Consider the following 94,549-nt stretch of genomic DNA (forward strand, 5'->3'; position numbering starts at 1 on the left):
GCCATTGCTGCCGGCAATTGTGTGGTCCTCAAACCCAGTGAACTAACACCGGCTACCGAAAAAATAATGGGGCAGATCATTGCGGAAACTTTTGCCCCCAATTATATATTATATGCACCAGGAGAAGGCGCTGTATTGATCCCGGAGCTGATGGACGCTTTCCGGTACGATCATGTCTTTTACACGGGCAGTACCGCTGTAGGAAGGATCATTTATCAAAAAGCAGCAGCACAATTAACCCCGGCTACGCTTGAGCTGGGAGGCAAAAGCCCCTGCATCATAACCCGGAACGCATCGCTGAAGGTTGCCGCCAAACGGATCGTCAATATTAAGTTTTCCAATGCAGGGCAAATGTGCATTACCCCGGATTACCTGCTGGTGCACCACTCCGTTAAGGAGGCGCTGATCCGGCAGCTGAAAGCCACTATACTGAAATTTTACGGGGAGCACCCGATTACCAGTTATGATTACGGGCGCATTGTCAACAAGAAGCACTTTAACCGCCTGCGCAATTTAATGGAAGGGCAAACGATCCTTCACGGGGGCGAGCACAACGAAGAACAGCTGTTTATTGCACCTACATTGCTGGATGCACCTTCCATGGAAGCTCCTGTAATGAAGGAGGAGATATTTGGGCCGCTGCTCCCGGTGATCGGTTATGGAAGTGATGAAGAAGCCCTGGCCCGGATCCGGCAAAACGAGAACCCGCTGGCCCTGTATGTTTTTACCAGCGATAAAAAAGAGGCCGATCACTGGCTGCAGCAGGTACCTTTCGGCGGAGGTTGCGTAAATACCGCAGCCATGCATTACCTGAATAAAAATCTGCCCTTCGGCGGAAGGGGGAACAGTGGTATCGGCCGGTATCATGGCCGGTTTTCCTTTGAAACCTTCAGCCATATCAAAGGCATTTTAAAAGCCCAAACCTGGCCCGATATTCCCCTGGCCTACCCTACGCTAAAGGGTAAATTAAAGACGTTAAAAAAGGTCATATAAACCTGTCAGGTTTTAAAGATCTAACTTTCCGGCTCAACAACTTCCGCGTCCGGGGCATTCTTCTTCACAGACTCGATGCCGTTTTCGCGGGCCGCCTCCGATTCGTAAAGCTCACTTTTGCCGATGATCTGACCATTGCCGGCCTTCAGGCTAAAAAAGGGCTTACCATTAGAAGATGTTTTCCGGTCGTAATGCGCGTCATCAGCAGCATTTTTCTTTACAGACTCAATGCCGTTGTCACAGGCGGCTCTTGTGGTGTACCCTTCACTGGTAAGGATCACCTGTCCGTTGCCAGCCTTCAGGTTAAATTGGAATTCGCCGTTGGTCCTTTTGGAAACTACAAATTTTCCCATAGTTGATTTTCTTTTAAAGATAGGGAATTTAAGGCTACAACCCCAACACCGCTTTTAGTTTGCCGTAACCGTTCCGGCTTACATTGATCTTGGTTCCGTTTTTCAGGATTGCCACATGCCCATCCTTTTCATAAGGATCAATACGGGTGATCTCCTGTATATTCACGATATAGGACCGGTGGCTCCGCACAAACAGGTCCTGCGGTAAAAAGTTCTCAAAAAAGCTCATGGTCTTGTTTTTCAGGAAATAGCCGTCTTTGGTAAAGATCTTTACAAAGTCGTCGGCCGCTTCCAGGTACAGCACTTCCTGCACCGGGATGATCTTGATCTTACTCCCGTTCTTTACCACGATCCGGTTATTGGAATTGGGCAGCTGCACATCATTCAGCAACTCCTGTGTATTGGCTACATTCGCTTTATGCTGGGATAAGAATTTATTCACGGCCTTATCAAAACGCTCCTGGTCAAACGGTTTTAGCAAATAGTCTACGGCATGCGCTTCAAATGCCTTTATGGCGTATTCGTCAAATGCCGTGGCAAAAACAACTGCCGGAGGTTCTTCAATCAGCTCCAGCATTTCAAAACCGCTGATCTTGGGCATCTGGATATCCAGGAAGATCAGGTCCGGCTTATGCTCCTGGATGGCCTTCATTCCCTCAAACCCGTCGCCGCACTCCGCCACTAATTCCAGTTGCGGGAACTTTTGAAGATATTCCTTTACCATACTTCTTGCCAGAAACTCGTCGTCAATGATAATTACTTTGCTCATGCCTGTTGCGGTATTTTAACGATTGTGTAATAAATATTATCCTGTGTTTTTGTTGATAACAGGTCATTCCTTCCATACAAAAGATATAACCTTCTTTTAATGGAACTCAGTCCGAAACCTGTACCCGTTTTTGGCAGGGAGGTTTCCGGATCAAAAGGGTTGGTGACCACAATGCACAATTCATTCTGCTCCCGGGTACTCTCAATGGTGATCAGCGTTTCCCCAATGGTATCATACAGTCCGAACTTGATCGCATTCTCCACCACCGGCTGAAGCAATAACGTAGGCAGCAGCAGGTCTTTCGTTTCTTCGGGAATCACAATGGAAGTCATCAGCCGGTTCCCAAAACGTACTTTTTCAATTTCCAAATATAAGTTCAAATAATTGATCTCCTCCGTAAGGGAGATCATTTGCGATTCTTCTTTTTTTAATGTCCCCCGGAGAAAATCGGATAACTGCTGCACCATTTTACGTGCCTGCTGGGGATTTAACCCGATGAGGGCGTTAATGGAATTGAGGCTGTTAAACAAAAAATGAGGTTGCAGCTGCTGGCGCAGTTTAAACAGCTCCGCTTCGCGGGACAGGCGGTCTGCATCTGTACGCCGCTGCTCTACCTTCTGCCGCTCTACCCAGTTGTACCACAAAATAGCGGCGATCGTTAAAATGGTGAGTACGAGGAAGGCGACCACGGCCCGGATCACCAATGACCGGTTCAGGAACGAAAGATAGGCTTCGGAATCATCCAGGAATATTTTAAGAAAGGTATTTGAAATAAACAGCCACAAACCGGTCATGATCAAACAGGAAGCAATAACGCTGCTGTACTGGTAGCTGGAAGGAAGGTAGTATTTTGTAACATTAAGCATTAACAGCCCCGCCAGCAGCAACAGGAAGTTGCTCACCAGGCTGTCGGTGATCACAATATAAAGCGGCAGTTCAAAATAATTCCGCAAAAAAAAGGCCTGCACATTCACCAGCACTACCCAGCCAATGATGAGGGAGATCAGGAATCTTTTTGCTGTTAACGGAGATGCAGACACTTGGGTTATTCGGGATTTCAGGTTTGAGATTGGGAAGTTAAGATTTCAGTTCCGATAGCTACCGGGGTCAGGTTCGAGATTGAAAACTTCAGATGAGACCGGAACATTTGGCAACAACAGCCACCAGCACCATTTTTCACTATTATTCTTCTCACAATTATCATTTCACTATTGCCTTCTCGCTACGATCACTTCACTTTTCACCATTGCCTATTCACCACGATCACTTCACTTTTCACTATTGCCTATTCACTATTGCCGCCTAAAAACTCTTGATATCAATTCCGCCTAAAATTACGGTACCTTTTAATACCAGCGTTTTTGAAGTATCCACATTTCCCATAGACACCCGCTTATCCTTTACCTCTCCCAGGATCGCCACGGCTTCGGAGATCACGTTCCAGTGTGAAGGAATCAACAGGGTAGCCCCTCCAAAAATGGCCGTCACCTCTAAAACAGCGGTTCCGCTGATATCCGCCTGCAGCAGGTCGATCTCACTGCCCCCGAACACGTTCACCATATCTCCCCCCCTGAAATTCTTTGACAGTACTTTTTTCTTGGTGCCCCCGAAAATGGAAGTGGCATCGATCACATCCTCGCTGCTGATGCTGCCGCGGTAGGTTTTCTTTCCTGTAGGCTCCCCGGTGTTGGGGTCCTGGGTAATGAATTCATAGGACTTTTTCGGGCGCAGGATAAAAAACAGGCCTGCCCCGATCAGGGCTATAGGAAAAATGAATTTGCGCAACGAATTGAACAGGAAGAACTCATTTACCAGGAACAGCCCGCCAACAAGGATCAGGATCAGCCAGCCTGGCCCCTGGAAGTTTTTACGAAAACCGATAAATACACCCAGCACAATCAGCAACATTTGCCAGGAAAGCATGAAATCAGGAAAAACAAAACCCATGCGCTTCAGCAGGTACACCACCCCTATAAGCACTAAGAACAGTCCCACCCATATATGCCCCTGCGCATTCCGTTCCTTAAAGTAGGGCTGCTGGGGCCCGGATGCCTTTTGCTCAGCAGGTCCGGTTTTTTCTGATTTATTATAGTATTCGGTATTGTACGGATTATTTTCACTCATCGTTCACTATTTTTTGTAAAAATACCCCCCTAAGATAGGCCTTACAACAGATTTTTCGCATGTAAACGCCAGGAATCGGTAAATGGACGGATTGGTACGGCGAATGACAAACCCATTTTCTTCCGGATACCCGGTTTACCGGTCAAAATCACTTGCCAGGAACAACAAACTCAAATTTTTGTCCGTCAAACAGCCCTTTATCGCTCAGTTTCAGGGCAGGGATCACCAGCAGCGCCATAAAAGAAAGAGTCATAAAAGGAGCATTCAGCGTGGCCCCCATCCCCTTTACCATCTGGTCAACAGCCGTGTAGGCCGCTGCCACCTCGTATCCGTCGGCATTGCTCATTAAGCCGGCCACGGGAAGCGGCACAATAGCTTCCTGCGCGCGATCAACAGCCACCACCCCGCCTTTCTCCGCAATCACAAGGTTAACGGCCCGGCACAGGCTTTCATCATCTACCCCCACTGCAATAATATTATGACTGTCGTGCGCAACCGATGAGGCCATAGCACCCCGTTTTAATCCAAAATTTTTGACAAACGACACCGCCGGCGCCGCTTTCCGGTACCGGTTCACCACTGTTATTTTGAGGAGGTCCTGGGCCGGGTCGCTCACGTAACAGCCTTCCTCCAAAAGCGGAGCCATCAGCAAACGGCTGGTGATCAGCTGGCCATCCAGGGCCTCAATAACGGGCACCTCTCTGCTTCCGGCTGCCTGCACCCTAAAATCCGATGACAGGACCGGCGGGCATTCAAAATGATTGATAACCGGTGCCGGGGAAGTATCAATAAAAGTTTCGCCGTTAAGTGCCACCAGCATTCCGTTAATATAGGTCTTCACCGGTCTGAAATGCTGCAGGTCTTCCACCAGTACCAGGTCCGCAGGATCCCCCTCTTTCAGCAATCCCACATCCAGTTTATAATGCAATACCGGGTTGATGCAGGCGGCCTGCAGCACGTGAAACAGGTCGATCCCCCTTGCCACCGCCCGGGCGCAGAGCTCATTGATATGCCCTGCCTCCAGGCTATCCGGATGTTTATCATCACTGCAGAACATGATCGCATCCGGATAATTTTTTAAAAGACCGATCAATGCTTCAAAATTCCGGGCGGCACTTCCTTCACGGATGAGGATCTTCATTCCTGCATTTAGCTTGTCTAGTGCCTCTTCTTCTGTAAAACATTCATGATCGGTACCGGGAAGGCCGGCCGCCGCGTCCGCTATGGCATCTGCATACTGCCGTGCCGCCGCACCCCTTAAACCAGGCGCATGCCCGTCAACAGGCTTGCCCGCCCGGTGGGCCGCTTTTATCTTCTCCATCACCTCCGGATCTCCCGCCAGCACACCCGGAAAATTCATCATCTCACTCAGGTACCGGATCTCGGGGTTTTGCAGCAATGCTTCCACTTCCTCAACCCCCAGCCGCGCGCCTGCCGTTTCAAAACTGGTGGCCGGCACACAGCTGGGCGCGCCGAAATTAAATTTGAACGGAACGGTCTTCCCGTTGTCGATCATATACTGCACCCCCTCCATGCCGCAGACATTAGCAATCTCATGCGGATCGCTTACCGTAGCCACCGTGCCATGCACTACCGCCAGCCTTGCAAACTCGGCGGGCACCAGCATACTGCTTTCGATATGTACATGACTATCTACAAAACCCGGTATGATATAGGGCTCACCAGCTACTTCCTGATCCTCCAGGATCACTATCTTTTTGATCCGTCCTTCATCCAGCTCCAGCATCGCAAAACAGATCCTTCGCTGCGCGATCATTACCAGATTTCCTTTTATCGGTTCCATCCTGTTCTAAATGTTTAAGTAAATGTAAAAAATTGTTCCAGAATAAAATAATGCTTCCGGACATCTTATGAGACCAGCTTCACAACTAATTTTGTATTAAATTATTTTCATATGGCAGCGGACGGGCAGATCTTCCAGACAGAAAGTAAGGCAAGATGGACAACGTTCAAATGGCTGAGCCGGTTGCTGATCTTCCTGGCCATTGCCATTATCCCCTTGGGCATTTTTTCCATCAGCCGGGTAGATAATCTTTTATTGCCGGGACTGGCCCCTGCCGATACCAACCGGACGATCCATCCTGTCATTCCTAAAAGCCTGAGTAAAAGAGAGCAAAAAAAGTACAAGGGGATGCAGGCCTTCATCAATGCCCGCGCGCAGAACAACGCATTTATTGCACTAGAAAAAAAACGGCCTGCCAATGCCAATATAAGGGCCGCTTTCTTTGTAGACTGGGATCCCCAATCGCTTTCCTCGCTCAAATCCAATATCGATAAACTGAACATGGTACTGCCTGAATGGTTCCTCATCGACCCGCAGGCAGACACCCTGCAGCTCAATATTGACAACGAGGCGTTACAGGTGATGCGGAAGGCAAAGGTTTCCATTATACCAATGCTGAGCAACGTGCAGGGTGGAGAATTTGACGGCAACCTGCTGCACCGGGTGCTCAGCAATCCCCAAAAAAGGAACCGGCTGTTGCAAGATGTGCTCCGGGCTATCGAAAAATATAACTTAAACGGCGTTAACCTTGATTTTGAAGAACTGAAAGAAGCCACCCTTCCTTATATGCGGCAGTTCCAGGAAGCCCTGTATCAGAACCTCCACAGCAGGGGATTGCTGGTTACACAGGATATCCTTCCCAATGACGACAACTACAACATTGCCGAGGTTGCCCGGCTCAACGACTATATCTTCCTCATGGCCTATGATCAGTATTACAATACCAGTATACCCGGGCCCATCAGCGAGCAGCGGTGGATCGAAAAAGTGCTGGACGATGCCGCTAAAGGTATTCCATCTGAAAAGATCATCCTGTGTATGGCAACTTACGGGTACGACTGGCCGGAGAACCGGGCCGCCCAAACGGTTACCTATGCCCAGGCCATCTCCCTGGCCAAGGAGTACAACGCGGAGATCCTTTTTGACAACAACACCTACAATTGCCATTTTACCTATACGGACTACAATAAGGTAAAACACCAGGTATGGTTCAATGATGCAGCCAGCAATTTTAACACCATGCGGTTTGCAGATGATTACGGGGTATCCGGTGTAGCTATCTGGCGGCTGGGCGCAGAAGACCAGCGGCTGTGGACCTTTTATAAACGGAACCTGACCACCGATGCCATGAGAGCCCAGGCACGACTGTTTCAGCGGCTTGAGAACATCCCGGTATCTTTTGAAAAGCCGGACTATGTAGGTGAAGGCGAGGTGCTGGATGTGATCTCTGAGCCCCAGAATGGCCGTATGAAAATTACGGCGGATACCATCAGCGATTTTCTCATACAGGAGGAGAAATATATAGAACTGCCCACCAAGTACGTGATCCGCAGGTTCGGGCAGGTGGTTCCGGGCAAACAGGTGCTGCTTACCTTTGATGATGGTCCGGACCCAGAATACACACCCCAGATCTTAAAAATACTGAAACGGGAACAGGTACCCGCTGCCTTTTTTGTAGTAGGTATCAACATTCAAAACCACCTGCCCGCATTTGAGCAGGTGTATAAAGAAGGATTTGAGATCGGCAATCATACGTTTACCCATCCCAATATTGCCAGCGTCAGCAACCGGCGGGCACAAACGGAAATTGATGCAACCCGTTTGCTGATCGAAGCCGTTACCGGCCGCAGCACCATTATGTTCCGCCCTCCCTTTAATGCCGATGCCGAGCCCACCCTGCAGGTAGAACTACAGCCCGTGGCCCTGAGCAAACAACTAAAATACTATGCCGTGGGCGAAAGCATTGACCCGGAGGATTGGGATGTTGACAGTTCGCACGTAAATGCCGACAGTATCTATAACCGCATTGTACGCCAGTACGAGGCCATGCCGTATAAGGACCGGGGTATTATTTTACTGCACGATGCGGGTGGAAACCGCCAGGGCACCGTAGACGCCCTGCCTCGTATTATTAAATACTTTAAGGACCGCAACATCCAGTTTATTACGGTAGCTCAATTGCTGCATCTTACCAGGGACCAGGTAATGCCGCCGGTAAAAAACCAGATCCTCCGGGCCGACAGCTTTGCCACCAAACTGATCTTCTGGGTGTCACAATTCCTCGCTACCGCATTCTGGCTGGCCATTTTCCTGGGGCTGGGCCGCGTGACCCTCATGGGCATACTGGCCATTCTCAATTATAAGCGCCGGAAAAAAGAACAGCTTCCTTCCGCTGCATCGTTTAAAGAAAAGGTAAGCATCATTGTACCTGCATACAATGAAGAGATCAATTGTGTCCGCACTGTGGAGAGCCTTCTCAAGCAGGACTATCCGCACCTCGAGATCATTTTTGTAGACGATGGATCAAAAGACAATACCTTTAAAAACATCAGTGAAGCCTTTGCCGGCCATCCAAAAGTAAGGGTACTTACCAAGCCCAACGGGGGCAAGGCCTCTGCGTTGAACTTTGGCATTGCCCAATCCGATGCGGACTATCTTGTATGTATTGATGCAGACACACAACTAAAAAAAGATGCTGTAAGCCAGCTTATGCGTTACTTCATCGATGAATCAGTAGGTGCAGTAGCAGGTAATGTACAGGTAGGCAATATCAACAATGTGCTTACCCGCTGGCAATCGATCGAATACATCACCGCGCAGAACTTTGACCGTCGGGCCTTTGATTATATCAACGGTATTACGGTAGTTCCCGGGGCTATCGGGGCCTTCCGCAAAAAAACCATCGTGGATGCCGGGGGCTTTACAACCGATTCGCTGGCAGAAGACTGCGATCTTACAATTCGCATCCTTCGCAAAGGCTATATCATCCGTAACTGTAACGATGCCGTTGCTATTACAGAAGCCCCTGAAACCATCCGGCAATTCTTAAAACAACGGTTCCGCTGGAGCTACGGGGTTATGCAAAGCTTCTGGAAAAACAGGGACGCCTGCTTTAAAGCCCGCTATAAAGGGTTGGGTATGGTTTCCCTCCCCAACATACTTTTGTTCCAGATCATACTCCCCATAATTGCACCGATCGCCGACCTGCTTTTTTTCTTCTCCATCTATTACAACCGGCCAACGGAGCAGCATACCAGCTGGGCCGACCTTAACCGTATCCTGCTTTACTATGGTATATTCCTTATCGTGGATGTGTTGGTGGCCGTTTTTGCTTTCAGTATTGAAAAGAAAAAAAATTACTGGCAGCTTTTGTGGCTCATTCCACAGCGCTTTGCTTACCGGCAGATCATGTATATAGTGCTGTTCCGGTCGCTTCGCCGGGCCATAAAAGGAGAAGGCCAGGGTTGGGGAAACCTGAAACGTACGGGCAACGTAGTTTTAAAAGAGCAATAGCCCTTAATGGCTACCTCCGGGTGACGGTTAATTGGCATCGGTGGTTTCTATTCCAAACAGGGCGGGATACAATCTTATCATAGCGTAAGGCGCCCGCAGCATGCACAGCAGCGATTCATAGTCAAAAAGGATATTTTTGCGGGGGATATTAAAAGAATCCCCATGACCAAGCACACAGTCCAGAACAGACCACAGGTAAATACGGGCCTTCTGCTCCGGGTATTTTGAGGTAAACTCAATAAGGTACGGGATGGCTTCTTTTTTTTCTGCCAGGTACCTATAAATAACGTTCCTGGCAAATGCAGCCGTCCTTTTCTTTTTCATTTTGCTCCACTGGTCCAGCACACAATGAAGGGCATCCATCAGTAAGTGAAGGTGCGCCGCAAACCGCAGCAGGTACCGCCGGTCCGCTTCCTCGCTAAAGGCGCTGTACTCCGAACAAACGGTACAGTGTACCCATTCGCCCCAGCCGGTTTGCAGATCTTCCAGTGCAGAACTATCCAGTACAAGCATCAGGCAATAGAAGGGGTCTGATTTGACCAGGTGCATAAAATGATAACTGGGTTTAAAATCATTTTCGTCAAAATCAGCTGTTCCTCTCAGGTAGCTTTCAGAGCCGGGGTCATAGGTTGGGTCGGGCTCGCAGACCATAAATGAAATCTCGTTATTTTTGTTGTTCATAAGTTGGTTGTTTTATTGTTAGCACCCTAAAGATACAAACATCTTTATGAAAAACAAATATAAATGAGTAAAATTTCAACTTTTTTTGATCGACTGGAAATATTCAGCAGGAATGAAGGATTTAATTCGATCAATGATTTTGCCATTAATGGATTGAAATACAAGTCATCGCAAAAGCTAAACCGGTTGAGAGACGGTACGCGAAGGCCTTCCCTTGAGATCATTGAAGACATTAAAAACAAGTTTGAAAATGTTGACCTGAACTGGCTTATCGCCAACAAAAGGGAAAAACCTGTGCAGGGCATTGACAATGTGATGGAGGACCCCGCCCCCTGTAAAGATTGTCAATGGCGGGACAGGCTCATTACTTCCCAGGAGCAAACGATCAAGGCTTTGCATGACAAAGCAAATGCTTTGCAGCTGGCTATGGAAATATTAGGCAGGAAAGCTATGGAAAAAAAATCCTGAACCCGGCGGCCTCAGTCTGTCAGCAGATCGGGGCGGCGATCCTTTGTGCGTTGCAGCGCCTGTTCATAACGCCATTCTTCAATTTTAGCATGATTGCCGCTCATAAGCACTTCTGGGACCTTCATCCCCTCAAAATCCACGGGGCGGGTGTATACCGGCGGCGCCAGCAGGTTGTCCTGGAAGGAATCAGTTAAAGCCGATGTTTCATCATTGAGCACTCCCGGCAGCAGGCGGCCGATGGAGTCTACCAGAACAGCGGCGGCCAGCTCTCCGCCACTCAATACGTAATCACCAATAGAAATTTCAAGGGTCACATATTTCTGCCGGATACGTTCGTCAATACCTTTATAATGACCGCAGATGATCAGCAGGTTTTCTTTTAGGGAAAGGGTATTGGCCATGCGCTGGTTCAGCGTTTTTCCATCCGGCGTCACATAGATGATCGCATCAAATTGCCGGTTGGCAGAAAGCTCGGTGATAGCGCTTACCAGCGGCTCGCACATCATTACCATACCTGCTCCTCCCCCATATTGATAATCATCCACCTGTCCATATTCATTTACCGCCCATTTGCGTAAATGATGCACCGCAACAGTAAGTAATCCCTTATCCTGTGCACGTTTCATAATACTGTGTTCAAAAGGGCTGGCCAATAATTCCGGTAAAACAGAAATGATATCAATATGCATGGAAGATATTTGAAATTTGAGCTGCTGGCTTTTAATTGGTAGTTTGAAATTTGAGGAATGGGGGTCCCGGAAGTGAAAACGGCCAAACCTTGAACGTTGAACTTTAAACCTCTAACCTCAAACAAAAGACCTATCAGCAGGCACAAATTACCGATTAAAAATCCAAAAAACCTTATTCTTCTTTCAACGCATCCAGCACCAGCTTCAGCTGCTTTACGTAGCGGCCATAAAACCGGTCGATCCAGATAACGGTAAACGTAACGATCAGAACAGTCACTACCACCACCAGTAACAGCGCGAGGTAAGGGTTTTCAAATACAACCAGATGAGCATTGTGGGTCTTCAGTTCCGAATAGAGCAGCAATCCGCCGGTAAAATAGGCAAAGGGCATGATCAGGAATGAAAAGGATTTGTACCGCTCCATATTCAGCCTCAGGTTATAATACAATTCCAAAAGACTATCCTTGGTGCTGGCGCCATATTGCTGTACTTGGCTGTAGAATTGATAAAAATGATACAGGTAGTAGGCACTGGCCATTACCAGCAGGGCATAGGCCATATAGTAGATGGGGAACAGCGAAGGCAGCAGCTTCATTTGAAATGGAAAAATCCCGATCAGCGCAATCGCAATAAGCTGCACCACTAATTCCTTCTTCATATTCTTTTTCAACTGGTCCAGCGGGTGCTGTGCAGCCTTCAATTGTTCAACCGATGCAGGAACCTGTACGTCATCTGCGCCTTCCTCGTTCCACTGCGTTTTTAGTTCGTCAAAATTCATACCCCTGTTTTTTTATAATGGTTTGTAATTTTTCTTTTGTCCGGTTTAACCGTACCCTGGCATTTCCTTCGCTGATCCCCAGCTGCTGTCCGATCTCTTTGTGGGATAAGCCTTCCATAAAGTAGAAGATGACCGCTTTTTCTACCGGGTTCAGCTCCTGCGCCGCCTTGTAGAAGGCATTCAGCTGTGTTTCCTTGTGCGAGGGAGGCCCCTCATCGGCAGCATCGGGAATTCCGGTATAGGTCACCTGTTTTTTATAGGTCTGCTCTTTCCTCAAAAAAGTGATCGCTGTATTGATCGCCACCCGGTACATCCAGGTAGAGAACCGGCTGTCCCCTTTAAAACCCGGATACGATTTCCAAAGCTGTATAATCATCTCCTGGTGCAGGTCTTCACGGTCCTCCGGCTGGTCCATATACATACGGGCCACCTTGTGCAGTATGCCTGCGTGTTGCTGAATGCTGGCCAGGAAAAAAGCTTCTGATTGCGGCACGTTTTTGTTCTGGTTTATAAATGGTAAAATACTGAAATGATTTACAATGTTAGTCATCCCCGAAGGTCATTCGTTACACCGTTTTGAAAAATTATTTTTAAAGCGGTCATAAACGGTTCACCGGCCCTGATCCAATACCGGTTTTACCTGGTACCCCTGCCTGCGAAGCAATGCCAGCAAGCCCGCCGTTCCCCAAAGATGGCCCGCACCAACCGCAAATACAGTACACTCCTTTTGCATGATCCCCGGCATCTGCCCGGCCCAGTTATTGTTGCGCCGGGTCAGCAGTAATGCCTCGGCTTTCTCCGACATAAAATCAGGATTTTTTAACGCGTGGTCCAGGGCCGGCAGGTCTTCATTTTTGTAGGCGGCTACCATAGCTCCGCTTGCGGCTTTATACCGGCTGCCTTTCTTTAGCAGGTCGATGCAGTCGTCCCAGCTATAGATCTGTTCCAGGTAGTTGCTTTGCTCACGGATCTTTTCCAGGCCCCCAACCGTTTTCTTGTCTTTTACAGCCCGGTCGATCAGCTCAAGTTCCATCATCTTTATTTCTTCCTGCGGACAGTCGATCGCCTTTAATGCAAACAGGGAATACAGGCCGGCGATGGTGTAATGGTCCGCCTGCTCCAGCGTAAGATTATACAACTTCAATGCGGACCGCATGGCTTCGGTTTGTTGCGGGTTCAGCTGTTCGCTGATGGTTTTCGCACTCTGCATCATTTTACCCATGGCATCCATTTCCTCAGGATCCGTAAAATCCACTTCCAGGTACAGGCGGGTGGCGGCATCCAGGGCCTTTGCCACTTTGGGTTTCAGTTCAAAATCCTTTTTGCACAGGGCATGCATGGTACCCAGTACGTAGGAGGACTTTGTTAACCCGTTGCCGGAGATCTCCCATAACAGGCTCGTGGCCTTCGGAGTTTTATTTGCTGTTTTTTTTGATTGGGCCATTCCACTCACACATAAAATAACGGCTACTGCTAAAAGGCTTGTTCTTTTCATTACTAACCAATTTTATACAGTAGGTAAGCAAAGCGAGCAATTCGTTACAGCTTTTTCCGATTTTCTTTAATAGCCCCTTTAACAAAAATGCAGGCGCCCAGATGCGGACAGCCGGCGGCACCGTGCGGGTACACTATCCCTCTTCGCCTTCCATAAAATCATCCAGGTCTCTCCGCTCCTTTTTGGTAGGACGTCCGATCTTGCTCAGGCGCTTGCCGCTGAAAAACGAAGCCGCCTGCACCTTCGCTTTTTCAAGCTCCTCAGGGGGGGTAAGATCGGTATAATGCCTGATGGCCTCTTCATACTTAACCCGGGTGTGCAGCAGGCCGGTAACTTTTATTACCCATTTACGGCCTTCGGTCCGTACATCATATACGTCCCCTACATGCACGTTCTTACCGGGCTTGGCCGGCTCTTCCTGGTATTTTACCTTATTATCGTTACAGGCATCGGTGGCCAGTCTTCTTGTTTTAAAAAGCCGGATCGACCAGAGGTATTTATCTAAACGTAATTTTTCCTTTTCCATTCTTTAATGCCACGAATGCACGAATAATTTTTTATTATCAACCCTCTTAGAGAGTGCACAATGATCTCTTATCTGAATTTTTGAAATTGATCTTTTTATAACACGATTCTCTTATAATTCAACCGGGGTTCTCCAAAATGCACCAGCAATGCAAGACGATTCCTCGAAACTTTAAGGTAGTTAATACATTGCGCGGTGTGTTCATCAATGAGTCCGGTAGCTTTCTTCTTTATAAACAATCTCCATAGTGGTTAGCATTAATCTATTTAAAGCCACGAATGCGCGCATAAATTACATCCGTGCATTCGTGGCTTTTGTTTATTCCCCAAAATACTTATGAAAATAAGGGATGGTTTCAATACCCTTATAGTAGTTTTCGATATTATATTTTTCGTTGGGACTGTGTAAGCCATCATTGTCCAGCCCAAAGCCCATGAAGATGATCTTGATGCCCAGCTCGTTTTCCAGTACGGAGCAAATGGGAATGCTGCCCCCTCCTTTTACGGGGATGGGCGTTTTACCAAAGGTGGTTTCCAGCGCTTTGGAAGCTGCCTGGTAGCCCTTACTGTCGATAGGGGTGCCATAGGGCTCCCCGCCATGATGTTCAAAGGCGGTTATATCCACACAGGGGGGCGCGATCTTACGGAAATGTTCCAGCAACAGTTTCGTGATCTTTTCACTGGACTGGTTCGGCACCAGTCTTGCAGAGATCTTTGCCGTGGCTTTTGCCGGCAATACCGTTTTGGCCCCTTCCCCGGTGTAGCCGCCCCAGATCCCGTTTAGCTCCAGGGTTGGGCGGATACCGGTACGCTCATAGGTAGAGAATCCCTTTTCTCCATACAGCTCTTTAATACCGATCTCATCTTTATATTCCTGCTCATTAAAAGGGGCTTTATTGATCAGCTCCCGCTCATCGGCCGATATTTCCAGCACATCCTCATAAAAACCGGGGATGGTAATATGATTGTCCGCATCATGACAACTGGCGATCATTTTCGACAGGATCACGATCGGGTTGGCCACCGCACCACCGTAAGTACCACTGTGCAGATCCCTGGCAGCGGCCGTTACTTCCACCTCAATATAACTCAGCCCGCGCACACCCGTATCCAGTGAAGGATTTTCCATGCTCAGCAGCGAGCTGTCGCTGATCAGGATCACATCAGCTTTCAGCAGTTCTTTATGCGCTGCTACAAAGGCACCCAGGTTGGGAGATCCAACTTCTTCCTCACCCTCAATAATAAACTTGATATTGGTGGCCATCGTATTGGTATGCACCATTGTTTCCAGCGCCTTTACGTGCATGTAAAACTGCCCTTTGTCGTCGGCACTGCCACGCGCAAAAACTTTACCATCCCTGATCGTAGGCTCAAACGGAGGTGTATTCCACAGCTCCAGTGGTTCCACTGGCTGTACATCATAGTGTCCATATACCAGCACCGTGGGTTTTGATGGATCAATGATCTTTTCGCCATATACTGCCGGGTGCCCGCCTGTTTCCATCACCGCTGCCTTGTCACAGCCGGATGCCAGCAGGGCCGCTTTTACCGCTTCCGCGCATTGCTTCATATCCGCTTTGTTCTCGCTTTTGGCGCTGATGGAGGGGATCCGTAAAAGGTCCATCATCTCATTGAGAAAGCGCTCCTTATTTTCCTCCTGGTATTTTTTCCATACTTCAGACATAGTATAATATTTTGTCCTGCGAAGGTAAGGAATTGAGCGGTTAGGTTGATTTTCCGTTGCGCCTCCGGGAACCGTATAAATATGCGTAACTTTAAGGAAACAGGTGAAAAATGAAAAAAGAGATCCTTGACGTCATTCTTAAGACACTTGAAAAAGACGCTACCGGGGTAGAGCAGGAGATCAGCACACAGGATACCAATGCCGGTATTGATACAGAAGCCACCACGGACCTCGATGCCATTTCGCAGCGGGACCAGGCAACAGATATCTACAACCTCCTGCAACAACCAAAAGAAACGGCAGCCAATACAGTAGCCATCGTAAAAAAATACCGGGACCTGTTACGCAATGATGTAGGCCCGGGGGCGCTGGTAGAAACCACCGAACATTTTTTCCTGGTTGGAGTAGTGCTTCCGCCCCTGGAGATCAATGGCAAAAAGGTAGCGGGCATTACCACAGACGCCCCGGCCTATGCCAACCTGGAAGGCAAGAAAAAGGGCGATGAAGTTCATTTGGGTGAAGCCGATTACCTGATCCTGTCGGTACAGTAGCGCACTTATTGCAGGTTAATTTTGCCACCCGCCGGCGCGCCGTTCCGCACTTCCTCGGTAACAGTTGTGATCAGTGTATCACCGGCCTTCAGATCCCCGTATACGGCAACCTTACCGGCCGTTTGCACACCGGTCTGCACCGGAACCCAAACGGTTTTCCCGTTGACTAGTTTGATCACATAGATCCCCTGGCTCGAATTCAGTAAGGCGCTGCCCGGTATTACAAAAGAAGCCTCCTTACCAGCCTGCAGCGGTATCTGTACCTCCGGTATCATTCCCGGCAATAATTGCTTATCAGCATTCAATACATCCATTTCCACATGTTGTGCCCGCAACCGGTTATCCAGCGCTCCCGACACCCGGGAGGTTTTGGCCGTAAATTGCTGCCCCGGCAATGATTTCACCGTAAACCGTACCATACCATTCTGATCCAGCACGCCGGCATTACTTTCCGGGAGCTTCACCACCAGGCGCAGTTTCTTTTGCTCCTGCAGGGTAAACATCGGCACAGCTCCCGCACCCGGCCCTACATAGGCGCCGGCACTTACATTACGCGCTGTAATGACCCCGGGAAAAGGTGCCCGTATCTCCAGGTAACTGCGGTTATCGTGTACCTCTTTCAATGCTGCTTTTGCCGCCTGGTACTGGGCATAGTCGGATTGCTGGCGCGCCCGGGCCACATCCAGGTCGTTCTGGGAAATGGTACCCGGCGTTTTGCTGGTTTCCAGCAACCGGTCGTAGGTGGCTTTACTGGCCAGGTAAACCGCTTCCTGCGATTGCACCCGCGACTGTGCCCCCTCGCTCTGTGCATTTAACTCCGGCGCCTCCATTACCGCCAGCAGCTGGCCTGTACGCACTTCGCTTCCCACATCTGCATACAACCGTTTTACAAAACTGCTCACCTTGGCATAAAGGTCTACATACTGAAAAGCCACCAGCTCCCCGGGAATGGATAAAGTATCGGGAAGCGTTCCTTCTGTAAGCAGGAAAGCACTGACCACGGGCGGTTGCTCGGGCGTTTTTTCACCTTCCGCACTGGTGGGGTTACAACCCTGCCAGCCTGCAACCATTGCAGCTACGGCTAAACCTGCCCCTATTCTTTTAGTAGTCTTTATCATAATTCAGTATCATTAATATAAAATAAAATGCGTTTTAATGGTGATGCAAATTCGGAATGTAATGAACGCTTTCTGCGTCTTCCGGATCCAGGGATACGCTCTCTGTTGTTGCCTTGCCCCTTCCCCAGGCAAACGCCAGCGGAAGGATAAAGAGGGCGGCAAAAGTAGAAGCGATCAGTCCGCCGATAACAGCCCGGCCCAGTGGGGACGACTGATCACCGGCCTCTCCCAATCCCGATGCCATGGGGATCATGCCCACTACCATTGCCAAAGCGGTCATCAGGATAGGACGTAACCGGAGCGCCGCCGCTTCTCTCGCCGACTTCACCGCATCCCCGTTATGCTTCCGGATCTGTTCCGCATTGGTGATTAAAAGTACCGCATTGGAAATAGATACGCCTACCGACATGATCATTCCCATATACGACTGCAGGTTGAGCGTGGAACCGCAAAGCATCAGCAAAGCCATGGAGCCGAACAACACTGCCGGTACAGTGGCCAGTACAATCAGCGAAACTTTGAACGACTGGAAATTAGCCGCCAGCATCAGGAAGATCACTACAATGGCAACGATCAGTCCCCCCTGTAAACTATCCAGTGTATCGGTAAGGGTTTCGCTCAGCCCGATCAGGTTTACATTCAGACCCCGCGGAAGCTTACCCAGCCCGTCTATGGCTTGTTGTACGTCTTTGGCTGCGGCACCCAGGTCCTTGTTGCTCAGGTTGGCCGTTACCGTCAGCATGGGTACCGAGCCCAGGTTATCCGCCTCGCCATAAGTAATACCCGGCTCTATGGTTGCTACATCGCTCAATAGGGGCCGGGCATTGTTGGCCGTCAGCGGTATTTCACCAATAGCATTCAGACTGGTCATTTCATTTTCCGGGATCTGTACCTGCACACTGTAGGGCAGGTTTGATTTGGGATCTACCCACATATTCTTTTCCGTTAAACGGGAAGAGGAAGTGGAAGCAATCAGTGAGCGGGAGATGGAGCTCATATCCGTACCCAGCTGCGCAGCCCGCAGCCGGTCGATATTAATGTTCAGCGACGGATAGCGGATCGATTGCCCCAGCTGCACATCTCTTAAATAGGATAGCTTCTTCAGCCGCTCCACCATCATCAATGCATACTTTTCATTCAGTTTTTTATCCCTCCCGGAAAAACGCACTTCCACGGGCGTAGGCGATCCCTGGCTCAGGATCTTATCGGTTAGCTCAATGGGTTCAAACGACAACTTCATTTCGGGAGCGATCTCAAGGGCACGCCTGCGGATCTTATCTTTCAACTCATCCAGGTTTACCTTGTAATCTTCTTTCAATGCCACCTGCAATACGGCTTCATGCGGACCGGCCATCCAAAGAAAGATGGGCGCCGTTGAAAACAACTGCGGATGCACGCCCACGAACGAAGAAGTAATGGAGATATTCTTTTTCCCAACGATCTCGTTCACAGCATTGATCAGGTCCAGGGTTTTAAGCTCCGTGCGCTCGATCCGGGTACCGTCCGGTTCCCGCAGGCGTACCTGGAACTGTTTGCCATTGACCTTGGGTAAAACATCCCTTCCGATCTGCTTCAGGAATAATAAAGCCATCAGCCCGATAACAAGTACATAAAGTGATACGATCCATTTCCGGTAGGGCATCATCCGGTCAATGAACCGCATATAGCGCATCCGGAACTTTTCGAACCGGGTTATTTTTCCATCCCGGTTGCTGTCTGCATTTTTCAGCAGGATCTCTTTTTGCGACCAGGTGTCCTCTTCCGCGTCTGCAATAGCGGCACTTTCGTAGACCTCCTGCTCACTCAGTTCTTTCCCGTCCCTGTCTTTTTTGTGCTTGATCTTCATGATCCAGTTGGCCATTACCGGAACAAAGGTCTGCGCCAGGAAATAGGACGCGATCATGCTAAAGCCGATGGCCAGGGCCAGGGGCAGGAAGAGGGAACCGGGGATCCCTCCCATCGTAAAAGCAGGGGCAAACACCGCAAGGATACAGAACAGGATCAGCAGTTTGGGGAAAGCTATTTCCTTACACGCATCCCAGATGGCGAGGGCCTTGGGCTTGCCCATATCCAGGTGCTGGTGAATGTTCTCGATCGTCACCGTGCTTTCATCTACCAGGATGCCGATGGCCAGGGCCAGCCCGCTCAGCGTCATAATATTGATGGTCTGCCCGAACAGGCTTAAAAAAAGCACTCCTGTTATAATAGAAACAGGTATGGTCAGGATCACAATAAGCGCCCCCCTCAGATCACCGAGGAACAGCATCACCATCAGGCCGGTCAATACCGCTCCGATCACTCCTTCACTCAGCAAACTCTTAACCGAGTTCATGACATAGGTAGACTGGTCAAACTCGTAGCTCAGTTTTACATCCTCCGGCAATTGCGACTGGATCCGCGGCAGTGCTTTTTTCAGATTCTGAACCACCTCCCAGGTAGAAGCATCCGCAGCTTTGGCAATATCGACATATACGGAGCGCTTTCCATTGATCAGCGCATAACTGGTACTAACGTCTGCACCATCTTCCACGGTGGCCACATCCCTCAAATACAGGTTAGCCGCACCCGTACCGTTGGTGAACAGCGGGATATTCTCAAAATCACTAACCTGCTTTAATGTAGTATTGGCAGGCGTTACATAGTTTTTATCATGAATGCGTACATTCCCCGCCGGCGCAGAAAGGTTATTGACCCGGAGGGCCGCCACCAGCTGATCAGCCGTCATATTATGCACCCGCAGCAGTTCCGGGTTAGCCTTGATCACCACCGTACGTACGTTGCCTCCAAAAGGAGTGGACCCTACCAACCCGGGGATGGATGTAAAGGAAGAACGTACATACACATTGGCAAGATCCAGCAATTCATTATTGCTGCGCTTATCACTGCTCAGTACCAGCTGCCCTACAGGTAATGTGGATACATCAAAACGGATGATAAACGGAGGGTTGGACCCCTGCGGAAAAATGGCCTGGATCCGGTTGGAGAAAGCACTCACCTCTGCCGCAGCCTGCGCCATATTGGTACCGGGGTAAAAATTGATCTTGATGAGGGTAAGGCTCTGGATATTTTTCGTTTCAATACTCTTTACCCCATTCACATAAAGCAGGATGTTGATGTACTGTTTTCCGAAATAGGCCTCCATCTGCTGTGCCGTATAGCCCCCAAAGGGATGCGACAGGTAGATCACGGGCAGGTCCAGTTTGGGGAAAATATCCACCTTTATAGTATTCACCGCCTTAATGCCAAAAAAGAAAAGTGCCGCTACCATTACCAGGATGGTAATGGGCTTTCTTAACGCAAAACGTATCAAATTCATTTGTTCGCTCTTATTTTTAAACAATGGTTCCTGATCCGGATGTTGTCAAACCTGAAATGGCAGATGCGCTGATCCTCCTGTTATTCTTTTCACATCCCCTTTTTCCACTTCTCATATACTACTGTAACTGCTCTTCAAATAATTCAAAATCGCCCATGGCCGCGGCTTTCAGTAAAAGCGCCTGCCACAGGTTATTACCGGCAATATCCCGGTCAGTCTCCGCCCGAGTAAGCGTATAGCCCGCCTGTATCACATCCACCATATTGGTGAGTCCGTTTTTGTACAGCACCGATTTCTGGAGATAGGCATCGCCGGCCGCCTTCACCTGCACCGGCGCTTCTTTATAATTAGACAGCGCATTGCTCATTTTATTGTCTGCAGTACGCAGTTGCGTTCTTAGCTGCAACGCTGCGGCATTATATTCTTCCTGTAAGGCCTGGCTGATCATCCGCTGGGCGCTTACCTGCCTGGACAAACGCACCGGTTGTATAATGTTCCAGGTAACGCCCACTCCTACCAGGTAGTTCGAACGGTTCGGGTTAATCCCTTTCCAGAAGTCCGATGAATAGTGGGTTTGATCGGCGACATAGTCATTCTCAAACCCCGAGGCCCTGGATTGCCACACACCCACCAGTGAAAATGCCGGGTAGTATTGCGTTTTGAGATAATGTGCCTGCTGATCGCTGACGGCAATACGGCTTTTATAATATTCCAGTACCGGGTGCGCCCCGCCCCGGACAGCGGTATCCAGGTAACTGCCGGGCACCTGTGCAACAAATACCGTATCTACTGTAAAAGCAGCGTCTTCCGATCCGATCAGTTGTGCCAGGATATTTTTCTGTTCCTGCTCTTTATCCAACGCATTGGTAAGCAGGATCTGCGCGCTGGAGTACTCTGCATTGGCCAGCGAAGAATCCACACCCGCTACCAGGCCGTTCTTTACGCGGGCTATTACAAAACGACGGATAGAGTCTGCCCGGCCCCGGTTCTTCTCGTAGGACCGGGTAATCTGGTGGCTGGCTACCAGGGTAAGATAAGCGGCAGCCACTTTTATTTTCTGCTCAAAAAGTTCCTGGGCCAGGTCCTTTAGATCGCGCTGCCACACCTGCGTTGCAGCCTTTACCTTCTCCCTGTATTTTCCAAACGCAAAGAACTCCCAGTTTACATTGGTCAGATACAAGGCGCCAAAAGCAGCGTTCCAGTTCTGCCCGGCAAGCGCCGGCCCGGAAGAAGCCGCAGCCAGGCCACCAAAGCCGTAAAGGGGGCCATTGGTGCCATTGATGGTGCCATAGTCCTGCTGCACCCCCAGGTTGATATTGGGCAGCTGCTCTTTTTGCGCAGCAGCTACCCGCTGCTCCGATGCCTTTGCATATGCGGCCTTGGCCTTTAGCACCGGATAGTTCGCTGTTGCCATACGGATCGCCTCTTTCAATGAAAGCTGCGACTGGGCAGCTGCTGTTACTGAGAAAATGACAACAACCTGCACCAGAAGGAATTTTCTATACATTGTTCTATTACGATTTGGAAAGTACAATACGCAAATCAACCGAATCTTTCTGAAGCAATTTTGAAGCAAAAAACAAAAAGGCAACAGCGTATCAAACACCCGTCAGGCCTCTGCAAAAACAACCCGCTGAAAGCTGGAATTGGAGGGGATCATATCCAACTCCGATAAATAACTTTCATTAAAATACACGCAGAAAATATGCCGGTGCTCCACATACGCATACGAAACCCTGAAGTTGCATACTTCACAGATCTGTTTTACAATAGCCAGCCCCAGCCCTACGCCTTCATTTTTCTGACTGCCTTTTTTAAACCGCCGGAACAGGTCTTTATGTGGAATGGTTACAGGCGCGCCGGTGTTACTGATCCGGAAATAATCGGCAGTCAGCTCTACATGGATCAGCCCGTTCTCTTCGTTGTAGCGGATCGCATTGCGCATCAGGTTGGCCACCAGGATATCAGCCAGTACAGGGTGTATGGATATGAAGATCTGGCTGCCGGTATTATGGGTAACGGTTATATTTTTAAGATCAGCCCAGTAGGCATAGGTCTCTATCACATTTTTGGCAATGCGGCAGAATTTTATTTTTTCCCGGGTATTGAACTCCTGGTTCTCCAGCCGCGCCAGCAATACCAGCGACTTTGTAATATTGGACAGCTTGCTGATCTCCGTCTGCATATGCTCTATCAGGCCCGCCTGCTGGCTGTCCAGGGAAGTTTGGGTCAGCAATTCCGTTTTGGTCCGGAGCACCGCCAGCGGGGTCTGCAGTTCATGCGATGCATTTTCGCTAAACTCCCGGGCTGTTGCATATTCTTCCATCGCCTTATTGGTCATCGTCTCAATAAAACAGTTCAGCTCATTGAACTCCCTGGTAGAAGACCGCTTCAGCTGTAGCGTTTGTTTCTGCCGGATATTAAAATGCCGGATCGCTTCCATCGTGTTTTTAAAGGGCCTGAAGAGGATCCGGGAGAGGATCCTTGCAGATATGAGAACGGCAATGCTCACCAGCAGCATCTTCCAGAGCAGGGTAATGAACATGCTGCTGAAAAACTCGTTGGGGTTGATAAAATAATTATGGGAAGTAACTTTATAAACGATCCCGTTTAACGGGTAATAGCTGGCTACAAAGAGCGCCAGCTCCTGCTCACGCATTCCCTCTACTTTGCCCGGGCGTTTGATCACCTGCGGGTTGGTGGCCGGAACCGGTCCCCGAACGGTAGCGATCTCTATTTCCCGGTCCCTGATAAAATCATCTACCGGGCGACCTTCCTGTAACAGGCTCGCAACGCGGTCGTTTACCGATAGCAGGCGCCTTACTTCAAACTCGATCATCTTACGTTTGATGCCGGCATGTGAGATGGCCATGGTAACAGGGGTAATGACCAGGATGATGCAGAGGAACCAAAGCGATATCTTATTGATCAGTTTCATCTGTCAGAGTTTAAACCGGTAGCCCAAACCGTACACTGTTTCGATATAATCATTGCCGCCGGCTGCCGCGATCTTTTTGCGGAGATTTTTTATATGCTGGTAAATAAAATCAAAATTGGCAAGGTTATCCGTATAATCGCCCCATAAATGAGTGGCAATAGCCTGGCGGGACAGCACCCGGTCCTTGTTAACGATAAAATATAAAAGGAGGTCAAACTCCTTGGGAGTAATGTCCAGTAATACGGCATGCACCCTGGCCTCAATGGTATTGGTATTTAGCTCAATTTCATTGGCCGTAATAATATGGCTGCCCTGCAAACTGTTCCTGCGGTACATAGCACGCAGCCGGGCATGCAATTCCGGCAGGTGAAAGGGTTTGGTAATATAATCATCCGCACCACCTTCAAGCCCTTTTATTTTATCATCCAGCGCATCACGGGCAGAGATGATCAATATATTGGCGATGATCTTTTCTGTTTTGATAAACCGGAGGAGCTCCAGGCCATCCCCATCCGGAAGCATCATATCCAGTAAAACAAAGTCGTAAGTAAACAGGGATAATTTTTCCCTTGCGTCATCTACGCCAAAGGCGCATGTACAAATAAAATGCTCTGCCTCCAGGTAATCCCTTACGCTGGCCGACAAAGCACTATTATCTTCGACAATTAAAATTTTCATCCCCTGCAAAATTAGGCAGGAGTTTTGAAGAAATTCTGAAGCCGCCGGGAGGGGGTCAGGCTTCAGCAATCAGCGCCGGCGGTCAGTGATAGTGATGCTGATAACCGGTAGTTAACGGCTGATAGCTACTTCTTCCTCGTGGCAACGATCATTGCCCGGAAATATCCAACAGATTCCGCAATCCCCATAAACGGATTATCCATATTGCGTTCATGTTCCAGGCTTACCACTCCGCTATAACCCACTTTACGCAGCATTTTTACAAAAGCAGGAAAGTCGATGATCCCCCGGCCCACTTCTACGGAATAACCCAGTTTGGTGGGTCCTGTAACATCCTTCAGGTGGATATCGAACACTCTTGTATGATATTTTTTCAGATCGGCCACCGCATCTTTTCCGTTACGGGTATCGTGCCCGATATCCAGGCACATCCCGATGCGGGGATCCAGGTTCTTAACATGGTTCCAAACATCCTCGGCATCCGGGTAAAGGGGCATGTCGGGTCCGTGCAGGTGAATAGCATATTTCATATCATACTCCTTTACCTTTTTATCAACGTAGGGCAGCAGGTCATAATTGGGAACGCCCACAATCAGTTTTACACCTACCCTTTTGGCATATTCAAAAGCACGGTCAATTTCAGCCTCACTTTTCATATAAATAGGCCCCACGCCATAACCGGTTACGCCCTTAGCTTTCAGTTTTTGATGAAAAGCTGTAATCTGCTCGTCGGTACTGTTCAACGGGAGGTGAAAATCCTTGATACAGAGATAATGTACATCAGCCCGCTGCAGGGTTTGCAGGGCCGTATCCAGGCCAAACCGGGCAAAGGTATAACCGGCCATGCCCAGCTTAAATTTTTCATGCGTATCGGCAGGCGGCTGCGGATCGGGACGTTTCGGGCCTCCCTGGGCCATTGTTACTACACTTAACTCAACTACCAGCAGTAAGAGCAAACAGATTCGTTTCATATTCAAGTTCAACTTATGTTTAATACATTGGAAAAGACACCCTAAAAGTATTAAATGTTTAACTGCCCGGGTAAAAGTCGGCCGATATTTTTAATACAACGTTTTCGCTCCTGACGCTCCATTCCCCGGGGAACGGCCGTTTTTAACAGCAGATCTCAACAAAACGGGATTTCCGGCCGCCTTTTTATTGCCGGGTTCTTTCCTCCTGCAGCCCATTCCGGCTATCATTTCCCTTTGTTCACAGCTTCCGGGGGGCCGTTGGGCGAAGCTTGACCAGGATCAATACTCCTGTTTTGCTTTGGCCCGGTTCTTGAAAATGTTATCCTACAAACTATAAATTATGATCAATCTGTTAACCATATTCGGGGCATTCCTGTTCCTGTACAGCATCGGGATATTTGCCGCCATTAAGGTAAAAAAATAATGCCAGGCCCGGCAAAACAGCTACATAAACGCTGACACCCGGAACGCTCCGGCGCCGTTATGGAACGCTGGTATTCAGCGTTTCTTCAACCTGCAGGCCAGGAAATACACAAACGCGCAAGCCCGGTGCCTCAGCGCCTCAGCAGCAGGCCGTCACCAACAGATCACTCACCACTATTACCAGATTCTTTGTACCTTCGAATTATGGCTATTTTAAAATTCAGGGTATACTTTGAAGAAGATGACAGTATCTACCGGGATATTGCGGTGCTGCATACCCAAACTTTTTTTGACCTGCACGGAACGATCCTCAAAGCATTCGATTTTGATAATAAACATCAGGCAACTTTTTTCCGGAGCAACGACCAGTGGCAAAGGGGACGGGAAATAACGCTGGACCAGTACCCGGACAGGAGCTATAAAGTAGCACCCTTACTGATGCGGACAACAACGATCGGTTCGGAAATAAAGAACACCAACCAGCGCTTCACTTATAGTTATGATTTTCAAAAACACTGGGACTTCCTGATCGAACTGATCAACGTGTCAAAAGAGGGAAATGCCCTTACAGAATATCCCAGGGTTACCCGTACGGAGGGGATCAGTCCCAAGCAATACGGCACCAAAGGGCTGTTGGGCGAAAAATTTGCCGATATTGAAGAAAAATATGACCTTACCCGCTCGGCAGAAGGATTTGGCGAAAAAGGTGCAGACGGCGAAGATGTGGGTATCGACGAAGGTGAAGGTGGGGAAGACTATAACGACGGACTGGAAGATTAGCAGCTCCGCGAAAAAACCCGCCTTGATAACCGATGCCTGGTAATCCCCGGAAGGAACCTTATTCACTATTCCCTATTCACGGTCCATTCGCAAATGCCGCTTTATAAAAACCTACTCATTGTTATTGCGGGCCCTACGGCCGTTGGCAAAACTGCGGTGGCTGTTGAGGTAGCGCAGCAGCTGCATACAGTGATCCTCTCCGCCGACAGCCGTCAGTGCTTCAAAGAGTTATCCATCGGCGTAGCCCGTCCCTCGCCGGCAGAACTGGCCGCTGTTCCCCATTACTTTATTGCCTCCCATAGCGTTCGGGAAGAAATGAGCGCTGCCATTTATGAAGCCTATGCACTGCAATTATTAGAGGACCTGTTCCGGCAGTACCCGGTGGTGGTGCTTACCGGTGGAACAGGTCTTTATATAAAGGCGCTCCTGAACGGGCTGGACCCCGTTCCCCCGGTTCCGGATACCGTCCGCCGGGAGATCATCGAAACCTATAACAGCCGGGGCATCGGCTGGCTGCAGGAAGAACTGAACCGGAGGGACCCTCTTTTTGCTGCCCGGGGCGAAATGCGCAATCCGCAGCGGATGATGCGGGCCCTGGAAGTGATCACCGCCACCGGGAAGTCTATTTTGGAATTTCAGTCAAACAACAAGACCCGGCGATCCTTCGATACCCTCTGCATCGGGCTGGAGTTACCCCGCCCCCTGCTTTATGAACGTATTGATCAGCGGGTAGAAGCGATGATGGACGCCGGGCTGGAAACTGAGGTAAGAAACCTGCTGCCCCTGCGCCATCTGAACGCCTTGCAAACGGTCGGGTACCAGGAATTATTCCGGTATTTCGATGGCGACCTTACCCGGGAAGCAGCCATAGCCCTCATTCAGCAAAACACCCGGCACTATGCAAAAAGACAACTCACCTGGTTTAAAAAACAACCGGGGTTCCATTGGTTTGAAGCCACCGCTTACCCAACTATTTTACCGTTTATAAAATCCCGGCTGGAAGGAATAGAAAAATAGCATCTCATTTTCAAACTTTTATGTGGGCTTATTGTTAAAACCCCTTTCACGGAAAAATGAGATTTAAAAAATTTTTAATACCTGTTTGTTCGTATTTTACCGAACTAACCGTAAGTTTGCAGTCCGATTTTTAAAATCATGGTAGCAACAAAAAAAGAATTATATCAGGACATGGTAGCATTTTACGGGAACCTTTACGGGCTGCCCCCGCTGAATGCCAAAATCTACGTATATATGATGATCGATCTGAAAACAGACGGGTATACGTTTGACGAGCTGCTGGAAAAATTCAATGTCAGCAAGAGCTCATTGTCCAACAGCCTGCAAATGCTGGTGCAGAACAAGTACGTGGAATATATTACACCAATAGATTCACGCAAACGGTATTATCGTATCAACCCGAAGTTTATGGGCATCCGGTTTGGGAATATCCTCGACAAACTGGTACGGGAAAAAGAGCTTATGCAGCGGATGGTCCAGTGCAACAAACAGGTAAAAGCGCCAAACGAACAGGTGATCAAAGGAATCCATCAATACATCGGCATTTTAGACAAGCATATAAAAACAGTAGAAAATACCGTAAAAAGTTTACACCAATAACCCGAAATCAGGACATATATGAATACAAAGATCAGTATGGTAACAGGCAGCATCCTCTTAGTGCTTTTGGCTGCCTGCGGAGGAAAACAACAAGCCCCCAACCCCAATGCCGCAAGGCCTTACCCGGTAATCACCGTGCCGGTAAAGACGGTAACCGGCTACAGCGCCCACCCTGCAAGCATCCAGGGGCGCAATAACAACGATGTGCGGGCAAAAATATCAGGATATATCAAAGAAGTACTGGTAGATGAAGGACAGGTGGTCCGCAGAGGGCAGGTGCTGTTTCGTTTGGAGACCAATACACTTTCGCAAACTGCAGACGCAGCCCGGAGTGGTGTAGGTGCCGCGGAAGCCGGTATCAGTGCTGCAGAGGCCAATGTAAATGCAGCCCAGGTAGAAGTGAATAAACTGACCCCGCTGGTGGAGAAGAATATCATCAGCAATGTGCAGCTGGAAACGGCAAAGGCCAGTCTCCGTTCTGCGGAGAGCCAGCTGCAGCAGGCCAGGGCCAACCGGGGCCAGGCCCAGGCCAATTACCGGAGCGCTGTAGCCAATGTGGATTACTCCATTATCCGCAGCCCCATCGATGGTATTGTGGGAAAACTGCCCCTCCGGGTGGGTAGCCTGGTTGGTCCTACAGACCCGACCCCGCTTACCACCGTTTCGGATGTAAGTGAGATCTATGCTTATTTTTCCATGAATGAAAAGGAATACCTCAACTTCCTGGAACAGACACCGGGTCTTACCGTTGCTGAAAAACTAAACAATATTCCGCCTGTTTCACTGGAACTGGCCAACGGCTCCGAATACGGACAAAAAGGAAAGGTAAAAGCCGTTACCGGCCAGATCGATCCCGGCACCGGAACCATCCTGTTCCGCGTATCCTTCCCCAACCAGGGAAGATTGCTGGCAAACGGGAACAGCGGTACTATTAAAATTCCTAAAACATATACGGATGTACTGGCCGTTCCGGAAGCTGCAACTTTTGAACAGCAGGGGATCATTTATGTATATAAAGTGGCAAAGGACACCGTAAGCTCTGTAACAGTGGGCGTTCTGGACCGCATCGGCAATATGGCCCTGCTGGGTGGAGGCGTTACCAAGGGAGATACCATTATTGCCGCCGGTGTGGGCGGATTGCGGAACGGCGCTGCCGTAATTCCGCGCACCGCAGATTTTGACAGTATTACTAAAGCCATTAAACCTGTTTTTTAACACATGATTAAAACATTTATCAACCGACCGATCCTGTCCACGGTTATTTCCGTAATACTCGTATTACTCGGAATCCTGGGAGTAATTTCCCTGCCCGTAACACAGTATCCAGATATTGCCCCACCTACGGTGAACGTAAGGGCTACCTATACCGGTGCCAACGCGGAAACCGTACAAAAAAGTGTGATCATCCCCATTGAAGAGCAGGTAAATGGTGTGGAAGGGATGGATTACATCACTTCTACCGCGGGCAATGACGGAAGTGCCACTATTAACGTATTCTTTAAACAGGGTATTGATCCGGATATTGCGGCGGTAAACGTGCAGAACCGGGTGGCCCGCGCTACACCGTTGCTGCCGTCCGAAGTAACCCGCGCCGGGGTGGTAACACAAAAGCAGCAGACCAGCGCCCTGATGTTCCTGACTTTTTATACAACCAATAAGGAGCTCAACGACGTATTCCTGCAGAACTATCTCGATATTAATGTGATCCCAGGCATCAAACGGATCTACGGGGTGGGTGATGCCACCGTATTTGGTGGAAAGTCCTATTCCATGCGCATCTGGCTGGATCCGCAAAAGCTGGCAGCCTATGGGGTACAACCCAGTGATGTAACCGCTGCCATCAACAGCCAGAGCCTGGAGGCTGCCGCCGGATCTGTTGGACAGAACAGTGGTAGTGCTTTTGAGTATGTGATCAAATACAAAGGGAAGTTCAATGAAAAAGAACAATACGATGACATCATTATCAAATCGCTGGGGCAAGGTGCATTTTTACGCCTGAAAGATGTGGCAACCGTAAAACTGGATGCCTTGTCCTATGCCGGTGTGGGCGAAAGCTCCGGCAATCCGGGTATCAGCATGGGGATCTTCCAGACCCCCGGATCCAATGCCCAGCAGATCATTGTCGACATCAAAAAATACCTGGCGGAAACCGCAAAGACATTGCCGCAGGGAATCAGCTATGTGATCAACTATGACACCAACGAATTCCTGGAAGCGTCCATCGACAAGGTGATCCACACCCTGGTAGAAGCCTTTATCCTGGTATTTATCGTGGTGTATATCTTCCTCCAGGATTTCCGCTCTACCCTTATTCCGGCCATTGCCGTACCGGTATCGATTGTGGGTACTTTTTTCTTCCTCAACCTTATGGGTTTTTCCTTAAACCTCCTTACCCTGTTTGCCCTCGTGCTGGCGATCGGGATCGTGGTGGATGATGCCATCGTGGTGGTGGAAGCCGTTCACGCCAAAATGGACCATGGGGAGCGGGATCCCAAAAAAGCCACCCTCGACGCGATGCATGAGATCACTGGCGCCATCATTTCCATTACGCTGGTAATGGCGGCAGTGTTCATCCCGGTTACCTTTATCAGTGGGCCCACCGGTGTGTTCTACAAACAGTTTGGTATTACGCTGATCGTAGCCATCCTCATCTCCGCAGTAAACGCGCTTTCGCTCAGCCCAGCGCTCTGCGCCCTCATCCTGCGCGCCCATCCGGAAGGCCATGAGCATAAGAAGCAAAATTTCCTTCAACGCTTCTTTTCCGGCTTCAATGCCGCCTTTACAGCCATGACCACCCGTTACGGCAAAGCATTTATCTTCCTGATCCGGCATAAATGGGTTACGCTCATTATCCTGGTGGCATCCATGGGACTGATTTTTTTCATCAGCAAAAAAACGCCCACCGGGTTTGTACCTTCCGAAGACCGGGGTATCATATTTGCCAATGTGGAGCTGCCACCCAGCGCCACTATGGACCGTACCTACCAGGCCATGAAAGAGTTAACGGCCAAAGCTTCCAAAATACCCGGCATTATGGGCGTTACATTCAGTACCGGGCGCAGCCTGATCTCCGGATCGGGAAGCAACTATGGCCTGGCTTTTATCAAACTGGCGCCGTTCAAAGACCGGAACTCCACCAATGGACAGAGTGTGGATGACATCACCAAAAAATTATTTGGTGTAGGCGCTACCATACCGGACTCAAGGATGATCTTCTTTAGCCCGCCCAGTGTACCGGGCTTTGGTAACAGCGCCGGCTTCCAGCTTTCGCTGCTCAATAAAGGCGGCCAGTCCATCGCCGAACTTGATGGTACCGCTCAGCGTTTTATCGGGGAGCTGATGAAACGGCCGGAGATCCAGTTTGCGCAAACTTCGTTTAACACCAAATACCCGCAGTATGAAATGGTAATCAATGTGCCCAAGGCCAGCGAAGCCGGCGTGTCCGTAAGCAGTCTGCTTTCTACTATGCAGGGATATATTGGCGGTGTCTATGCAGCCGACTTTACCAAGTATGGCAAGCAATACCGTGTAATGGTACAGGCCCTGCCCGAAGCAAGAACAGATGCCAACAGCCTGAACGCTTTCTTTATAAAGACCGGAAGCGGCCAGATGGCTCCTGTTTCGCAGTTTGTGACCCTGGAGCGGGTTTATGGGCCCCAGTCCGTTACCCGTTTCAACCTGTTTTCCTCCGCCGATCTTACCGGCGCCACCAATCCAGGCTACAGTACAGGTGATGCCATTAAAGCAGTACAGGAAGTAGCGCAAACAACACTATCCACCAGCTATGGTATCGATTACTCCGGTTTAACAAGGGAGGAGATCAATGCCGGTTCGCAAACGCTGGTCATCTTTGCATTGAGCCTGATATTCGTTTACTTTATTCTTAGCGCACAGTACGAAAGTTATATCATTCCCCTTTCCGTGGTTATTTCCTTGCCCATGGGGGTAATGGGCGCTTACCTGGGGCAATGGCTGTTTGGACTGGAAAACAATATTTACTTCCAGATCGCGCTGATCATGCTGGTAGGGCTCCTCGCCAAAAATGCGATCCTTATTGTGGAATTTGCAGTACAACGCCGCCATAAAGGCGAAAGCATACCCATGGCCGCCATCAATGCTGCCAAAGCCCGTTTGCGACCGATCCTGATGACCTCCTTTGCCTTTATAGCAGGCATGATGCCCCTGGTGTATGCAACGGGTATCGGGGCTATCGGGAACCGCTCCATTGCCACGGGCGCCGCGTCGGGGCTGCTGATCGGTACCATCCTGGGATTGCTGGTGATCCCTGTATTGTTCGTGGTCTTCCAGTGGCTGCAGGAAAAAATACGCCCGGTAAAGATCAATAAGGCAGAAAAACTATCAGAATAACCGTCTAAAAACAGATATGAAATCAACAATCAATAAAACAATATACAGCGTCTTACCCGGTTCCCTGCTGGCAATGATCCTGCTGACAGGATGCTTTGTGGCAAAGCCCTATCAGCGGCCAAAAGACCTGGTGGATGACCGTTACTACCGTACGGACCAGCTTCCGGCCGATAGTACTACCCTGGCTGATGTCTCCTGGAAAGAACTGTTCACGGACGACAAGCTTACCGGGTACATCAATAAAGCACTGGAGCAAAACCTCGACATCCGAACGGCCATCCAGCAAATTGCTGCTGCGGAAGCGTATATGAAACAGGGCAAGGCCAATTTTTTCCCGGCACTTTCAGCGGGTCCGTCGGTTATGTACCAGACCAATTCACTGAACACACAACTGGGACAGCTTTCCGGCGGAAGCCGTCTCCATCTTGTTCAGTATGGCATCAGTGGCAACCTGTCCTGGGAAGCCGATGTGTGGGGAAAAATAAAGAGTAATAAAGAAGCCGCCGTTGCTAATTTTTTAAAATCGCAGGCCGCACACCAGGCGGTAAAATCGGATCTCATCGCCGCCATTGCAGACACCTACTATCAGCTGATGTCGCTTGATGAGCAGAAGAAGATCACCGGGGAAACCATCCTTTACCGCGAACAGAACCTGGAAACGACAAAGGCACTTAAAAATTCCGGAAAGCTGACACAGGTAGCGGTAAAACAAAGCGAGGCCCTGCTGTTAAATTCAAGAAGCATCCTGGTAAGCCTGGATAACAGCATCAAACTGATGGAAAATTATTTTTGTATGCTGCTCAGCATTCCGCCACAGCCTATAGAGCGCAATACCCTGGATCAGCAGCAGATCAATACCGCCCTTGCAGTTGGAGTTCCGGTTCAGCTCCTGGCCAACCGGCCCGATGTAAAAGCAGCAGAGTTCGGATACATGAACGCCTTTCACCTTACCAATGCAGCAAAGGCCGGCTTTTATCCTTCGCTGACCCTTAGTGCCAGCGGCGGATTACAGAGCGTGGACTTTGAACGGTTGTTCAGTGTCAGCTCTCTTTTTGCCACTGCAACAGGGTCATTGCTGCAGCCGGTGTTGAACAAACGCCAGATCCGCACGCAATATGAAGTATCCCAGGCCAACCAACAGATCGCCTACAACAGCTATAAGAAAACCATTTTAAACGCCGCAAAAGAGGTTTCCGACGCGCTGTTCAGCTATGACGCCCAGCTAAAATTGATCAGCTTCAAAAAGCAGGAGTTCCAGGAATATGATTCCGCTACACAATACTCCCAGGAGCTGGTGAACAATGGTATGGGCAACTACCTGGATGTGATCACAGCAATGACCAACAAATTGCAGGCGGAATTAAATTATGTAGATGCCAAATACGGCAAGCTCAGCGCCATTATCCAGTTGTATAAAGCACTGGGAGGCGGTTGGAAATAAGCCGGCAAATAAACGGATGACAGAAGAAACGGGCGGCCTGATGCTGCCCGTTTTTATTGTAACGCCTGGCGATGGGCACCTTTTTACAACAACAGGTTTGCACTGATCATAAAACCCCGCAGCACCCTGGTAACTGCCTGCGTGTTGCACATTTAAAGTTCAATGTCAGATCCGGCTTCCTCCTATATGGATCGTTGACGACCGGCAGGAAGATCGCGGAATTGTAAGCGGCTCCCCGCTTTTACATTTGTTATTGCTCATTCAATATTTCAACTTCCCTCTGAGGTTTTATGGGTCAGTGTATGCTGACTGGTAGAAAGATAGTTATAATCTTCCAGAAGTTTATCCAGGAACTGGTACGGCTCCATATCGGTTTCTATTTTCAGGTAGGTCTTTACCCGCTCGGCGGCCGTTCTTAACCCTTCATAGCGGTGGGTTTTGCCCGCATTATCCAGCAGGTTCTTAATAATGTTCAGATCCCTGTCGGAGATCTGCATCACCTGTGGAAAAACCGGCATATAATCTTCCCTCACTTCCCGGAAGATCGTATCCGACAGATCCTCATGCCGGTTGGTCCGGATCAGGATCGTATGCGCCAGCAGATCACCGATACGCTGCCCCCTTTTGGAAGACGCTACCAGCACAATATCAGTAACCAGGAACCCAAAGCCCAGGATAAACATAAAAAGGGTTTGCGCAGTCGTACCACCACCCATGCTCAGCAACAGGAGCAGAAGGATCACGATCCAGAGATCAGAAACGCGCAGCAGCCACCGGATCAGGAACTGGCTGATGCTGGCCTTGCCTCCATTGCGATTCACCACCCGCAGGCTCATAATCTTTTTTCCAACGCTCTGCCCGTTGGTAGTAACTTCCATAATGATATGGTACAGAAAAACAGGAGCAATCATCAGTAGCTGGACCGCCCACAAATTATGACGCCCATCCTCATCCCAGGTAAACGCATCCCCAAACAACCGGCTGGCCAGCCAGCTGACACTGATCAGGTAGCAGATCTCCACTGCCACATCGATCAGCAGCGAAGCCATGCGCCTTCCGAAGCTGGGCACTTCAAAAGCCACATCAATATTAAAAGAAGTAGGTATACTGATTACCGGCATCAGGCATGTGTTTTACAGGGCAAAATACGTTTAAAATCGCAATTATTTAACCGGCAGAATTGACGTTCTTAAATAAAAATTGTACTTTGGCAAAAAATCAATTTGCTTGAGAGAAGCACTGTTCATCAAGAAAAACAAAGACCGCTGGCTGAAAAACCAACAGGAGCCCCCGGGATCCCCGGATGACCTGGCCCGTTCCTTTACACAGTTGGTGGATGACCTGGCTTATGCCAAAACCTTTTACCCTACCAGTAAAACAACCGGCTACCTCAATAAGCAGGCTTCGGACATGTATCTTAGTATTTACCAGAACCGGAAGGAAGAATCGGGCCGGCTCAGCTATTTCTGGAAATATGAACTGCCGCTCGTCATCAGGAAGCATCATAAAACCATCCTGTTTGCCCTTATCGTATTTGTCACATTCTTTTTACTCGCTTTTTTTATTGCAGCACGGGATCATGAGATCGCCAATAGTTTCTTTGGCGACAACTATGTACAGAAGACGATGGAAAATATTGCAGACGGAAATCCTTTTGGCATTTATGAAACCGGCAACCCGGTGCTAAGCTGGCTGGGGATCATGATCAATAATATAAGAGTGGCCTTCCTGTTCTTTATTTCGGGCATCTTTTGCGGAATACCTACGATGTATAAACTGGCAGAAACCGGTGCCATGGTAGGTGTTTTTGATCAGCTGTTTGCTTCAAAAGGCTTTGGTCTTCAGTTCTGGATGGTCGTTTTTGTACACGGCACACTCGAAATAACCGCCATCATCCTGGCAGGAGCAGCCGGTTTTATTTTAGGAAAAAGTTTCCTGTTCCCCGGCACGAGGAAACGGATGGAAGCATTCCGGGATGGAGCCCGGGATGGTGTAAAGATCATGATCGGTATTTTACCGGCCTTTATTATTGCTGCTTTTTTTGAAGGGCTTTTTACGAGGCTGTACAACAATGTATCCTGGTTTACCACGTTCCTGACCACGGCCTCTGTGCTCTTTGTGATCTGGTACTTTATCATTTATCCCATTCAACTGGCCCGGAAGGACCGTCTCATTATAAAGGAGGGCGTAAAGGGTCATGCATAGCCGTTCAGGTTCCATACTACGCCTGCACTGCAGCATTTGCCTGCTGCTGATTGCCATTGCCGGTTTTGCACAGGTTGAAGATTCAGTTGCAGCACCCGTATCAGATACAGCAATCGTTTATGACAGCGTCGTGGAAACGCGGGAAGCAGGGGCTCATTCATTCAACTCCGTTGAGAGCTTTGAGCAGGAGCGTACCGCAGTTCGTGCGCTACCGGATAGTTTCACCAACGGTCTCCGGAAAGACGGCGATTTCGACTATGTAAAAAACGGCCTCAGGCCGCCATCAGGAGCCGCGGCGACATCTGCCGGCAGCAAAAGCGGGTTCTTCCGCATATTGGCCGGCTTCCTGACCGTACTTCCCTATATCGCCATTGGACTATTCGTTGTGCTGCTGGTATGGTACCTGGCAGCCAACAACTTTATCCTGTTCAGAACCAAAAGCAAGTCAATAGCGGCGCCCACTGTTTTGGAAGAACGCCAGGACATTTTCTCTATAGACTATACCGTATCCATCCGGCAGGCTTTGCAGCAAAAAAATTACCGGCTGGCCATCCGCCTGCAATACCTCGAGCTGCTAAAGATATTGTCCGATAAAGACCTGATCCATTTTGTACCGGACAAAACAAATATTGAATATCTTTTGCAGATGCGTGCCACCCGTTACTATGACGATTTTTTTGCCGCAACACGAAATTATGAATACAGCTGGTACGGGCTATTTGAGATTTCCGAAAACATGTACCAGAAAATCAACAGTACCTTCCAGCAACTCAAACAAAAACTATAGCAATTACCGGTCGCTTTGAAAAAATACCTTCCATATATCCTGGGGCTGTTCCTGATCATCCTGCTTATTTTCATTGTTCTGAAAAATAATGAAACCGCCGGCAAAAAGGAGATAAGCACTTTTGTATCCCTGAGAAAAGAAGATAAGAATCCCTATGGCACTTATGTAGCTTACAACGGGCTAAAGCGGTTTTTCCCCAATGCCCGCTTTCTGACAGGTACCCGGGGCATAACGGACGATACTACCTTATCACAGGAAGCCGGCAATCAGCTCTTTATCAGCTTTGTGCCACAATCAACATTCTACGAGTACGAACTGGATGAGCTGATGGAGTTCATCGACAAGGGTAACAATGTCTTCATCAGTTGTTTTCAGCTGGGCAAGGAGTTTGAGCGCTTTATTGACGCGCGGACCAGTACGCGCTCCCTGCGGTCTTACCCCTTTGCAGACTACGGACCAGACACGATGCACCTGGAGCTGGATTCCATTCCCCTGCCCAAAGCCTATGCTGCCAGCTATCCAGGTGTGGCACTCGAAGGCTATTTTGTAAGAACCGGCCGGAGCACCACCCGCATCCTGGGCCGGGGTTACGAGGGCCGGGCAAACTTTATCCAGCTGAAGAAAGGGAAAGGCTCGCTGTTGATCCACCTTTCTCCATTAAGCTTCAGTAATTACTTTTTGCTTTACGGGAACAATATGGAGTATTTCAACCAGGTATTCTCACTAATACCAGCCGGCACCCGTACCGTTATCTGGGACGAATACTACCGCAAAAGAAGATCCGGCAATGACGATAATAAAGGCTGGTTCGGAGCTATTATGAAACAAAAAGCCTTCCGCAGCGGCATCCTGCTGGCACTGCTGCTATTGCTCATTTTTACCCTTCTCGAAATGAGACGGCGCCAGCGTTTTATTCCCCATATAGAGCCCCCAAAAAACGACACCCTTGACTTTGTAAAAACAATGGGGCTCCTCTACTATGAAAAGAAAGACAATACAAACCTGGCGCACAAAATGAGTGCTTATTTTCTGGAACATCTGCGAAGTAAATATCATATCTTTTCAAAAGAACTGGATGCTGCTTTTATCAAAGAGGTCAGTGATAAAAGCGGGGCAGACGCGACCCTCGTATCCACGATCGTTTACCAGATAAAACAGGTTTATAACGAGGGCGTCATTGCAGATACGGACCTTATCCACCTGCAGACAAATATTGAAAAATTTTATAACAGCATCTAAAAACAGGATATATGGAAGAACCTATTTTTGAGAACCGCGTCAACCTCGGCGAGCTGAACGAAGCGGTAATAAAGATCACCGGCGAAATAAAAAAGATCATTATCGGCCAGGAGGAAATGGTGCGCCTTATCATTACGGCGCTGCTTGCAGATGGCCATGTACTCATACAGGGCGTACCGGGCGTAGCCAAAACACTTACGGCAAAACTGGTAGCGCGCTCTGTAAATGCAGTTTTTTCACGCATCCAGTTCACGCCCGACCTCATGCCCTCCGATGTGATCGGTACGCCGGTATTCAATCCCGCCGATGCCCGCTTTGAGTTTAAAAAGGGGCCGGTCTTCGGCAATCTTATCCTGGTGGATGAGATCAACCGTGCCCCGGCCAAGACACAGGCGGCACTGTTGGAGGTAATGGAAGAACGGCAGGTTTCCGTAGACGGCAAAACCTATTCGCTGGAGGCTCCTTTTATGGTAATTGCCACGCAGAACCCTATTGAACAGGAAGGAACCTACCGGTTGCCGGAAGCCCAACTGGACCGCTTTCTTTTTAAAATCGAAGTTCCCTACCCAACGGAAGAAGAAGAATTGCAGATCCTTAGCCGGTTCCATCAACTCGGGAACCAGCCGGTGCTCGATCAGATCCGGCAGGCACTGACGGCGGCACAGATCAACCAGCTCCGGAAGCAGGTAAAAGAGATCCTCATCGAAGAAAAGCTTTTAGGCTTTATTGCAAAGCTCATTCACCAGACCCGGAACAATAAAGCTATATACCTGGGCGCATCTCCCCGGGCCTCCCTTTCCATCATGAATGCCGCAAAAGCCATGGCCGCAATATCGGGAAGAGACTTTGTAACCCCGGATGATGTGCTGGCGGTAGCAGCGCCGGTATTGAGGCACCGGATCATCCTGTCCCCCGAAAAAGAAATGGAAGGTGTTACAGAAAACGAAGTGATCAAACAGATCATCAACGGGCTGGAAATACCCAGGTAACGCTCAAAATCCCGAACCTTAAGTCTCAAATTTCAACTCTGATCTTTGCAATCCTTCTACTTAAATAAGATCGTTTATTATATCGGCGGCGCAATTGCCCTGTTGTTTATTAGCAGCTACTTCTATCCGGCGCTTTATATGATGGCAGCTTTGTTCCTTGCGCTTTTATCAATAACGATACTTGCCGACACCCTGCTGGTTTTCCTGAAAAAAACAGGGATCATTGCCACACGAACACTGCCCGACCGCCTGAGCATCGGCGATGACAACAGGATCTCACTGCACCTGTTTAACAACTACGCCTACCCGGTAAATTTTTCCGTGATTGATGAGCTGCCGGCACAATTCCAGGAACGGAACTGGATCCGGAAGGCTTCACTGGCAGGCAACCAGGGAACGGATATCCATTATACAGTAAAACCCCTTACCCGGGGCGAATACATTTTTTATGATATTCATATATTTGTTACAGCTCCGCTAAGACTGGTAACAAGAAAATTCACCATTACTGCACAAAAAACCACCCGGGTATATCCTTCCTATATACAAATGCGTCGCTTTCAGTTGCTGGCCATCAGCAACCGGCTGCAGGATGCAGGTGTGAAACGCTCGCCAAGGCTGGGCCATAGCATGGAATTTGAGCACATCAAAGAATATGTAAGAGGCGATGACTATCGTACCATCAACTGGAAAGCTACCGGGCGCAAGGGTGGCCTTATGGTCAATAACTACACCGACGAAAGAAGCCAGCAGGTATATTGCATCATCAACAAAGGACGTGTAATGAAAATGCCCTTTGAGGGGATGACCCTGCTGGACTACGCCATCAACGCATCCCTGGTGTTGTCAAACATCTCCCTCGTAAAACAGGATAAAGCCGGCCTGATCACCTTTGCGGAGAACCAGGACAGCTTTATTACCGCAGATAAACGCCCGGGCCAGATGAGCCGCATCCTGGAGACACTTTATAAACAGGAAACCCGCTTTTTGGAAGCCGATTACGAAAAGCTGTATACCATGGTCCGGAACAAGATCAACAGCCGCAGCCTGCTGGTGCTCTTTACCAATTTTGAATCGATGGAAAGCCTGCAGCGGGAATTGCCCGCATTAAAAAAAATGGCGCACTATCACTTGCTGCTGGTAGTACTGTTTGAAAATACAGCGATCACAGAACTGACCGGGTCCTCCGCTACAAATCTCGAAGAAGTATATGTCAAGACCATTGCTGAAAAATTTGCCTTTGAAAAAAGACAGATGATCAGGGAACTACAGCAGAACGGGATCCTGGGCATTCTCAGTACGCCCCAGCAATTGACTGTTAATACCATCAACAAGTACCTGGAACTGAAGAACCGGGCAAGGATCTGAAACAGCTTTACGGATACAATTAGCAGGTAACACCGGGCATTTTCCTGGTTATTTATGGAATCAGGTAAAAACACGCATCCTATAAATGGACCAATGATAACGTTCAATGATGTACAGGTTATTCATCCATTCCATAATATACCGTTGCTGGATCCTGGCTGTTTTTATTACCTCCTGTAAAAGCCTTACAGAACGGGATGTACCTCCCGCCGACCTGTCGCCGAACCCTACATTCGTCTTTTCGCCCTTTGAAATGGATTGCGAAAGTAGTTGGCAGAAAAAACATAACGACAGCCTGTTTAAGATAAACCCAGTAAAATTCACACCGGCTACGATCGGTGTTGTTAAAAACATCCCATTTGAGTACATCAGCATACTGAATCCTTCCATACCGGATCAACCCGATACTGCAAGAAATTCTTATCAAACAACAGCACCCCTGCCCCCGGTTGAGCCTTCCGCCATTATCAGAACAGAAAGATCCGGAACACAGATAGCAGCCATTTATTGTTCAGACCTGTACGACGATTTTGTACATGGAGGAACCGGATACTGGATCGCACTTTCAAATGATAATGGCAACCATTGGAATTATTATTACACGGGCTTAACCAGCGGCTTCTTTTATGCATTCAAAGAGCGCTCTTCTGTTCCCATTTTGAAAAATAAAGACACCCTGCAGATAGAAGCCCGCCTTGTGCGCCAATCATCCCGGCTTATTCTTCCCATGCCACCTGTATTTGAGGAACTGGATACTGCAGTTATTGTACAGATGGATATTAAAGGATTGACCAAAGACTCTGATAACGACGGGCTCACCGATATTGAAGAATCCAAAATGCTCCTGAACCCGTTAAATCCAGATACGGATGGCGACGGCATCAATGACAAGATAGATACCAACCCGAGATATAAAAGCACTGCCTCAGCAAAAGCGATCCTATATCAGTCGTTGATCGAGAAACCGGAATTTATCACTGGGCATTTTATGAGCATCGACTTGTCAAAGCCTCTTGCATTTCCGCCGGAGCCCTTCACAGATTCAATTGATGCTATGTATAAGGGGAAGGAATTTCTGTTGATCGTTTCTGACGATCAGGAGTTGCAACATATCAATCTCCAAAACAGAACAGTCATCATTATGTCAACAAAAGAGTACGAAGCCTATAAAACAAGGTTCCCGGCTCACTTTATCAGATACGAACTTTCACCACTGTTCCCCTGTGACGATCATGAAAACAGATTCCTGTTATGTATCAGCTACCTGACAAGCAGCCTTGAATATATTATCGAAAGAACAAAAACGGGATGGAACGTCTGGTCCACATCAATGACCATCGTTTCAATAAACCCGGCAATCATGTGGCGGACTTATTCTTTACCGGAATCCAGTAGCGGCCGCGGATCAAATACAACTTTCAGTGAACGGATCTTTCCGGCATCGGTATGATACCAGCCGGATGCCGGTATCCTTTTGCCACCCATATTGATCATATACCAGAGACTTATATCCGTACCGGCTTCAAAAGATTGCAGAACCTGGTATTTCAACTTCATTTGTTCCATTTCCCTTATATAAACCGCAGCCCCTTCTCTTCTTCCGAGTACACCCTCAAATACAAATCCATCGTGCAGGCAATCCTGTGCACCCGAAAAATGTTCGTTATTAAGCTGATCAATAAACCGTAATACCAGCGCTTTTGCTTTGTGATCCATAATCGATAAATTTTAATACCACGAAACTAGAATACTACAGCAAAAGCAGATGTGACAATTATCACAAAATACCGGCATCACCCGCCCGCCGCCGGCTTCGTATGCGGCTCAGGGTTTCGCGGGCCACACCCAGGAAAGAAGACAGTTGGCTGAGCGGGATACGTTGCAGCATAAAAGGGTAATGACGCTCCAGGTATTCCAGCCGGTTTTTTGCGGTATACAGCTGGAAGATACTGGCAAAGTCCTCCTGCCGTGCCGCAAACAGGCGGATGCAGGACCGGCCCAGCGCTTCGATCTCCGGCGATGTTTTACTGGCCACCTGCAGGAGCGATCGGTCAAAAACAATAACATCCAGCGGTTCCCCGGCTGCAATAAAATAGGCAGAAGGCTGCCCGCTTCCGAAACTGCTGATATTGGTTACCATGTCGTTTTCGAAGAAAAACCCGGTATTTTTCTCCAGGCCATCTGCCTGATAATAAGTTCTGCAATAGCCTTTTTCAATAAAGTAGAGTGCGCGGCAGGCCTGGCCTTCTTTTAGCAATGGTGCCCCTTTTTCAAAATGCGCTTTTGAAAGCGCCGGCTGCAAACGGTGCCAGCTCTCATCCGAAAACGGAACCAACGACCGGAAATAATGTAGCAAACGATCCATAACAATAATTGCTGGCCATCCAAAACAGTTATCTGAAAAACTGAAGGAACAGCCACACGAACGGAATAGCCACTAACAGGGAATCAAACCGGTCCATAAAACCGCCATGCCCGGGCATGATACTGCCGCTGTCCTTTACCCCTGCCATGCGTTTGAGCTTGGACTCCAGCAGATCGCCGGCCGTACCGGCAATAGCCGCTATTAATGAAATACCCAGCAGCACCTGCCAATGAAACCAGTATTGCAATATGAAAGTAATGGCCGCCACACAAAGCAGCATCCCTCCAATGGTGCCCTCCATTGTTTTCTTGGGTGATATTTTGGAAAAAGGGGTTTTCCCGATCATGGATCCCACAAGATAAGCGCAGGTATCATTGATCCAGATGGCCACGATCAGCAAAACGGGGATAAAAAAGCCGGAGGCAGCCTCCCGGGCCCCGTCCTCCATAATATTGATATCAGCCGTATAGCGCAGCCGGAGCAGCAACGCCCAGCTCAGGGAGATATAGATCAGGCCCAATGCTGCGGCCCCAAGGGCCTTTAAATGGATACGTTGCTGAAAAATACCGGTTATCAGCAACACAACCCCGGCCAGCAGAAAAGGCAGGGAAAAGCTGGACGCCAGGCTATACCCGAACAATTGCAGTGCCCCGCAGCAAAGCAGCAGCAAATGAAACCCGGCTAAACAGAAACCCAGTTTCAAATAGGGATGAAAAACAGTGCCAAAGATCTTTTCATTCAGTTTCAGGTACTCCCACCAGCAACCAAAATGAATACAGCTGATCAGCAGCAAAAAGCTCCACTCATTATAAAGCAGCCCGGCCATCATTACCGCCACAAAGATGAGGGCCGTAAAAGCTCTTGTCCAGAATGTTTTCCAGTTAAATGCCATCAGCCGCTTTTGTTTGTTGTATTTTCTTATTCATCCGCACAAAAAGAAGAACCACCAGGGGAACCGCAACAAGTCCCAGGTAACTGCCGCTCTTATCAGCCATCGCCTCCGCGATCGGCTTCCCGGACTGCACCTGTGTGTACATCACAATAACCGCCAGGGCATTGTTGATAAAATGAGCCAGGATGCTCAGCCAGATATTGCCGGATAACTGGTAGATCAATCCCAGGATAATGCCGAGGGCCAGCCGGGAAAGAAATCCATATCCGGACATATGGATCACGCTAAAGATCAGGCTTACCACAATAACCGACAGCCACAGGTTCCGGTTACCCCGGTACATAAAATTCTGCAGGCCACCCCGGAAAAAAGCTTCTTCGCAAACAGCCGGTATCAGGGCCAGCACCACTATCGACATCAACAGGTCCGGTATACTTTTAAAGCTGACCAGTCCGGCAGCCTGTGAAGCATAAACGTTCTCCCATTGATCGAACCGCAGCCGCAAAGATGCCGGCAGTGGCAACTGGTAACTCAGGTATCCCAGGCCGGCACTTACACCCAGGCCGCAAAGGATGATCACAATGGCATAGAACAACTGCCAGTTTGTTGTTTTTTGACTAAAACCGACCAGTTTTAATGGTTTATGGCTTAAGAACGAGGCGGTTACAATAGTAGGCAGTAAAAAACCAAGCAAGGCCTGGATGGTCTGCAGCAATTGCATTTCCTTCAGATAGGCCGGGTTTCCGACAGCCTGGGCCAGTTCTTCAAGCCCCTTTCCGGTCATCAGGTTCCAGGCGACACCGCCAATAGCGCCTGCCAGGAACATACCGCCTACCCCAAAAGCGATCAACATAAAAAAACCGGCCGTATAGGATATATCTTTCTTATAAAGATCAGTCGTCATAACATCAAAAAAATAAATCGTACCTTTGCGGGCTCAAAAATAGTTGATTTCTGCAAGCGGAACGCCTAAAGCTGGCAGCTAATAGCTGATGGCTTAAGGCTGATAACTTAAAAAATGGTAAACATAGGAAACATAGCACTGCCGGATTTCCCGCTTTTACTCGCTCCCATGGAGGATGTAAGCGATCCACCTTTTCGTGCCGTATGTAAAGACAACGGTGCCGATCTCATGTATACCGAGTTCATCAGCAGTGAAGGCCTGATCCGTGATGCCATCAAAAGCCGCAGGAAACTGGATATTTTTGACTATGAACGCCCCATCGGCATCCAGATCTTCGGAGGCGATGAGGAAAGCCTGGCAATGGCTGCTAAAATTGTGGATGTCACCCAACCGGATCTCCTGGATATTAATTTTGGTTGCCCTGTAAAAAAAGTGGCATTAAAAGGTGCCGGAGCCGGTGTCTTGAAAGATATCGACCTGATGGTGCGGCTTACCGATGCCGTAGTAAGGTCTACCTCCCTGCCGGTAACTGTAAAAACCCGCCTGGGCTGGGACGATAGTATGCTGAACATCGAAGAAGTGGCCGAACGGCTGCAGGATGTTGGCATCAAAGCACTGGCCATCCACGGCCGTACCCGCTGCCAGATGTATAAAGGTGAGGCCGACTGGACCCTGATCGGGAAAGTAAAGAACAATCCCCGTATTCATATTCCTGTTTTCGGCAACGGCGACATCGACAGCCCTCAAAAAGCGTTGGAATACCAGAACCGCTATGGTGTGGACGGCATCATGATCGGACGGGCTGCCATTGGCTACCCCTGGATCTTCCGGGAAATAAAGCATTTTGTTCAGACCGGTGCTTTGCTGCCCCCCCCCACGGTGGAAGAGCGGGTAAATGTAGTGCGCAAGCACCTGCAAAAAAGCGTGGAATGGAAGGGCCCCATTGTTGGTATCAATGAAATGCGCCGGCATTATGCCAACTACCTGAAAGGATTACCCAATATCAAAGAATACCGCAGCAAACTGGTGCGGCTTACAGAAGAATCCGCCATCCGGGAAGTGCTGGATGAGATCATTGAAAAATATTCGGGTATTGAAATGGAAGCCGCGCCCATCGAACTGATCAACTACCACGAAAAATGCCCCATAAATTAAAAGAGATATCTTTACAGGAGAAAGCCATGTAATGGACCCTGAAAACAAAGTAGAAGAACCCTTTGTTCCTTATGGAATCATCACCTCCTTAGATCAGCTTGACTTATCCCGGCGTTATTCCTATGCCGATTATTTCCGGTGGAAATTCCAGGAAAGAGTAGAACTTCTGAGAGGATGGATTCATAAAATGAGCCCGGTGCCCGGAGTGAAGCATCAATCCACCTCCTTAAAGCTTACACTTAAAATCGGGAACTACTTTGAAGGAAAGCCCTGCAAAGTTTTCACAGCACCTCTTGATGTGCGTTTGCCCGACTCAAAAAAGCGGCAAAAGAATACTGGCTCGTGGAGCCACAGGATAAAGTGGTTCTTGTGTATCTGCTAAAAGATGGAAAGTTCCTGGGTATAAAACCCTTTATCGAAAGCGATGAGATCAGTTCTGCGTTGTTCCCGGATCTGAAATTCAACGTGAGCGATATTTTTGAATAAAATAAACCCGGGTGCTGTTACGGCACGTGACAAACGCGTCCGGATTAAGGAAAATAAAAAGCACAGATCAAGATCCTCAGGCACTATAAGCAGTTACGAGACTGCTAAAACGCGTTCGTCAGGGAATTCCGGTTCCTGTAGAAGCGGTTTAAAATTGCCAGCACCAAACAAACACGAAGGTGTATCAAAAGGTTTTTGAAGACGCTGAAAATCGCGTATTTGACTTCACGCTCCATCACCTTACCGAATAAAAAGAGGCTGTCTCGGACTTTTGAGACAGCCTCGTTCATCAATATAGCATATTTGCTAGACACGCAATGTTCCTCCGGAACCGGTCATTGCTGAAATCAGATATGTTTGCATAATGTTACTGCGCATCATTGGCGCATCTTCTTTACTTTTACCGTTCTATGGATACTACAATTTATAAAGAACGGGCAAAGCAGTTTTCCAAAAACGCGGGCCTTTTACAGCAAAAGCTGGGATGGCTCAGTTTCTCCCGGCTCGTGCTTTTTGCCGTTTTTATTTACCTGCTTTACCGCGCTACCCAAACGGGGGCTGCTGGCACCATTGCAGCTGCTGTGTTCTTTTTTGCAGCCTTTATCATCGTAGTAAAATGGTACGATCGCCTGCTGCAAAAGACAGTCTACTATAAAGCGCTGGCACAATATAATACCGATGAAATAGCGTTCCTGGAGACCAATCAATCTCCTTATCCCAACGGCAAGGCATACGAAGCGCCGCATCACCCTTATTCCTACGACCTGGACCTGTTCGGCGAAGGCGGACTTTACGCGCACCTGAACCGTTGCAGCACTTCCTTTGGACAGGAAGAACTGGCCCGCCTGCTGCTGAACCCGGATACCGCAACCATTGTTCAGCGCCAGGAAGCAGTGAAAGAGCTGGCTGCCATGAACGATTTCCGACAGCAGTTGTATGCAAAGGGAAGCTTGCAGAAAAACAGGGACAAAGAGCTGAAGCAGTTGATGGAATGGGTACGCTCTGCGAAAACCGGCATCAGCAAACCTTTGTATGGCCTCCTGATGCTGCTTCCGCTGATCACCATTAGCAGCCTGTTATACTATTTCTTTGTATCCGACAGCAACGAGGTATTCCGGATCGTATACAGCTCATTCGTCCTAAACCTGGTCATCGCCTTTTCTTTTGGAAAAAAGATCGCAGCCCAGTTAACCGTTTCCTCTTCGGTAAACAAGATCCTTGTTGCCTATAAGGATCAGTTGCAGCTGATCGAAGCACAATCTTTTCAATCATCCTTACTGCAAAGCGACCAGCAACAATTAACCAAAGATGCACCGGGGGCCTCCAGGCAGCTACAAAAGCTGGCTACGCTTTTTGAATACCTGGAGTCCATCGTCAACCTGCTGGTAAGTATCTTACTGAACGGCCTTTTTCTTTTTCATATCCATATCCTGTACCGGCTGGGAACCTGGAAAAAGCGACACGGCTCCCATATCCACGACTGGCTTGAAGTGTTGGCGCGTTTTGAAGCCCTGAGCAGCCTGGGCAATTTTTCGTTCAACAATCCCGGCAACTGTTTTCCGGAAATAAACGCACAGCCCACCCTGTCGGCTACGGATCTCGGGCACCCTCTCATCCGCTCCGAAAAAAGGATCAGCAATGATGTAAGCTTCCAACAGCAGAAATTTATTATCCTGACTGGTTCCAACATGAGCGGCAAGAGCACCTTTTTACGTACAGTAGGTATGAACCTTGTACTGGCTCGCTGCGGTGCACCCGTAACCGCATCCCGCTTTGTATTTTATCCTTTTGACGTATACGTAAGCATGCGCATTACCGATTCGCTGCAGGAAAGCGAGTCCTTCTTTTATGCGGAATTAAAGCGGCTGCAAACCATTGTACAACATCTCGGAAAAGGGAACAACACGTTTGTGATCCTCGATGAGATCCTGCGCGGCACTAACAGCAACGACAAACGGAACGGCACCATCGGCCTGATACGGAAACTGGCCGGCTTTAACACCTTCGGCATCATTGCCACGCACGATGTAGTGGTGGCCGACCTGATACAGGATTACCCGGAGTATATTTCCAATAAGGCCTTTGAATCGGAGATCATCAACGATGAACTGATCTTTGATTACAAGCTAAAAGACGGCGTTTGTACCAAACTCAGCGCATCCTACCTTATGAAAAAACTGGGGGTGATCGATCAGTAATATAAGGCTCGCTCCCTTCCCAACATTTTCGTTACAATCCTCTTTGTTCATCGCAGCCCCTGTGATGCGCATTGCCACCCGATCTCCGGAAGATGACATTCCACCGTTATATGATTACGGGACGGGGTCAAAATATACCGTGGCCCCGGACCAGACTGCCGTTCCCACTCCCGAACCGTTATTGATGGCTGCATCCAAAAGCGCAGCCGGTCTTATACTGCCGTTGAAACAAATCGATTTTCAAAATAAATTTATTGATTTACAATAAATTTATTTTGAAATATGATAAATGCGACTTACTATTGCAGAAACTTTTGCAGATGAAGAGACTAACAAGCGATAAAATAATCAATATCCTGCTATTGGCTGTTATTAGTTCCGCAGGATTATATTTATTAATCCCTAAAGGTCTTTTCAGGAGTGGGAAGGGCCCAACTATTCAGATTTCGGATTCAGCATATATGAGCGCAATCATAGCCCCTGTTGCACCGGCAAAAACAAACTGCCAGGTCTGCCGGGAGCAGGAAGACAGTCTTAAAAGAGTGGAAGAGTTGAAAAACGGAAAGTTCCAGAGGGATATTGGCGCTCCTTTTGGCCAATTGGTGCGGGGTTCTTTTTACACCGATACGGAGATCCGCAGGTATAAGGGATATGAATATCCGGATAAAGAGCCTGATTACTTTTTTGCACTTCCGTATTGGGACCTGGCCAGTGCAGATAGGAAACGAGGCACAGTGATCTATTCTGTCGAAAACAAACAGGCCCATATCAATGTCTTTGATTATACGCAAAGCAAATGGGGAACCCGGAAAAACAAGCCGGTCTCCTTCAAATATGACCCGGGCAAAAAGGAGATCCTGATCCCTGTCAGCAGGTCACAATATAAAATGATCAGGGTCCTGATCATTATCGTTGACATTTTTATAATCCTCCTGCCCTACTTATTTGTAATGGTGGGTGGCATTGCCGGGTTTCTCTTATCAGTAGCGAAAGGAGCAGTCTTTACACGAAAAAACATCCGCAGATTAAAGGGAATCGCGCTCGTGTCGCTCATCGTGCCCCTGCTTATCCTCGTCATTAATTATTCTTACAGATTCATTTTTCATGCCTATTTTAATGAATATATAGAATTTAAGACTGAGTTATTCTACGACCAGGCCAGGAACTTTGGAATCGCTATCATTTGCTTTTCGTTGTACAAAGCATTTGAAAAAGGCTTTAGACTACAGCAGGAAAATGATCTCACTGTATAATATCTACAAACTAAAATTGCTAAAAAATGAAGTTACAAACAGCTATTAAGATTTTAAAGATCATTGTTCGCATTGGCTTTTACCTGCTATTACTGTTCATTATCCTTTTTATTGCAGTATCTGTTCTGAGACTATCCGGGGGCAATATTAATGAAGGGCTCAATATTTCAAACGCTGTAAAGGTGCGTTCGCTCGATTCAGAGGTAACGGGTAGGGGAACCTTCAATCAACAGCATACAGGCAGCTATCAGCAGATCAGCACCTATTTTTTCCGGCCCAATTTCAATACTCCTGCCGGCTACTATCTGGTTTTCATCAGGGCCTTGTATTATTTAATCAGTCTTTCCATACTCTGGCTGTTGCTGCGCACCCTGGATACGATCAGCAATACCGCGTTTTTCCATACAAAAATAACCCGATACATCCGGCTTCTTGCATTCATGTATATGGCCAGTGATCTGCTTGGCCTTATTGATTACTTTGTAATGCGTGCATTCCTCCATCAGGAATTTCCGGCCATGCATTTCCGTCCCGAAATAAATTTTGGCGAAGATCTCATCACCGGCCTGATCATTTTTGTCATTACCTTTATATATGCCCGTGGCGTACAACTCCAGGAAGAACAGCAATTGACTATTTAACATTGATACTCCCATTTTTATCATCAACAATATAATCACATAAGAATGCCCATCATTATCAATTTAGACGTCATGATGGCCCGCCGGAAAATGTCGCTCAACGAGCTGAGCGAAAAAGTGGGTATTACCTTATCCAACCTCTCCATATTAAAAAACGGGAAGGCAAAAGCGATCCGCATAGAAACGCTGGAGGCCATCTGCAGGGCATTGGATTGCCAGCCGGGAGACCTCCTTGAATATGCAAAAGAAGAAATCTGAAAAAAAACTGAAAATCACTGTAACTTTTTTAAAACTTATACGACCTATAAGATAGCTTAAATTAAATTGACTGTCAAATGCTTAAAAAATACCTGGGATCTGTACTGCTGACCCTTTTCCTTATGAACTGCGCCTATGGCCAAAAGACCACCATAACGGGCATTGTAATGGACAGTAGTGCCAATGTACGGCTTAGTAACGCTTCTGTTGTGTTGCTACAGGCCAAAGACTCTTTTATTGTGGCCGATACCAGGGCCGATAAGGAGGGCCGCTTCAGCTTTCAGAACATGAACGATACGGCCCGTTACGTATTATTCTTCAGTTACCCGAAATATACGGATTATGCACACCGGGTTTCCATGCAGGAGGCAAAGAACAATCTGTTCAATTTGAACAGGGTAAACATGATCCTCAAGGAAAAACTGCTCCGGGAAGTACTGGTTAAATCCAGGGCCAGCGCTATCAAAATAAAGGGGGATACCACCGAATATACGGCAGACAGCTTTAAAGTGCAGCCCAATGCCACGGTGGAAGACCTTTTAAAACAATTGCCGGGGCTTCAGGTAGACCAATACGGCAATATCACCGCACAGGGCCAGAAAGTAAAGAAAGTACTGGTGGATGGTGAAGAGTTTTTTGGAGACGACCCTACCCTGGTTACCCGGAACCTGAGGGCCGATATGATCGACAAGGTGCAGGTATACGATAAAAAATCAGACGCCGCCGCATTTACGGGTATTGACGACGGTATAAAGGACAAAACCATTAACCTGAAAATAAAAGAAGATAAGAACCATGGCGTTTTCGGCAAGATAGAGGCCGGAGGAGGCACTGACCAGCACTATAACGTGCAGGGAATGGTCAACGCCTTCAAAGGCAAAAGAAAGATGTCCGTTTACGGAACCACCAGTGATATTGGCCGCGTTGGCCTGGGCTCTGCCGACAAGCAAAAACTCGGCGACGATGACAGAAGCAGCAGCAATTATGATGGCAAGGGTCTTCCCAGGGCCTTATCAGGGGGAGCACACTATGATAAAAAATGGAACCAGGATAAAGAGTCTGTCAACGGGAATTATAAATACAATTTTATGAATGTGGAAGGCGATGAGTCCACCATCTCACAAAACAACCTTCCCTCCGGCTTTATCCGGAGTGAATCCAGCAGCCATTTCCAGAGCCGCAATGAAAACCACCGGGCTAATGCCAAATATATTCACAAATTTGATACCACCTCCACCGTTACCGTTTATGCAGACGGTTATACAGGCGACTCAAAAAATGCGTCATCCGCGTTATCAGAAAGCAGAAGGGCCGACGATAGCAGGATCAATACCACGGAAAGCTCATCAAATAGCGATTATAAAATAAAAACATCCAATATTAACCTATCCTGGGAAAAGAAGTTAAAAAAATACGGAAGAACCCTCTCCTTTTACTTCAACAATAGCTTTACCGATGATCAGGCAGATGGCTTAAGCCGCTCTGAAACCCGGTTTTACAATACCAGCGACGTTCAGGATAGCAGCGGGGGGCTGAACCTGCACCGCCAGATGAACAACACCTGGCGCGGCAACAATTTAACCGTCAATTACACAGAACCTTTGTCTCAAAAACTGTCGCTTCTGCTAAATTATAAACTGGGAAACAATGAGAGCGACGAAGACCGAAGGTCTTACAACCTGGCAACCGGTACCGGGCAAACAAAGGTAGACTCATTATTCAGTACAAAACTTAATTCCACTGAATGGAGCAACCAGGGAGGTGCGGGTATTAACTATACATATCGTAAACTCATCATCAGGGCCAATAACAACGTCCGGTTCATCCATTTGGATATCGACAATTTCTATCAGCCGGTGGCACTAAAGCGGAATTTTGTAAACTGGACCCCCACCGCCAGCCTGCGCTACAGTCCCACTCAGTTAAAAAACTACTATTTTGAATATTCCGGAAGCAATACCAACCCGGATAAAACACAACTGCTGCCTTACCGCTACAACAACAGCCAGCTGGTGACGTATTTATCCAATACGGATCTTAACAGCAGTTTTACCCATTCTGTTAAATCCAATTATAACCAGGTAAAAAACATGGGACAAACTTATATGGGTGCCAATGTAAGTGCCAGCATTACCAGCCATCCCATCATTATTGCATCCGTACTCGATCCTTCATCGGGTGCTTACACCTACCGATATGAAAATTTAACCGGCAATAACAACAGCGATTATTCTGTAAATGTCTATTATGGCCGGCAGATCAAGGGATGGTACCTTAACTGGGGGCTCGCTACCAACGGAGGCGCCATGTACAGCAAAATGAACAGTGCCTTAAACAGGCTCAACTATTCCACCTATTCGCTTTCCCTGTACACAGGGAAAGAAAAGACAAAAAAATACGGAGTAGGTCTATACGTAACCGGCGGTTACACCCTCAACAAGTCATCTCTTCAGCCTGAGATCAGGAACAACTACTTCTCTTACAACCTGTATCCTTCAGCTGCCGTTTATTTTCTCAAAAAACTGGAGCTGCATACAGACGGGAACTATTTCTGGCAACAAAAGACCCAGACCTTTGGCCAAAACTTTGACCGGTTTATCTGGAACGCCTGGCTTGGGTACAACCTGCTGAAAAATGATCAGCTCACCATTAAAGTTTCCTGTAACGACATTTTAAATCAAAACAACGGATACTCCAGAACAGCAAACAACACCCTGTTTACAGAAAACAGGTATACTACCATACGCCGTTTCTTTATGATCGGTGCTACCTGGAGCTTCACCAAATTCAATAACCTTAAGCAATAAAAGATGAAAAAAATATTCCTGCTGGTTACAATAGTATGTTACACTGTAACCATTCATGCACAGCATGCTGCGTTTATGGAAAGTGGTAAAATCACGTTTGAGCGTAAGGTAAACACGTTTGCTGCAATGAAAATTTTTCTGGAGGAAACCAAACAGGTACCGGAAGACCAGATACCCGGCTTTATGCAAAAATACCGGCAGAGCGCTCCGCAATTCTGGACGGATAGTTTTCAATTGTTCTTTGACAGAGGGCATAGCCTGTATGAACCGGTGAATAAGGACATCGGCTTTTCCCAGACGTTTCAGATCCCTGCAGCCTATAAAAATAAGGTATACAGCAATTTTCAATCGGGCCAGTCTGTTTCGGAAAAGATCATTTTTGATAAAAATTTCTTCATCAAAGACTCTGTAAAAAAAATCAGATGGAAGCTGACCGACGAAACCCGGGAAATAGCCGGGTACCAGTGTCACCGGGCCAATGCGTTGTTTTTTGATTCCATTTACGTAGTCGCTTTTTATACCGATGAAATCCTTACCAAAGGCGGCCCGGAAGCATATAACGGGTTACCGGGCATGATCCTGGGCATCGCTGTTCCCCATCAGCATATTTCCATTTTTGCCACCAGCGTTACGGGTTTTGATACGGCTTTTGATAAATGGAAACTTCCTGAACCCGGAAAAAGTACGGTCGTTAATAACAAAGAATTTAATACCACCTCTTCCAAACTGCTCAAAGGCTTTGGCCTCACGTCTCCCTGGGTTCAGTTCTTTATGGATATGTAGCACTAAAACGTAAAATTATTTAAGCAGGTCCGGCATCCATACAGGAAGGCCGGCAACCTGTTTTTTCGCATCATCAGAAACCGGTATCTTCAATTTATTAAAATAGCTCCCCTGGTTTTTACCGGCAGTCCTGGATAATAAAACAAAGTACTGATTTCTTCGCTCGTCATCATTCCTTCTGTAAACCCAGTTCTGCTACGCTTCTCTATAATGCTGTTGTATATCTTCCGTAAAGCGGCATTGAGTTTCTTTATTACCTTTCCTCCAAACGCGTCAATCATCGGGTAGTAAAATGTATAAAGCGGCAAACGTGGATCACGTGCCCATGTAGCGTAATCGGGTTCGTTTATATACATCTTTATCAGTTTCGTTATGTCTTCCCGGGTATATCCCATACGGGCCTGGTAAATGTCTTTTTTCAACACTTTCTGAAAAGCGTAGCGCGGATAGAGATTAACGCTGACTTCTGTAAGCGCCGCAAAATCCAGCCCATGAAGCCGGATGATTCCTGATCGCCTGTACCCACTCCTTATTGGAGGTCTTTCCCAGCGAGTCATAATCGCGATAACCCCCGCCAATGCATGGCAACTGCCTATTACAACATGATCATGGCAGATTTATTTTTCCAGGGAAGCAAAACTATGAACAGAAATCCTTGCCAGGTTGGATCCCCTTCATCCGGCTTCAAAAAAATCCGGATGGGATACATTCAAGCAAGTGTTCAAAAAATATATAGCCCCCCAATGACAGCCTGGACTATACGTATGGGAATGACAGCAACCGTAAGGGAAAGGGCCTGAAAAAACAGAAGTGATGGTTAGCCGGTTTTCGGGGCAAACAAAGACCAACCTTGCTTCTTTTGTAAAACAGGGAAGTTCCCTGTCAATCCAGCTACAGACGGAGCATTAAAAAAGTGTACTTCCCGGATACCAGAAGACCTGCCCCCTGCCTGGATTTAAAAAAAGGGGAATTGAAATTTCCATACGCTTCAAAACCATCGCATCCAATACCGCCGCACCAAGCGCCTGTCAGCCACCAGCTGCAACTTGCCCCATTAGCCTCCTTTGTACCCACCCGAAACAGGATTTCAGAATACCGGTGTTTAACCGCAAACCGGCACACCGGCAGCAATATCATTTTTTTGTTAAACCATCATTAGCGTCAAAATATACACAAAAACATAACCATGAAATCTTAAAATAAAATTTACAAATTTCATGGTTATATTTGTAGTATGATACAAAGAAACCTGGAGGCAGAAATCCTAAAGCTGCTCAAACAGTTCCCGGCTGTAGCCATCTTAGGGCCCCGGCAGGTAGGAAAAACCACTCTTGCAAAACGCCTTGCCAGGCATACCGGTAAAGCATGTATCTACCTGGATATTGAAAAGCCCTCCGACCAGTTGAAACTGAGCGATGCCGAAACTTATCTCCGGTTCCATAGCAATAAACTGGTGGTGCTGGATGAAGTGCAATACCTGCCCGCTCTCTTTAGCACCCTGCGCCCTCTTATTGATGAAAAACGAAAAGCCGGTCGTTACCTGCTTACCGGGTCCGCTTCACCAGCCTTAATTAAGGGAGTATCAGAATCACTGGCCGGCCGCATTGCCTATACCGAACTGCCCCCTATCGGTTTTTCTGAACTGCCCGCCAGCATCTCATTGCAACGGCATTGGTTCCGGGGTGGCTTTCCCGGTGCTTTAACGGCTAAAACAGAGGTACAATCCCGCAATTGGCTGGATCATTTTATCAAAAGCTATATAGAGCGGGACCTGAATCAATTTTTTCATGTAAACCTGAGTACAACCCTGGTGCGTAATTTCTGGCAGATGCTGGCATACAATAACAGCGGCGTGCTCAACGCGGAAAACTTTGCCCGGGCATTGGGCGTAACCAACCCTACGGTAAATCGCTACCTGGATTACCTGGAGGGCGCCTATCTTGTAAGAAAATTACAACCCTGGTTTGCAAACGTGAACAAACGGCTGGTAAAATCTCCGAAAGTATATATTCGTGACAGTGGGCTCCTGCACCGGCTGGCACAGATCCATACTATGGATGAGCTAAGAGGAAATGTGTTGATTGGTGCTTCCTGGGAAGGATATGCTATTGAACAGATCATACAGGTGCTTCCTCCTGCCCTCTCGCCGTTCTTCTACCGTACACATAACGGGGCGGAACTGGATCTGCTGCTCGTAAAAAAGAATAAACCCTATGTAGCCATTGAAATTAAAGTAAGCGCCAGCGCGCAACCTTCGCGCGGTTTTTATGAAAGTATTGATACATTAAACCCTGCAAAACGTTTTGTTATTGCTCCTTATGGAGAAGCATACCCTGGCAGGCAGGCCAGTATTCATTGTGGTTTAAAGCATTTTCTGGAACAGGAATTACCTAAAATATAACCATGAAAATTTAAAATCGGATTTTAAATTTTCATGGTTACTATATTTTTAAAATTAAAGCTGAATCCTCTGAATACCGCTTCATTACTGCGTTATACAAACTCATACCCGATATCCCGGCGATAATACATACCGTCAAAACGGATCTGTTCCAGGATGGCCTTCGAGTGGTCCACCGCTTCCGCAACCGTAGCACCAAATGCCGTGGCACAAAGTACCCGCCCGCCACTGGTTACCACCTGCCCATCTACCGCCTTTGTACCCGCCTGAAACAGGATCGCATCATTTAGGGATTGATCCAGCCCGGTTATTTTAAATCCCTTGTCGTAATCGCCCGGGTAGCCCCCGCTCACCGCCATTACAGTTACCGCAGTGCGCGGATCTTCCTCGATCGTAATTTCAGCAAGCCGGTGTTCTGCAGCCGCTTTACATACGGCAGCAATATCATTTTTCAACCGGGGCATCACCACTTCTGTTTCGGGATCCCCCATGCGGCAGTTGTATTCGATCACAAACGGATCATCTCCCACTTTAATAAGGCCAATAAACACAAAACCGGTATAATCGATCTTTTCCTTTGCTAACCCATCAACCGTAGGTTTAATAATGCGATCGGTCACTTTTTGCATAAACGCAGCATCCGCAAACGGTACCGGGCTCACCGCGCCCATCCCCCCGGTATTGAGACCGGAATCCTTCTCCCCGATACGTTTATAATCTTTTGCCTGCGGCAGCACCACATATTCCTTTCCATCAGTAACCAGGAACACACTCATTTCAATCCCCGATAAAAATTCCTCTACCACTACTTTACGGCTGGCCTCGCCAAATTTTGCCTCCTGGATCATGGCTTCAAACTCCGCCACTGCCTGTTCGTTGGTCTGGCAGATCACCACGCCTTTACCCGCCGCCAACCCATCGGCCTTTAAAACCACCGGTAACGCATGTGCCTCCAGGTACCGGACCCCTTCTTCAAAATTTGCTTCGGTAAACTCTCTGTAAGCAGCCGTAGGAATCTGGTGCCGTTCCATAAACGCCTTTGCAAAAGCCTTACTGCCTTCCAGCTGTGCCCCATACTGCGAGGGCCCGATCAACGATATGGTTTTCAACATCTCATCCTCCAGGAAAAAATCCCGGATCCCTTTCACCAGGGGTTCTTCCGGCCCTACCACCACCATTTCGATACCGTTTTCCCGGCAAAACGAGCCAATCCCTGCAAAATCATTCACTCCCAGATTCACATTGGTTCCCAGCGCCGCCGTTCCAGGGTTTCCGGGGGCAATAAACAATTCATGATTGCCCCGCTGCTGCATATTCCAGGCTAAAGCATGTTCCCTTCCCCCGCTTCCTAAGACCAGTATTTTCATTTTTTCGCTTTTGATCAATATTAAGAGCGGAAAGATAGCTATAAAATGAAAAAAAAAGGTGATTCCGGATTTTTCTGTACTTTGGCCGGTAATTTTTAAATAGAATATATGACTCAAGTACCCGCCAAAGCGAAACATCACCGCTCGCTGTTTGTGTTATTTATTACCGAAATGTGGGAGCGTTTCGGATACTATTTGATGGTTGGAATTTTGTTCCTCTATCTTACCGATAATAAAACGGGTGGAAAAGGATTTGATAATAAAACGGGTGCCGACATTGTGGGCACCTTTATTGCATTAGTGTATTTAACGCCCTTTATCGGGGGACTGCTGGCCGACCGGTATCTCGGTTATATCCGGTCTATTTTTTTAGGCGGTATCCTGCTGGCAGCCGGCTATATCGGGCTGGCGATACCCGGCGATACAGCCATGTTCGTTTCACTGGGGCTGATCTGTATCGGCAATGGCTTCTTCAAACCCAATATTTCCACCATTCTTGGCAATATTTATAACAGGGAAGAGCTGAAGCCATTAAAAGATAATGCTTACAATATTTTCTATATGGGTGTAAACATCGGCGCCCTTTTCTGCAATTTTGCGGCAGCTTACCTGCGCAATACCTATGGCTGGGGCTATGCCTTTGCAGCCGCAGGCGTAGGGTTGATCCTTGGCCTGATCTGGCTGGCCACACAATTGAAGCATGTAAAAGAAGGCGATATTAAAAAGCCCCTGGAAAAAGAAGACATGCCGATGTCCAAGATCATGCTGTACGTATTTTTACCCGCAATCGTAGCAGCGGTCATTGGCTGGATCATTCCCGGGAACCTGTTTGGTTCTGATACCAACGACGCCTTTATGTTTGCCTGTGTGCCCGTGATCATCTTTTATGTCAACATTTGGCGCAAAGCAGCTGGATCCGATAAACGGTCGATCGGGGCCTTACTGTTCATCTTTGCCATCTCCATTATTTTCTGGACGATCTATAACCAGAACTCTACCGGTCTCACCATCTGGGCGCAGACCTATACGGACCGTAAGGTAAGTGGCACTACCGAACAGGTTGCGGGAAAACTGGGTTTTCTTGAAAAAGTAACAGATAGCCTGCGCCAGACAGATAAGGTGGATGCCCGGTTGGTTCCTGTAACCGATACCAGCTCGGCTATACAGGCCGTAAAAGGCAAGGACCTGCTGCTGGCCAACGGCAACCTGGCAGACTCCGCCACAAGGATCGTTCAGGTACAGGGACCGGATCCTTATTATAATAATGTACCCCCATCCGAATGGCCGCAGGGAAAAACTGAACGGCTGGCCAATACCGAACTGTTCCAGTCGATCAATCCGTTCTTTATAGTCGTACTGACCCCCATACTGGTGGGACTGCTGGTATGGCTCCGGAAAAGGCGCAGTGAGCCCACCACTTCGGCAAAATTTGGCCTGGCCCTGTTCATTTCCGGGCTTTCGGCCCTCGCGATGGTATTTGCTGTAATGTCTGTGCCTTCGGTTTACACCAATAAAACGGCGGCCTACTGGCTGTTTATCACCTATTTTGTATTTACGATCAGTGAGATCTTACTGAGCCCGATCGGCCTGTCGTTCGTATCCAAGCTCTCCCCTCCCCGGCTTACCGCGCTGATGATGGGCGGCTGGTTCCTCTCCACCTCGCTGGGCGGAAAAGTGGCCGGTGTAATGGCCAGCCAGTGGGATCATTTTGCCGATAAGAAGATCTTCTTCCTGATCATCGCGATTGCTGCCTTTATCGGGGGCATCTGGATCTTCGCCCGGATCAAATCATTAAATGCGATCGTAAAAGAACGGACGGGCTCGGCCTGATCCGCCGCTTGGCAAATAACTGTCTTAAAAACACGCCGTCCCTTACTGCGTGTTTTTTTTATTTTATAAACGATCATTTGTTATCTTTCGACCCTGAAACAAATTGGTCATGTGGAAAAGACATCCCCGGGCGCTGCCTTTTTTATTTTTTAGTGAGATGTGGGAGCGCTTTGGCTTCTATCTGTTACTGGGCATTTTTACGTTTTACCTGAAAGATGCCACCGGCGGCTTTGGCATGGACGAAAAAGAGTCCGCCTCCCTTTATGGCACCTTTATCGCGCTGATCTATTTTACCCCCTTCCTCGGCGGATTACTGGCCGACCGTAAAATGGGCTATTGCAATGCCATTATCATCGGCGGGCTGCTGATGGGGGTGGGTTACTGCCTGATGAGTGTACGCTCCGTACCCATGCTGTACCTGGCCATGACCCTGATCATTATCGGCAACGGGTTCTTCAAACCCAATATCTCCACCCTGCTGGGCAATGTATATTCCACTCCCGAATACCAGGATAAAAAAGATGAAGGGTATAATATCTTTTATATGGGGATCAATCTCGGTGCCTTCATTTGTAATTTCTTCGGGGCGGCCCTTTATACCACCATTGGCTGGGGCGCCGCCTTTATTGCCGCCGGTGTAGGCATGTTCCTGGGTGTGATCATCTTCGTTATCGGTATGCGGCACTACAAATCATTCGATACCCGGAAACCACTGAAACAGGGTGATATGTCCATGAGCAAAATATTCGGGCTGGTCGTATTGCCTGCCCTGGTCTTTGGAGCGGTCGGCTACCTGATAAAGGGTGCAGACGGGGCTATTTTCGACAGCAGCAGCACAGATGCATTCATCTTTGCCTGCGTCCCGGTTGCCGTATTCTTTATTGCCCTCCTGCTCCGGAGCCCGAAAGAAGAGCGGCGCCCCATGGCGGCACTGCTTTCGATCTTCGCGGTAGTGATCTTATTCTGGGCCATCTTCAAACAGAACGGCTCCGCCCTTAACACCTGGGCCAGCCGGTACACAGAGCGGCATGTAGACGGTACCACGGGAACGGTCCTGAATGCGCTGAAACTCACAGAAACCATCCCGTATAAAAAAGATTCAGTTACCCTGCTTGATAACCAGTTCCGGAAAATAAAAGAGAACGGAACAGAGGTAAAAGGACTGGACTACCCCTCTTATTTCAAAAACATGAACCTCGCGGAAACCCCGCTGAAAGAGGGAGACCAGGTGAAGGCCTGGGCTCCATCCCTGTCGCAGTCCATCAACCCATTCTGGGTGATCGTACTCACCCCCCTGCTGGTGGCCTTTTTTACCTGGCTTCGCCGGAAAGGAAAAGAGCCCTCCACGCCGTCCAAAATAGCCCTGGGCCTGTTGGTCTCAGCAATGTCGGTACTCGTGATGATCTTTGCGGTGAAAGCCGGAAACAACGGCGCCGAAAAAGTAAGCATCTGGTGGCTGGTGGGCAGTTATGGTATTATTACCATCGGGGAACTTTTTTTGAGCCCCATGGGATTGTCGCTGGTATCCAAATTAAGCCCGGTGCGTATTACCTCCCTTATGATGGGCGGCTGGTTCCTCGCCATCTCCATCGGCAACAAGCTCAGCGGTATCCTTTCCAGCAAATGGGATGAGTATACCAATAAAGAAAGCTATTTTTGGTTGAATTTCGTATTGCTTTTTGGTGCGGCATTGTTCCTTTTTGCCATTTTAAAATGGCTGAACAGGGTAATGAAGGAGAAGGGGGTGGTATAAAACGAACGCAGGAGCAGCAGCAGCAACTGATAACAAATCCGCAATCATTTTTTAAGTATATCTATGCAGGAAACAAAATCTTCATTTAAGCCCTTTGTGCCGGACGACGCGCGCATGGCGGAGTTTACATTAAAGTCAGTACTTACCGGTGCTGCCTTTGGGATCATTTTTGGTGCAGCTACCGTTTACCTGGCATTAAAGGCCGGGCTTACCGTATCGGCCTCCATTCCCATTGCGGTGATTGCCATCACCCTCGGCCGAAAGTTTTTAAAGACCACCATTCTTGAAAACAACATCATACAAACCACCGGTTCCGCAGGGGAGAGTATTGCAGCAGGCGTGGTATTTACCCTGCCGGGTTTTTTATTCTTAAGCGATGGCAGCGGCGAACATTTTTTTAATTATATGACCATCCTTACCCTGGCCATTATCGGGGGTATATTGGGAACCCTGATGATGATCCCGCTCCGGAAGTCGCTGATCGTAAACGAACACAAAACCCTGCCCTACCCGGAAGGAACGGCCTGTGCCGATGTACTGAAAGCGGGGGAAAAGGGTGGAAATTTTGCCAAAACCGCTTTCTGGGGGCTCGGCTTTGCTTTCGTATATGCGGTATTGCAAAAAATCATACATGTAATTGCAGAAACCCCTGCGTTTATAACCAAACAAACCAATAAGTTCTTTCCTTCTGCCAAAGTAAGCGGGGAGATCACCCCGGAGTACCTGGGGGTGGGCTATATCATCGGGCCAAAGATCGCGGGTGTACTGGTAGCCGGCGGTGTACTGGCCTGGCTGGTGCTGATCCCACTTTTGTCATCCGTAGTAGCGCCGGACCTGATCGCCAGCCAGCTGGTAAAGCTGGGCTACCTGGCCGATATCGGTACTGCAGGCGGCAAGGGTGGCTGGGATCCCGTAGCCAAAACATTTGATGACTTTTCCGCTGCCGTTTATTATGCTTATATCCGCCAGATCGGGGCGGGTGCTGTAGCAGCTGGTGGTTTTATCACGCTGATCAAAACGATCCCCACCATTGTTTCCTCCTTTAAAGGCAGCCTGGGTTCCATCAAAGGCGGCGCCGCAGCAGCAACTTCGGTTAAACGGACCGAGCGGGACCTGAGCATGAAAGTAGTGGTACTGGGGAGCCTGGGTCTGGTGATCCTGATCGCCCTGTTGCCACAGATACCGGGACATACCATTCTGCAAAAATTACTGATCGGCATCCTGGTGGTGATCTTTGGCGCCTTCTTCGTAACCGTTTCTTCCCGCATTGTTGGCCTGATCGGGTCTTCGAATAACCCGATCAGCGGTATGACCATTGCTACACTGATGGGTACCTGCCTGATCTTTATTGCCGTAGGCTGGAGCGGAAAAGCCTATGAGCCCATGGCCCTGGTAGTGGGCGGGCTGATCTGTATTGCCGCCGCTAATGCCGGTGCTACTTCACAGGATCTTAAAACCGGCTACATCGTGGGTGCTACGCCCAAGTACCAGCAGCTGGCCTTGTTTGTAGGGGTGATCGTTTCCTCTATTGTGATCGGTCTTACAGTAAATTTCCTGGATAAACCCACGGCAGATATGGTAGCGAAAGGCGTAACACAACACGCGATTGGTTCAGAATATTATCCTGCACCACAGGGCACTTTGATGGCTACCCTGGCAAGAGGGATCCTTTCCTTCAACCTCGACTGGCAGTTTGTACTGGTCGGCGTATTTATTGCTATTGTACTGGAGCTTTGCGGCGTAAAATCCCTGAGCTTTGCGGTGGGTGCCTACCTGCCGCTGTCTACCACATTGCCCATCTTCATCGGCGGGTTGATCCGCGGTGCCGTGGATAAAAAAGCCGGGAAGGCTGCAAACCCTGAAGAAGAAGAATTGGGCAGGGGCAATCTTTTTGCTACCGGTCTGGTGGCCGGTGGTGCAGTAGCTGGTGTGGTGATTGCCATTCTTTCCGGTTTTGATGGCCCTGCCGCCGCCTTAAAAGCAGTAAATGCTGAACATGGCCTCAGTGCCGCACTGGGAGAAGGTGGCTATTATGTATTGGGCACACTGGCCTTTGCCACTATGGCCTTTGTATTATACCGTGTAGGTCTTTCCAGGAACAAGGAATAATACGAGGTTCATTTTACGCAACGATGCAAGGTTGCAATGAAGCAACGATTTATTGAACGCGTAATCTTCATTTTATTTTACAACACCAGAAGTCACTCCTGTTTTAAATGGGAGTGATTTTTTTTTAGGTTTGATTTCTGCTGACATATAGCTGTCAGCGCTGTGTATTTTCTTTGTATGATCAAAATATGAATCATGGAAAAACTGGATCTTGCAAGACAGTACCGGCACTATTTTACGGCGAAGCCGGAACCGGCACTGGTAACGATCGAAGCCGCCCAATTCCTTTCCATTACCGGCAAGGGCGATCCCTCCGGCGCATCCTTTAAAAAACATATTGAAGCCTTGTACAGCACTGCATATAGGCTTAAGTTCGCCTGTAAGGCCCGCAACAAGGACTTCGTGGTTTCCAAACTGGAAGGGCTCTGGTGGTTTGACGAAAGCCGGTTCAACGTGCAAACAGCTGCTGAGGCTTCGCAGAAAGTACCCCGGAGCGAATGGGAATACCGCCTGCTGATACGGCTACCCGGTTTCATCACTAAAAAAGACGTGCAGGAAAGCCAGGCTGCGGTACTTTTAAAGAAGCAACTCATCGATGTTCAGTTCCTCGAATTATTCCATATGGAAGAAGGTCTTTGTGTGCAATTGCTGCACCGGGGGCCTTTTGCCACAGAACCGGAATCGCTGGAAAAGATCACTGCATTTATGAATGTGCAGAATCTCACCCGGAATGGGGTGCACCATGAGATCTATCTATCTGATTTTAATAAAACAGCACCGGAAAATCTGAAAACGATCCTCAGAGAACCGGTGCAATAACCGTTCTCAATTGCCGGGTATATTCTTTTTATTGAAAAAATCGCTGAAGAACAGCAGCTGGTATTGGATGGCATTCTGCCAATAGGCCCAGTCATGCCCGCCGGGAGAGGTCATATAGCTGTGCGGAATTTTCAACCGCACCATTTTTTCGTGAAGTGCGTTGTTCGTTTCGTAAAAGAAATCATCCACCCCGCAATCAAAGATAATGGCTACTGAATCGCGCGGATATTTTTCAATCGCGTCCGCCACGGTGATCTCCTTCCAGTCGAAACCGGCGGCATCCGGATCGCCGATCCATGTTTTAATGCCCCATTTTTCTGCAAACGGCTTTATGTCCACACCGCCGCTCATGCTGCCGCAGGCCCCGAAGGTAGCGGCATGCCGAAGCCCCAGAAACAAGCCGCCATGGCCGCCCATACTTAAACCCGTAATGGCCCTGCCAAAGCGGCTTTTTTGTGTTTTATAATGCGCATCTATATAACCGGGTACTTCCGTGCCGATATAGGTTTCATACTGCATGGCCGGGTTCATGCGGCTGTTAAAGTACCAGCTGTTCTTACTGCCGTCCGGACAAACAATCAGCAACTGGTAACGATCGGCATGCGCCTTCAGTTCCGGCACACGAATGATCCAGTTCGCATACCAGCCATCATAACCATGCAGCAGATAAACCACTGGAAAGTGCTTCCCCTCCTGGTAATACTGTGGCAGTATGACCACGCAATTCGAACTCCTTTTCATCGCTTTGCTATAGATACTTACCGTGTCAACAGTAGCCGCATTTAAAAAACCGGCGCTCCAAAGCAATAGCAGCAGGGAAATAGCCTTTCTCATTTTTATTGATTTTTTGAGAAGGTGTATATAAAAAAAAGGAAGTGGTCCGTCCTTTGCTACATAAACGCATCCGATTCCCTGTACGCTGCAATCAGCCGGTCCTCGCCTGCTTTGCCCGGTTGCGAGATGCCATGCTCCATTCCCAAAACACCTTTATAGCCCTTTTTATTCAGCCATTTAAACACATTCTTGTAGTTGATCTCTCCTGTTGTTGGCTCCTGCCTGCCGGGGTTGTCGCCGATCTGGATATAAGCGATCTCACTCCAGGTCAGTTCCATATTTTTAATAAGATTGCCTTCATTCTTCTGCATATGATAAATATCATACAGGATCTTACAGGAAGGGCTGTTTACGCCTCTGCAGATCTCATAAGTCTGGGCCGAAGTGCGCAGGAACAGATCCGGCGAATCACTGAGCGGCTCCAGCACCATCACGATCCCGTGCGGCTCAAAGATCTCTGCTCCTCTCCGCAAGGCGTCAATCACATTCCCTGTTTGCACCTCAACCGGAAGGTGACGTGCAAAATCGCCCGGAACAACGGTCACCCATTTGGCATTACACCGCTTGGCAATCTCTACCGACTTCCTGCAGCCATCCAGAAAAATATCAAGATGTTCCTGTTTATTTAACGCCAGGGTATTGGCACCGTTACCACCTTTGGGCACTACAAAAACGCCCATCCGCATATTCAGCTTAGCCAGCGTTTCCCCGATCTTTGATTGCATTTCCGGGGTTCTCCCAGGCATGCCATTGTCTTCAATGGAACGGAAACCCTTATCATACATATATTTTATCTGATCGATAAAATCCTTTCCCGCGCTGTTGGCAAACATGCCATCATGCGGAGCATAGTCCATATTAAAGGTCTTGTCGGCCTTCAGCTCTTTTACGGGTTGTCCCCATAAGCCCGTACCCAGGCCAAGCGCGCTCATCGTTAGTACATTGTTCTTTACGAAATTTCTTCGATTCATTGTGGCAATTTTTTTTCGAACTAAAAATAGGAAACTTTAGTATTTATAAAAAAGATTTGGCAATTATTTTCATTTTATGATATTTTGTTCCGGAATAATTGTCAAATTGAAATTTTACTTAACTTCGGAACGATGAAAAAATTGATTGTAGCAGTTTTGCTTTGCTCAGGGGCTGGAATTGTGGTAGCCCAGGAAAAAAAAGATGCAGGTTTTCAAAAATATGAACAGGACATACCGGGCTCCTCTGTAAAATTTACAATGGTGCCCATTCCTGCCGGGTCCTTCAAAATGGGAAACAGCTCGGGAGATGCCGATGAAAAACCGCCGGTTACCGTAAAGCTCGATGCATTTTATATGGGCGCCCACGAGGTAAGTTTTGACGAGTACGCCCTTTTTCAAAACGACGAAAGCCTGGGACAGAATGTAGATGCAGATGCCGTTACAAGACCCACTCCTCCTTATATTGATCTTACACTGGGCATGGGGAAAGAAGGCGGGTTCCCGGCCAACAGTATGCAGCAACGGGCCGCTGTTATGTACTGCAAGTGGCTCTATACAAAAACGGGGGTATTTTACCGACTGCCTACCGAAGCCGAATGGGAATATGCTGCCCGCGCAGGCTCTGCAACACCTTATTTCTTTGGTACGGACCCCAAACAGCTGGATGATTATGCCTGGTACGCAAAGAACAGTGAGGATAAATATCATAAGATCGGTCTGAAAAAGCCTAACCCCTGGGGGCTCTATGACATTTATGGAAATGTGGCCGAATGGGTGCTGGATCAATACCAGGCAGATTATTATAAAACACTGGGCAAAGGAGCGGCCAACCCAGCCCGGTTACCCCAATCCCGGAATCCACGTATTGTAAGAGGTGGCAACTATAAAGATGACGCTGCGTCCCTGCGCAGTTCCAACCGGACCGAATCCGATCCCATATGGAACCGCCGCGACCCGCAGATACCCAAAAGCAAATGGTGGAATGCGGATGCCCCTTTTGTTGGTTTCAGGCTGGTACGGCCAGCTAAACAGCCCAGTGCGGAAGAAATTGAAAAGTTTTTCTCAACATATATTTTATAATTTCTAGCGATTAAATACCATATCATGAATCACAAAACAACAAGAAGAGATTTTGTAAAAAACGGTTCTCTCATAGCCGGGGGACTGCTCGCAGCTCCGGTAATGGGTAATGTGAATTTTTTCTCCGGTGCTAAAGGAGAGATCAAAATAGCCCTGATCGGCTGCGGAGGCCGGGGTACCGGTGCCGTAACACAGGCCCTGTCTACCAAACAGAATGTAAAACTGGTGGCCATGGCAGATGCCTTTAAGGATCGCCTGGATGGATGCTATAAAACAATTACTTCCGAAGACATGGCCTCGCTGAAAGGTAAGATTGATGTGCCTGAAAGCAATAAGTTCACCGGTTTTGATGCCTATAAAAAAGCTATTGCTCTGGCCGATGTGGTGATCCTTACCACCCCTCCCGGCTTTCGCCCTATTCATTTTGAAGAAGCAGTAAAACAAAACAAACACATCTTTACAGAAAAACCAATGGCGACCGACCCTGCCGGTATCAAAAAAGTACTGGACGCAGCAGAGATCGCCAAACAAAAAAAACTGAACGTAGTGGTAGGGCTTCAGCGCCGCTACCAGGATTCTTACCGGGCCCTGTTTGAGCGGAAAGACATGATCGGAGATATCCTTTCCGGACAGGTTTGGTGGAACAACTCCGGTGTGTGGGTTAAGCAGCGGGAGCCGCAACAAACAGAAATGGAATATCAGATGCGGAACTGGTATTACTTCAACTGGCTCTGCGGAGATCATATTACAGAACAGCATATTCATAATATAGATGTGATGAACTGGTTTAAGAACGCCTACCCCGTTAAAGCGCAGGGTATGGGCGGCCGCCAGGTACGTACCGGCAAACAATACGGGGAGATCTATGATCACCACTATGTAGAATTTCATTATGCAGATGGGTCGATCCTGAACAGCCAGTGCCGTCATATTCCCGGAACCATGAGCAAAGTGGATGAATTGCTGGTAGGCACAAAGGGGTCTATTTATTGCGACCAGGCGGTGATCAAAGATCGCTCCGGCAAAGTACTGTATGCTTTTGACAAAAAGAATGAGCGGAATCCTTATCAGACCGAGCACGACGAACTTTTTGCCGCTATTGCCAAAGGTGAACATAAGTTCAACAATGCTGAATACGGTGCTAAGAGTACCCTTACTTCAATCATTGGCCGTATGGCTACCTATAGTGGCCAGGTGATCGAATGGGATAAAGCATTAAATTCCGGTATCGATATCATGCCCAAGGAGTACAGCTTTAATGCCACACCACCTGTGGTTCCGGATGCTGATGGTTTCTACCCGATAGCGACCCCGGGAAAGACGAAATATTTTTAAATCACTTTCATAACAATTTAAAGCCGGGCGTTTTTTACATCGCCCGGCTTTTTTATTTGCACGAAATAGAGTTCCCGCGACCACTGCAAGAAACGCTCCAATGGGGGTTATCGCTTTCCGAAAAGATCAATACCATATCGTCACGGGCGGAGCACTCCTAATAAATCCAGCCCCTTAAACTCAAATCCCACATCCAACGTGCCGGGCACTTCCCAGCCCAGGTTCATGGAAGACACACCGAGATCTTCAATCGCCGATCCTTTCAGGTATCCCCGTTGTTTTGCCAGCTTCACCGCATCTTTCATCATGGGCAGTATATCTTTGTAAATAGTGATCCATGCCCCTGAATGAAACGATCCTTTCATAAAATCAGCACTTCCCATACTATAAATAAACTTACCCGTTGCATCGCTCTTACCCAGGTCCTGCGCCGCATACATCCGGATATCTTTATAACGGTAGTCATAAAACGGAATACCAAACCACAAGAAATCACCATGATTCGGCGACGCCGGGTTCAGATCCTGCACAGTGATGAATAACTGGAACTGGGCCGTATGTAGTCCCGGATCAAAGTCCTTTTTTTTCATTCGAAGCACCGCCTTTGTCAATCTCCCGGAAAATTTAAAGATCAATGCCTCCAGGTCTTTCAGGTAAGGCTTTTTCGTAAATGTTTGCTCCACCAATAAATGCGCCCAATCTTCCCCCGCCTTCCGCGGTACAGGGTATTCATCCGAAGCCGTTACATTCATCGCTACCCGGCAATTGCCAGCTGGTTTTTCAAACGCGATCTTTTTCCCCCTGGTTGCATAAATAATTCTTTTCCTATGAATCCGTCTTTTTATCCCTGCTAATTGAAACCGGCTGCCCCATTCCGCAAGTTCCCATTGCGCCCGGCCATTGTTTTCGCCAAAAGGAAAAATAAACCGATCCCTGCAAACAGCGTTCGTATTCGTTCCCTTCAGCACCAGCCCTTTTTCGAATGCGCTGTCACCTAACAGCAACAGCGTATCCGAAACGGGCAGCCGTACGATTGCATCCCGGATACTTCCCTTTACCGCCATAGAAAAGAGCAGCATTCCCGGCAACAGCACACAAAAGATCACCTTATACATCATTCAATTATTTTGGTTTAAAATACCGGCACCCTGCCGGCATAAGCCGCTATACAAACTAAGTTAAGCATTCTGCAGCTCAGGTTAAGCAGCCCGTTACGGTTCGGCTGTTTTATTCTGACAGTAGAAGTAGAACAGCTGTAATTCCTCTTCTTTCATAAAAGCTATTTTCAAAAAATTACATCCGCCATTCCCCGGGCAATAAATATTATTAATACATTTATGCACTTTCTGTTTTTTATCAGCCCCAAAATGAGAAAAAGTTTGCCGCCGCCATTTCCCCCAAAAGAGTTGCACCGCAGCAGCCGTTCCCTGCTCATGCTGCTATTCTTTTTATACTGTATCAGCCACGCCAACGCTCAAAAAAACAGTGCCAACAGCATGCGTTATATCGACAATGGGGCTATAAAACTGGGCATCGACCTGAACCTGGGCGGCGCCATTACTTACCTGAGCGAAAAAGGGAAACCGAACATGATCAATAACTGGGACTGGGGACGGCAGATCCAGATGTCTTTTTACAGCGGGCCTGTGCCTTATGAACCCGATGGCAAAAAGCCACACAAGGGCTGGACCTTTATTGGCTGGAACCCCATCCAGTCGGGTGATGTAGTGGGGAACCGTTCCAGGGTAACAGGTTTTAAACAAACGGGGAACAGCCTCTATGTCCGGTGTATTCCTATGCATTGGCCCCTGGATAATGTACCGGGTACCTGCACCTATGAATGTTGGATACAGCTGGAAGGGAATGCCGTAAAGGTCCGGAGCCGTATGATCAATTACCGGCCGGATACTACACAATATCCTGCCCGCGGACAAGAGCTCCCTGCCGTATACACCAATGCCCCTTATCACCGGCTGGTTACCTATGCAGGCACTCAACCCTATACCTATGACTCCGTCAGTTTTATTAAAAACCATAACCTGCCGCAAACCCCTTCCATCCAATGGGCAGCCTGGCAGGCCACCGAAAACTGGGCAGCTTGTGTAAATGAAGACGGATACGGTCTCGGCATCTGGAAGGAGGGCGTGCAACGTTTCTCCGGCGGATATTACGGCGACTCTTCGTTTAAAGGTGGTAGCCACGATGTTTCCACCGGCTATATTTCACCCGGTAGTATCGACATACTGGACCATAATATCAGTTACGGTTATAACTATGTGCTGATTGTAGGTGCACTTGATGCCATCCGGAACTACGCTTATCAACAAATGCCACAGGCCCTTCCCTCTTTTCATTTCCGCAACAGCCGGCTGCAATGGTATTACGAAAATACCAAAGACCGGGGCTGGCCTATCCGCGGCTGTCTTGAAATAACATTAAACCCCAACGCGGCACTGCTCAGTCCTGTAATTTTCTGGAAGGCAACTGATGCTTCGCGGTTACTCATTGATGCACAGTGGCCGGCTTCTGTTAAAAAAGCCCGCATTTACCTCAGCCGGTTTGGTGTCTCCACATTTGAAGATCACCTGGATGTGGACGTCCAGCCTGGCAGAAGACAATACGTTATTCCCCTTGCCCATATCGGGCATTATAAAGGGGCCTTCAACGGACTTAAGATCCAACCGGATCCCGACGGGAAAAGCATGGAGCAAAACCTGCTGAAAGTATACACCATCGCGCTTTTAAAATAACGAAGTGAGCGGGCATAATAAAGGCGGTCTGCTTCATTTCAAACCGCCTTTACATACATTGCAAAAATCTAAACCCGGAAAACATCCGGTTTCATTATTGCTTTTTAGAGTGCATTATTATAATGCTCTTCTACTTTTGTCCAGTTCACTACGTTCCAGAAAGCCTTTAAATAATCCGGACGTTTGTTCTGATATTTCAGGTAGTAAGCGTGTTCCCAAACATCCACACCGAGAATAGGCGTACCTTTTACTTCGGCGACATCCATCAGGGGGTTGTCCTGGTTAGGAGTGGAAGTTACTTCCAGTTTTCCGTCTTTAACAATCAGCCAGGCCCAGCCACTTCCGAAGCGTGTAGCACCTGCGGTATTCATTTTTTCTTTCAATCCATCCAGCGAACCAAATGTTTCGTTGATCGCATCGGCCAGCTTCCCGGAGGGCGTACCGCCATCGGCACTCAGGATCTCCCAGAAGAAAGAGTGGTTCCAGTGACCACCGCCGTTATTACGAACAGCAGCAGAAATAGCGCCTGCGTTTTTCACCAGTTCTTCCAGCGATTTATCTGCGTTTTCAGTACCATCAATTGCTTTATTCAGGTTATCCACATATGCCTGATGGTGCTTGCCATGGTGAATTTCCATTGTTTGCTTGTCAATGTGCGGTTCCAGCGCGTCGGGCGCATAAGGAAGGGCTGGTAGTGTAAATGCCATGATTCTTTATTTTTTTATTGAGTAAATAATAATTAATCATCCAAAGTTAAACCATTATCGCCGGGCTGCAAAGTTCCATCAGAAAAGCAGCGTCCGGGAGGCTGCAAAGACTGAAAGGCATCAACAAATACAAGGTCCTGTAGGCTTCATTGAGCAGAACAGGGCTATTTATACTCACAGATTACACGGATGATCACAGACACTATGTACAGCATTCCGGGCGAGTCTGAGAAAACCAGTGAGCAAACTAAAGCATTGGTAGCAAGAGGCCACAAAGACTGAAAGACACCAACAAATACAAGGTCCTGTAGGCTTCATTGAGCAGACCAGGGCTGTTTACATTCACAGATTACACGGATGATCACAGGCACTATGTGCAGCATTCCGGGCGAATCTGAGAAAACCAGTGAGCAACTTATTTAGCGCCTAAAAATTGGTAAAATAGTTGGTAAACACAAGGTCAAACATATTCACATTTGCCTTTTTGGTTTGCAGATAAGCACCCGGCACCTGTACTTTATTCAGTTCACGGAAAAGGACCGTTTCGGTTTGAAATGCAGCCCGGAGCAACCGGTCAATGGTACGGATATCTTCCTCGTATTGCTGATGCCGCCGCTCATCGTTCAGGCAAAACTGGTCATGATCCATCATCGCTGTGCCGTTAAGTCCCAGGAAGTCCGTTACCACTATGCTGTGCCAGGGCATCAGCACACTTAACAGCACATGTATTTTAAACAGCCCCCGGCCTTCTTTTGAAGGACAATCCAGGTAATAACAAAACTTATTATGAAACAGATCCGTTCTATCCTTTAGTTCATAACGGGTCAACGTTTCGCCAAGTGTGCGTACAAATCCGTTCCATTGTTCCTCCAATACTTGTTTCAGCATCCGTACTGATCGTTTACGCCGGGCGTAAACCCGTTCATACTCCTGCTGATCCACCAGCGGTGACAGTCCCTTAGGATAATGATCGTAGATCTTTTTCAGCAAGGAAGGAGGATTCATAATGGATGTTTATTAATCAGTATAAATAAATTATAATATATAATAATCGATAAAAATCATACCAAATTTACAAAAAATAAGCATAAAAAATCAAATTAGTAAATTTACTATATAAAATCCGAACCTTGAAATCCGGCTAATTCCGAAAAGGAATTTGCTGTTTCATTTTTGCAGCTTTCTGCGAGTTATATCCGTTTTTTGCATTACCCGATATAAAATAACGTATATTTAACAAACTTTTAGTTTTTAAATTAAAACCAATTTGCATGAAGAGAATGATCGCATTGCGTATGGCGGCCTTATTGTTATTGCTGTGCCCGCTCCTGTTATGGGCGCAGCAGCGGCAGATCCGGGGCTCGGTTAAAAATGAATCCGGCGAGCCGGTTGCCGGGGCCACCATTCTTCAAACAGGCACCCGGAACGCCACCGCATCAAATGATGATGGGAGCTTTTCCCTGCAGGTAACCGGTAGCAACGCTGAACTGGAGATTTCCGCGGTCACTTATGCCCCGCAAACAATAGCCATTGGCAATAATACGGTCATAACCATCACACTCCTCCCGGATGGCAAGGCCACCATGGACGAAGTGGTGGTTACGGCATTAGGGGTTACCCGTGCACAGCGGTCGCTGGGGTATTCTACACAACAGCTGGAAGGCAAAAATCTTACAATGGCGAAAGAATCGAACCTGATCGCTTCGCTGGCAGGAAAAATTGCCGGCGCGCAGATCGTTGGTTCTTCCGCAGCTAACCTGGGTGGTACCCAAAAAATCAAGCTACGTGGCGTTAATTCATTAAATGGTACCGGATCCCCTTTACTGGTGGTGGACGGAACGCCTATTTCAAATATAAACTTCAGCTCGGATAACTCAAACGGCATTGATCTCGGTAACATTGGCCAGGACATTAATTCTGAAGACGTAGAGAACGTAAGTGTATTAAAAGGTCCCGCAGCTTCTGCGCTTTATGGTCTTCGCGGCCAATACGGGGTTATTATGATCACTACAAAAAAAGGAGGCCGCTCTAAAAAGGCAACGGTTAGTCTAAACTCCGCTTATACCGTTGATAAAGTAGGCAACTTTTTGCCACTGCAAAACATTTACGGTGTTGGCAACAATCAAACATTTCTAAAACTGCCCGGCGGAGAGCTTTATGTAAATGGCAATGATGAAAGCTGGGGGCCAAAAATGGATGGCACCCCTGTAAGAATGTACTATAGTTTTTATAAGCAGGACCCGGAATATGGAAAAGCGACACCTTTTCTGCCACAGCCCGATAATATTAAAGATTTTTTTGTAACGGGACATAATATCAATAATACCATATCGGTTTCAGGTGGTGGCGACCGGAGTACTTATAAGCTGAGTTATAACAACAATTATGTAAAAGGCACCTACCCAAATACGTTCTTAAAACGCAACAACCTTAGTTTGAACGCCGCATTGAATGTTACCGACAAACTAACTGTTGGTACAAACGTCAACTATGCCAACAACCTGGCGCGGCGGCCGGTTCAGGGTTACCAGGGATCATTTACCGGGGCAACGCAATGGTTTCAGCGAAACATCGATATCCATCGTCTTCAAAACTATAAGTATGCCGACGGAACTATTTTGAACTGGAACGTGAATCCCAATACAACTTCGGAAGTCATCACCAACAATCGTCCAAGCGACTGGAATAATCCTTATTTTGATGCCTACGAAAATCTGAATTCAGACTCAAGAGACCGCTTGTTTGGAGATGTGAATGTAAAATACCAGATCACGCCGGAACTGCGGTTAAGCGGCTTTGTAAGGGGTGATATTTTTGCGCAAAAGCTCTCACAGCGTACTGCGGTGGGCGGCCGGCTGGATCCCGGCTATAGTGAGGGCAAATACCAGAACAAAGAGATCAACTATGAATTACTGGCGGAGTACAGCAAGAAATGGGAAGACTTTTCGTTAAACGTAAACCTGGGAGGCAACCTGTTCAATGCTCAATATTCCTACCTGTCCGGCTATACGGTGGGGGGTCTATCAAGTCCCGGCTGGTACAGCCTGGAAGCATCGGTAAACAGACCATCGATAACCCAGCGTTTAAGAGAAAAGAGTGTACGCAGCGTGTATGGAATGGTTTCTGCCGGCTATAAAGACCTTTTATTTATAGATGGAACACTGAGGAACGACATTTCATCCGCACTTCCCAAAAACAATAATTCCTACATCTATCCATCATTATCCGGCAGCTTTGTATTCAGCGAGTTATTAAAGTCCAACATCCTGTCTTTTGGAAAACTGAGGGCGAGCTACGCCAGTGCCGGCTCTGACTTAGATCCTTACCAGATCCTCGACATCTATACCGCAGGCTCTATCTATGCCACCCCTTCAACAACGATCAATACGATGCGGCTCCCGTTCACACTTAGAAATGCGGATATCAAGCCGGCCTATGCCAATTCTTTCGAACTCGGTACAGAACTCCGGTTTTTAAGGAACCGGATCGGGCTGGATGTAACCTATTATGAACAGGTGAACAAGAACCAGATCCTCCCCTTGCAAATTTCCGCTGCTACCGGCTTTACAAACGCGATCATCAATGCCGGACGTATTTCCAATAAAGGCGTTGAAGTTACTGTAAGAGGCACGCCGGTCCAATCTAAAAACTTCCAGTGGAACGCCACCCTCAATTTTGCCAAAAACAAAGGGAGCGTTGATGAACTCTACCCGGGCGTAAACGCCTATCAACTGGATGCCAACACCTATTCCAGTCAAACTATTTTTCTGTATTCCAATGTTAAACAGCCTTTCGGAACTTTAACCGGGCCCGGCTATAAAAAAGACGCAGCCACCGGCAAAATATTACTGGATGACAACAATATGCCGGTACAGGAGTTAAACAAAAACTTTGGTTCCGTGGTGCCTGATTTTACCGGTGGCTTTTTGAACAGCTTCCAGTTCAAACAATTTGATCTGAACGGAATGATCGACTTCCAGTCTGGCGGAAAATTCTTCAGCTGGTCGCAAATGCTTGCAGTAAAATCGGGACAGGCTGCTATTACCGCCGCAATGAATGATAAAGGGAAAAACGTAAGGGACCCATTGGCCGATGGAGGTGGATACAAAATAGAAGGAATATCGCAAAAAACAGGGGAGGCTGTAACTGCATATGTAGACGCAAGAACTTATTTCAGAAATAACATCGGCACACGGATATACGATGAATGGCTCTATGATGCATCCTATATAAAGTTAAGAGAAGTAAGTTTAGGCTACAACTTCAGCCAAAAAATACTGGAAAAAACACCGGTAAAAGCATTGCGCCTGGCTTTAATTGCACGTAATCCATTAACGATCTGGCAAAAAGCACCCAAAGGCCTGGACCCTTCCGAACTTTCATCAGGCAGTGCATCTATTAGCTGGATCGAAAAAGGAGAACTGCAGACCGTACGCTCTTATGGCATTAATTTAAATATTACTTTCTAAGGATATAATCTGATCATTATGATAAAGTTTATACAACTTTCAACAATATTGGTACTCCTGACTGCTGCCGGGTGTACAAAATTTGACGACAAGTATTATGTGGATCCTAATAATCCCTCAAAAGCATCCGGAACCCAGCTCATCGCCAATGCCCAGTTGTTTTTACCAAGTATGAGCTCCAATGCCTACGGGCCATTGTATCCGCAATATCTTTCCCTGACCACCTTTACGGACAACAGCCGGTATATGACCACCAATTTCAATTTTGCGGACTGGTATACCGGCCCCATGATGGACCTTCAAACAGCACTGACCAATCCATTGGACGCAAATGAAGGGCCGGTTGAAAACCAGGTAGCAGTTGCCAGGGTACTGAAGGCGTATTTTATGTGGTTCCTTACCGATCGCTGGGGCGATCTGCCTTATAGTGATGCCTTTCAGCGACTCAACAAAATAGCGCCGAAATATGATAGGCAACAGGCCATTTATGACTCGATGTTTAACCTGCTGACAACCGCCAACGATGCCTTTACTCTGACCAACGGAGCTATAAAGAATGATATTGTCTATAACGGGGATATGGGCAAATGGAAACGGTTTGGAAATACCATCCACATGCTGATGGCGCTCCGCCTCTCGAAGGTTGATCCTGAAAAGGGCAAAATTGAATTTGTGAAAGCCCTTTCCGGTGGAATTATGACCGCAAACACTGATAATTTATTCTTTCCACATCTGGCAGATCAATCAATGGAAAACTATTGGTATAATTCCTTTACCAGGTTAGGCCGGGAATGGTATGCACTAAGCAAGCCGTTGGTGGATTATATGCAGCCCTTGAATGATCCCCGGCTCCCGGTGTTTGGCAATAAAAATAAAGACGGCAATTATGTGGGTCTCGAATACGGAAAGGCGGTTCCCAACGCCAATGATATTCCCGGCATTTCCTTGCTGAGCTCCGGTTTACGCCAGCAAAATTCCCCGGTATACCTGACCACTTATGCACAGGCCCTGTTTGCGAAAGCAGAGGCCACCAAGCTTGGCTGGATCCCCGGAGGGGAAGCAGAGGCAAAAACAAATTATGATGAGGCGATCCGGCAATCCATACTTATGTGGACAGGATCGGACGCAGGGTACGCAGCCTTTATATTGCAGCCTTCTGTTATTTATAACCCGGCAACCGCCCTCCGGCAGATCGCCTATCAGCGCTGGGTACACCTGTTTTTAAATGGATACGAAGCCTGGGCAGAATGGCGCCGGACCGGCTTTCCTACGTTAACGGCCCCCGCCGGGGCTAACGACGGAAAGATCCCCCGCCGGGAAGGATACCCTGCTGTTGAAGCCCAGATCAATAAAACAAACTATGATGCAGCCGTTACCGCATTCCCCTATGGGGGCTCCGATGGATTAAATGCAAGAGTGTGGTGGGATAAACCTTAGTGCGGAGCGAGGAAGCCTGGCAATGGCTGGTATAAATAACCTCATTGGTGAACAAGTGCGACCAGGGGACATGGCTATTGTGATGTCTTGGGGGTATTGCCGGCTATTCCTTACCCCACCCGTTGGCCTGTCTCCGCAAATAGCGGGGCCCCTACCGCTTCGCCTTAAAAAAGGCCTTCATCAAAGCGGCACATTCGTCTTCCAGCAAGCCGGTAACAATCTCCGTTTTGGGATGAAACGGCGAAGTAACCGGCTGTACCCGGCTAAAACCATTCTTTGCATCTGATGCCCCCCAAACCACGCGGCGGAGCTTGCTCCAGTAAAGGGCCCCGGCACACATTACGCAGGGCTCTACCGTAACGTACAACGTGGCATCGGGCAGGTATTTGGCGTTCAGGAAACTGAAAGCCGATGTTAATGCGATCATTTCCGCATGTGCGGTAGGATCATTTAATTTTTCGGTCATATTATATCCCCGGGCAATGATGCGGTTATCCTGCACCACCACGGCCCCGATGGGGATCTCATCTTCCTCAAACGCCCGCTGTGCCTCCTTCAGCGCCTGCTGCATAAAATATTCATCTGTCATTGATCTGCTTTGAAGCGATAAAATTAGAAATTACAAACGAGAATCGGGGGAATCCATACTCCAAAGCGTTGATTTTTTCCTACCTTGTATTTTTAAATGTAGAATGAAGGTCCTGTAAGCGGAAAGCACCGGCTGCGGACGATAAATAAAAACACAGATGGCATTTCCCAAACAGAAACTGGAAGAAAAATTTAAGGATGTATATCAGCAGCTCAATGAACAGCAGCGCGTTGCCGTGGATACCCTGGAAGGACCCGTAATGGTAATTGCGGGCCCGGGCACCGGTAAAACCCAGATCCTGGCCGCGCGGATCGGGAAGATCCTGCTGGAACCGGATACGCTTCCCGAGAACATCCTTTGTCTGACCTATACCGATGCCGGTGTGGTAGCCATGCGCAAGCGCCTGCAACAGTTCATTGGTGCCGATGCATATAAAGTAAATATTTATACGTTCCATGCTTTTTGTAATGATGTGATCCAGGACAACCTTTCGCTCTTTGAAAAAAATTCACTGGATCCCATTTCCGAGCTGGAACGGATCGAATACTTCAAAAAGCTCATTGATGCGTTTCCAAAAAATCATCCGCTGAAACGCTACCGGGGCGATGTGTATTTTGATGCACCCCACTTGCAGCAGCTATTTTCGGCAATGAAGCGCGAGGGCTGGACCGCCGCCTTTATCAATGAAAAAATTGATGCCTATATCCGGGATCTTCCCAACCGGGAAGAATACATTACCAAGCGGGCCACCAAAGATTTTAAGAAAGGCGATCTGCGCACGGATAAAATTGCGGAAGCCACAGAAAAAATAGAAAAGGTACGTGCAGCCGTAAATGAGTTCGATGCCTTTCAGCAATTGCTGAATGAAAAGCGCCGTTATGATTTTGATGATATGATCAACTGGGTGATCCGCGCCTTTGAAGAAAATGAATCGCTGCTGCGCAACTACCAGGAGCGCTTTCAATATATATTAGTGGATGAGTTCCAGGATACCAGCGGTACCCAGAACCGGATCGTACAGTTGCTGATCAACTACTGGGAACAGCCCAATGTATTTGTAGTAGGCGATGATGACCAGAGTATTTACCGCTTCCAGGGCGCCAATGTGCAGAATATGCTGGACTTTGCCCAGCAATACCAGGAGGCCTTAAAGACGATCGTACTGACCAATAACTACCGGAGCATCCAGCCCATACTGGATGTTTCCAAATCCGTGATCACCAAAAATAATGAGCGACTGGTAACCCAGCTTCCGGGGCTGAGCAAAGAGCTTGCGGCCGCCAATGCAGCCATCAACCACCTCACCACTCCTCCGGAACTGGCCGAATACAATAGTGAAAAAGAAGAGATGGCCGGCATTTGTATGGAAGTAGCGCAACTGATCCGGAATGGAACGGCACCGGGTCGCATTGCCGTTATCTATAAGGAAAATAAATACGGCGAAGAACTTTCCAACTACTTCCGCCTGATGCAGGTGCCGGTGTTTAGCAAGCGTCCCATCAACCTGTTGCAGGACCCCTTCATCAAGAAAACGATCACCATCCTCCGGTACCTGAATGCCGAACATGATATCCCCTATGGAGGCGATGAGTTATTGTTTGAACTATTGCATTACGATTTTTATAAGATCCCGCCTATTGAAATTGCAAAGCTCAATGTAGAAGTGAATAACCGGCAGTTTAAAGGAGAAACCACTTCCCTTCGTCAGATGCTGGCCGAAAAAGCCAACCGGCCGCCAAAAGACCTTTTTGACACCGGTATTCATCCGCAACTGAAACAGTTCAGTATTACGTATGAACAACTGATCAGCGATGTATCTAACCTTACCCTGCAACAGCTGGTAGAAAGCGTGATCCGGAACGCCGGCGTACTGGCTTATGTCATGCAACATGTCGAAAAGATAGAACTGATGCAGTTCCTCTCCGCCTTTTTTGATTTTGTAAAAGAAGAGAACAGCCGCAACCCCGCCTTTAGTCTCGACGGACTGATCAGCATCATTGACCTGATGGAAAAAGAAGGCGTGCCGCTTTCGATGACGCGCACCATCGGGAACGATAGAGGCGTAAACCTGTTAACAGCACATGGAAGTAAAGGACTGGAATTTGAATATGTGTTCCTTGCAGGTACCAATGCCTCCTTCTGGGAAAAAAAGAAAAATTTTCCTACGATCTTTAAGCTCCCCGATACCATTTTCAGCTCACAACCGGAGGGCGATTCCACCGAAGAATTACGACGGGTTTTTTATGTGGCGCTTACGCGGGCCGAGCAGCATCTGCATATTTCCTGGTCAAAACGCAACAACGGCGGTAAGGAACTGGAACCTTCCATGTTTATCGCCGAAATACAGGAACAGCATGCGCTTCAAACACAATTCCGCTCTATACCCGAAGAAGAAATGACCCGTTTCCGCCTGCTGCAATTCACCGCACAGGCACCCACCATTGAGCAACGCGAAGACGATTTTATTACACCGCTGGTGGATAAATTTGTAATGAATGTAACCGCGCTGAACAACTATCTCAACTGTCCGCTGCGGTTCTACTACCAGAACCTGATCCGTATCCCCTCCGGGAAAAATGAGAATACGGAGTTTGGAAGTGCGATCCATTTTGCACTGGAACGTTTTTTCCGGAAGATGCGGGAAAACGCCGGCAATACTTTTCCGCCGGTACAATCGCTCTATGAAGATTTTAAATGGTATATGCAACGCCACCGGCAGAACTTTACCCGCGAATCTTTCAAACGCCGGATGGAACAGGGTGGCATTATCCTACCGGAATATTACAATAACTATATCAATGCCTGGAACAAAGTGGTGGTAGTGGAGTTAAACATCAAGAACGTAGTGGTGGATGGTGTTCCTCTAAAAGGAAAACTGGACAAACTGGAATTTAACGGCAAGGATGTGAACGTGGTGGACTATAAAACCGGTAATGTTAAATATGCCAAACCCAAATTACTGCCACCTTCCGACAAAGACCCCAATGGCGGCGATTACTGGCGCCAGGCGGTTTTTTATAAATTACTGGTCGATCACTACGAGGCCAAGAACTGGACGGTAGCCAGCACCGAGTTTGATTTTATTGAGCCGGATGAAAAGAAAAACTTCGTCAAACAAAAGGTGGTGATCCTGCCCGAGCACCTGGAGATCGTACGCCGGCAGGTGCGGGAAACCTGGCAGCATATTCAGAACCATGAGTTCTACAAAGGCTGCGGAAAAGGAGATTGCCACTGGTGCAATTTTGTAAAGGACAACCAGCTGTATTCGGAGCTGGAAGCAATTGAAGATGAAGAATAGCTGCATGCAACGTTTTTTGCCACAGAGGCGCTGAAACACAGAAGTCTTTTTTTATGGCCACAGAGCTAAAGAAACACTGAGTTTTCGTACCATAGATGTATTCAGTGATTCTGTGCCTCAGTGGCCTTTATTTCACGCAAAGGAGCAACGACACAATGGGTCGTTTTGTTTCTTTCTGCCTTAGCGTCTTTGTGGCCTATTGCGGATAAAACCGGATCTGCTCAAAGTCATACGCCCCGCTTACCTTCAGCCGGTCAACCAGTTGCTTCAGTGCACTTTCCTCCCATTTGGTCTGGAACATTTCATCATGGATCAGCAATACGATATTCCCCTTTGTAAAGGAGTTTCCCGTTTTACAGCGTTGTGCGATTTCATCAAACACCGCATCCACTGTTTGTACCGGCCGGCCATCGGGATGATGCTGCCATTCCAGGTCCCACCCAATCACCTTATAACCCTGGGCAGCCAGTCCATCTGCGGTTGAAGCACCGCTGATCCCATCATCGCGTTTCTTCCCGTTCAGCCGCCACATATTCCGGCCCGGCAGGCGCACAATTTTATAATGCAGTTTCAGCAGCTGCTGGTTTTTCAGCACATCCGCAATGGCGGTCTGCGGATCGTTGTAAAACTTTTCGTAGTGATTGTTGGCATGGGAATAACTGTGATTGTATTCGTCGATGTATGGATTTTCTTCATAGTATTTAAAATAGGTATCCATCCGGCGGTTGGCCTCCACATGCGCACCCACCAGGAAAACGCTGATCTTGATCTTTTCGGCAAGGATCACACTATCGATGTTTTCGCTGCCGTTCAGGGGCCCGTCGTCAAAAGTCAGATAGATCGTACACTTTTTTTCTCCCGCACGCTGTGGTTGTGAAGTGCCGGATAAACAGGCGCTCAGTCCCACCAGGGAACCAACAAGGATGAGTTTTGATAAAGCGTTCATAAGAAGGGGGTGTTTGTATCTTAAAACTACTAAATAAAAAGAATACGCATTGTTTAAGAAAAAAATCCTTGTCACAGAAGCGCTGAAACACGGAGGACCTGGGGCTTTTCTAAATTAAAAGCAAGGCTATCGCTGCAGCATTAAAAGAGTCTGTGTTTCTGCGTTTCAGTGGCCATATCAGGATCACTCAAATAACAATCCAACCTATTCAAAGAACACCTATTTTTACATCCTAAATCCATTCGCTTATGACCGATATTTTTTCTGCCGAAGGTGCACAGTCCATCATCAGCCGCATTGAACAATTAACCCCCGAAAGCCAACCGCTATGGGGTAAAATGAGCGTAGATCAGATGCTGGCGCATCTTTCCGTGATGTATGAACTGGTCTATACCGATAAACACCCCAAACCTAAAGGCTTTGTAAAATGGGTAATGAAAACCTTTATTAAAAAGACCGTTGTAGGCGATGCTCCGTATAAACAAAACATAAAAACAGCCCCCTTCTTCAAAATCACCAATCACCGCGACTTTGAAAAAGAAAAAGAACGGCTCATCGGTTATATCCGCCAGACCCAGGAACTGGGCGGTGCCCATTTTGATGGTAAGGAATCTCATTCTTTCGGTCCGCTCACGCAAGCAGAATGGAACAACATGTTCTCCAAGCACCTGGACCACCATTTAAGGCAGTTTGGGGCTTGATCGCGACAGGATTTATGGAATAATGACCGTTTATTGTCCTAACATAAACTGCCATTATGAAAAGAATAGCCGGAGCCTGGCTGCCCCTGGTCTTCATCGTTGCCGTATCCTGTACCTCAAACAAAAAGCAGGCAAACACCCGCGCGGTTCTTACGCCTTATGATACCACCCGTGCATTCCTGGAAACCGAACAACTACTTTCCCGGCAAGGCGGGCCAACAACAACCCAGGTCAGCAACCTTGAGAAACTTGGGATCATTTGGGGGTTTTTAAAATACCATCACCCGGTATTACAGGAAGGGAAATACGATTGGGACAACCAGTTTTTCGGCATGTTACCCCAGATACTGCAAGCCGACCGGCCAACTGCGGCCGACCGAATACTGGAAGCCTGGGTTGATGGTCTGGGCCCTGCTGCACCTTGCAAAAACTGTACATCCACGATCTCCGATTCCCTTATAAAACTAAAACCGGACTATGGAAAACTGTTCAACCCCGGTTACCTCCCTGCGTCCCTGGCCGGCAAGCTAAAACAACTGTGCAAGGATGGGATCGCCACACCACACTATGTACGACGCGGTAACGCTGGCAGTCCGGAATTCGTTAACGAGCCGGATCATGGTGATGGATTTCCGGCTGTTTCGGTGCGGATACTGGCATTATTCCGATATTGGAACATCATCCGGTATTACTATCCCTACCGCTATAGGGCAAAGAACTGGGATGCCGTTCCGGCTCTATTCCTGCCCCGGTTTATCGCGGCTAAAAACCAGGCAGACTATACGCTTGCCGTCCTCCGGCTTGTCACAACCCTGGGCGATGCGCATGCCGGTATCTATGTTAACCAAACACTGGACAGCCTGGCAGGGAACTATTTGCTGCCCATAAAATGCGCATACATCGAAGGGAAAGTAGTCGTTTACGACTACATCACTGCTGGTAAGAAGATCCGGAACACCATTTTGAAAGGCGATATTATTACCCGGATCAACGACACACCGATCGACACTGCCATCAACCGTTTACTGGACCGAACGCCGGGCGCCAGCTATGCGATACAGATGTCGTATTTGCTGTACCCAAGGGGACTGAGTCCGTTGATAAGGACTCATCAGCCATTCAGCACGTTGACCTTGTTACGGAACGACCGGGTGATCCGGCAGACCGTCCAAACGATCCGGAATGATTCATCCCTGCAAAAAGCCTTAAGCAGGAAGATCATAAAACCAAAATACCGTGTCCTGTTTGACAGTATCGGCTATCTTGATGCACAACAGTTACAGGATAGTGATTTTGCTGCAATGCGGAGTAAATTGAATCCAACCAGGGGACTCATTATCGACCTGAGAGGATATCCGCCGCCTTATATGTATAGCCTGTATGGGGGATGGTTGAAATCAGCAAAAACCGCTTTTGCCAGACACAGTATTTGGGATTTGCAGGAACCGGGCAGATTCAATTTTGTATATAACTATACCGGAGGCCAACCCGGTGTAGCAAACGGACGGAACATACCAGACACATTAAAATACAATGGCAAAATAATCATACTTGTAAATAACTTCACCATTAGCCGGAGCGAATACACCGCAATGAGCTTCAGTTCCATACCAGGCGCCCGGGTTCTTGGTTCCCCAACAGCCGGGGCAGATGGTGATGTATCGCGCGTGCCGTTACCCGGGGCTATTGAAACGTATATCTCGGGGATTGGGATCTATTACCCGGACGGTTCCGAGACCCAGGGAACAGGCGTCAAAATTGATATCCCGGTATACCCCTCCATAGAAGGTATCATAAAGGGCAAAGACGAACAACTGGAAAAAGCCATTCAAGTCCTGCAGAAATAAACGTAAATTAGTAGCAGCGAACGATTCGTATTAAATCCTTTACAAATGCTGCGACTATTACTTCTCCTGGTGCTGGTCCCCTTTGCCGGCAATGCTCAAACAAAATTGCCCGGCGACAACTATAACCAATCCCTGGCAGACAGCCTGGGCGCCGACCAGTACGGCATGCGGCTGTACCAGTTTGTCATACTAAAAACAGGCGACAGCGCGATCACCGACAAGGATAAAGTGGCCGCCATTTTTAAGGGTCATATGGAAAACATCAGCAAACTCGTAGCTGCAAATAAACTGATCGTAGCCGGTCCGTTCGCAAAGAATCCACAGCAATACCGTGGATTGTTCATTTTTACTACGAAAACAAAAGAAGCAACTGAAGCCCTGCTGGCATCCGATCCGGCTGTAAAATCGGGTCTTTTAAAAGCGGAGATCTACGGTTGGTATGGATCAGCAGCGTTGCCGATGTACCTGCCCGTTCACAAACAGATCGAAAAAACCAACCATTAAATAGCATGAATATCGGAGAAGCAAAGGAACTGATCGCGGGCCTGCCGCTGTCTCCGGAGGCCCCGCTCCGATGGGCAGATCTTGGCTGTGGTTCCGGTACGTTTACCCATGCCTTGTATCGCCTGCTTCCCCCGGCAAGTACCGTATACGCATTCGATACAAACAGGCAAACATTCCATGAGCCGGGCATCCGTTTTGTGCAACTCGATTTTGAAACACAGGAGCTACCGGTGCCGCCGCTTTCCGGCATCCTTATGGCCAACTCATTACACTATATATCAGATCCGCAGGCATTGATCACAAGGCTCCGGCAACACCTGGAGCCAGGGGGCGCCCTGGTATTGGTGGAGTACGATACCAATGCACCAAACAGATGGGTGCCTTTTCCTGTACCTTTGAAGAAAGCAAAAGAGCTGGCGGCCTTGTGCGGCTTTAAGAACTTTCATCAGATCGGAAACCGGCCTTCCATATATCACGGAGGCGGTATGTACGCGGCAGTTTTCATATAGTAAGAACCATCTTATTTTCTAACGATAAAAAATCAAAACATGCGTATTCTTAAAAAGATCCTGCTGGCAATCGTGGCCCTCGTTTTGCTGGTGCTGCTGGTGGCCGCCTTTGTAGACGGCAAAATCAAATTTGAAAAATCAGTAGCCATCAATGCCCCCATTGATAAGGTATGGACCCATGTCAACAGCCTGGCCGCGATGAACACCTGGAGCCCCTGGGTAGACAAAGACCCCGACATGAAAAAAACAAGTGAAGGCACGGATGGCACACCCGGCGCCCGGTTCTGCTGGGAAAGCCAGAAAAAGGATGTAGGCAAAGGTTGTCAAACCATCCGCTCCCTGAGCGCGCCATCCCTGATTGAAACCGATCTTAAATTTTATACCCCTTATGAAAGCGAGGCGCAGGCCTTTGTAAAGCTGGAAGCAGCCGGCAGCGGCACCAGGGCCACCTGGGGGTTTAACAGCGAAATGCCTTACCCGTTCCGGATCATGAAGCTGTTTATGAATATGGAAAAAATGATGGACCCGGATTTTACACTGGGGCTGCAGCGATTGAAAAAAGCGGCGGAGCAATAATACAGCTACCGTATATTATAAAAAAGCCCTCAGCCGGAACAATTTAATTTCACATCATTAAAAAAAAATTTATGGCACATATCAACCCTTACATCACGTTCAACGGGAACTGTGAAGAAGCATTTAACTTCTATAAATCCATTTTTGGCGGTGAGTTCGGTTTCGTGGGCCGTTTTAAAGACATGCCGCCACAGGAGGGATACACCATGCCTGAGGCAGATGCCAATAAGATCATGCACATCTCTCTTCCCATTGGCTATACCGCCTTAATGGGCAGCGATACCGGTGGTGAATGGGCTTCGGGACATACAGTGGGTAACAATATCACCATTTCTTTGAACCCGGATTCCAAAGAAGAAGCAGACCGGGTATTTGGAGCACTTTCAGAAGGTGGTAATGCCACCATGCCCATGGCCGACACTTTCTGGGGCGATTATTTTGGCATGTGTACCGACCGGTTTGCCATCAACTGGATGATCAGCTTTCATACAAATCCTCAGTAGTTTTTGGTGATCTGACATAAACAATAATGGCAAGAGACTGTATCAGAAGCATGGTTTTTTATGCTGACGTTTTCATAAAAGCCTGCTCAAAGATGTAACGAACAATCGTCCTTCCATCATCCTGACCGCAGCGGAGCGGAAGGGTCTCTTAATGCCCGGGTAGTCTGACATCACAGAGAAGCCTCGGCTCCACTTTGTTGCGCCCGGCATGACGTAAGTATAATTGGCTTTCAATGCATAATGTAATCTGTCATTGGCAGCGTAACGAAGTGCAGCAGAGGGATTTCTTAATTTGATGAGCAGTTTCGGCTACTCCCGCTATCTCGGGATCCGCTCAACATGGCGACATCAAATGTCTGCTTCATATACCTGCTATTTGTTTCAGCATGATAAGATTTTGATACAACCTCTTTTTGGGGTACCCTTTTCGATTGATGCCGTGCGCAGTACGCAGAAAACGACCAAGGCCATCACATGATCCTGTTTCCCGAGTAAAATATCCCTGTAATTTTGATAAATCACAAACAGCCATCTATGCGATTACCAATAGCAATCCGTTTTTTGATCCTGTTCTTTTTTGCAGCGGCATGCACCCACCAGCCAAAACAGCCACCCGCCGGGGGAGATGTTGCCGGCCGGCTAAAGGAACTGTGCCGGCTCATCACTAGTGAGCCCGCCGATAAAAACAGGGTCATCCTTGCATTTACCACCATCGATGCCGGTTTTTTATGGAAAGGTACCGCCATGCCGGATACCCGTTATAGTGGGTTTTACCCGGATAGTGTGTATACGGTACTTACCGCCATTTTTAACCCGGACGGCACACCCGTAATAAAAAGGACCATGAATACCTGGCGAAGGAACGGACATCTTTACTACGAGATCTCGTTCAATATGGAAAGCCGGTACCATACGGAGGCCGGCAAGCAGCCGGTATTTGAAGATCCCCGGGACAGTCTGCAGATTTCACATGCCCTGCTGGCCCAACAATTCGGAAAAGTCGCTTCCGTTTTCCCTGCGGGCATGCAACCCAAGGAATCTCATTACGATTACTATACATATATCAACCCAAAAACACAGGATACAGCCTTTATCAAAACCCGCTCCTTTATGAGTCCCGCTTCAGATTATAATATCCTTTACCATATCTCCATTATCAACAGCGCCCTGGACCCCGGGCGGGCAGACAGGTAGCAGCGTATTTTTACCTGGCATTTACAGACAGTTCAATGACAAAAACCCCGGGCTCTTTTTGATGCCTGGTGTTCCCTACATTTGTAGTGAACAAAAAGATACCGCCCGTGGTTATTAAAATCTCAGGTATTTAAAAACACGAACCGCCAATCAAACAGAATATATGATACATGACTACCTACTCATTTCGATCGGAGTTGTAATAGCCGTAATGCTGCTGGTCATCCTGGGCCAGCGGTTGAAAGTAGCCTATCCCATCTTCCTGGTCATTGCCGGGCTGCTCATCAGTCTGACCCCCGGTATGCCGGTGTTGCAGATCAACCCGGATATCGTATTCCTCATCTTCCTGCCGCCCATTCTTTTTGAAGCGGCCTGGTTCACATCCTGGAAGGATTTCTGGAAATGGCGCCGTCCCATTTTCCTGCTGGCCTTCGGATTGGTATTCCTTACCGCGTTGGTGGTAGCCCTGGCTTCATCTGCTCTCATCCCCGGGATCACCCTGGCGCTCGGATTCCTGCTGGGCGGCATCAACTCACCTCCCGATGCCGTTGCCGCTACATCGGTTTTAAAGCATATGAAGATCCCTAAACGCGATATCACTATTTTGGAAGGTGAAAGCCTGGTGAATGATGCTTCCAGTTTGATCGTTTTTAAATTTGCTTTAGCCGCCGTAATGACCGGCCAGTTTGTATGGTATCATGCGCTCAAGGACCTGCTGATTATGGCGTCCGGGGGCATCCTGGTAGGGCTGGCCGTTGGTTTTCTTTTTGCAGGACTCCTCAACCGGATCCGGTCCAACTCCAATATTGATACCGTGCTTACCCTTGTGGTTCCCTATGTTATGTACATTGTAGCGGAACGCCTTCATTTTTCGGGCGTACTGGCCGTGGTGGCCGGCGGACTGATGATGTCGTACCACTCCCATTGCTTCCTGAGTCATACCACGCGCATACAGGCGGTCAATGTCTGGAGTACCCTGATCTTCCTGATCAATGCGTTTATCTTTATCCTGATCGGTCTGGAAATGCCGGTTGTGGTGCAGGGCATGAAGAATTACTCTATTGCCGATGGCATTAAATACGCCGTAATCCTGGGCGGCATCATTGTAGCCACCCGCATTGCCTGGTGTTACCTCATCGCCTTCGCCCCCCGCTGGTTCTCAAAAAAGATCCGCAGAACGGAACCCAATCCGGGCTGGCGTGCCCCCCTGCTCATGAGCTTTGCGGCCATGCGGGGTGTGGTATCGCTGGCATCGGCACTGGCCATTCCCCTGCTGCTCCCTTCCGGCGAGGCCTTCCCGCACCGGGATATCCTGCTGTTTGTAACCTTCGTGATCATTGTACTCACGCTGGTTGGACAAGGCCTGCTCCTCCCCCTGTTTATCAAATGGCTGAATATTAAAGAAATTGATGAAGTGCTGCCGAGGGAAAAACAGGAAGTGCTGATACAGGCCAGCTTAAAACATGCTGCGCTCACGGCCATTAACAGTAATTACCAGCAGCAGGTAGCACAAAACTCCCTGGTGAACCATCAGAAAAGAAAACTGGAGACCGACCTGGAGTTGTTATCGAATAAACTGCAATGCATTGCTACCTCTGCACACCACGCGGAAGTGGCCACGGTCAATAAAGACATTGCGCGCGAGCTGATACAGGTACAACGGCACCAGCTGCTGCGCCTGCGGCATGAACAGCAGTTTGAGGACGCCGTGATCCGTAGCCAGGAGATGCAGCTGGACCTGGAGGAGGCCAAGATCACGGGGTTTGAGCATTAATGGGGTATTTCTCTAATTACTTCGCAACGGAATAGCAACTACAGCAATCGGGAAATTTCGCAGCGCCTCTTTTTTACGTGATGGATATGTTTTCAAAAGGCGATCATGGCCGTAAAAAAGCAGCGTAGTAATGGTTCTGCAACAAGCAGGCAGCTAGCGCTTCAACCTATTTTTTCGAGAAGGAGTTGAAGCTTCTTTTCGATTAGGGTCTATAGTGCGCGGGCGGTCAAACGGCGGAGCAATCGTTTGACCTTGGCTTTTGCTCCACTTTTTGCCAAGAAAAAGTGGAAAGGGAATGCATTGGAATATCTAGGCGTTTGGGAGAAAATCAAGAATCCCGATTTTAATTACCCTGAATTCGGGGTAATTGGACAAGAGGCTGGTACGAATAGGTTCATCATGTCTGCCGGACAATGGATTGATCGTACAAAGGCTATTGGGATGCTCGTAAAAGCAGGTCGCTACGGAGGCACTTTTGCACATAAAGATATTGCCTTCCATTTTGCAATGTGGTTAAGCCCCGAATTTCAGATTTATTTGATCAATGCATTCCAACGCCTGAAAGACGATGAAAACAATCGCTTAAATTTAGAATGGAGCGTACAGCGTACCATTTCCAAGATCAATTACCATATTCATACAGATGCGATAAAGGAAAATTTAATTCCAAAAGAAATTACCAGACAACAAGCAGGTTTTGTATATGCTAACGAAGCCGATTTACTGAACGTTGCTCTTTTTGGCACTACAGCCAAAGAACGGCGGGACAGAAATCCCGGCAAAACCGGGAACATCAGGGATCATGCGGCTTTAGAGCAGTTAGTTGTTTTAAGCAATATGGAAAGCATTAATGCTTTATTGATAAAGCCAGGATTGACACAAGGCCAAAGACTGCTTCAGCTGAACCAGGTGGCTATAACACAGATGAGATCGTTGATTGAAAATAAGACCATAAAAAGGCTGAATGACCAGAAATAATGGAGCGGTTCTTTCGCCCTGGTTCGTGTTTGCACTATAGCTTATGACCCGAGCCTCCGGCTCTCTATTCCGTGTTATCCGCCTGTAACGTGAGCTAAAGCCCGCAGTTGCTGGTTCGGTCGAGGCGATGCCTCTTGCCTTTCGAATATAATACAGAAGGCTATTGGCCTGATCCTGCTTTCAACCCCGGAATTTGTTCCGGAGATACAACCCACTAATAAGTGACGGAGTGCTGTAGGCACGGCACATTCAGGCAGGGGGTCCGCTGCCCTGGTTCGTGTTTGCACGAGTCACTCATCAAACATTGGCTTCTACTCCTCAGAAAAAAAATCATCAGTCCAGATATCCCTTTTATCAGAAAGCCTTAAATCAAAAATTCTCTAATAACTTCTTGGCAGTCTTTAAACTGTCCATATAATCATAAACCGATTTATAAAACAAAGAAGTATACTCTTTGTTGCTGAAGCAATAAAGCTCATTAACACCCGTGGCTGATTGAATACGCAATTGGCCATACTCTACAATTGGTATCTGATAGTTATTGGCAAATCGCCGGTCCGGTGAGCCATCCTTATTTACTTTAAACCAGGTACGACCCACAATTTCAGAATCATCCGGTACCTGCTCGTCTTCAATAAATCGGGTTACGGAAAATTCAATAGCGGCATCCGTATAATCGATCAATGCAAAATTTTCTTTGGATTCATAAACGATCATAAACGCAGGAAAAAAATAGATATCTCCACCATTTATATTGTGAATACAAAAAGCCGCTGCATCCGTATTCAATATGGGTAATTTCCGTTCCGTTAATTCTATTTCCGACCTTGTAATAGTATTGGCCGCAGAAGTCCGTTCCGCCACCCGGTTAGTGGCCCGTGAGCTTGTAAAATCCCATTTCTTTTTAGAACGTTTCAGAAGCTGAAAAGCATCCTTTATGTTATGGTACAATTCAAAATAAATATCTTCTGTGTCAATCTCCAGGTTAATAACGGATAAACGGAGCTGTTCCGTCAACTCCTCTTTTTGCTCATTTAGTGTGCCGGACTCCTCTTCAAAGCGGGCAATTTTCTTTTTATAAAACGATTTAAAAAGACTTTTTCTGAGCCTATTTAGTTTGCCGGTTACTGCACCGTACTGCTGTTCCTTTTCCTTCAACAGCGCAGCCGTTTCTTCGCGTACATCTGAAGCATTCAGCAGCAGGCTTTTAAACTCTTTCAGATGATCAGATGTGAGCGAATGGGTTGCGCCACTTTTTATTTCATGTTGCGGATCGTAGGGCTTATAAAGCCGGTTCATGAGTTTTTCCTTACTTACAGCGGCGTCTTCATTGTCAGTGTTGACAGTAGGAACGATGTCTGTTTTAATTCCTTGCCTTCCGTAGGAAAGTTTTACACCGGGGAAGGCCTGAAAGTCTGGTCGGTATTTCCAATTCATAACTAAAACGTTGGAGGTAGTTTATATGCTTTTATTCTTTCCTCCAAATGTATTACGTTGCTAAAGATCACTTTTACGGAAAACCGTATGCGCCTCCCTTGCCAGCTGCTGCCAGGCATTGGAAAGGGAGATCCGGTATTGGATCAGGGCCTGCTTTTCCGGGCAACAATGGGCCATTTCGTTGAGTGCTTCCATTTCCATATTTTCCAGCAGACCTTCCGGGTGGGTAGCCCGCTCCGTTTTTTGCATCAGGGTTTGGATCACCGTTAGCCGTTGCAACAGCTTGTTGTACCGATCCTGCAGCTGCTCCAGCTCCCGGCCCAGGCGCAGGGCTGTATGATTGGCCCGCCGCTGGTGCTTTTTTAGTAGTGTATCCACTTTGTCCCGGACGGCCTTTTGCGGTGGAATACGAAGCTCCTTTTTATGCAGGGATGCCTGCTGCAATAGTAATTGCAGTTCCGACAATTTATGGGAGGCTTCGGCGGGCAGCTGACGCAATTCTCTTTCATAAAGTGCCAACAGGGGTTGGGATACGCCGATGAGCATGGAGAGCTGGCGTTGGGTTAATTGCAGTTCTTTTCTAAGGGCGTTCATAAAACAGTTATTTAGCTGCTTCAAGTTAGCATTTTGTAATCAGGTTGAAAAATTTGGCTGAGTTGATTACAAATTTGTAATCAGGTTAGTTGTAATCAAACCATCCGATTACAAAATTTTTGATTACAACAAGGCGCTCCTGGTCTCAGCAATGTCATTGGCTTGCTTCCATAAATTTTGTTCATTCACTCCCTTTCCTCTGAATTGTAGCGGTACCCTTTCTTCAGCTTTTTAATACTGGTATATGCCTTTGGTATTTAACCCACCATATAGGCCCATATAGCCAGGGTTCTGGAAAATGGCGTAATCCACCGGCTCAATCACTCCCGCATTTTGGCCGCATCTTTGTGCTTAATCTGTTCGAAAAGCGTATTTTCTTTTGGTGTCATTTTCATTGTTTTTTGTTTTAGGTTGCTTAGCTCAATGCTAGTTATTGTTGTATCTAATTTACAAAAGAAGCGTTGAAATGATACAGGAAGGGGTGCATTTCAAATTTTCGCTATGCAGCATTCTTAACAAACTCCCTTTTGGTTAGTTCTACAATCTTTGACCATTGTTGATTCTTCTTCGTTACTCTGAGATACAACATATTTTGGGCGCCATTTCGGCTCCATCTTTGGCCGGATTGCTTCAGCCTCTTTTGGACAACCGTTCGGTGTGCCGATTCGATAGCGCCGGAACCAATAAGCCCTGCACCTATCGTTTTGTATAACGGATAATTCATTCTCGTTTTATTGGATTCATAATAATCGATCAGCTTCTGCGCCTCTTGTGTTTTTTTTGGCAATCTGGTTACCTCATCCAAAACCTGCTGAACCTTCCCTTCCAAC

At 47.9% G+C, this 94,549-nt stretch carries 80 protein-coding genes and 1 pseudogene (1 of these 81 only partly in view); 45 read left to right on the forward strand and 36 right to left on the reverse strand.

Going from position 1 to position 94,549, the window contains the following annotated elements:
• Positions 1-993, forward strand: the 3' portion of a protein-coding gene (locus tag BLS44_RS17270) for an aldehyde dehydrogenase (RefSeq protein ID WP_090391471.1). 381 nt of this gene lie to the left of the window's left edge; 993 of the gene's 1,374 nt are visible here — the last part of the coding sequence; its start codon lies off the left edge, out of view; its stop codon occupies positions 991-993.
• A 20-nt stretch (positions 994-1,013) separates the two neighbouring features.
• Here BLS44_RS17270 and BLS44_RS17275 read toward each other — a convergent pair whose 3' ends face one another.
• The 5 genes from BLS44_RS17275 to ade all read right to left on the reverse strand — a co-directional run bounded on the left by BLS44_RS17275 (position 1,014) and on the right by ade (position 6,043).
• A complete protein-coding gene (locus BLS44_RS17275; protein ID WP_090391472.1) occupies positions 1,014-1,346 on the reverse strand; it encodes a YegP family protein in 333 nt (110 codons plus the stop codon).
• Between the two features lie 34 nt (positions 1,347-1,380).
• Entirely contained in the window at positions 1,381-2,115 is a 735-nt protein-coding gene (locus tag BLS44_RS17280; protein WP_090391473.1) for a LytR/AlgR family response regulator transcription factor, read from the reverse strand.
• Positions 2,112-3,155 (reverse strand): sensor histidine kinase, encoded by a 1,044-nt coding sequence (locus tag BLS44_RS17285; protein ID WP_090391474.1) that lies wholly within the window; start codon positions 3,153-3,155, stop codon positions 2,112-2,114. Before BLS44_RS17285 ends, BLS44_RS17280 begins: the two co-directional genes overlap by 4 nt.
• Before the next feature lie 262 nt (positions 3,156-3,417).
• Entirely contained in the window at positions 3,418-4,239 is an 822-nt protein-coding gene (locus tag BLS44_RS17290; protein WP_090391475.1) for a LiaF transmembrane domain-containing protein, read from the reverse strand.
• A 148-nt stretch (positions 4,240-4,387) separates the two neighbouring features.
• Entirely contained in the window at positions 4,388-6,043 is a 1,656-nt protein-coding gene (ade, locus tag BLS44_RS17295; protein ID WP_090391476.1) for an adenine deaminase, read from the reverse strand.
• A gap of 111 nt (positions 6,044-6,154) precedes the next feature.
• Here ade and BLS44_RS17300 point away from each other — a divergent pair, with 111 nt between their 5' ends.
• Positions 6,155-9,556: a trifunctional glycoside hydrolase family 18/polysaccharide deacetylase/glycosyltransferase family 2 protein gene (locus BLS44_RS17300; protein WP_090391477.1), complete on the forward strand. Its 3,402-nt coding sequence runs from the start codon at positions 6,155-6,157 to the stop codon at positions 9,554-9,556.
• Positions 9,557-9,583: 27 nt separating this feature from the next.
• Here BLS44_RS17300 and BLS44_RS17305 read toward each other — a convergent pair whose 3' ends face one another.
• Entirely contained in the window at positions 9,584-10,237 is a 654-nt protein-coding gene (locus tag BLS44_RS17305; RefSeq protein WP_090391478.1) for a hypothetical protein, read from the reverse strand.
• Positions 10,238-10,300: 63 nt separating this feature from the next.
• Here BLS44_RS17305 and BLS44_RS17310 point away from each other — a divergent pair, with 63 nt between their 5' ends.
• A complete protein-coding gene (locus BLS44_RS17310; protein WP_090391479.1) occupies positions 10,301-10,705 on the forward strand; it encodes a hypothetical protein in 405 nt (134 codons plus the stop codon).
• Positions 10,706-10,716: 11 nt separating this feature from the next.
• On the opposite strand, the gene trmD is transcribed toward BLS44_RS17310, so the two are convergent.
• The 7 genes from trmD to BLS44_RS17345 form a co-directional block, all read right to left on the reverse strand.
• Positions 10,717-11,394 (reverse strand): tRNA (guanosine(37)-N1)-methyltransferase TrmD, encoded by a 678-nt coding sequence (gene trmD, locus BLS44_RS17315; RefSeq protein WP_090391480.1) that lies wholly within the window; start codon positions 11,392-11,394, stop codon positions 10,717-10,719.
• A gap of 172 nt (positions 11,395-11,566) precedes the next feature.
• Positions 11,567-12,172: a hypothetical protein gene (locus BLS44_RS17320; protein ID WP_090391481.1), complete on the reverse strand. Its 606-nt coding sequence runs from the start codon at positions 12,170-12,172 to the stop codon at positions 11,567-11,569.
• Positions 12,162-12,722, reverse strand: coding sequence for an RNA polymerase sigma factor (locus BLS44_RS17325; protein ID WP_176954461.1), 561 nt, complete (start codon positions 12,720-12,722; stop codon positions 12,162-12,164). The genes BLS44_RS17320 and BLS44_RS17325 overlap by 11 nt, the downstream gene beginning before the upstream one ends.
• A gap of 60 nt (positions 12,723-12,782) precedes the next feature.
• Positions 12,783-13,667, reverse strand: coding sequence for a TraB/GumN family protein (locus BLS44_RS17330; protein ID WP_090391482.1), 885 nt, complete (start codon positions 13,665-13,667; stop codon positions 12,783-12,785).
• Between the two features lie 133 nt (positions 13,668-13,800).
• Entirely contained in the window at positions 13,801-14,193 is a 393-nt protein-coding gene (locus BLS44_RS17335; RefSeq protein WP_090391483.1) for an RNA-binding S4 domain-containing protein, read from the reverse strand.
• Between the two features lie 95 nt (positions 14,194-14,288).
• Positions 14,289-14,432 (reverse strand): GxxExxY protein, encoded by a 144-nt coding sequence (locus tag BLS44_RS27190; RefSeq protein ID WP_090391484.1) that lies wholly within the window; start codon positions 14,430-14,432, stop codon positions 14,289-14,291.
• A gap of 79 nt (positions 14,433-14,511) precedes the next feature.
• The gene (locus tag BLS44_RS17345; RefSeq protein ID WP_090391485.1) at positions 14,512-15,876 is read right to left on the reverse strand and encodes a dipeptidase; all 1,365 of its coding nucleotides are present in this window, start codon (positions 15,874-15,876) and stop codon (positions 14,512-14,514) included.
• Between the two features lie 110 nt (positions 15,877-15,986).
• Between BLS44_RS17345 and BLS44_RS17350 the strand changes: the two genes are divergently transcribed.
• Positions 15,987-16,427 (forward strand): hypothetical protein, encoded by a 441-nt coding sequence (locus BLS44_RS17350; RefSeq protein WP_090391486.1) that lies wholly within the window; start codon positions 15,987-15,989, stop codon positions 16,425-16,427.
• A gap of 5 nt (positions 16,428-16,432) precedes the next feature.
• Here BLS44_RS17350 and BLS44_RS17355 read toward each other — a convergent pair whose 3' ends face one another.
• The 6 genes from BLS44_RS17355 to BLS44_RS17380 form a co-directional block, all read right to left on the reverse strand.
• On the reverse strand, positions 16,433-17,545 hold the full coding sequence (locus BLS44_RS17355) for an efflux RND transporter periplasmic adaptor subunit (protein ID WP_090391487.1): 1,113 nt from the start codon (positions 17,543-17,545) through the stop codon (positions 16,433-16,435).
• 34 nt (positions 17,546-17,579) lie between these two features.
• Positions 17,580-20,861 carry an efflux RND transporter permease subunit gene (locus BLS44_RS17360; RefSeq protein ID WP_090391488.1) on the reverse strand — a complete coding sequence of 1,094 codons (3,282 nt, stop codon included), beginning with the start codon at positions 20,859-20,861 and terminating at the stop codon, positions 17,580-17,582.
• Between the two features lie 118 nt (positions 20,862-20,979).
• The gene (locus BLS44_RS17365; protein WP_090391489.1) at positions 20,980-22,368 is read right to left on the reverse strand and encodes a TolC family protein; all 1,389 of its coding nucleotides are present in this window, start codon (positions 22,366-22,368) and stop codon (positions 20,980-20,982) included.
• Between the two features lie 102 nt (positions 22,369-22,470).
• Positions 22,471-23,799, reverse strand: coding sequence for a sensor histidine kinase (locus BLS44_RS17370; RefSeq protein ID WP_090391490.1), 1,329 nt, complete (start codon positions 23,797-23,799; stop codon positions 22,471-22,473).
• 3 nt (positions 23,800-23,802) lie between these two features.
• Positions 23,803-24,477: a response regulator transcription factor gene (locus BLS44_RS17375; protein ID WP_090391491.1), complete on the reverse strand. Its 675-nt coding sequence runs from the start codon at positions 24,475-24,477 to the stop codon at positions 23,803-23,805.
• A gap of 125 nt (positions 24,478-24,602) precedes the next feature.
• A complete protein-coding gene (locus tag BLS44_RS17380) occupies positions 24,603-25,448 on the reverse strand; it encodes a sugar phosphate isomerase/epimerase family protein (protein ID WP_090391492.1) in 846 nt (281 codons plus the stop codon).
• Positions 25,449-26,075: 627 nt separating this feature from the next.
• Here BLS44_RS17380 and BLS44_RS17385 point away from each other — a divergent pair.
• From BLS44_RS17385 to BLS44_RS17410, 6 genes are all read left to right on the forward strand, one after another.
• Entirely contained in the window at positions 26,076-26,651 is a 576-nt protein-coding gene (locus tag BLS44_RS17385) for an IS1096 element passenger TnpR family protein (RefSeq protein ID WP_090391493.1), read from the forward strand.
• A gap of 93 nt (positions 26,652-26,744) precedes the next feature.
• Complete coding sequence (gene miaA / locus BLS44_RS17390) at positions 26,745-27,668, forward strand: tRNA (adenosine(37)-N6)-dimethylallyltransferase MiaA (RefSeq protein ID WP_090391494.1); 924 nt, start codon at positions 26,745-26,747, stop codon at positions 27,666-27,668.
• A gap of 138 nt (positions 27,669-27,806) precedes the next feature.
• Positions 27,807-28,268: a GbsR/MarR family transcriptional regulator gene (locus BLS44_RS17395; RefSeq protein ID WP_090391495.1), complete on the forward strand. Its 462-nt coding sequence runs from the start codon at positions 27,807-27,809 to the stop codon at positions 28,266-28,268.
• A gap of 18 nt (positions 28,269-28,286) precedes the next feature.
• Entirely contained in the window at positions 28,287-29,483 is a 1,197-nt protein-coding gene (locus BLS44_RS17400) for an efflux RND transporter periplasmic adaptor subunit (protein ID WP_090391496.1), read from the forward strand.
• A 3-nt stretch (positions 29,484-29,486) separates the two neighbouring features.
• A complete protein-coding gene (locus BLS44_RS17405; protein WP_090391497.1) occupies positions 29,487-32,636 on the forward strand; it encodes an efflux RND transporter permease subunit in 3,150 nt (1,049 codons plus the stop codon).
• Positions 32,637-32,652: 16 nt separating this feature from the next.
• Entirely contained in the window at positions 32,653-34,077 is a 1,425-nt protein-coding gene (locus BLS44_RS17410) for an efflux transporter outer membrane subunit (protein ID WP_090391498.1), read from the forward strand.
• A 269-nt stretch (positions 34,078-34,346) separates the two neighbouring features.
• Here BLS44_RS17410 and BLS44_RS17415 read toward each other — a convergent pair whose 3' ends face one another.
• On the reverse strand, positions 34,347-35,198 hold the full coding sequence (locus BLS44_RS17415) for an RDD family protein (RefSeq protein WP_090391499.1): 852 nt from the start codon (positions 35,196-35,198) through the stop codon (positions 34,347-34,349).
• 106 nt (positions 35,199-35,304) lie between these two features.
• Here BLS44_RS17415 and BLS44_RS17420 point away from each other — a divergent pair, with 106 nt between their 5' ends.
• The 6 genes from BLS44_RS17420 to BLS44_RS17445 all read left to right on the forward strand — a co-directional run bounded on the left by BLS44_RS17420 (position 35,305) and on the right by BLS44_RS17445 (position 42,115).
• On the forward strand, positions 35,305-36,282 hold the full coding sequence (locus BLS44_RS17420; protein WP_090391500.1) for a stage II sporulation protein M: 978 nt from the start codon (positions 35,305-35,307) through the stop codon (positions 36,280-36,282).
• A complete protein-coding gene (locus BLS44_RS17425) occupies positions 36,275-37,069 on the forward strand; it encodes a hypothetical protein (protein WP_090391501.1) in 795 nt (264 codons plus the stop codon). The genes BLS44_RS17420 and BLS44_RS17425 overlap by 8 nt, the downstream gene beginning before the upstream one ends.
• 15 nt (positions 37,070-37,084) lie before the next feature.
• Positions 37,085-38,308: a hypothetical protein gene (locus BLS44_RS17430; protein ID WP_090391502.1), complete on the forward strand. Its 1,224-nt coding sequence runs from the start codon at positions 37,085-37,087 to the stop codon at positions 38,306-38,308.
• Positions 38,309-38,319: 11 nt separating this feature from the next.
• Positions 38,320-39,297: an AAA family ATPase gene (locus BLS44_RS17435; RefSeq protein ID WP_090391503.1), complete on the forward strand. Its 978-nt coding sequence runs from the start codon at positions 38,320-38,322 to the stop codon at positions 39,295-39,297.
• Positions 39,298-39,342: 45 nt separating this feature from the next.
• Entirely contained in the window at positions 39,343-40,665 is a 1,323-nt protein-coding gene (locus BLS44_RS17440) for a DUF58 domain-containing protein (RefSeq protein ID WP_090391504.1), read from the forward strand.
• Positions 40,666-40,771: 106 nt separating this feature from the next.
• Positions 40,772-42,115 carry a hypothetical protein gene (locus BLS44_RS17445; RefSeq protein ID WP_143019823.1) on the forward strand — a complete coding sequence of 448 codons (1,344 nt, stop codon included), beginning with the start codon at positions 40,772-40,774 and terminating at the stop codon, positions 42,113-42,115.
• On the opposite strand, the gene BLS44_RS17450 is transcribed toward BLS44_RS17445, so the two are convergent.
• From BLS44_RS17450 to BLS44_RS17465, 4 genes are all read right to left on the reverse strand, one after another.
• Positions 42,037-42,381: a nuclear transport factor 2 family protein gene (locus BLS44_RS17450; protein ID WP_090391506.1), complete on the reverse strand. Its 345-nt coding sequence runs from the start codon at positions 42,379-42,381 to the stop codon at positions 42,037-42,039. The genes BLS44_RS17445 and BLS44_RS17450 overlap by 79 nt on opposite strands.
• Positions 42,382-42,442: 61 nt before the next feature.
• Positions 42,443-43,030 carry a Crp/Fnr family transcriptional regulator gene (locus BLS44_RS17455; protein WP_090391507.1) on the reverse strand — a complete coding sequence of 196 codons (588 nt, stop codon included), beginning with the start codon at positions 43,028-43,030 and terminating at the stop codon, positions 42,443-42,445.
• A 28-nt stretch (positions 43,031-43,058) separates the two neighbouring features.
• The gene (locus BLS44_RS17460) at positions 43,059-43,922 is read right to left on the reverse strand and encodes a phosphatidate cytidylyltransferase (protein ID WP_090391508.1); all 864 of its coding nucleotides are present in this window, start codon (positions 43,920-43,922) and stop codon (positions 43,059-43,061) included.
• Positions 43,912-44,826 carry a type II CAAX endopeptidase family protein gene (locus BLS44_RS17465; protein WP_090391509.1) on the reverse strand — a complete coding sequence of 305 codons (915 nt, stop codon included), beginning with the start codon at positions 44,824-44,826 and terminating at the stop codon, positions 43,912-43,914. Before BLS44_RS17465 ends, BLS44_RS17460 begins: the two co-directional genes overlap by 11 nt.
• 114 nt (positions 44,827-44,940) lie before the next feature.
• On the opposite strand from BLS44_RS17465, the gene dusB reads away from it, so the two are divergent.
• The 9 genes from dusB (at position 44,941) to BLS44_RS17515 (ending at position 54,407) form a co-directional block, all read left to right on the forward strand.
• Positions 44,941-45,981: a tRNA dihydrouridine synthase DusB gene (dusB, locus tag BLS44_RS17470; protein WP_090391510.1), complete on the forward strand. Its 1,041-nt coding sequence runs from the start codon at positions 44,941-44,943 to the stop codon at positions 45,979-45,981.
• A 187-nt stretch (positions 45,982-46,168) separates the two neighbouring features.
• Positions 46,169-46,363: a hypothetical protein gene (locus tag BLS44_RS27195; protein ID WP_394332472.1), complete on the forward strand. Its 195-nt coding sequence runs from the start codon at positions 46,169-46,171 to the stop codon at positions 46,361-46,363.
• Entirely contained in the window at positions 46,324-46,467 is a 144-nt protein-coding gene (locus tag BLS44_RS26825; RefSeq protein WP_218127776.1) for a hypothetical protein, read from the forward strand. The genes BLS44_RS27195 and BLS44_RS26825 overlap by 40 nt, the downstream gene beginning before the upstream one ends.
• 410 nt (positions 46,468-46,877) lie before the next feature.
• Entirely contained in the window at positions 46,878-48,665 is a 1,788-nt protein-coding gene (locus tag BLS44_RS17485) for a MutS-related protein (protein WP_090391512.1), read from the forward strand.
• Positions 48,666-49,126: 461 nt separating this feature from the next.
• Positions 49,127-49,918 carry a DUF2975 domain-containing protein gene (locus tag BLS44_RS17495; RefSeq protein WP_176954462.1) on the forward strand — a complete coding sequence of 264 codons (792 nt, stop codon included), beginning with the start codon at positions 49,127-49,129 and terminating at the stop codon, positions 49,916-49,918.
• A 26-nt stretch (positions 49,919-49,944) separates the two neighbouring features.
• Positions 49,945-50,559, forward strand: a complete 615-nt coding sequence (locus BLS44_RS17500; RefSeq protein WP_090391515.1) for a DUF2975 domain-containing protein — start codon at positions 49,945-49,947, stop codon at positions 50,557-50,559.
• 45 nt (positions 50,560-50,604) lie between these two features.
• The gene (locus tag BLS44_RS17505; RefSeq protein ID WP_090391516.1) at positions 50,605-50,817 is read left to right on the forward strand and encodes a helix-turn-helix domain-containing protein; all 213 of its coding nucleotides are present in this window, start codon (positions 50,605-50,607) and stop codon (positions 50,815-50,817) included.
• A gap of 77 nt (positions 50,818-50,894) precedes the next feature.
• Positions 50,895-53,624, forward strand: a complete 2,730-nt coding sequence (locus BLS44_RS17510) for a TonB-dependent receptor (RefSeq protein ID WP_090391517.1) — start codon at positions 50,895-50,897, stop codon at positions 53,622-53,624.
• 3 nt (positions 53,625-53,627) lie between these two features.
• Positions 53,628-54,407 carry a GLPGLI family protein gene (locus BLS44_RS17515; RefSeq protein WP_090391518.1) on the forward strand — a complete coding sequence of 260 codons (780 nt, stop codon included), beginning with the start codon at positions 53,628-53,630 and terminating at the stop codon, positions 54,405-54,407.
• Between the two features lie 89 nt (positions 54,408-54,496).
• Here BLS44_RS17515 and BLS44_RS17520 read toward each other — a convergent pair whose 3' ends face one another.
• Positions 54,497-54,964 (reverse strand): hypothetical protein, encoded by a 468-nt coding sequence (locus BLS44_RS17520; protein ID WP_176954463.1) that lies wholly within the window; start codon positions 54,962-54,964, stop codon positions 54,497-54,499.
• A 677-nt stretch (positions 54,965-55,641) separates the two neighbouring features.
• Here BLS44_RS17520 and BLS44_RS17530 point away from each other — a divergent pair.
• On the forward strand, positions 55,642-56,808 hold the full coding sequence (locus BLS44_RS17530) for an ATP-binding protein (protein WP_090391521.1): 1,167 nt from the start codon (positions 55,642-55,644) through the stop codon (positions 56,806-56,808).
• A 92-nt stretch (positions 56,809-56,900) separates the two neighbouring features.
• Here BLS44_RS17530 and purD read toward each other — a convergent pair whose 3' ends face one another.
• Positions 56,901-58,175 (reverse strand): phosphoribosylamine--glycine ligase, encoded by a 1,275-nt coding sequence (gene purD, locus BLS44_RS17535; protein WP_090391566.1) that lies wholly within the window; start codon positions 58,173-58,175, stop codon positions 56,901-56,903.
• A 108-nt stretch (positions 58,176-58,283) separates the two neighbouring features.
• Between purD and BLS44_RS17540 the strand changes: the two genes are divergently transcribed.
• The 4 genes from BLS44_RS17540 (at position 58,284) to BLS44_RS17555 (ending at position 64,686) form a co-directional block, all read left to right on the forward strand.
• Positions 58,284-60,005, forward strand: coding sequence for a peptide MFS transporter (locus tag BLS44_RS17540; protein WP_090391522.1), 1,722 nt, complete (start codon positions 58,284-58,286; stop codon positions 60,003-60,005).
• Between the two features lie 109 nt (positions 60,006-60,114).
• Complete coding sequence (locus tag BLS44_RS17545; RefSeq protein WP_090391523.1) at positions 60,115-61,758, forward strand: peptide MFS transporter; 1,644 nt, start codon at positions 60,115-60,117, stop codon at positions 61,756-61,758.
• Between the two features lie 63 nt (positions 61,759-61,821).
• Positions 61,822-63,867, forward strand: a complete 2,046-nt coding sequence (locus BLS44_RS17550; protein ID WP_090391524.1) for an OPT family oligopeptide transporter — start codon at positions 61,822-61,824, stop codon at positions 63,865-63,867.
• Positions 63,868-64,062: 195 nt separating this feature from the next.
• Positions 64,063-64,686 (forward strand): GyrI-like domain-containing protein, encoded by a 624-nt coding sequence (locus BLS44_RS17555; RefSeq protein WP_090391525.1) that lies wholly within the window; start codon positions 64,063-64,065, stop codon positions 64,684-64,686.
• Between the two features lie 6 nt (positions 64,687-64,692).
• Here BLS44_RS17555 and BLS44_RS17560 read toward each other — a convergent pair whose 3' ends face one another.
• Together BLS44_RS17560 and BLS44_RS17565 are read right to left on the reverse strand one after the other, a co-directional pair.
• Positions 64,693-65,520 carry an alpha/beta hydrolase gene (locus BLS44_RS17560; RefSeq protein WP_090391526.1) on the reverse strand — a complete coding sequence of 276 codons (828 nt, stop codon included), beginning with the start codon at positions 65,518-65,520 and terminating at the stop codon, positions 64,693-64,695.
• Positions 65,521-65,576: 56 nt separating this feature from the next.
• Positions 65,577-66,491 (reverse strand): hydroxypyruvate isomerase family protein, encoded by a 915-nt coding sequence (locus BLS44_RS17565; protein ID WP_090391527.1) that lies wholly within the window; start codon positions 66,489-66,491, stop codon positions 65,577-65,579.
• A 132-nt stretch (positions 66,492-66,623) separates the two neighbouring features.
• Here BLS44_RS17565 and BLS44_RS17570 point away from each other — a divergent pair, with 132 nt between their 5' ends.
• Positions 66,624-67,571: a formylglycine-generating enzyme family protein gene (locus BLS44_RS17570; protein ID WP_090391528.1), complete on the forward strand. Its 948-nt coding sequence runs from the start codon at positions 66,624-66,626 to the stop codon at positions 67,569-67,571.
• A gap of 24 nt (positions 67,572-67,595) precedes the next feature.
• Entirely contained in the window at positions 67,596-68,906 is a 1,311-nt protein-coding gene (locus BLS44_RS17575; protein ID WP_090391529.1) for a Gfo/Idh/MocA family protein, read from the forward strand.
• 140 nt (positions 68,907-69,046) lie between these two features.
• On the opposite strand, the gene BLS44_RS17580 is transcribed toward BLS44_RS17575, so the two are convergent.
• Complete coding sequence (locus tag BLS44_RS17580) at positions 69,047-70,024, reverse strand: hypothetical protein (RefSeq protein WP_143019826.1); 978 nt, start codon at positions 70,022-70,024, stop codon at positions 69,047-69,049.
• Positions 70,025-70,273: 249 nt separating this feature from the next.
• On the opposite strand from BLS44_RS17580, the gene BLS44_RS17585 reads away from it, so the two are divergent.
• Complete coding sequence (locus BLS44_RS17585) at positions 70,274-71,656, forward strand: hypothetical protein (protein WP_143019827.1); 1,383 nt, start codon at positions 70,274-70,276, stop codon at positions 71,654-71,656.
• Between the two features lie 104 nt (positions 71,657-71,760).
• On the opposite strand, the gene BLS44_RS17590 is transcribed toward BLS44_RS17585, so the two are convergent.
• Entirely contained in the window at positions 71,761-72,363 is a 603-nt protein-coding gene (locus BLS44_RS17590; protein WP_090391532.1) for a superoxide dismutase, read from the reverse strand.
• 426 nt (positions 72,364-72,789) lie between these two features.
• Entirely contained in the window at positions 72,790-73,368 is a 579-nt protein-coding gene (locus tag BLS44_RS17595) for a hypothetical protein (protein ID WP_090391533.1), read from the reverse strand.
• 266 nt (positions 73,369-73,634) lie between these two features.
• Between BLS44_RS17595 and BLS44_RS17600 the strand changes: the two genes are divergently transcribed.
• Both BLS44_RS17600 and BLS44_RS17605 read left to right on the forward strand, forming a co-directional pair.
• Complete coding sequence (locus tag BLS44_RS17600) at positions 73,635-76,832, forward strand: SusC/RagA family TonB-linked outer membrane protein (protein WP_090391534.1); 3,198 nt, start codon at positions 73,635-73,637, stop codon at positions 76,830-76,832.
• An 18-nt stretch (positions 76,833-76,850) separates the two neighbouring features.
• A complete protein-coding gene (locus tag BLS44_RS17605; RefSeq protein WP_090391535.1) occupies positions 76,851-78,269 on the forward strand; it encodes a SusD/RagB family nutrient-binding outer membrane lipoprotein in 1,419 nt (472 codons plus the stop codon).
• Between the two features lie 151 nt (positions 78,270-78,420).
• Here the strand turns inward: BLS44_RS17605 and tadA are convergent, their stop codons facing one another.
• A complete protein-coding gene (tadA, locus tag BLS44_RS17610) occupies positions 78,421-78,858 on the reverse strand; it encodes a tRNA adenosine(34) deaminase TadA (RefSeq protein WP_090391536.1) in 438 nt (145 codons plus the stop codon).
• A 157-nt stretch (positions 78,859-79,015) separates the two neighbouring features.
• Between tadA and BLS44_RS17615 the strand changes: the two genes are divergently transcribed.
• The gene (locus tag BLS44_RS17615) at positions 79,016-82,156 is read left to right on the forward strand and encodes an ATP-dependent helicase (protein WP_090391537.1); all 3,141 of its coding nucleotides are present in this window, start codon (positions 79,016-79,018) and stop codon (positions 82,154-82,156) included.
• Between the two features lie 196 nt (positions 82,157-82,352).
• Here the strand turns inward: BLS44_RS17615 and BLS44_RS17620 are convergent, their stop codons facing one another.
• Entirely contained in the window at positions 82,353-83,102 is a 750-nt protein-coding gene (locus tag BLS44_RS17620; RefSeq protein ID WP_090391538.1) for a polysaccharide deacetylase family protein, read from the reverse strand.
• 248 nt (positions 83,103-83,350) lie between these two features.
• On the opposite strand from BLS44_RS17620, the gene BLS44_RS17625 reads away from it, so the two are divergent.
• The 9 genes from BLS44_RS17625 to BLS44_RS17665 all read left to right on the forward strand — a co-directional run bounded on the left by BLS44_RS17625 (position 83,351) and on the right by BLS44_RS17665 (position 91,688).
• The gene (locus BLS44_RS17625) at positions 83,351-83,803 is read left to right on the forward strand and encodes a DUF1569 domain-containing protein (protein ID WP_090391539.1); all 453 of its coding nucleotides are present in this window, start codon (positions 83,351-83,353) and stop codon (positions 83,801-83,803) included.
• Between the two features lie 56 nt (positions 83,804-83,859).
• Positions 83,860-85,650: a S41 family peptidase gene (locus tag BLS44_RS17630; protein WP_090391540.1), complete on the forward strand. Its 1,791-nt coding sequence runs from the start codon at positions 83,860-83,862 to the stop codon at positions 85,648-85,650.
• Between the two features lie 45 nt (positions 85,651-85,695).
• Positions 85,696-86,154: a YciI family protein gene (locus BLS44_RS17635; protein ID WP_090391541.1), complete on the forward strand. Its 459-nt coding sequence runs from the start codon at positions 85,696-85,698 to the stop codon at positions 86,152-86,154.
• A 5-nt stretch (positions 86,155-86,159) separates the two neighbouring features.
• Entirely contained in the window at positions 86,160-86,663 is a 504-nt protein-coding gene (locus BLS44_RS17640; protein ID WP_090391542.1) for a class I SAM-dependent methyltransferase, read from the forward strand.
• Positions 86,664-86,702: 39 nt separating this feature from the next.
• Positions 86,703-87,239 carry an SRPBCC family protein gene (locus BLS44_RS17645; RefSeq protein WP_090391543.1) on the forward strand — a complete coding sequence of 179 codons (537 nt, stop codon included), beginning with the start codon at positions 86,703-86,705 and terminating at the stop codon, positions 87,237-87,239.
• Positions 87,240-87,310: 71 nt separating this feature from the next.
• Positions 87,311-87,742, forward strand: a complete 432-nt coding sequence (locus BLS44_RS17650) for a VOC family protein (protein ID WP_090391544.1) — start codon at positions 87,311-87,313, stop codon at positions 87,740-87,742.
• 534 nt (positions 87,743-88,276) lie between these two features.
• Complete coding sequence (locus BLS44_RS17655; RefSeq protein ID WP_090391545.1) at positions 88,277-88,936, forward strand: hypothetical protein; 660 nt, start codon at positions 88,277-88,279, stop codon at positions 88,934-88,936.
• A gap of 163 nt (positions 88,937-89,099) precedes the next feature.
• A complete protein-coding gene (locus BLS44_RS17660) occupies positions 89,100-90,710 on the forward strand; it encodes a Na+/H+ antiporter (RefSeq protein WP_090391546.1) in 1,611 nt (536 codons plus the stop codon).
• A 246-nt stretch (positions 90,711-90,956) separates the two neighbouring features.
• On the forward strand, positions 90,957-91,688 hold the full coding sequence (locus BLS44_RS17665) for a KilA-N domain-containing protein (RefSeq protein WP_218127773.1): 732 nt from the start codon (positions 90,957-90,959) through the stop codon (positions 91,686-91,688).
• A gap of 369 nt (positions 91,689-92,057) precedes the next feature.
• Here BLS44_RS17665 and BLS44_RS17670 read toward each other — a convergent pair whose 3' ends face one another.
• From BLS44_RS17670 to BLS44_RS27200, 3 genes and pseudogenes are all read right to left on the reverse strand, one after another.
• On the reverse strand, positions 92,058-93,125 hold the full coding sequence (locus BLS44_RS17670; protein WP_090391548.1) for a hypothetical protein: 1,068 nt from the start codon (positions 93,123-93,125) through the stop codon (positions 92,058-92,060).
• A 60-nt stretch (positions 93,126-93,185) separates the two neighbouring features.
• Positions 93,186-93,719 (reverse strand): helix-turn-helix domain-containing protein, encoded by a 534-nt coding sequence (locus BLS44_RS17675; RefSeq protein WP_143019828.1) that lies wholly within the window; start codon positions 93,717-93,719, stop codon positions 93,186-93,188.
• Between the two features lie 499 nt (positions 93,720-94,218).
• A pseudogene (locus BLS44_RS27200) lies at positions 94,219-94,549 on the reverse strand (hypothetical protein); the annotation flags it as partial.

The organism is Niabella drilacis (assembly GCF_900101395.1).
Taxonomy (GTDB): domain Bacteria; phylum Bacteroidota; class Bacteroidia; order Chitinophagales; family Chitinophagaceae; genus Niabella; species Niabella drilacis.

Excerpts from the sequence above, each read along its gene's own strand:
- BLS44_RS17275 (WP_090391472.1), bottom strand. The coding sequence starts at position 1,346 with ATGGGAAAATTTGTAGTTTCCAAAAGGACCAACGGCGAATTCCAATTT.
- BLS44_RS17280 (WP_090391473.1), bottom strand. The coding sequence starts at position 2,115 with ATGAGCAAAGTAATTATCATTGACGACGAGTTTCTGGCAAGAAGTATG.
- BLS44_RS17290 (WP_090391475.1), bottom strand. The coding sequence starts at position 4,239 with ATGAGTGAAAATAATCCGTACAATACCGAATACTATAATAAATCAGAA.
- ade (WP_090391476.1), bottom strand. The coding sequence starts at position 6,043 with ATGGAACCGATAAAAGGAAATCTGGTAATGATCGCGCAGCGAAGGATC.
- BLS44_RS17300 (WP_090391477.1), top strand. The coding sequence starts at position 6,155 with ATGGCAGCGGACGGGCAGATCTTCCAGACAGAAAGTAAGGCAAGATGG.
- BLS44_RS17305 (WP_090391478.1), bottom strand. The coding sequence starts at position 10,237 with ATGAACAACAAAAATAACGAGATTTCATTTATGGTCTGCGAGCCCGAC.
- BLS44_RS17310 (WP_090391479.1), top strand. The coding sequence starts at position 10,301 with ATGAGTAAAATTTCAACTTTTTTTGATCGACTGGAAATATTCAGCAGG.
- trmD (WP_090391480.1), bottom strand. The coding sequence starts at position 11,394 with ATGCATATTGATATCATTTCTGTTTTACCGGAATTATTGGCCAGCCCT.
- BLS44_RS17320 (WP_090391481.1), bottom strand. The coding sequence starts at position 12,172 with ATGAATTTTGACGAACTAAAAACGCAGTGGAACGAGGAAGGCGCAGAT.
- BLS44_RS17325 (WP_176954461.1), bottom strand. The coding sequence starts at position 12,722 with ATGACTAACATTGTAAATCATTTCAGTATTTTACCATTTATAAACCAG.
- BLS44_RS17330 (WP_090391482.1), bottom strand. The coding sequence starts at position 13,667 with ATGAAAAGAACAAGCCTTTTAGCAGTAGCCGTTATTTTATGTGTGAGT.
- BLS44_RS17335 (WP_090391483.1), bottom strand. The coding sequence starts at position 14,193 with ATGGAAAAGGAAAAATTACGTTTAGATAAATACCTCTGGTCGATCCGG.
- BLS44_RS17345 (WP_090391485.1), bottom strand. The coding sequence starts at position 15,876 with ATGTCTGAAGTATGGAAAAAATACCAGGAGGAAAATAAGGAGCGCTTT.
- BLS44_RS17350 (WP_090391486.1), top strand. The coding sequence starts at position 15,987 with ATGAAAAAAGAGATCCTTGACGTCATTCTTAAGACACTTGAAAAAGAC.
- BLS44_RS17355 (WP_090391487.1), bottom strand. The coding sequence starts at position 17,545 with ATGATAAAGACTACTAAAAGAATAGGGGCAGGTTTAGCCGTAGCTGCA.
- BLS44_RS17360 (WP_090391488.1), bottom strand. The coding sequence starts at position 20,861 with ATGAATTTGATACGTTTTGCGTTAAGAAAGCCCATTACCATCCTGGTA.
- BLS44_RS17365 (WP_090391489.1), bottom strand. The coding sequence starts at position 22,368 with ATGTATAGAAAATTCCTTCTGGTGCAGGTTGTTGTCATTTTCTCAGTA.
- BLS44_RS17370 (WP_090391490.1), bottom strand. The coding sequence starts at position 23,799 with ATGAAACTGATCAATAAGATATCGCTTTGGTTCCTCTGCATCATCCTG.
- BLS44_RS17375 (WP_090391491.1), bottom strand. The coding sequence starts at position 24,477 with ATGAAAATTTTAATTGTCGAAGATAATAGTGCTTTGTCGGCCAGCGTA.
- BLS44_RS17380 (WP_090391492.1), bottom strand. The coding sequence starts at position 25,448 with ATGAAACGAATCTGTTTGCTCTTACTGCTGGTAGTTGAGTTAAGTGTA.
- BLS44_RS17385 (WP_090391493.1), top strand. The coding sequence starts at position 26,076 with ATGGCTATTTTAAAATTCAGGGTATACTTTGAAGAAGATGACAGTATC.
- miaA (WP_090391494.1), top strand. The coding sequence starts at position 26,745 with ATGCCGCTTTATAAAAACCTACTCATTGTTATTGCGGGCCCTACGGCC.
- BLS44_RS17395 (WP_090391495.1), top strand. The coding sequence starts at position 27,807 with ATGGTAGCAACAAAAAAAGAATTATATCAGGACATGGTAGCATTTTAC.
- BLS44_RS17400 (WP_090391496.1), top strand. The coding sequence starts at position 28,287 with ATGAATACAAAGATCAGTATGGTAACAGGCAGCATCCTCTTAGTGCTT.
- BLS44_RS17405 (WP_090391497.1), top strand. The coding sequence starts at position 29,487 with ATGATTAAAACATTTATCAACCGACCGATCCTGTCCACGGTTATTTCC.
- BLS44_RS17410 (WP_090391498.1), top strand. The coding sequence starts at position 32,653 with ATGAAATCAACAATCAATAAAACAATATACAGCGTCTTACCCGGTTCC.
- BLS44_RS17415 (WP_090391499.1), bottom strand. The coding sequence starts at position 35,198 with ATGCCGGTAATCAGTATACCTACTTCTTTTAATATTGATGTGGCTTTT.
- BLS44_RS17425 (WP_090391501.1), top strand. The coding sequence starts at position 36,275 with ATGCATAGCCGTTCAGGTTCCATACTACGCCTGCACTGCAGCATTTGC.
- BLS44_RS17435 (WP_090391503.1), top strand. The coding sequence starts at position 38,320 with ATGGAAGAACCTATTTTTGAGAACCGCGTCAACCTCGGCGAGCTGAAC.
- BLS44_RS17445 (WP_143019823.1), top strand. The coding sequence starts at position 40,772 with ATGATGTACAGGTTATTCATCCATTCCATAATATACCGTTGCTGGATC.
- BLS44_RS17450 (WP_090391506.1), bottom strand. The coding sequence starts at position 42,381 with ATGGATCACAAAGCAAAAGCGCTGGTATTACGGTTTATTGATCAGCTT.
- BLS44_RS17455 (WP_090391507.1), bottom strand. The coding sequence starts at position 43,030 with ATGGATCGTTTGCTACATTATTTCCGGTCGTTGGTTCCGTTTTCGGAT.
- BLS44_RS17460 (WP_090391508.1), bottom strand. The coding sequence starts at position 43,922 with ATGGCATTTAACTGGAAAACATTCTGGACAAGAGCTTTTACGGCCCTC.
- BLS44_RS17465 (WP_090391509.1), bottom strand. The coding sequence starts at position 44,826 with ATGACGACTGATCTTTATAAGAAAGATATATCCTATACGGCCGGTTTT.
- dusB (WP_090391510.1), top strand. The coding sequence starts at position 44,941 with ATGGTAAACATAGGAAACATAGCACTGCCGGATTTCCCGCTTTTACTC.
- BLS44_RS27195 (WP_394332472.1), top strand. The coding sequence starts at position 46,169 with ATGAGCCCGGTGCCCGGAGTGAAGCATCAATCCACCTCCTTAAAGCTT.
- BLS44_RS17485 (WP_090391512.1), top strand. The coding sequence starts at position 46,878 with ATGGATACTACAATTTATAAAGAACGGGCAAAGCAGTTTTCCAAAAAC.
- BLS44_RS17495 (WP_176954462.1), top strand. The coding sequence starts at position 49,127 with ATGAGCGCAATCATAGCCCCTGTTGCACCGGCAAAAACAAACTGCCAG.
- BLS44_RS17500 (WP_090391515.1), top strand. The coding sequence starts at position 49,945 with ATGAAGTTACAAACAGCTATTAAGATTTTAAAGATCATTGTTCGCATT.
- BLS44_RS17505 (WP_090391516.1), top strand. The coding sequence starts at position 50,605 with ATGCCCATCATTATCAATTTAGACGTCATGATGGCCCGCCGGAAAATG.
- BLS44_RS17510 (WP_090391517.1), top strand. The coding sequence starts at position 50,895 with ATGCTTAAAAAATACCTGGGATCTGTACTGCTGACCCTTTTCCTTATG.
- BLS44_RS17515 (WP_090391518.1), top strand. The coding sequence starts at position 53,628 with ATGAAAAAAATATTCCTGCTGGTTACAATAGTATGTTACACTGTAACC.
- BLS44_RS17520 (WP_176954463.1), bottom strand. The coding sequence starts at position 54,964 with ATGACTCGCTGGGAAAGACCTCCAATAAGGAGTGGGTACAGGCGATCA.
- BLS44_RS17530 (WP_090391521.1), top strand. The coding sequence starts at position 55,642 with ATGATACAAAGAAACCTGGAGGCAGAAATCCTAAAGCTGCTCAAACAG.
- purD (WP_090391566.1), bottom strand. The coding sequence starts at position 58,175 with ATGAAAATACTGGTCTTAGGAAGCGGGGGAAGGGAACATGCTTTAGCC.
- BLS44_RS17540 (WP_090391522.1), top strand. The coding sequence starts at position 58,284 with ATGACTCAAGTACCCGCCAAAGCGAAACATCACCGCTCGCTGTTTGTG.
- BLS44_RS17545 (WP_090391523.1), top strand. The coding sequence starts at position 60,115 with ATGTGGAAAAGACATCCCCGGGCGCTGCCTTTTTTATTTTTTAGTGAG.
- BLS44_RS17550 (WP_090391524.1), top strand. The coding sequence starts at position 61,822 with ATGCAGGAAACAAAATCTTCATTTAAGCCCTTTGTGCCGGACGACGCG.
- BLS44_RS17555 (WP_090391525.1), top strand. The coding sequence starts at position 64,063 with ATGGAAAAACTGGATCTTGCAAGACAGTACCGGCACTATTTTACGGCG.
- BLS44_RS17560 (WP_090391526.1), bottom strand. The coding sequence starts at position 65,520 with ATGAGAAAGGCTATTTCCCTGCTGCTATTGCTTTGGAGCGCCGGTTTT.
- BLS44_RS17565 (WP_090391527.1), bottom strand. The coding sequence starts at position 66,491 with ATGAATCGAAGAAATTTCGTAAAGAACAATGTACTAACGATGAGCGCG.
- BLS44_RS17570 (WP_090391528.1), top strand. The coding sequence starts at position 66,624 with ATGAAAAAATTGATTGTAGCAGTTTTGCTTTGCTCAGGGGCTGGAATT.
- BLS44_RS17575 (WP_090391529.1), top strand. The coding sequence starts at position 67,596 with ATGAATCACAAAACAACAAGAAGAGATTTTGTAAAAAACGGTTCTCTC.
- BLS44_RS17580 (WP_143019826.1), bottom strand. The coding sequence starts at position 70,024 with ATGATGTATAAGGTGATCTTTTGTGTGCTGTTGCCGGGAATGCTGCTC.
- BLS44_RS17585 (WP_143019827.1), top strand. The coding sequence starts at position 70,274 with ATGAGAAAAAGTTTGCCGCCGCCATTTCCCCCAAAAGAGTTGCACCGC.
- BLS44_RS17590 (WP_090391532.1), bottom strand. The coding sequence starts at position 72,363 with ATGGCATTTACACTACCAGCCCTTCCTTATGCGCCCGACGCGCTGGAA.
- BLS44_RS17595 (WP_090391533.1), bottom strand. The coding sequence starts at position 73,368 with ATGAATCCTCCTTCCTTGCTGAAAAAGATCTACGATCATTATCCTAAG.
- BLS44_RS17600 (WP_090391534.1), top strand. The coding sequence starts at position 73,635 with ATGAAGAGAATGATCGCATTGCGTATGGCGGCCTTATTGTTATTGCTG.
- BLS44_RS17605 (WP_090391535.1), top strand. The coding sequence starts at position 76,851 with ATGATAAAGTTTATACAACTTTCAACAATATTGGTACTCCTGACTGCT.
- tadA (WP_090391536.1), bottom strand. The coding sequence starts at position 78,858 with ATGACAGATGAATATTTTATGCAGCAGGCGCTGAAGGAGGCACAGCGG.
- BLS44_RS17615 (WP_090391537.1), top strand. The coding sequence starts at position 79,016 with ATGGCATTTCCCAAACAGAAACTGGAAGAAAAATTTAAGGATGTATAT.
- BLS44_RS17620 (WP_090391538.1), bottom strand. The coding sequence starts at position 83,102 with ATGAACGCTTTATCAAAACTCATCCTTGTTGGTTCCCTGGTGGGACTG.
- BLS44_RS17625 (WP_090391539.1), top strand. The coding sequence starts at position 83,351 with ATGACCGATATTTTTTCTGCCGAAGGTGCACAGTCCATCATCAGCCGC.
- BLS44_RS17630 (WP_090391540.1), top strand. The coding sequence starts at position 83,860 with ATGAAAAGAATAGCCGGAGCCTGGCTGCCCCTGGTCTTCATCGTTGCC.
- BLS44_RS17635 (WP_090391541.1), top strand. The coding sequence starts at position 85,696 with ATGCTGCGACTATTACTTCTCCTGGTGCTGGTCCCCTTTGCCGGCAAT.
- BLS44_RS17640 (WP_090391542.1), top strand. The coding sequence starts at position 86,160 with ATGAATATCGGAGAAGCAAAGGAACTGATCGCGGGCCTGCCGCTGTCT.
- BLS44_RS17645 (WP_090391543.1), top strand. The coding sequence starts at position 86,703 with ATGCGTATTCTTAAAAAGATCCTGCTGGCAATCGTGGCCCTCGTTTTG.
- BLS44_RS17650 (WP_090391544.1), top strand. The coding sequence starts at position 87,311 with ATGGCACATATCAACCCTTACATCACGTTCAACGGGAACTGTGAAGAA.
- BLS44_RS17655 (WP_090391545.1), top strand. The coding sequence starts at position 88,277 with ATGCGATTACCAATAGCAATCCGTTTTTTGATCCTGTTCTTTTTTGCA.
- BLS44_RS17660 (WP_090391546.1), top strand. The coding sequence starts at position 89,100 with ATGATACATGACTACCTACTCATTTCGATCGGAGTTGTAATAGCCGTA.
- BLS44_RS17670 (WP_090391548.1), bottom strand. The coding sequence starts at position 93,125 with ATGAATTGGAAATACCGACCAGACTTTCAGGCCTTCCCCGGTGTAAAA.
- BLS44_RS17675 (WP_143019828.1), bottom strand. The coding sequence starts at position 93,719 with ATGAACGCCCTTAGAAAAGAACTGCAATTAACCCAACGCCAGCTCTCC.